The organism is Wolbachia endosymbiont of Drosophila aff. chauvacae BK-2020 (assembly GCF_032848195.1).
Classification (GTDB): Bacteria; Pseudomonadota; Alphaproteobacteria; order Rickettsiales; family Anaplasmataceae; genus Wolbachia; species Wolbachia pipientis.
Genome location: NZ_CP136586.1, coordinates 634,384 through 749,726 on the forward strand (window position 1 = coordinate 634,384; position 115,343 = coordinate 749,726).

Annotated in this window: 109 protein-coding genes, 4 tRNA genes, 1 other RNA gene and 5 pseudogenes (2 of these 119 only partly in view); 49 read left to right on the top strand and 70 right to left on the bottom strand. The window is 35.1% G+C overall.

Features of this window, described 5'->3' with window-relative positions:
• The 3 genes from cutA to R0F62_RS03335 all read left to right on the top strand — a co-directional run.
• Positions 1–165, top strand: partial view of a divalent-cation tolerance protein CutA gene (gene cutA, locus R0F62_RS03325; protein ID WP_006279213.1) — the end only. Its footprint begins 171 nt before the window's first position; 165 of the gene's 336 nt are visible here — the last part of the coding sequence; its start codon lies beyond the left edge, outside the window; its stop codon occupies positions 163–165.
• Positions 156–230: transfer RNA gene (locus R0F62_RS03330), tRNA-Gln, on the top strand. Before cutA ends, R0F62_RS03330 begins: the two co-directional genes overlap by 10 nt.
• Positions 231–248: 18 nt before the next feature.
• Complete coding sequence (locus tag R0F62_RS03335) at positions 249–824, top strand: hypothetical protein (RefSeq protein ID WP_010962863.1); 576 nt, start codon at positions 249–251, stop codon at positions 822–824.
• Positions 825–839: 15 nt separating this feature from the next.
• Here R0F62_RS03335 and R0F62_RS03340 read toward each other — a convergent pair whose 3' ends face one another.
• The 3 genes from R0F62_RS03340 to recG all read right to left on the bottom strand — a co-directional run bounded on the left by R0F62_RS03340 (position 840) and on the right by recG (position 4,215).
• Positions 840–1,127, bottom strand: a complete 288-nt coding sequence (locus R0F62_RS03340) for a hypothetical protein (RefSeq protein WP_274979291.1) — start codon at positions 1,125–1,127, stop codon at positions 840–842.
• 270 nt (positions 1,128–1,397) lie between these two features.
• Positions 1,398–1,598, bottom strand: a complete 201-nt coding sequence (locus R0F62_RS03345) for a hypothetical protein (protein ID WP_010962861.1) — start codon at positions 1,596–1,598, stop codon at positions 1,398–1,400.
• 595 nt (positions 1,599–2,193) lie between these two features.
• Positions 2,194–4,215, bottom strand: coding sequence for an ATP-dependent DNA helicase RecG (gene recG / locus R0F62_RS03350; RefSeq protein ID WP_274978958.1), 2,022 nt, complete (start codon positions 4,213–4,215; stop codon positions 2,194–2,196).
• A gap of 296 nt (positions 4,216–4,511) precedes the next feature.
• Here recG and R0F62_RS03355 point away from each other — a divergent pair, with 296 nt between their 5' ends.
• The gene (locus tag R0F62_RS03355) at positions 4,512–5,339 is read left to right on the top strand and encodes a hypothetical protein (RefSeq protein WP_274978959.1); all 828 of its coding nucleotides are present in this window, start codon (positions 4,512–4,514) and stop codon (positions 5,337–5,339) included.
• 3 nt (positions 5,340–5,342) lie between these two features.
• Here R0F62_RS03355 and miaA read toward each other — a convergent pair whose 3' ends face one another.
• Positions 5,343–6,236: a tRNA (adenosine(37)-N6)-dimethylallyltransferase MiaA gene (gene miaA / locus R0F62_RS03360; RefSeq protein WP_010082478.1), complete on the bottom strand. Its 894-nt coding sequence runs from the start codon at positions 6,234–6,236 to the stop codon at positions 5,343–5,345.
• A gap of 75 nt (positions 6,237–6,311) precedes the next feature.
• Here miaA and R0F62_RS03365 point away from each other — a divergent pair, with 75 nt between their 5' ends.
• The 4 genes and pseudogenes from R0F62_RS03365 to R0F62_RS03380 all read left to right on the top strand — a co-directional run.
• Positions 6,312–6,782: a hypothetical protein gene (locus tag R0F62_RS03365; RefSeq protein ID WP_010082479.1), complete on the top strand. Its 471-nt coding sequence runs from the start codon at positions 6,312–6,314 to the stop codon at positions 6,780–6,782.
• A gap of 118 nt (positions 6,783–6,900) precedes the next feature.
• Positions 6,901–7,488 (top strand): L-threonylcarbamoyladenylate synthase, encoded by a 588-nt coding sequence (locus R0F62_RS03370; RefSeq protein ID WP_006280292.1) that lies wholly within the window; start codon positions 6,901–6,903, stop codon positions 7,486–7,488.
• Between the two features lie 17 nt (positions 7,489–7,505).
• Positions 7,506–8,327, top strand: coding sequence for an AAA family ATPase (locus tag R0F62_RS03375; protein WP_038199127.1), 822 nt, complete (start codon positions 7,506–7,508; stop codon positions 8,325–8,327).
• 73 nt (positions 8,328–8,400) lie between these two features.
• Positions 8,401–9,030: pseudogene (locus R0F62_RS03380) on the top strand (hypothetical protein); the annotation flags it as partial.
• 26 nt (positions 9,031–9,056) lie between these two features.
• Here the strand turns inward: R0F62_RS03380 and R0F62_RS03385 are convergent.
• A protein-coding gene (locus tag R0F62_RS03385; protein ID WP_317051319.1) for an IS5-like element ISWpi1 family transposase occupies positions 9,057–9,889 on the bottom strand; the annotation gives its coding sequence in 2 pieces (ribosomal slippage) (positions 9,057–9,520 and positions 9,520–9,889; 834 coding nt in all).
• A gap of 293 nt (positions 9,890–10,182) precedes the next feature.
• Between R0F62_RS03385 and R0F62_RS03390 the strand changes: the two genes are divergently transcribed.
• The gene (locus R0F62_RS03390) at positions 10,183–10,845 is read left to right on the top strand and encodes a conjugal transfer protein TraJ (RefSeq protein WP_274979300.1); all 663 of its coding nucleotides are present in this window, start codon (positions 10,183–10,185) and stop codon (positions 10,843–10,845) included.
• Here R0F62_RS03390 and R0F62_RS03395 read toward each other — a convergent pair.
• From R0F62_RS03395 to R0F62_RS03425, 7 genes are all read right to left on the bottom strand, one after another.
• The gene (locus R0F62_RS03395; protein ID WP_010962853.1) at positions 10,842–12,338 is read right to left on the bottom strand and encodes a proton-conducting transporter transmembrane domain-containing protein; all 1,497 of its coding nucleotides are present in this window, start codon (positions 12,336–12,338) and stop codon (positions 10,842–10,844) included. The genes R0F62_RS03390 and R0F62_RS03395 overlap by 4 nt on opposite strands.
• Before the next feature lie 114 nt (positions 12,339–12,452).
• Positions 12,453–12,707 carry a hypothetical protein gene (locus R0F62_RS03400; RefSeq protein ID WP_010962852.1) on the bottom strand — a complete coding sequence of 85 codons (255 nt, stop codon included), beginning with the start codon at positions 12,705–12,707 and terminating at the stop codon, positions 12,453–12,455.
• A gap of 11 nt (positions 12,708–12,718) precedes the next feature.
• Positions 12,719–13,090: a holo-[acyl-carrier-protein] synthase gene (locus R0F62_RS03405; protein ID WP_010082456.1), complete on the bottom strand. Its 372-nt coding sequence runs from the start codon at positions 13,088–13,090 to the stop codon at positions 12,719–12,721.
• Positions 13,087–14,355 carry a proline--tRNA ligase gene (gene proS, locus R0F62_RS03410; protein WP_022626352.1) on the bottom strand — a complete coding sequence of 423 codons (1,269 nt, stop codon included), beginning with the start codon at positions 14,353–14,355 and terminating at the stop codon, positions 13,087–13,089. Before proS ends, R0F62_RS03405 begins: the two co-directional genes overlap by 4 nt.
• A 102-nt stretch (positions 14,356–14,457) precedes the next feature.
• Positions 14,458–14,805, bottom strand: coding sequence for a hypothetical protein (locus tag R0F62_RS03415; protein ID WP_010962849.1), 348 nt, complete (start codon positions 14,803–14,805; stop codon positions 14,458–14,460).
• Positions 14,802–15,446, bottom strand: coding sequence for a hypothetical protein (locus R0F62_RS03420; protein WP_274979299.1), 645 nt, complete (start codon positions 15,444–15,446; stop codon positions 14,802–14,804). The genes R0F62_RS03415 and R0F62_RS03420 overlap by 4 nt, the downstream gene beginning before the upstream one ends.
• Positions 15,447–15,858: 412 nt before the next feature.
• Positions 15,859–16,023 (bottom strand): hypothetical protein, encoded by a 165-nt coding sequence (locus tag R0F62_RS03425; RefSeq protein WP_162829040.1) that lies wholly within the window; start codon positions 16,021–16,023, stop codon positions 15,859–15,861.
• Positions 16,024–16,204: 181 nt separating this feature from the next.
• Between R0F62_RS03425 and R0F62_RS06585 the strand changes: the two are divergent.
• The 4 genes and pseudogenes from R0F62_RS06585 to R0F62_RS03440 form a co-directional block, all read left to right on the top strand.
• Positions 16,205–16,902: pseudogene (locus tag R0F62_RS06585) on the top strand (transposase); the annotation flags it as partial.
• Positions 16,903–16,953: 51 nt separating this feature from the next.
• A pseudogene (locus tag R0F62_RS06590) lies at positions 16,954–17,460 on the top strand (transposase); the annotation flags it as partial.
• Between the two features lie 440 nt (positions 17,461–17,900).
• Entirely contained in the window at positions 17,901–18,428 is a 528-nt protein-coding gene (locus R0F62_RS03435; RefSeq protein ID WP_010082469.1) for a c-type cytochrome, read from the top strand.
• Position 18,429: 1 nt separating this feature from the next.
• On the top strand, positions 18,430–19,191 hold the full coding sequence (locus R0F62_RS03440; protein WP_317051320.1) for an alpha/beta hydrolase: 762 nt from the start codon (positions 18,430–18,432) through the stop codon (positions 19,189–19,191).
• 175 nt (positions 19,192–19,366) lie between these two features.
• Here the strand turns inward: R0F62_RS03440 and trpS are convergent, their stop codons facing one another.
• The 5 genes from trpS to R0F62_RS03465 form a co-directional block, all read right to left on the bottom strand.
• Positions 19,367–20,365, bottom strand: coding sequence for a tryptophan--tRNA ligase (trpS, locus tag R0F62_RS03445; protein ID WP_070356910.1), 999 nt, complete (start codon positions 20,363–20,365; stop codon positions 19,367–19,369).
• Between the two features lie 17 nt (positions 20,366–20,382).
• Entirely contained in the window at positions 20,383–20,952 is a 570-nt protein-coding gene (locus R0F62_RS03450) for a nucleotide exchange factor GrpE (protein ID WP_182282656.1), read from the bottom strand.
• Between the two features lie 61 nt (positions 20,953–21,013).
• Positions 21,014–22,000: a polyprenyl synthetase family protein gene (locus R0F62_RS03455; RefSeq protein ID WP_010962840.1), complete on the bottom strand. Its 987-nt coding sequence runs from the start codon at positions 21,998–22,000 to the stop codon at positions 21,014–21,016.
• Positions 22,001–22,010: 10 nt separating this feature from the next.
• The gene (rpsP, locus tag R0F62_RS03460) at positions 22,011–22,331 is read right to left on the bottom strand and encodes a 30S ribosomal protein S16 (protein ID WP_006279266.1); all 321 of its coding nucleotides are present in this window, start codon (positions 22,329–22,331) and stop codon (positions 22,011–22,013) included.
• A 401-nt stretch (positions 22,332–22,732) separates the two neighbouring features.
• Complete coding sequence (locus R0F62_RS03465) at positions 22,733–24,541, bottom strand: peptidylprolyl isomerase (RefSeq protein WP_274979297.1); 1,809 nt, start codon at positions 24,539–24,541, stop codon at positions 22,733–22,735.
• 331 nt (positions 24,542–24,872) lie between these two features.
• Between R0F62_RS03465 and R0F62_RS03470 the strand changes: the two genes are divergently transcribed.
• The gene (locus tag R0F62_RS03470) at positions 24,873–25,475 is read left to right on the top strand and encodes a cell cycle transcriptional regulator TrcR (RefSeq protein ID WP_010082495.1); all 603 of its coding nucleotides are present in this window, start codon (positions 24,873–24,875) and stop codon (positions 25,473–25,475) included.
• 199 nt (positions 25,476–25,674) lie between these two features.
• A complete protein-coding gene (rho, locus tag R0F62_RS03475; protein ID WP_007549497.1) occupies positions 25,675–27,078 on the top strand; it encodes a transcription termination factor Rho in 1,404 nt (467 codons plus the stop codon).
• 166 nt (positions 27,079–27,244) lie between these two features.
• On the opposite strand, the gene R0F62_RS03480 is transcribed toward rho, so the two are convergent.
• Positions 27,245–27,721, bottom strand: a complete 477-nt coding sequence (locus R0F62_RS03480; RefSeq protein WP_010082496.1) for an RDD family protein — start codon at positions 27,719–27,721, stop codon at positions 27,245–27,247.
• 22 nt (positions 27,722–27,743) lie between these two features.
• A complete protein-coding gene (locus R0F62_RS03485; RefSeq protein WP_274979296.1) occupies positions 27,744–28,280 on the bottom strand; it encodes an RDD family protein in 537 nt (178 codons plus the stop codon).
• Between the two features lie 145 nt (positions 28,281–28,425).
• On the opposite strand from R0F62_RS03485, the gene icd reads away from it, so the two are divergent.
• The 3 genes from icd (at position 28,426) to nth (ending at position 31,891) form a co-directional block, all read left to right on the top strand.
• Positions 28,426–29,844 carry an isocitrate dehydrogenase gene (gene icd / locus R0F62_RS03490; protein ID WP_274979295.1) on the top strand — a complete coding sequence of 473 codons (1,419 nt, stop codon included), beginning with the start codon at positions 28,426–28,428 and terminating at the stop codon, positions 29,842–29,844.
• Positions 29,845–29,926: 82 nt separating this feature from the next.
• Positions 29,927–31,222, top strand: a complete 1,296-nt coding sequence (locus R0F62_RS03495) for a molecular chaperone DnaJ (protein WP_274979294.1) — start codon at positions 29,927–29,929, stop codon at positions 31,220–31,222.
• A 30-nt stretch (positions 31,223–31,252) separates the two neighbouring features.
• Positions 31,253–31,891: an endonuclease III gene (gene nth, locus R0F62_RS03500; RefSeq protein ID WP_317051321.1), complete on the top strand. Its 639-nt coding sequence runs from the start codon at positions 31,253–31,255 to the stop codon at positions 31,889–31,891.
• A gap of 117 nt (positions 31,892–32,008) precedes the next feature.
• On the opposite strand, the gene dapE is transcribed toward nth, so the two are convergent.
• The gene (dapE, locus tag R0F62_RS03505) at positions 32,009–33,205 is read right to left on the bottom strand and encodes a succinyl-diaminopimelate desuccinylase (RefSeq protein ID WP_010082500.1); all 1,197 of its coding nucleotides are present in this window, start codon (positions 33,203–33,205) and stop codon (positions 32,009–32,011) included.
• 42 nt (positions 33,206–33,247) lie between these two features.
• Here dapE and R0F62_RS03510 point away from each other — a divergent pair, with 42 nt between their 5' ends.
• Positions 33,248–34,504 carry an iron-containing alcohol dehydrogenase gene (locus R0F62_RS03510; protein WP_010082501.1) on the top strand — a complete coding sequence of 419 codons (1,257 nt, stop codon included), beginning with the start codon at positions 33,248–33,250 and terminating at the stop codon, positions 34,502–34,504.
• 170 nt (positions 34,505–34,674) lie between these two features.
• Here R0F62_RS03510 and R0F62_RS03515 read toward each other — a convergent pair.
• The 9 genes from R0F62_RS03515 to gltX form a co-directional block, all read right to left on the bottom strand.
• Positions 34,675–34,747 (bottom strand) — tRNA-Met (locus R0F62_RS03515).
• The gene (gene purB, locus R0F62_RS03520; RefSeq protein WP_010962833.1) at positions 34,747–36,039 is read right to left on the bottom strand and encodes an adenylosuccinate lyase; all 1,293 of its coding nucleotides are present in this window, start codon (positions 36,037–36,039) and stop codon (positions 34,747–34,749) included. Before purB ends, R0F62_RS03515 begins: the two co-directional genes overlap by 1 nt.
• Positions 36,036–36,269: a hypothetical protein gene (locus R0F62_RS03525; protein WP_138344574.1), complete on the bottom strand. Its 234-nt coding sequence runs from the start codon at positions 36,267–36,269 to the stop codon at positions 36,036–36,038. Before R0F62_RS03525 ends, purB begins: the two co-directional genes overlap by 4 nt.
• The gene (locus R0F62_RS03530) at positions 36,266–36,499 is read right to left on the bottom strand and encodes a hypothetical protein (protein WP_182282649.1); all 234 of its coding nucleotides are present in this window, start codon (positions 36,497–36,499) and stop codon (positions 36,266–36,268) included. The genes R0F62_RS03525 and R0F62_RS03530 overlap by 4 nt, the downstream gene beginning before the upstream one ends.
• Before the next feature lie 6 nt (positions 36,500–36,505).
• Positions 36,506–37,060 carry a 50S ribosomal protein L9 gene (gene rplI / locus R0F62_RS03535; RefSeq protein ID WP_274979293.1) on the bottom strand — a complete coding sequence of 185 codons (555 nt, stop codon included), beginning with the start codon at positions 37,058–37,060 and terminating at the stop codon, positions 36,506–36,508.
• Positions 37,061–37,067: 7 nt separating this feature from the next.
• The gene (gene rpsR / locus R0F62_RS03540) at positions 37,068–37,343 is read right to left on the bottom strand and encodes a 30S ribosomal protein S18 (protein WP_007548890.1); all 276 of its coding nucleotides are present in this window, start codon (positions 37,341–37,343) and stop codon (positions 37,068–37,070) included.
• Entirely contained in the window at positions 37,343–38,116 is a 774-nt protein-coding gene (locus tag R0F62_RS03545; protein WP_010082465.1) for a 30S ribosomal protein S6, read from the bottom strand. Before R0F62_RS03545 ends, rpsR begins: the two co-directional genes overlap by 1 nt.
• A gap of 48 nt (positions 38,117–38,164) precedes the next feature.
• Entirely contained in the window at positions 38,165–41,494 is a 3,330-nt protein-coding gene (dnaE, locus tag R0F62_RS03550; protein WP_274979302.1) for a DNA polymerase III subunit alpha, read from the bottom strand.
• Between the two features lie 684 nt (positions 41,495–42,178).
• Positions 42,179–43,501, bottom strand: coding sequence for a glutamate--tRNA ligase (gltX, locus tag R0F62_RS03555; RefSeq protein ID WP_010962828.1), 1,323 nt, complete (start codon positions 43,499–43,501; stop codon positions 42,179–42,181).
• Positions 43,502–43,715: 214 nt separating this feature from the next.
• Between gltX and ligA the strand changes: the two genes are divergently transcribed.
• Positions 43,716–45,704, top strand: coding sequence for an NAD-dependent DNA ligase LigA (ligA, locus tag R0F62_RS03560; RefSeq protein ID WP_274979363.1), 1,989 nt, complete (start codon positions 43,716–43,718; stop codon positions 45,702–45,704).
• A 38-nt stretch (positions 45,705–45,742) separates the two neighbouring features.
• On the opposite strand, the gene dapA is transcribed toward ligA, so the two are convergent.
• The 10 genes from dapA to R0F62_RS03610 form a co-directional block, all read right to left on the bottom strand.
• Complete coding sequence (dapA, locus tag R0F62_RS03565; RefSeq protein ID WP_274979364.1) at positions 45,743–46,624, bottom strand: 4-hydroxy-tetrahydrodipicolinate synthase; 882 nt, start codon at positions 46,622–46,624, stop codon at positions 45,743–45,745.
• Between the two features lie 9 nt (positions 46,625–46,633).
• A complete protein-coding gene (gene ssb / locus R0F62_RS03570; protein WP_010082448.1) occupies positions 46,634–47,116 on the bottom strand; it encodes a single-stranded DNA-binding protein in 483 nt (160 codons plus the stop codon).
• A 67-nt stretch (positions 47,117–47,183) separates the two neighbouring features.
• Positions 47,184–47,257 (bottom strand) — tRNA-Arg (locus R0F62_RS03575).
• A gap of 13 nt (positions 47,258–47,270) precedes the next feature.
• The gene (locus tag R0F62_RS03580) at positions 47,271–48,086 is read right to left on the bottom strand and encodes a hypothetical protein (RefSeq protein WP_274979365.1); all 816 of its coding nucleotides are present in this window, start codon (positions 48,084–48,086) and stop codon (positions 47,271–47,273) included.
• 4 nt (positions 48,087–48,090) lie between these two features.
• Positions 48,091–48,699 (bottom strand): hypothetical protein, encoded by a 609-nt coding sequence (locus tag R0F62_RS03585; RefSeq protein ID WP_010082450.1) that lies wholly within the window; start codon positions 48,697–48,699, stop codon positions 48,091–48,093.
• A 4-nt stretch (positions 48,700–48,703) separates the two neighbouring features.
• Positions 48,704–50,143 carry a hypothetical protein gene (locus R0F62_RS03590; protein ID WP_316659834.1) on the bottom strand — a complete coding sequence of 480 codons (1,440 nt, stop codon included), beginning with the start codon at positions 50,141–50,143 and terminating at the stop codon, positions 48,704–48,706.
• A gap of 361 nt (positions 50,144–50,504) precedes the next feature.
• The gene (locus R0F62_RS03595) at positions 50,505–52,250 is read right to left on the bottom strand and encodes a type I secretion system permease/ATPase (protein WP_274979367.1); all 1,746 of its coding nucleotides are present in this window, start codon (positions 52,248–52,250) and stop codon (positions 50,505–50,507) included.
• A gap of 690 nt (positions 52,251–52,940) precedes the next feature.
• Entirely contained in the window at positions 52,941–53,732 is a 792-nt protein-coding gene (lgt, locus tag R0F62_RS03600; protein ID WP_010962823.1) for a prolipoprotein diacylglyceryl transferase, read from the bottom strand.
• 6 nt (positions 53,733–53,738) lie between these two features.
• Positions 53,739–54,188 carry an SsrA-binding protein SmpB gene (gene smpB, locus R0F62_RS03605; RefSeq protein ID WP_007548863.1) on the bottom strand — a complete coding sequence of 150 codons (450 nt, stop codon included), beginning with the start codon at positions 54,186–54,188 and terminating at the stop codon, positions 53,739–53,741.
• Between the two features lie 120 nt (positions 54,189–54,308).
• Complete coding sequence (locus R0F62_RS03610) at positions 54,309–55,835, bottom strand: ankyrin repeat domain-containing protein (RefSeq protein WP_317051322.1); 1,527 nt, start codon at positions 55,833–55,835, stop codon at positions 54,309–54,311.
• A gap of 94 nt (positions 55,836–55,929) precedes the next feature.
• Here R0F62_RS03610 and R0F62_RS03615 point away from each other — a divergent pair.
• A protein-coding gene (locus R0F62_RS03615; RefSeq protein WP_317051323.1) for an IS5-like element ISWpi1 family transposase occupies positions 55,930–56,762 on the top strand; the annotation gives its coding sequence in 2 pieces (ribosomal slippage) (positions 55,930–56,299 and positions 56,299–56,762; 834 coding nt in all).
• A gap of 108 nt (positions 56,763–56,870) precedes the next feature.
• On the top strand, positions 56,871–57,401 hold the full coding sequence (locus R0F62_RS03620; RefSeq protein ID WP_264707357.1) for a Na+/H+ antiporter subunit E: 531 nt from the start codon (positions 56,871–56,873) through the stop codon (positions 57,399–57,401).
• On the opposite strand, the gene R0F62_RS03625 is transcribed toward R0F62_RS03620, so the two are convergent.
• Positions 57,394–57,810 carry a hypothetical protein gene (locus R0F62_RS03625; RefSeq protein WP_010082489.1) on the bottom strand — a complete coding sequence of 139 codons (417 nt, stop codon included), beginning with the start codon at positions 57,808–57,810 and terminating at the stop codon, positions 57,394–57,396. The two genes, R0F62_RS03620 and R0F62_RS03625, sit on opposite strands and share 8 nt — an antisense overlap.
• A 304-nt stretch (positions 57,811–58,114) precedes the next feature.
• On the opposite strand from R0F62_RS03625, the gene purN reads away from it, so the two are divergent.
• Entirely contained in the window at positions 58,115–58,675 is a 561-nt protein-coding gene (gene purN, locus R0F62_RS03630) for a phosphoribosylglycinamide formyltransferase (protein WP_010082490.1), read from the top strand.
• Between the two features lie 9 nt (positions 58,676–58,684).
• Here the strand turns inward: purN and R0F62_RS03635 are convergent, their stop codons facing one another.
• Genes R0F62_RS03635 through ribF form a run of 4 tightly spaced genes read right to left on the bottom strand, consistent with a single transcriptional unit; the run spans position 58,685 to position 62,766 of the window.
• On the bottom strand, positions 58,685–60,004 hold the full coding sequence (locus tag R0F62_RS03635; RefSeq protein ID WP_274979178.1) for a M16 family metallopeptidase: 1,320 nt from the start codon (positions 60,002–60,004) through the stop codon (positions 58,685–58,687).
• Entirely contained in the window at positions 59,991–61,331 is a 1,341-nt protein-coding gene (locus tag R0F62_RS03640; RefSeq protein WP_274979179.1) for a M16 family metallopeptidase, read from the bottom strand. The genes R0F62_RS03635 and R0F62_RS03640 overlap by 14 nt, the downstream gene beginning before the upstream one ends.
• 29 nt (positions 61,332–61,360) lie before the next feature.
• Positions 61,361–61,837, bottom strand: coding sequence for a signal peptidase II (lspA, locus tag R0F62_RS03645; RefSeq protein WP_006279329.1), 477 nt, complete (start codon positions 61,835–61,837; stop codon positions 61,361–61,363).
• Positions 61,834–62,766 (bottom strand): riboflavin biosynthesis protein RibF, encoded by a 933-nt coding sequence (gene ribF, locus R0F62_RS03650; RefSeq protein WP_010082493.1) that lies wholly within the window; start codon positions 62,764–62,766, stop codon positions 61,834–61,836. The genes lspA and ribF overlap by 4 nt, the downstream gene beginning before the upstream one ends.
• Before the next feature lie 68 nt (positions 62,767–62,834).
• On the opposite strand from ribF, the gene grxC reads away from it, so the two are divergent.
• The 5 genes from grxC (at position 62,835) to R0F62_RS03675 (ending at position 68,290) form a co-directional block, all read left to right on the top strand.
• The gene (gene grxC / locus R0F62_RS03655) at positions 62,835–63,173 is read left to right on the top strand and encodes a glutaredoxin 3 (protein WP_007550037.1); all 339 of its coding nucleotides are present in this window, start codon (positions 62,835–62,837) and stop codon (positions 63,171–63,173) included.
• 115 nt (positions 63,174–63,288) lie between these two features.
• Entirely contained in the window at positions 63,289–64,161 is an 873-nt protein-coding gene (locus R0F62_RS03660; protein ID WP_274979180.1) for a hypothetical protein, read from the top strand.
• A gap of 875 nt (positions 64,162–65,036) precedes the next feature.
• Positions 65,037–65,636, top strand: coding sequence for a peroxiredoxin (locus R0F62_RS03665; RefSeq protein ID WP_012673206.1), 600 nt, complete (start codon positions 65,037–65,039; stop codon positions 65,634–65,636).
• Positions 65,623–66,570, top strand: coding sequence for a thioredoxin-disulfide reductase (gene trxB / locus R0F62_RS03670; protein WP_274979181.1), 948 nt, complete (start codon positions 65,623–65,625; stop codon positions 66,568–66,570). Before R0F62_RS03665 ends, trxB begins: the two co-directional genes overlap by 14 nt.
• An 85-nt stretch (positions 66,571–66,655) precedes the next feature.
• Entirely contained in the window at positions 66,656–68,290 is a 1,635-nt protein-coding gene (locus R0F62_RS03675) for an ankyrin repeat domain-containing protein (protein ID WP_274979182.1), read from the top strand.
• Here R0F62_RS03675 and R0F62_RS03680 read toward each other — a convergent pair.
• The 3 genes from R0F62_RS03680 to R0F62_RS03690 are packed head-to-tail and all read right to left on the bottom strand — an operon-like array spanning position 68,287 to position 71,700.
• Positions 68,287–69,216, bottom strand: coding sequence for a tyrosine recombinase XerC (locus R0F62_RS03680; protein ID WP_208571627.1), 930 nt, complete (start codon positions 69,214–69,216; stop codon positions 68,287–68,289). The two genes, R0F62_RS03675 and R0F62_RS03680, sit on opposite strands and share 4 nt — an antisense overlap.
• A 2-nt stretch (positions 69,217–69,218) precedes the next feature.
• Positions 69,219–70,598: a dihydrolipoyl dehydrogenase gene (lpdA, locus tag R0F62_RS03685; RefSeq protein ID WP_010082459.1), complete on the bottom strand. Its 1,380-nt coding sequence runs from the start codon at positions 70,596–70,598 to the stop codon at positions 69,219–69,221.
• On the bottom strand, positions 70,591–71,700 hold the full coding sequence (locus R0F62_RS03690) for an outer membrane protein assembly factor BamB family protein (RefSeq protein ID WP_274979183.1): 1,110 nt from the start codon (positions 71,698–71,700) through the stop codon (positions 70,591–70,593). Before R0F62_RS03690 ends, lpdA begins: the two co-directional genes overlap by 8 nt.
• Before the next feature lie 359 nt (positions 71,701–72,059).
• On the opposite strand from R0F62_RS03690, the pseudogene R0F62_RS06780 reads away from it, so the two are divergent.
• Positions 72,060–72,986 (top strand): annotated as a pseudogene (locus tag R0F62_RS06780) (IS5 family transposase).
• Between the two features lie 106 nt (positions 72,987–73,092).
• On the opposite strand, the gene R0F62_RS03710 reads toward R0F62_RS06780, so the two are convergent.
• The 7 genes from R0F62_RS03710 to R0F62_RS03740 all read right to left on the bottom strand — a co-directional run bounded on the left by R0F62_RS03710 (position 73,093) and on the right by R0F62_RS03740 (position 81,011).
• Positions 73,093–73,179, bottom strand: a tRNA-Ser gene (locus R0F62_RS03710).
• Positions 73,180–73,210: 31 nt separating this feature from the next.
• Positions 73,211–74,017: a DUF2163 domain-containing protein gene (locus R0F62_RS03715; RefSeq protein WP_274979185.1), complete on the bottom strand. Its 807-nt coding sequence runs from the start codon at positions 74,015–74,017 to the stop codon at positions 73,211–73,213.
• Between the two features lie 436 nt (positions 74,018–74,453).
• A complete protein-coding gene (locus R0F62_RS03720) occupies positions 74,454–76,433 on the bottom strand; it encodes a WD0745 family porin (RefSeq protein WP_317051324.1) in 1,980 nt (659 codons plus the stop codon).
• 207 nt (positions 76,434–76,640) lie between these two features.
• A complete protein-coding gene (locus R0F62_RS03725) occupies positions 76,641–77,462 on the bottom strand; it encodes a 3'-5' exonuclease (RefSeq protein ID WP_006279435.1) in 822 nt (273 codons plus the stop codon).
• Complete coding sequence (era, locus tag R0F62_RS03730) at positions 77,455–78,339, bottom strand: GTPase Era (protein ID WP_010082484.1); 885 nt, start codon at positions 78,337–78,339, stop codon at positions 77,455–77,457. Before era ends, R0F62_RS03725 begins: the two co-directional genes overlap by 8 nt.
• A 250-nt stretch (positions 78,340–78,589) precedes the next feature.
• On the bottom strand, positions 78,590–79,612 hold the full coding sequence (gene cydB / locus R0F62_RS03735; RefSeq protein WP_010962802.1) for a cytochrome d ubiquinol oxidase subunit II: 1,023 nt from the start codon (positions 79,610–79,612) through the stop codon (positions 78,590–78,592).
• Positions 79,605–81,011 (bottom strand): cytochrome ubiquinol oxidase subunit I, encoded by a 1,407-nt coding sequence (locus R0F62_RS03740; RefSeq protein WP_274979195.1) that lies wholly within the window; start codon positions 81,009–81,011, stop codon positions 79,605–79,607. Before R0F62_RS03740 ends, cydB begins: the two co-directional genes overlap by 8 nt.
• Before the next feature lie 1,011 nt (positions 81,012–82,022).
• On the opposite strand from R0F62_RS03740, the gene R0F62_RS03745 reads away from it, so the two are divergent.
• Positions 82,023–82,643 carry a superoxide dismutase gene (locus tag R0F62_RS03745; RefSeq protein ID WP_274979187.1) on the top strand — a complete coding sequence of 207 codons (621 nt, stop codon included), beginning with the start codon at positions 82,023–82,025 and terminating at the stop codon, positions 82,641–82,643.
• Positions 82,640–83,911, top strand: coding sequence for a M16 family metallopeptidase (locus tag R0F62_RS03750; RefSeq protein ID WP_010962800.1), 1,272 nt, complete (start codon positions 82,640–82,642; stop codon positions 83,909–83,911). The genes R0F62_RS03745 and R0F62_RS03750 overlap by 4 nt, the downstream gene beginning before the upstream one ends.
• Positions 83,912–83,917: 6 nt before the next feature.
• Here R0F62_RS03750 and R0F62_RS03755 read toward each other — a convergent pair whose 3' ends face one another.
• The 3 genes from R0F62_RS03755 to nuoE all read right to left on the bottom strand — a co-directional run bounded on the left by R0F62_RS03755 (position 83,918) and on the right by nuoE (position 86,142).
• Entirely contained in the window at positions 83,918–84,235 is a 318-nt protein-coding gene (locus R0F62_RS03755) for a WD_0736 family protein (RefSeq protein ID WP_010082444.1), read from the bottom strand.
• A 191-nt stretch (positions 84,236–84,426) separates the two neighbouring features.
• Complete coding sequence (gene tgt / locus R0F62_RS03760; protein ID WP_010082445.1) at positions 84,427–85,641, bottom strand: tRNA guanosine(34) transglycosylase Tgt; 1,215 nt, start codon at positions 85,639–85,641, stop codon at positions 84,427–84,429.
• Complete coding sequence (gene nuoE, locus R0F62_RS03765; protein ID WP_010962799.1) at positions 85,642–86,142, bottom strand: NADH-quinone oxidoreductase subunit NuoE; 501 nt, start codon at positions 86,140–86,142, stop codon at positions 85,642–85,644.
• A gap of 224 nt (positions 86,143–86,366) precedes the next feature.
• Between nuoE and R0F62_RS03770 the strand changes: the two genes are divergently transcribed.
• Complete coding sequence (locus tag R0F62_RS03770; protein ID WP_274979188.1) at positions 86,367–88,493, top strand: hypothetical protein; 2,127 nt, start codon at positions 86,367–86,369, stop codon at positions 88,491–88,493.
• 157 nt (positions 88,494–88,650) lie between these two features.
• Positions 88,651–89,000, top strand: an RNA gene (gene rnpB / locus R0F62_RS03775) — RNase P RNA component class A.
• A 51-nt stretch (positions 89,001–89,051) separates the two neighbouring features.
• Here the strand turns inward: rnpB and R0F62_RS03780 are convergent.
• Positions 89,052–89,822: a response regulator transcription factor gene (locus tag R0F62_RS03780; protein WP_274979189.1), complete on the bottom strand. Its 771-nt coding sequence runs from the start codon at positions 89,820–89,822 to the stop codon at positions 89,052–89,054.
• 325 nt (positions 89,823–90,147) lie between these two features.
• On the opposite strand from R0F62_RS03780, the gene R0F62_RS03785 reads away from it, so the two are divergent.
• From R0F62_RS03785 to R0F62_RS03800, 4 genes are read left to right on the top strand one after another with little or no spacing between them, the layout of a single operon-like run.
• Positions 90,148–91,131: an NAD(P)H-dependent glycerol-3-phosphate dehydrogenase gene (locus tag R0F62_RS03785; protein WP_010962796.1), complete on the top strand. Its 984-nt coding sequence runs from the start codon at positions 90,148–90,150 to the stop codon at positions 91,129–91,131.
• Between the two features lie 19 nt (positions 91,132–91,150).
• A complete protein-coding gene (locus tag R0F62_RS03790) occupies positions 91,151–91,633 on the top strand; it encodes a phosphatidylglycerophosphatase A family protein (protein WP_006279290.1) in 483 nt (160 codons plus the stop codon).
• Positions 91,623–92,402, top strand: a complete 780-nt coding sequence (locus tag R0F62_RS03795; RefSeq protein ID WP_274979190.1) for a GNAT family N-acetyltransferase — start codon at positions 91,623–91,625, stop codon at positions 92,400–92,402. Before R0F62_RS03790 ends, R0F62_RS03795 begins: the two co-directional genes overlap by 11 nt.
• A 42-nt stretch (positions 92,403–92,444) precedes the next feature.
• Positions 92,445–93,581, top strand: a complete 1,137-nt coding sequence (locus R0F62_RS03800) for a hypothetical protein (protein ID WP_010962793.1) — start codon at positions 92,445–92,447, stop codon at positions 93,579–93,581.
• A 3-nt stretch (positions 93,582–93,584) separates the two neighbouring features.
• Here R0F62_RS03800 and R0F62_RS03805 read toward each other — a convergent pair whose 3' ends face one another.
• Entirely contained in the window at positions 93,585–94,373 is a 789-nt protein-coding gene (locus R0F62_RS03805; protein WP_010082472.1) for a succinate dehydrogenase iron-sulfur subunit, read from the bottom strand.
• 86 nt (positions 94,374–94,459) lie between these two features.
• Positions 94,460–94,912: an rRNA maturation RNase YbeY gene (ybeY, locus tag R0F62_RS03810; protein WP_010082473.1), complete on the bottom strand. Its 453-nt coding sequence runs from the start codon at positions 94,910–94,912 to the stop codon at positions 94,460–94,462.
• Positions 94,913–94,936: 24 nt separating this feature from the next.
• Here ybeY and R0F62_RS06680 point away from each other — a divergent pair, with 24 nt between their 5' ends.
• Both R0F62_RS06680 and R0F62_RS03820 read left to right on the top strand, forming a co-directional pair.
• A complete protein-coding gene (locus R0F62_RS06680; protein ID WP_255322244.1) occupies positions 94,937–95,068 on the top strand; it encodes a hypothetical protein in 132 nt (43 codons plus the stop codon).
• A 15-nt stretch (positions 95,069–95,083) separates the two neighbouring features.
• Positions 95,084–95,263, top strand: a complete 180-nt coding sequence (locus R0F62_RS03820; protein WP_022626337.1) for a hypothetical protein — start codon at positions 95,084–95,086, stop codon at positions 95,261–95,263.
• 33 nt (positions 95,264–95,296) lie between these two features.
• Here the strand turns inward: R0F62_RS03820 and R0F62_RS03825 are convergent, their stop codons facing one another.
• From R0F62_RS03825 to R0F62_RS03840, 4 genes are all read right to left on the bottom strand, one after another.
• Positions 95,297–95,695: an EVE domain-containing protein gene (locus R0F62_RS03825; RefSeq protein WP_007549395.1), complete on the bottom strand. Its 399-nt coding sequence runs from the start codon at positions 95,693–95,695 to the stop codon at positions 95,297–95,299.
• A complete protein-coding gene (gene ftsZ, locus R0F62_RS03830) occupies positions 95,695–96,891 on the bottom strand; it encodes a cell division protein FtsZ (protein ID WP_274979191.1) in 1,197 nt (398 codons plus the stop codon). The genes R0F62_RS03825 and ftsZ overlap by 1 nt, the downstream gene beginning before the upstream one ends.
• A gap of 245 nt (positions 96,892–97,136) precedes the next feature.
• Positions 97,137–97,589, bottom strand: a complete 453-nt coding sequence (locus R0F62_RS03835; RefSeq protein WP_317051325.1) for a hypothetical protein — start codon at positions 97,587–97,589, stop codon at positions 97,137–97,139.
• An 83-nt stretch (positions 97,590–97,672) separates the two neighbouring features.
• Entirely contained in the window at positions 97,673–99,181 is a 1,509-nt protein-coding gene (locus R0F62_RS03840) for a YifB family Mg chelatase-like AAA ATPase (protein WP_274979193.1), read from the bottom strand.
• 122 nt (positions 99,182–99,303) lie between these two features.
• On the opposite strand from R0F62_RS03840, the gene R0F62_RS03845 reads away from it, so the two are divergent.
• Positions 99,304–100,143 carry a polysaccharide deacetylase family protein gene (locus R0F62_RS03845; RefSeq protein WP_274979194.1) on the top strand — a complete coding sequence of 280 codons (840 nt, stop codon included), beginning with the start codon at positions 99,304–99,306 and terminating at the stop codon, positions 100,141–100,143.
• On the top strand, positions 100,098–101,672 hold the full coding sequence (locus R0F62_RS03850) for a penicillin-binding transpeptidase domain-containing protein (RefSeq protein WP_006280388.1): 1,575 nt from the start codon (positions 100,098–100,100) through the stop codon (positions 101,670–101,672). Before R0F62_RS03845 ends, R0F62_RS03850 begins: the two co-directional genes overlap by 46 nt.
• 1,199 nt (positions 101,673–102,871) lie before the next feature.
• Here R0F62_RS03850 and R0F62_RS03855 read toward each other — a convergent pair.
• The gene (locus R0F62_RS03855; protein WP_010962785.1) at positions 102,872–103,921 is read right to left on the bottom strand and encodes a class I SAM-dependent methyltransferase; all 1,050 of its coding nucleotides are present in this window, start codon (positions 103,919–103,921) and stop codon (positions 102,872–102,874) included.
• A 101-nt stretch (positions 103,922–104,022) separates the two neighbouring features.
• On the opposite strand from R0F62_RS03855, the gene R0F62_RS03860 reads away from it, so the two are divergent.
• Positions 104,023–104,394 (top strand): hypothetical protein, encoded by a 372-nt coding sequence (locus R0F62_RS03860; RefSeq protein ID WP_022626336.1) that lies wholly within the window; start codon positions 104,023–104,025, stop codon positions 104,392–104,394.
• Positions 104,395–104,679, top strand: coding sequence for a DUF2610 domain-containing protein (locus R0F62_RS03865; RefSeq protein ID WP_010962783.1), 285 nt, complete (start codon positions 104,395–104,397; stop codon positions 104,677–104,679).
• Between the two features lie 6 nt (positions 104,680–104,685).
• Here the strand turns inward: R0F62_RS03865 and dapD are convergent, their stop codons facing one another.
• A complete protein-coding gene (gene dapD / locus R0F62_RS03870; protein ID WP_010962782.1) occupies positions 104,686–105,516 on the bottom strand; it encodes a 2,3,4,5-tetrahydropyridine-2,6-dicarboxylate N-succinyltransferase in 831 nt (276 codons plus the stop codon).
• Positions 105,517–105,589: 73 nt separating this feature from the next.
• Here dapD and R0F62_RS03875 point away from each other — a divergent pair, with 73 nt between their 5' ends.
• Positions 105,590–106,018 carry a zinc-ribbon domain-containing protein gene (locus R0F62_RS03875; RefSeq protein ID WP_010962781.1) on the top strand — a complete coding sequence of 143 codons (429 nt, stop codon included), beginning with the start codon at positions 105,590–105,592 and terminating at the stop codon, positions 106,016–106,018.
• Positions 106,019–106,112: 94 nt separating this feature from the next.
• A complete protein-coding gene (gene rpe, locus R0F62_RS03880) occupies positions 106,113–106,790 on the top strand; it encodes a ribulose-phosphate 3-epimerase (RefSeq protein ID WP_038198978.1) in 678 nt (225 codons plus the stop codon).
• Positions 106,791–106,936: 146 nt separating this feature from the next.
• Here the strand turns inward: rpe and tnpC are convergent.
• The 3 genes and pseudogenes from tnpC to R0F62_RS03895 form a co-directional block, all read right to left on the bottom strand.
• Positions 106,937–108,283 (bottom strand): annotated as a pseudogene (gene tnpC / locus R0F62_RS03885) (IS66 family transposase).
• A 112-nt stretch (positions 108,284–108,395) separates the two neighbouring features.
• Positions 108,396–109,478: a bifunctional diaminohydroxyphosphoribosylaminopyrimidine deaminase/5-amino-6-(5-phosphoribosylamino)uracil reductase RibD gene (ribD, locus tag R0F62_RS03890; RefSeq protein WP_010962779.1), complete on the bottom strand. Its 1,083-nt coding sequence runs from the start codon at positions 109,476–109,478 to the stop codon at positions 108,396–108,398.
• On the bottom strand, positions 109,478–110,677 hold the full coding sequence (locus tag R0F62_RS03895; RefSeq protein WP_274979120.1) for a deoxyguanosinetriphosphate triphosphohydrolase: 1,200 nt from the start codon (positions 110,675–110,677) through the stop codon (positions 109,478–109,480). Before R0F62_RS03895 ends, ribD begins: the two co-directional genes overlap by 1 nt.
• A 47-nt stretch (positions 110,678–110,724) precedes the next feature.
• Here R0F62_RS03895 and R0F62_RS03900 point away from each other — a divergent pair, with 47 nt between their 5' ends.
• Together R0F62_RS03900 and R0F62_RS03905 are read left to right on the top strand one after the other, a co-directional pair.
• On the top strand, positions 110,725–111,186 hold the full coding sequence (locus R0F62_RS03900) for a HesB/IscA family protein (RefSeq protein WP_010081891.1): 462 nt from the start codon (positions 110,725–110,727) through the stop codon (positions 111,184–111,186).
• Positions 111,187–111,225: 39 nt separating this feature from the next.
• Complete coding sequence (locus R0F62_RS03905; protein ID WP_010962776.1) at positions 111,226–111,900, top strand: ABC transporter ATP-binding protein; 675 nt, start codon at positions 111,226–111,228, stop codon at positions 111,898–111,900.
• Between the two features lie 238 nt (positions 111,901–112,138).
• On the opposite strand, the gene R0F62_RS03910 is transcribed toward R0F62_RS03905, so the two are convergent.
• A complete protein-coding gene (locus R0F62_RS03910) occupies positions 112,139–112,837 on the bottom strand; it encodes an alpha/beta hydrolase (protein WP_010081989.1) in 699 nt (232 codons plus the stop codon).
• Between the two features lie 155 nt (positions 112,838–112,992).
• Here R0F62_RS03910 and R0F62_RS03915 point away from each other — a divergent pair, with 155 nt between their 5' ends.
• Together R0F62_RS03915 and R0F62_RS03920 are read left to right on the top strand one after the other, a co-directional pair.
• On the top strand, positions 112,993–114,129 hold the full coding sequence (locus tag R0F62_RS03915) for a cysteine desulfurase family protein (RefSeq protein WP_274979118.1): 1,137 nt from the start codon (positions 112,993–112,995) through the stop codon (positions 114,127–114,129).
• Between the two features lie 528 nt (positions 114,130–114,657).
• Positions 114,658–115,343: the 5' portion of a WD_0702 family putative metalloprotease gene (locus R0F62_RS03920; protein WP_010081987.1), read on the top strand. It continues 52 nt past the right edge of the window; only the first 686 of its 738 coding nucleotides appear in the window; its start codon is at positions 114,658–114,660; its stop codon lies beyond the right edge, outside the window.

Here is a 115,343-nt window from a genome sequence, read left to right on the forward strand (position 1 = left end):
ATTATGAAGAGCAGGAATGATCAAGTTGATAAAATTGTAGAAAAAATCGAAGCAATGCATTCTTATGATCAGCCAGCTATTGCTGTGATGCCCATAGAAAAAGCAAATAAATCTTTTACTAATTGGGCTAATAGTGTTATTGATGTAAGTAGTATTGGGGTGTAGCCAAGTGGTAAGGCAGCGGTTTTTGATACCGCCACGCGAAGGTTCGAATCCTTCCACCCCAGCCATATTGAAGTGGGTGTGAAATGATATCACTTTTCTATAAATTAAGATTATTGAATTATATATTAGGTAGTCTAAAAGATATAATTGTGAAACTGTTTCTCTTCACAATGTATCTTTACACATTCAGCATTGTGCTCATGTTTCTCAGCAATGGTTTTTGGTATGCTGTAGAATTTTGCTCTTTCAAAAATGCGTTTTACCGTTTGTTTCAATATTGCAAGTGGTATTATGAAAATAGGGAAGATCTCGGTTACGGAATTTCTATTCGAATATTAGTGGCGTTTCTTACTCCGCATTTTCTCTATAAATTATTACTTGGCACAGGCTGGAAGTCCTTTTTAAAGGAAAAGATAATACAGATACTCAACACAAGAAGAAAAAAGGGTAGTGAGTTCAGTAACAGTAGCAAACCAAGTGGCAGTAGTTATAGTGATAAGAATAATTACAGCAATAACAGTGGTAACAATGAGCGTCAAGCTCAAGATGCAAAGCGAAAAGTAAACATGATAAAGCAGCTATTAATCAAAGATATAGAGGCAACTATAGATAGGAGATTGAATTATATTTTTTTCGGTAAAAGGAGTAAACCTCATTAAGTATATAAAAAGGCTTTATCTAGTAAGGCTTTTTAAGGTTGGCTGTATTTTATTTTTTACGTATACCGGATCACAATCAGCCAATATACATGTGTGCACAAAATCTTGACTACAGTCTGACAACCAAGAAATTGCCTTACGTTTTTCTACCAAGCTTTCTGTTTTTTTACAGTTACTTGCTGCATCAATCATTGCCTGCGCTATTACTGATTTCCACAGCAAATAATACCTTTGTATATCATCTGACGTACTATTTGTTTCATAGTGGTTAAAAAATTCTTTAAAATTGAAGTTGTTTGACATAATGATACCTCTTTGGATTGAAATTTGAAATGATTTGAGTTTATGTCGCCACAGCAGATTCCGCTAACAAGCAGCGGGATAACGAATTACTTAACCGTCATTACACCGTCATACCGCGATTCATTCGCGGTATCTCGCTAACAAGCAGCGGACCGTCATACCGCCGCGGCGCTAACAAGCAGCGGGATGACGGTTGTCAGGCCAGCGCCCCCATGATGTCATTCAAGTAGCTGACACTGGTTCCTTTATGACGGCAGTGCCCCTATGGTGTCATCCCAGTGTTCCTATGATGTCATCCCAGTGCCCAGACACTGGGATCCAGGAATTTTGATTGGACACTGGGTTGGTAAGCATAAAAGTGTTATGTAAAATACAACGTTCTTGATGGGATTGTGTGAAATGCTGGATCCCAGTGTCTGGGCACTGGGATGACACCATAGGAGGCTGCTTGGATGACAAAAAAAGGAGCACTGGAATGACAGCAATCTACGTCATACCGCGATTCATTCGCGGTATCTCAGCCGCTAACAAGAGATCCCGCTAACAAGCAGCGGGATGACGGTTGTCGTTTAGCCATAAACATTAAGAAATTTACCAAATGAAAAAAAAGGCAAAAGAAGCCCCGTGGTTATTATCCGCTTTAAAATATTGGCGTTTTTTATGTTTTAAACGCTTGACAAGCGAGATTCAGCCGCTTTTAATTGCAACTAACTTACGCTACAAATGTTTAAGAAATTTACTAAGCAGAAAAAAAGACAAAGAATCCCCGAGTTAGCTAGTCTTTTACTATCTCTGTCGAGTATTGGCATTTTTTGATGTCTTGTAACGCTTTATAAGCGCGTTCAGCTTATTTAGATAAAAATCTAGATGTAGATGAAGTTTTGTAAAGACATACAGTATCTATATACTGCAAAAAATTGAACATAAGACGCCGATACATTAAGTAATCCTTACCTTTTAATCTGCAGATTGGCGAAAGCAAATACAATAGCTTCACTATCATGATAAGTGGGCTGGCGAAGGGTGTCAAGTAAGTTTTTTCGTTTCTGTGGGCTACCTGGTTTTCCTACTGAAATTTTGAAAAATGTAATCTACTCCTATATTCAAATATATCAAGCAGTAATTCAAAATCAGCCATTGCGCCTTTTGCGTTATTATACGCGAGATTGAGCAGCTCTTTGTCCTGATATAAATCAGCAAATTTAAATTCCATACATCCTGATTGTTTTGTGCCTAAAATATCTCCACTGCCTCTTAGCATCATATCCCTTTCAGCAATGTAAAATCCATCTTGTGACTCACACATGATCTTTAACTTTGAAGATGAGCTTTTACTTAAATTATCGTATAATAATACACAAAAAGATGGCTTGTTTCCTCGCCCTACTCTGCCTCTTAACTGATGCAATTGTGATAACCCAAATTGCTCTGCATTTTCTATAATCATGATGGTTGCATCTGGCACATCTATACCAACTTCTATCACAGTGGTTGCAACAAGCAGAGAAAATTCATTCCTTTTGAAGGAAAACATAACTTGATCTTTCTTCTCCTGAGTCAATTTTCCGTGTATTATCCCGACTTTATCAAGAAATGTTTTTTGTAATTCCTGAAAACGCATCTCTGCTGCAGCAATATTGGTCTCTTCGTTTTCTTCTATATATGGACAAATCCAATATGCTTTTTCGCCCCTGTTTATAGCACCTTTTAGCTTTTCAATAACATCTGGCACCCTACTAATGTTCATAGTTACAGTTTTTATTGGCAATCTGGATTTTGGTTTTTCTTTCAAAATTGAACATTCAACATCACCATACATAGCTTGCTGCAAGGTTCTTGGAATGGGAGTTGCAGTAACGAAAAGTATATCGGCATTTTCTCCTTTTCCTACCAAGCGATTTCTCTGCATCACTCCAAATCGCTGTTGTTCGTCTATGACTGCAAGCCCTAAATTTTTAAATGTAACGTTAGCTTGAAATAGTGCATGAGTGCCAATCACTATATTTAAAACACCACTTGCAAGTTCGTTCATGATAATCTTTCTTTCCTTGCGCGAAGTTTTACCAGTAAGCAGCGCAACTTTTATATCGGTACAGGATAAAACTTCCTCAATCCAATTATAATGTTGCTCCGCCAAGATAGTAGTCGGTGCCATTAGAGCTGCCTGCATGTTGTTTTCTACCACATTTATCATTGCAAAAAGTGCAACTACGGTTTTGCCACTACCAACATCACCTTGCAGCAAGCTTATCATGCGATACTTGGATTTTTGTCTCTCTGAGATCTCATCTATTGCACGAGTTTGATCATTTGTTAATTGAAACGACAATTCATTTAAAACTTGCTCTTTGTATTTACTCAATATTATAAATTCTCTTCCCCTTTCTTTCACATGATTTTTTCTTGCAAGTTTCAGCGCTAGCTGATACGCAAACAATTCATCATAAGCAAGCCTTTTTCTACAAACCTCAGCTTCCACCAATGAGCTTGGTCTGTGCAACTTTATGATGCTTTCCCTCCAACTTAACCATTTTTTTTGCTTGATTAATGTATCATCTATCCACTCTGGTAAATCAGGCAATTCCTTTAGATTAGAGCTTATTATGTTCCCAATGCGCTTATTGGTAATGCCACGGCATAATTGGTAAACTGGCTCTATGCAAGCTATTTCTTTAAATTGGTTGATGTCAAGCGACACGTAATCTGGATGAGTAATTTGCCAATGTTCAGCAAATTTTTCGAGTTTGCCACTGATGATCACATTCGCTCCAATTGGAAATAGTTTATATAAATACTTAACTGAGTAATTAAAAAAGACTATGAATATATACTGACTCTCACTTTCAACGACTATTTTATATGGTCTACCTCTAAAAGTGGGCGACTGATGCTCATAAACTTTTGCAATGAAAGTTGTAAATTCTCCAACTCGAGCATCAGATAGTAACTTGCTTCTATCCACATAACTAAGTGGCTTATAAAACAGCAGATCCACCACCTTGTCCCCACCACAAAGTTTAGGCAATATTGCGGAATGGAACTTAGGTATATTCTCCAGCCTGCTATTTAGAAAAATCTGATTGCTCATTGAGATTCATACATGTGTAAAACTGTTATAGAGCCTTTTTAAAATCTTGTCACCTTATGGTCAGGTATGCACTATAGCTAGCACAGCTCTCTAACGTTATACCGCGATTCATTCGCGGTATCTCAGCCGCTAACACGTAACGGAATGACGAATTTGTTGTTTTTAAAATCGTCGGTAAGCCTAAGTTACCCCTAACTATATTTGCTATCATAGGGCTTATAGTAGGTATTTTATTAACTTATTAATCATTTTTATGTATTATTATACCATTAGCAGTCTATATCAAGGTATTAATGATGAACGGCTCTACACCAAAAGAAAAGGAAAATCCAATAGTTACACTAAGAGCTCAAGCAGAAAAGTTTGGTTTTAGCAGGTTGAGGGCTGGTAAAGATAATGCTGAAGCGAATTCTGGTGCAACTATGTACGTAGATCTTCCAAGAATGAAACTTGTTATTCAGAACAAAGTTATAACAAAAGAGCTTGTTGATGAATTATATAATAAACATACCAACCTCATTTCAAATGACAAAAATAAGTACCGCCAATTTGTAAAACAGGTTTTTACAGAGCTATTTGAATATGCTGAAGCAGAAGTTCCAAATGATTCTATTCTAGAAGAACTAATCACTAATTGTAACCAGGCTGCTTATGTGGGTGGATTGTATGGTAAAGGAGGACCTATCCTTCATTTAGCTGAAACATATGGATTATTGTTTCAGTCTAATCATGTAACACATATTAATTGTAGTGATCCAAGTCATGCGGCAATCAGAATTGAAGAAAAAATTGCAGTTCGCACTTTTGCAGAACTGGAAGAAGAATTATGTAAATTGGATAGCTCGCTAGAATTCACACTTAAGTCTCAAGGTGATAAAAATGTAACATATGAAGATGGTAAATTGTCACTTACTGTTCCTAAGAGACTGAAGGACTATAATATAGGTGATAAAAACTTGTTTGACGTTATAAAAGAGTGTTTTCAGAAATTTTGCGAGAGGCTTGGATTTTTTAAAATAAAAATAGAGCATGGCTTGGATAAGCCACCAAAAGTGAACAGCCATCTGGAAAATATGGAACCGCCCATTCATAGCAATGAGTATGGAAATACACCTGGAAACTAACAATTAAAATATTTCAAGCGCTGTTAGCTCATTTGCACAATCAATGACTTCAGAACTTGGGAACTGGTTTTTAAACCAAGTGTACTGGCGTTTTGCGTAGTGTCTTGTGTTTGTTTGAGCAATCTGTATCGCTTCGTCTAAAGTAATCTCACCTTTCAAATACTTTACAATTTCTGGCACTCCATGTGCTTTCATAGCTGGCAAATTTGGAGCTAAGTTCATACTAAGTAGCTTTTTTACTTCATCAATTGCTCCATTTTCGATCATTTTGATAAAACGAGAATTTATTTTTTGGTATACATCCTCACGTTTAGGCAAAATTGTATATATCTTAAAATTATCGAATAAAGGAGGCTGTCTATTTTCTTGCCATACAAAGATTGTCTTACCAGTTTCAGTGATAACTTCAAGTGCTCTTGAAAGACGGTGCGAGTCATTAATACAGATTTTATCTTGAACTTTTGAGTCTTTGCTTAATACTAATTTATAGAACTCCTCTTTACTTAAATTTTTCCTGAGCTCACTTACGTTTTTTCTCACTTCCTGACTTATTTGTGGCATTGATGATAAGCCTTTGATGAAACTGCTGATGTAAAGCCCGCTTCCTCCAGTGATGATAGGTATTTGAGCATTTTCTAATGCGTGATTAACTTCTTTTTCTAAATCCTCTAACCATAGACCCACGGAATAATTTTCTTTTGCTGAAACATAACCATATAATTTATAAAATTCTTCTTGCTTTAGTGGTTGAGCAGTAATTATGGGAATTTCTTTGTATACCTGCTTTGAATCACAATTTATTATACTAATATTTCCATATTTTTCTCTCAGGTTATCGCATAATTCTGATTTACCTGAGGCCGTAATTCCTGTAATAATTACTATATTATTTTTCATTTATATTAATTGAATTAACATATGATAAAGTGTAGTAAAAGTTTGGATTCTACAATCTAAAGTTTGGAGATTTTTATGGCAGAAAACAACGACAATAATTCATTTACTAAGCGTTTCACAAACAGGACTCCTGGCGGTACAGGGGAAGGTTTTTCCAGTAAGTATTCGTCTCAAAACACCAAAGAACGGGCATTAGGGGAAAAAGGAAAAATTTCTGAATTAGCAGGCAAAAAAACCGAATCCAAGGAAGCTTTTTCTGAAAGTGGCGGCATAAAAAGTAAAAGCAGAACTGTCAATGAAAGATCTTTTGCTGATGCAACAAAAAGAAGTAGGTCAGATCTTATATACTTAGTCCGTGGTAAAGATCGTGGAAAATCAGCGTGGCATTATGTATTAGTTGATAAAGAGAAAAGAGAAATGTTTCTAGCAAAAAGCAGAACTGGCTCTATAGATGTTGCAGACTATGGAGAGATTTTGTATTCAGGATGGGGAGAGGATCCACCACAGGCAATAATTGATAAAGTCAATGAAGAGTTTGGGTTGTAGCAAATCTGCATAACAAATGGTAAGCTGCGTTGCATTACGTTTACAAAAACTAGCAGTTACTATATAAGATACAGTGCAACAAAACTAATCTAGTTGTTATGAATAAGTTTTTAGCTATATGGTATCTAAAATAATAAATGCAATACAGAACAATTTATTAGTGTGTTTTCCAACAGAAACAGTGTATGCTCTTGCTTGTAATGCACTAGATAATGAATCTATAGGAAAAATATATCAGATAAAGAAACGCTCTCAAAATAAACCACTGTCTATATTTGTTAGTGATATTTACAATTTGACAAAAATAGCAAAGGTAAAGGAAAGATATATTGATTTAATAAACCACTTTTCTCCTGGACCAATTACCTATATTTTACCACTTAAAAACAACAACATATTGCCAAACGAATTCTTTAAAGATAGTATAGGTATCAGAATTCCTGAGCATCCTATTGCAATTTCAATACTAAACAAACTGAAAGTTCCAATAGTTGCAACTAGTACAAATATTTCAGGAAAAGAAAGTGTATGTAAGGCAAACGATATACCACAATCCATTAAGCAACATTTATCTGTAGTGATTGAAGATGACGAACTAGTTTCTGGTATAGAATCTACTATTATTGACTTAACCGAAGATAAGATTAAGGTTTTAAGGGAAGGTGCAATTTCATTACAAACAGTAAACAACGCATTTTCAAACTAAAATCTATAGGAGAAAGAATGAAAAAAGTAATAGGCCACAACCAAGCCAAAAAAAAAATAATGAACAACTTATCTGTTCAGTCTTGGCTGATCTGTGGTAAAAAAGGTATAGGAAAAGCAACACTTGCAAAATCCTTCTCCAATTGGTTACTCATAAAAAACTATAATGAAGTAGCATTGGACTTACACATTGTTGAAGGTGATACTATCGGAATAGAAAAAGTCAGAGAAATGAAAAACTTTCTACACTTAAGTCCCATTCAATCAGAACACAAAATAGCTATAATAGATAGCTTAGAGGCAATGACTAATAACGCTAAAAACGCAATATTGAAAATATTAGAAGAGCCGCCAAAAAATTCTAAGATATTTATAATTAGCCATAAGCCATATGATATACAAACCACTATCCGGTGTAGGTGCTTTCAGCTAAATTTACTCCCATTAACTTATGATGAAACAAAGCAAGTTGCTTCATCTCAATGTAAATTTGATAATCAAACGTTTGACGAAATGATTACTTTATTTCCTGGAATGCCAGGAATGATAATAAATACAATAAGTAGTGATGCTTATGAAGCATACAAATGCTTTTATAAATTTCTTCATGATTTAAAGAATCCCAATATGATTAATAAAGTAATTAATAGCGAAATCGAACTAGAACTAGCATCATATATAATTCAGGCCTTCATTTTAGAAAGCATAAAGAGAGAGGTAAATGGTGTTGAAATTCTGCTAAGTCAGTGGAAAAAAATAGATGAACTTTTCGTTGCCGCAAAGCAACTCCACTTAGATAAAAAGCATGTTTTAGCTAATGTAGTTAATATCATGACATAAGTTTACAAAGTATAATACTTTTAACATAAATTCATGATAAAATTCTGTTAATTTAATACTCGAAGTATATAATTTGACTGATAATAAATTAACTGTATGGCAATCAATAGAAGTTTTGACGAAAGCCATATTGAACATGCAGAAAAAATTAAGCTTAATTAAGAATATAGCTTCAGATCAAGACATAACCCTAGAAAAAGGAAAGGAGTTGTTAAGTGGCATTTATGAAGCAAATTTTAAGCTAAACAAGACAATCAATATAGCTACTTTGCCAAAAATTGGCTATCATATGCTAAATGGTGAGCTTGTTGTACGTAATCATATTACGGAAGAGGAAGTAAAGATTCCTGGAGATTTTCATTACCTTAAAGTCGTAAAATCCGATCATGATAATTATAAATTAACGTTTTGTAATTTTTTAGGTAATGAGTTTTTTGAATATAAAAAGTATGATCCACAATATTCTGGTATTTCAGATGAATATAAATTTGTGGATTTTGGTAGTGTAAAAAAGACTCATAATCTAAAATTTAAGGAATACATTGGTCATGCACCTAAATTTTTTGCTGCAGAAGGGCCTATTGAGCCTGGATCCCAAAACCATGTAATTGATCTATTTGAGCTAGTCAAAAGTGGTAAAGGTAGAAAAGTGGGAACCTTTGCTGATGAATTTGGTTATTTTGATGATCAAAATAAATTACATGAGAGGTTGTCCGGAAACTAGTAAATTCAAGCATATTCCCTCTTTAACATAACCCTACTCATAGCTAGGTATATGAAATTCTCAGTGGATGTTGTGAGTAAATCATACTCCTTCGATAGCCTTCTATTCCTATTAACCCAAGCAAAAGTCCTTTCTACAACCCATCTTCTTGGCTGTACTTTAAACCCTTGTTCTCTTGTTGGTAGTAGCTCAGGTGGCGTATCTTTGTGCACCCAAAATCTACATGGAGGCCTTTTAACAATTTCAATATCTATGTCATATTCTTCCTTTATGTGATTCTTTAAATTTCTTCCTTGGTATCCCATGTCAGCCCACATTTTTTTAACTTTAGTATATTTTGTTCTCATATTGTTTAATGCTATTTTCATACCATCTCTATCATTTTCGTTAGCAGCGCCTACGTAACAACCTAGTATAAAACCCTGAGTGTCTGTAATTATATGCCTTTTTCTACCCTTTACTTTTTTACTTCCATCATAGCCTTTGATCCCCCCTTTTCTGTAGTCTTTACAGATTGACTATCTACTATACAGGCACTCGGCTGCTCATTCCTTCCTATTTTTCTTCTACTATATTTTGTAATTTCATAATTCATTTTCTCAAAAATTCCCTGCTTCTTCCATTGCCTGAACTGCTCATACACAGTCTTCCATAGCGGAAAATCATTTGGTAAATACCGCCATTGACACCCTGTACGCAATACATAGAAAATTGCTTCTAATATTTCTCTTTTGCTATACTTTGGCGGCCTTCCTCCTTTCTTGTATGATACTCTGAAGTGTTTTTCTATTCTTGCCCATTCCCTTTCGCTTAGATCTGTTGGATACTTTTTTCTCATCTTTACCCCGTACTAAAATTTCAGATATTATAGCCTTTTACTTGTTTCCGGACAACCTCTTATTATAATTATCACAAAAGTGTAGAAAGTAATACTTATGATCCTGAAAATTTCAGTGTAAAAATGATAAATATAGATGTGAGCAAAATCGATAAATTCTACCTCATTGCAGAACAAGGTGATATAATCATTCATCCTATTTGGGAAAATTTAGACATATTTTAAAGTTTTTTTTAGAGTATCTAAGCTTATTGTTATTATAATGATCCGATTAGGTCTGGTAGTATTGTGTTATGGAAGATAAATTGCTTGAATCAGTAAAAAACAAAAGTTATTTCAGTAAAGTAGTCGAATGGTACTGCCATAGGTATCTGTTTTGTGTAGCAGAAAGATCTTGGATGGCATTAATAGTATCGCTTCTCCTAGTATGCTTATGTTTATTAACATTAAACATATACCTGTTATTTCCTATTAAAAAAGATTTAAATTTTGTGAAGTATATGAACCACACAGAAGATGAGTTCTCTGCAATGCATAAGCTTAGTTTCAGTAAAAAGGAAGATGAATACACTTCCACAGCGAGGTACTTAATAAGTAAATACATTGAAATATACGAGTCCATTAAGATCGTTGAACCGAAGTACCAAGAAAATTTTATAAGAAACAATTCTATACATAAAATCTATCAAGGCTTTCAGGAAAAAACGAATAATGAAGCTGGTAATTTGTCTTTATCTAAAAGAAAAATCGCCAACATAAATGTAATAACATTATCTATTGATCGATCGACCAAGGACTTAGTTACATTTGCTGGAAATGCTACTGTAGTTTTTACAACCGAGCAAAATAAGGAGGATACTGTGGAGATTAGCTTCACTTTGTCGAATATAAAAGCAACTCTGGCTGGTATAATACCATTTAAATTTATTGTTAATGGTTATAAATACAGATTTTAAAATATTACTTGGTAGCTAAAAAAAATAACCAAAGTGCACATAGCAGTAATAACTGGAGGTAAAACTAGAAGAATTGGTGTTTTTTTAATAAAGTAATTCTGAGAAGGTTTTAAGAAAAAGGCGTTGTAAATTATCGGTAAAAAGTACAGAGCGTTGAGTATAGTACTAACAATTAACACTAGAGTTACAAACACAGAAAGTATTACATTGCCAGAGTTGAAAACAGCTTGAAAAATGAGAAATTTACCCCAAAAAGTCGGAGCAGGCGGCACCCCTATCATAGACAATGCACCTATAGCAAATGCTGTCATGCTAATTGGCATACTGCGTCCTATACCGTAAATCTTATCTATATATTTCTCACCTGCTCTCGTTATTATTGCTCCGGCAACGAAAAACAAAGTGATTTTTGCAAATGCGTGGCAAACTAATTGAAAAATTGCAACCCTCATGCTGAGATCACTAAAAATTGAAGCGAATAATATAATATACGACAATTGAGAGATGGTAGAGTAAGCAAGCAATTTCTTTAATTCTTTTTGCTTTAGTGCAATCAATGATGCAGTAATAATAGTAAATCCAGCAGCGTACGGAAGCCACCCTCCAGCAAACCAATTTTGCTGCACAAAACGTTGCATATTATCGACGCCGAAAGTGTATAATATAACTTTTATGATGATGAAAACTCCGGATTTCACAACAGCAACAGCGTGCAGTAGTGCACTCACAGGAGTTGGTGCAACCATTGCTTTTGGTAACCAAAAATGCATTGGCATTAATGCAGCTTTTCCTATTCCGTAAATCAGCATAGCAAAACACACTGCAATGAAAGTGATGAGTGAAGTATCAAATTTGAATATTCCACCGCTTACAAAGTCTAAAGTATGAAATTCATGATATAAAAGGCCTATTGCAGGAAAAAATAATACCAAAGAAGAGAAAAATAGCACGCCAAAGTAATAGCGTCCTGCAATCATTGATTCATTTGTTGAGTTGTAAGTAACCAGAGGGTATGTACTAATAGTTAGAAGCTCATAAAAGACAAATGTAGTGAGCAAGTCTCCAGAAAAAGCAATAAACATTGCACAGCCAATCGATATTGAAAAAAAGCATAGAAAACTTGAGTGATTGCTATCAGCATAGTTATTCTGCATATAACATATTGCATATATACTGGTCAGCACCCATAAAAACGATATTAATAAACTGAATATTACTCCGGTAGACTCTAGCTTTAAACTAATGTGCAAATTATTACCAAAATCCATGAGAATAAATTGAGAATGATCACCATATACCCAATATAAAGTGCACAGACACGTATACGTAAACAGAAGTACAGAAGAAGTGACAGTAATACTATTGTTCACTCCGGGCCATTTACCAGTAAAAAAAATAACTAACGCACTTAAAAGTGGAATCAACGCAGTAATTAATAAATAATTCTCAGTAATTGAAAATGGTAAGGAAAGAGACGTTAAAACACAGTCCATTAAATAATTCATCTTTTTGTTTAGGTAAAGCTAGAATTATACTAAAATCATAGAAAAACCGCTATGTTTTTTTGGCAAACTAGTCGTTTGTGTATGCTATAGCTATACTGCGATTCATTCCACAACTGTACGAACATTTGTTTTTGTTAAACACAACAAAGATGTCATCCCAGTGCCCTGACTACTTGGATCCAGGAAAGTTTGCTTGTGAGCAAGCAAACTAGCATAGAAAAACGTTTTCGATGAGATTGCAGAAAACCAGTGTCTGGGCACTGGGATGACAAAGGAGGACAGTGTCAAGCACTGACCATTTGCTGTGCAGTTTACCTTTAAAAATGAATGTTCATACAGTAAGCCATAAGATGACAAAAGAGTAAACTTTATCTGTGTGAGCTATAGACGCAAATTACAACAAATGCAGTAGCGTAATCTCCATCGTCACTTAAAGAAAGATGAATTTTGGAGATAAAATCCTTGCTAACGGTAAGATATGGCTTGCCTCTTACATCATTGTATATTTCTATATCTTTCATTGTAATACCCTGACCACTACCTCGTGCTTTAACAAAAGCTTCTTTTGCTGCAAAGCGTTTAGCAAAATACCTTGCTCGCATTTCTTGACTATTATACTTTCTACTTAGCTCTATTTCCTTTTCAGTGTAGATTCTATTGAGAAATTTTTCCCCGTATTTTTGTAATATTCTCAATATTCTTGGTATATATACTATGTCAGTGCCGATACCGTGTATCATTTTGCGCTAAAGTGATTGATTGCTTCCTCAATCTGCATTTCCTTTACCTCTCCAGTTGCTCTATTTTTTACTTCAACTATATTTTCACTTACTGCTTTCTTTCCGACAATTATTTGCCACGGCAAGCCTATCAGATCCATTCTAGAAAATTTTACTCCTACACTCCCTTCCGTATCATCGTAAAGCACTTCATCGCTCTTCAAAGCTTTGTATATTTTATCTGCAGCCTCCGTTACTTTCGTTTGTAAATTGATTAAACCAATTCTGAAAGGAGCTACCTCCTCCGGCCAGATAATTCCCTTATCATCATGAAAAGCTTCTATTATCGCACCAACAAGTCTTGAAACCCCAATGCCATACGAACCCATATGTATATTGACATTTTTTCCATCTTGAGAAGTAACACTTGCCTTCATAGGCTTTGAATATTTGTCGCCAAAATAAAAAATATGCCCTATTTCAATACCTTTACTAACATTTAACTGCTCTTGTGATATAGGGCAAGTCTCAGGATCATGCATATCATCTGCAACTGCGTATATACTCTTTAAACTTTCAATATCTTCACTCTCTAGTAGTTCAGAAAATTTATTGTCATAATATAAAGTGCTCTCACCAGTGTTTGCCAATATATGAAACTCGTGGCTCAAATTTCCTCCAATTGGCCCCGTATCAGCTCGAACTCCAATTGGAGTAAATCCCATGCGTTTGAAGATTTTTATGTAAGTTTTGTACATCAAATTATATGAATTCAGTGCACCTTCGTAATCTACATCAAAACTGTATGCATCCTTCATCAAAAATTCCCTGCCCCTCATAACACCATAACGTGGTCTTACCTCATCACGGAATTTCCATTGAATTTGGTATAAACAAAGTGGCAAATCTTTGTAACTTTTTACCACATCTCTAATTAAATCAGTTGCTATCTCCTCATGCGTTGGACCAAAAAGCATATCTTCCTCATGCCTATCCTTTATGCGTAGCATTTCCTTACCGTAATCATCGTAACGCCCTGATTCTCGCCAAAGACTTGCTGGTTGCACACAAGGCATTAATGCTTCAATAGCACCGGATTTGTTCATTTCATCTCTGATAATATCTTCAATATTCTTAAGCACTAAGAGACCAAGTGGTAACCACGTATAGATGCCAGATGCTATCTGCTTTATTAAACCTGCACGCAAAGAATATTGATGGGAGATAATTTTAGCATGGGCAGGCTTTTCCTTTAGAGTTGGCAGGTAATATTTGGATAAGCGCATATAATAGATCTGATTGTATTAAGTAATCTTAATACAATCAGATCTGTAGGTAAACTTATTTTGAAAAGGAAGGGAAGTGCATGGCTGACCATTTCATAGTTATCATAGTCCTTGTACAACATTTTCCTTTTGGCATCGCAACGCTTTTCCACCAAACTGTGCTATGCGATCCTCAACAGAAAGAGGAGGTGAATCTTGCACCTCATTATCCACTGAGTCAACATTATTTACTTGTGGTGAATCAACACACGAACTTGGCGGTACCGGTGACTCCTCTTCACTATCTGAGAATTGCATGACTGCTGCTCTCTCCTTAAGTCTCTTTGTCCAATCTGAATCATTATCATCCGACTTCTTTCTCTCTGCTTGCTCCCTATCTATTCTTGCAGCAAACTCTTCTGGTGTTTCTTTTTTGTCAGTGCCCCCACTACTTTCTAATTTTGCTTTCAATTCATTTGTAAAATTTTGTTGCTGCCCACTCTTTTTAACGTAGTACCTCCTCTTATCTGTTCAAACAGAGTAGAATGATTATTATTCTCGGGTTCACCAGCCTTCTTCGGTGCATCATTCTTAGGTTGCTCCGTACGCTTGGAAGCTGTAAAAAAATGCGGAGGCGGAGGTGGTAGTGCAGCATCTTGTGGCAATGGAGGAGGTGGCGGCGGTGGACTTGGATTTGGTTGTGTTCCAAACGTTACTGGAGGTGATTGAGGAGTAGGTACATTTGATTTATTCTCCAGATTAGTACAATTTTTACACACAAATTTTTGTGGTTCTTGAGATGGAGTATGGCCGAATTTCTGTCCATTAAGACCTACTTCTTTCTTATTATCATCTCTAGAAATAGCCAGTTTAACAAGATATGTCACTGAAATAAGTGCAACAACCGTAGAAACAGCAAAAATTGCTAAAGGAACTGCTGCAATAGGACCAGAACCAGAAACTGCTATAATAACATAAGGAAGATATTGACCAGATATGAAACTAAATATAGATAATAATAAAACAGCAATTAAAGGTTTCCATATAGTCTGCTTAGTTTTAGTAAGCTCCTGACTATCTTTTAGCAATGAAGAATTATTGGATATCATCATTTCTTTGCCTCACTTGTTAACGATAATTTAATAATAACCCAATTAATAATTTCTGTCAATAATTAATTATGAAAAACAAAGTTGCAATTTGAATAGATAAGCTATAAGTAATATACGACCAGCAATAGCCATACAATAGACTTCTTGTATAACCCACACTAAGTAGAAAAAAGGTATCATCCAAGTAGCTGACACTGCTCTCCTTTGTCATTCCAGTGCTTGACACTGGAATGACACCGAAGGGGCTACTGCCGTCTTGGATGGAAACCAGTGTCAGAACTAGTTAACCATGGGGCTTCTTTTGCCTTTTTTTCCATTTGGTAAATTTCTTAAATATTTATGGCTAACATGAAGCTAAGTACGAACTTTGTTAAACATAACAAATGGTGCCATTCCAGTGCTCCTTTTTTTGTCATCCCAGTGCTTGACACTGGGATCCAGTTTTCCATATAATCTCATCGAAAATGTTGTAACCACTTTCTGTGCTAGTTTGCTTGCTTACAAGCAAACTTTCCTGGATCCCAGTGTCTGGGCACTGGGATGACATCATAGGGACACTGGGATTACACCCTGACAATCGTCATCCAGCTACTTGTTAGCGGCTAAGAGATACCGCGAATGAATCGCGGTATGACGGCTCGTGGCGGCATGACGATAACCTCGTCTCACTGCCATTAAGTTAAGGAAAAAAGATAGATTTTATGGGATAATGATGTATACCAATAAGTTTAAAGGTAGTATGAGTAAAAAAGGCAGTAATAAAATTTATTCAAAATGAATTGGCAAGTCTAGAATTTATAGAATCCCATAAATCATCTTCAAAAGATTTTATGAGAAAGAGGAAGTTATCTTTTATTGACATATTTATCTTAATTTTAAGAAAAAGTGTAAAGTCGCTGCAAGTAATACTAAACGAATTTATTTTATATAGGAAAAAAGACTATACCGTTACTGCTAGTGCTTTTAGTCAAGCAAGAAAAAAAATGAAACACAGTGCATTTTCAGAAATTAACGAAGGTGTGGTTTCCTTGTACTACCAAGACCAAAAATTTAAAACTTGTTTTGGCTTTAGAGTGTTAGCTCTTGATGCCTCCAAAATCATTTTACCAACAAGCGTTGAAATAAAAAATGAATTTGGCTCAAGAAAAATACGTAACCAAAAACCAAAAGATTTAGGTGATTATGCAAGTGCAACCTTTGCGGTTTGTTAAGATGTGCTAAATAATGTTGCCATAAGGTCAGTGTTAGATAGAGGTAACACTCATGAAATTAACTTAGCAGATGGAATGCTTAAAGTTGTAAATACTAATGACTTACTGATTTGTATATTTATCTTATAAATTTCTTTCTAGCCTTACAAAAAGAAAAATTGCTTATGTCATTCGATGTCCCAGATCATCTTTTAATGAAGTGAATGCTATGTTTGAAGAAAAAAGCCCATCTAGTGTTGAGGTTACCATATGTGCTCAGCGTAAGATAAAACAAGAAAATAGTGGAATAACGCTTCAAAGTGGTACTGCCATCTGGTGAAATTGAAGTGTTAGCTACATCATTAATGGATGAACAAAAGTTTCAAACTGGAGGATTTAAGGAGTTATATTTTTTACGCTGGGGAGTTGAGACATTTTTTGCAAAACTCAAAGGAAGACTAAGTCTAGAAAATTTTACAGGAAAAAGTGTTGAGTCTGTTAAACAGGATTTTTGGTCAGCTATCTTTATTAGCAACCTAGAAAGTGTTATGACAGAAGATGTAGAAGAAGCGTTGAATATGGACTTAACCGATGATAAGCTTAAGAGGAGCATTAACAAATCTGTCTCATTTAACGCGATCAAAAACTTGGCTTTCGACATTTTTGCTACGGAATCAGATACTGACTGCATTATGGATCAATTATCAAAGCTATTTTTGATGAACACTTTGGCGGTAAGAAAGGGAAGGAAAGTTGATCGTCATAAGGTACCTTATCTTCGTTCGTTCAATTACCAAAAAAGGGTTAGAAAACACATATTTTGACTAGAGGTAGTATTCATATCTTCTGATAATAACTGGGTAGCTTATTGCCATAGCTCCTGTAAAATGACTTCTAAACAAACTATTTCTTAAGTAATTTACACTTCAGAGTTTATCTGCTTTAAAGTTTACTCTATTCTGTTTCAGTATTTGTCATAAATCCTTAATTATTTCTGACTTTTTAGTTCAGTTTTTAACCATTCTTTCCTTAACTTAATGGCAGTGAACCTCGTCATCCCGCTACTTGTTAGCGGGATCTCTTGTTAGCGGCTGAGATACCGCAAATGAATCGCGGTATGACGGTTCGCGGCGGTATGGACGTAGGAAAACCTTTCTTGGGTTAGCTATAGAGACTCTCATCTTTAGCGAGCTTCAAGGTAATTGGTTGCTATTTGCGAAAATATTCGCATAATTTAAGTAACATTACTTAATAAAAATTAACTATGGAGCTTAATAAGATTGCAGCATCGATTTTACTTTCTGGGCTAATCATTATGATAGTTAGTAATGTAGTTGATATGCTTTACAGTCCAGAAGAATATAAGATTGAACACCAAACGATAGTAGCTGCTGGCAGCAATGAGTTCCAGCAAAAAATCGAGCAAGTGGCGCTTGATATTGGAGCGCTCATGCAGAATGCTAGCTTTGAGAAAGGTAAATCAGCAGCAAAAAAATGTATAGCCTGCCATAGTTTTGAGAAAGGTGGAATGAATAAAGTAGGACCAAACTTATGGAACATAGTTGGAAATAAAAAGGCCCATCTTGGTAACTCATTCAATTACTCAAAAGCAGTGCTTGAAAGAGGTGGAAAATGGGGGTATGAGGAGCTATTTGCCTTTTTAAAGAACCCAAAAGCCTATATAAAAGGTACACGTATGGCATTTGCAGGTATTTCCAATCCACAAGAAATTGCAGATCTAGTTAGTTATTTGCATCAATTGAGTGATAGCCCGGTTGCTTTGCCAAAGTAGTATGGATTATTGTAAATTGTTTGATGGAAATAATGGTCACATAGCATATCGAAAGCTACAAGGAAAGAAAGCTTCTGTAGTTTTTTTCGGTGGATTTGCATCCAATATGGATGGAACTAAAGCAACTGCTATTTACAAATTTTGCCAAGAAAATGACGTAGCACTTGTGCTATTTGATTATTTTGGTCACGGTCATTCAAGTGGTAATTTTATTGATTACACGATAAGTGATTGGCAAAAAAATTGTGCTAAAGTAATGAGTGAATTAACTAGCGATAAACAAATAATTATAGGTTCAAGTATGGGAGGATGGCTGGTGTTGCTCACTGCCCTTCAATTTCCAGAAAAAATTGCAGCACTAATTGGTATATCGTCTGCTCCCGATTTTACTGAAGATTTGATATTCAAGCAATTGTCAGGCAAGCAAAAAGAAGAACTAGATTCTAAAGGTGTAATAGATTTTACTTCAGAGCATTGTACATACAAAATAACTAAAAATTTGATCGCAGATGGCAGAAAGAACCTTCTTTTAAACAAAAAGACAATAGATATAAACTGTCCTGTGCGCTTGCTGCATAGCATTAATGATAAAGATGTTCCTTATCAAACTTCATTGAATTTAGCTGAAAAAATTAAGTCAACCGATGTTGAAGTACACTTAATAAAATCAGCAGAGCACAATATGTCTGACAATCATTCACTGGAAGTTTTATTTAAGACCATTAGAGAATTTTGTAACCAGACTGCATTCTGTGATTTTTAGCAAAACACGATTTTTCATTTGAGCTTTCTTCAACTTAAAATAAATACAGAAAATTGCTGCCTATAGCTAAACTGACTTAGATTTACCGACAACTTGAAAAACCGTCATCCCGCTACGTGTTAGCGGCTGAGATACCGCGGCGGTATGACGGTTCGCACCATCACACTTTGGAACCTTACAGATATTGAGCAAATCCAATAATATCCTTGATTTCTTTTATATTATGGGTTGCAATTTCTGCTGCTTTCTTTGTGCCTTTTTTTAATATTTCATGTAAATGGAATTGGTCTTTTAAAAGATCATTCATTTTCTCACGTATGGGTGATATAACACTGATAATTAAATCAGCTAACTCTTTTTTGAAGTGCTTCATGTCATGTTTGTTCACTTCTTCACATACTTTTTTCACATTTACATTACTAAGCACTGAATAAATGTTTATCAAATTGCTTATTTCTGGTCGGCACTCTAAAGTAGCAAAGCCTAGAATTGAATCTGTTTTTGCTTTTTCTATTTTTTTGACAATTAAGTCATCCGTATCATCAAGGTTAATGCACGAATGTTCTGAAGGATCAGATTTACTCATCTTGCTTGTACCATCTCTTAAGCTCATTATCCTTGATGTGCAATCCAAAGTTAAGATTTCAGGTACGATGAAATGATCCAGCTTATAATGATTGTTAAAAGCTGATGCAATATCACGTGCAAGCTCCAAATGCTGTTTTTGATCATCACCAACAGGAACGTATTTAGTTTGATACAACAATATATCTGCAGCCATAAGTACTGGATAACTATATAATCCAAGAGAGGCTTTTTGTTTATCGCTGCCAGCTTTATCTTTAAATTGAGTCATGCGATTAAGCCAACCAATTGGTGTATAGCACCCAAGCAGCCAGCCCAGTTCTGCATGACCACTAACTGTGGACTGATTAAAAATAATGGACTTTTCTGGATCTATTCCACATGCAATATAAGCTGCTGCTGTTTTGAAAATATTACTTTTTAATTCACTTGCGGGAAGCTTATTTGCTGTGATTGCATGTAGGTCGACAATACAAAAAAGAGATTTGTATTTATCCTGTAAGTCTATCCACTGTTTGATTGCACCAAGATAATTACCTAAATGTAGTACGCCACTTGGCTGGATACCTGAAAAGACAATACTTGTCATTATACATTTACCTCATGCTAATCGTTTCCACAATCAGCAGATTTCTTAGAAAGAATAACCATTGCAGGGCGGAGCAACCTATTTTTGATAGTATAACCAGTTTGTAGTACCTCTACAATGGTGCCAGGCTCTTTTTCATTGTCTTCTCTTTCCACAACAGCTTGGTGTAAATTACTATCAAAAAGCTCACCAAGTGGGTCTACTTCCTCTATTCCATGTTTTTTTAGATCATTTATAATTTTTTGATAAGCTACTTTAATCCCCTCATGAACAGGATCACCGTCTTTCAAAATTTCCATTACTCTTTTTAAATTGTCGCACGAGTCGATCATATCACGTGCAAGTTTTGTGACTGCGTAGTCACTTGCATCGCTAATTTGCTTTTGCATTATACGTTTGACGTTTTCATTATCTGCAACAGCACGGCGTAAATGATCTTCAAGCTGAACTGCACGTTCTTTTAATGTATTGAGATCTTCATTTAAATCATCAGTTTGCTTATGGTTATCACTTTGTTGGTCGTCACCTTTCTGCCTACTTACCATATCAGCAAACTTCTTCTTTTTCTCCTTACTGCTATCTGACATATCATTACCCTTAAGAATCTAATAAATATATAACAATTAATCTGAAAATATCAAGAGCCAGCTACATTCGTCTTTCTATGCTCGCATTTAAAAAGTTAATTAAAGTAGTTTTATAAAAAGAATCAGAAAAAGTACTAATATCATTTTGTGCCATATTAATGTAGTGTCTAGCTTTTTCCATAGAAAGCTGAATGGCATTATGGTGATTAATATAGTGTAATGCTTGGTCAAAATTGTGTCTAGCTGAAGAAAAGCATTTTTCCCAGAATTTTTGCTCTGCTGGACTGCCCTTTTCGTATGCTATAATAGCAGGTAAGGTGACTTTACCTTCGAAAAAGTCTTTTCCGACTTGCTTTCCAGAAGTGCCTTGATTAGCAGTATAATCGAGCATATCATCAACTATTTGAAATGCCATACCAAAATTAAAACCAAAATTCTTTAGCCTCTCTGTTTCGTCATTTGTTGCACCAGATACTGTTGATGCAGCTTCACAGCATGCAGAAAATAAAGATGCTGTCTTTTCTCCAATGATATCAAAATAATTTTCCCTGACTGTGTGGGGGTCAAAGCGTGCTGTCATCTGCTTTATTTCACCCTTCACAAGTAAATGCGATGCTTTAGATAAAATAGAGAGAATATTTAAATTTCCACACTCTATAAGCCATCTAAATGCTAGAGTCAACAATAGATCACCAACTAAAATGCTTGATTTATTTCCCCAAATCTTATTCGCTGTTTTAACTCCATGGCGTGCCTCACTTTCATCGAGCACATCATCATGAAGTAAAGTAGCATTGTGTATAAACTCTACCGATGCAGCAACGTTGATCCTATTCTCCCCAGAATAGTTTAGCATTTTACATATAATAAAAACTAGTTTAGGCCTTATTTTTTTTCCACCTGACCTAACAAGATGAGATATAATATCAGTAGCAAGCTTAGCATCTTCATCATTGACATTTTTGAAGACAAAGTCATTCATAGCTGACAAATCAGAAGATACAATATCGTCTAATTTATCGCTGTTTGTTAAATCAGTATTTAGCATTTTAAGAGACTTATGCCTCTTGCCCTTGTGCTTTCTCGTTCTCTACTTTCTTCTTTTCTGTTTTCTTTGGTTCTGTTTCTAAAGTTACTATGCCTTTTTTGATAAACCACAGTACTCTTTCAGTTGCCTGCGCGCCTACACTTAGCCAATGTTTTAATCTATCAGCTTTCACCACAACACGATTTTTATTGTCTTTTGGTAACATTGGATCATATTGTCCTATTTTCTCAATAAAACGCCCATCTCTTGGTGCTCGTGAATCAGCTACAACTATCCTATAAAAAGGGCGTTTCTTTGCGCCAAACCTCGCCAACCTTATTTTAACTGCCATGTTAACCTTTATTCATATATTAGCCACAATTTTATACAATGAGCCGTTTTAAGTCAAATGAATTATACAGCTTTTGCACCTTATAATATAATTACCAATAATGTAGGGCAGTGCCGGGCGCACAGCTATACGAACATTCATTTTTGAAGGTAAATTGCACAGCAAATGGTGTCATTCCAGTGCTTGACACTGGAATCCAGCCTTTTTTTAATCATTAAAACGTTGTATTTTAACATAAAACGGCTACTTTTATGCTTACCAACTTAATAAAATTCCTGGATCCCAGTGTCTGGGCACTGGGATGACATCCTTTCTAGTGAAGATTGCTCTCAAATCGCAATGTTCGTACAGTTGTGCGTCTGGGCACTGGATGCGTTTGAAGCAGCTTATAAGATTTTTGATTATATATCATCAAGTATAGCGTGATTAACTTCGACTTTATACTTTGATTCCAGATAGCTAATTAATTGCTCTTTTAGCGATATCATCACACGTTTTCCGGTGTCAAGCGTGTTTAATTTGCCATTTGATGAATGCATTTCTTTTAGAACACCTATTATAATTTCATTATTGTATTGAATAGGATCTGTCACTGAACCAGTTGTTTTCATATTGAAAATCTCTTCTACAAAAGAAAAGGGGTAGTTTTGTTGATCCACTTTATTGCGGTGCATCTGCTGACCTTTAACTAATTCCACACCTTGAATTTCTTCCAAATCTGTTTTTTCTCTTAGTTGAACTGCAACCTCTTGCCCGAATTTAAACATTCTTTCTTTTATAAACTCACTACGCCAAAGCTCTACCGCTAATGCCTTGCCTTCTTCAAAACTTTGCAATTTGGGTGGAAAGATATCGACGATTTTTACACTAACAACGGCGTCCCCAACGCCCTTAAAATAACCTTTCTGATCCTTTTCTCGCGAAAAAATGAAAGAAATCAAATCACCAGAATCTCCTACGTTATTACCGCTTTGATCTTTTCCACTCGCATCTACTGGACCAATAGTTTGTATAGGTAAATTATATTCACTCAATATTTCTTCAATTTCTGAACCATTGTATATCTTATAGTTCACTTGGTTTATGAAATCATTGACTCTTTCAAAAGACTTTTGGTTAGTTAGAACTGACTTTATGTCTTTTTTTAAATCAACTAAGTCTTCATCAGAGATTTGATGCGCACTTTCCACTTTTACTATGTGCCAACCAAAACTGCTTGCTAAAACTTCACTTACTTCACCTACTTTAAGAGCAAATACCTTCTCTCTCACGTCTTCTGGTAAAAAATCCTTAGTTATATTATTTACTCTAGTTTCCTCAAGTTTTGCTTTGCCAAACTCTTCTACTATCTGTTCAAAGCTTGTTTTACCCTCCTCAAATGCTCTTCTTGCTGTCTCAGCTTCTTCTTTGGTAGAAAATATTGCATTGAATATATCTCTTTGATTTTTAAGTTCTTGTTGTTCTATTATACCATCAACTTCTTCATCTGAGATCTTGATTTGATCTTCAAAATACTTTTGGCCTAGGGAAATATATTGCGCAGTTCGATACTCAGGATAATAAAAATGGGATTTATTTCTTTCGTACAAATCAAGTAAGGCTTGATCATCTGGTTCAGGAATGTTTGTAACTGCATCTTCAGTTATTTTAACAATATCAACTACTCTAGTTTGGTAGCGACTTTTGTATATCTGCTCATCAATTTTCTCGCCAAAAGTTACTGGATAATTATCTTTAAATAATGAAGTCATGAACATCATTGCAGGCAGGACTTTCTCTAGCTTTGCTATATACTCTTTCTCTGTCATATGCAGGTCATTTAGCGTTTCATAGAATTTATTTTTGTCAAATTCACCTTTATCATTTTGAAAGTATTTGGTGTTTTTAATATGGTTTTTTATAGATTCTTCTCCAACTGTCAACCCCAGCTCACTAGTTAGGTTAAACAATAGTTTTTGCTCTATAAGTGCGTTAAGCAAATCATATTTCAGCTTTTTTACTTGTTCTCTACTCGCATCAGATCCAGAAATTTGTTTTCCATAATTTTGATATAGCGACTTATACTCATCTGACGTTATAACTTCTTTTCCAACCCTAGCTACCTCTTCTTTTTCATCATCACCTGATAAAAGGTTGCCAGTTCCCATGAAGATTAACAAGCAAGCTAAAAGGACAACGGTTACTTTAGTGAAAAAATTTTTAACATTCATTTTAAACCCAGTTAATTAATGATTAATTATAGAATAGTGATAATTTAATGCTTGTAAACCTGTTGCTTTATTAGCTAATATATATAATATTACAATATATTAACTTAAAATTTAACTCTCTAATCTTAAATAGGAACATATGTTTAACTGAGTTATACTATACCTTAGGAAGGGGAAATATTTTGTTTGAAATATGCTTAAAGGTAAGCGCATTTAATTAACTTAAGAGGTGGGAAGTGACAAACAAAAAGTTATTGAATGACAAAATTAATGCTTTTTTAGTTTTAATAGTTTATATTTTAGCTCTGTATAACAGTAAGGGATACTTTAAATGGGAGATGCTTTTTTGATGTCAATGGAATCTTCTAAGGGCAATAACGATAGAAATAAACAGTTTCTAGTGCAAATAGCTGCTTGGTTAGTAGACAACACTGGTTTAACTTTTAATCAAATAGCACAATGTTGCAGATTGGCCCTTGAAGAAGTACAAGACATAGCTGATGAGGAAATAGAAGTAGAAAAATATAACCCTATTATTTCTGGAATAATTACTGAAAAAGAAATCGATGATTGCAAAAAAAATCCAAATCGTGTACCAAATTTGATTATAAAAAATATAAAAAAAAGGAGTAAAGCGATTGGTAGCATTCTTGGCTTTGCCTCTACGGCAAGACGTAGAGATAAACCTGATGCGATTTATTATTTAGTAAAAAAATTTCCTATCTTGGACAATAACGTTATAGCTAAATTAATTAGTACAACAAATTACACAGTTGAGCAGGTAAGAGATGGATCTCATCATAACATGCAAAATATAAAACCCCAAGATCCTGTACTACTCGGCTTATGTAGTCAAGAAAATTTAGAAGCAGAAGTGGAAAAAGCAAAAGTAGAAGAGGAGAAGCAAGAAAGGTTAAAAAAATATAAAGAATAGCTATTGAAAATCCTCAAATTTTTGTGTTTTGTTAACATTAAATTAACTTGACTTGCTAGTGTTTATTAGTATAATGTAAGTGAAGTACGGGGTTTAATGATAATTAAGCTTAATACGCACTGAAACTAACTCAGCCTAATTTATTATCTTATAGTCACATTTTAGGTTAGTAAGCATCAATTAAAATTTTTGGAGGATTATGACAACAATCAATGAAGATGTTTTGGCAAAAGGAAAGGTTACAGCTCAACCTGAAAAAAGTGAGCAAATTTACAATAACGATACAGTAAAACAGATGGTCAATGAAGGTACTGAGAAAAACAGAAAAACATTAGATCTGAGCGAATTAAAAGAGAAAACAGCAGAAGAATTGTTAGAGTTAGCTGAAGAAAGAAAAATTTCAACTAACGGTAAAAGCAATGGTAGAATGCTAAAGCAGGAAATAATATTCAGCTTAATGAAAAAAATGAGTGAAGAAGGAGGCATAACCACAGGGAGTGGAATAGTGGAAATATTGCCTGATGGTTTTGGTTTCTTACGTTCAGCAAGTGCAAATTATGCCCCAAGTACCGATGATGTTTATATTTCTAACGGGCAAATAAAGAAGTTTAATTTACGTACAGGAGATATGGCATATGGAGAAATAAGGCCACCTGGTGATAAAGAGAGATATTTTACTTTAACTAAGGTTCAAAGTATAAACTCTACTGAAGTAAGTGAATTAAGAAAGTACGTCCATTTTGATAATTTGCTTCCTCTTTATCCTGAGGAAAGCATAGTACTTGAGTGTAATAATGGTGATGATAAAAAAGGCTTAAGCATGCGTGCTATAGATATAGTAGCTCCTCTTGGAAAAGGGCAAAGAGCGTTAGTAGTTGCTCCACCTCGCACAGGAAAAACTGTATTGCTTCAGCAAATGGCTAACTCTATAGCTATAAATCACCCTGAAGTAGAATTAATAGTGTTACTTATAGATGAAAGACCTGAAGAAGTAACAGATATGATACGTTCTGTAAAAGGTGAGGTAGTAAGTTCTACATTCGATGAGCCTGCTTACCGTCACGTACAGCTTGCTGAAATAGTAATAGAAAAAGCTAAAAGAATGGTTGAGCATAAAAAAGATGTGGTAATTCTACTTGACAATATTACTAGACTTGCACGTGCTTATAATGCGGTTATTCCTTCGTCTGGGAAAGTTCTAACTGGTGGTGTAGATTCAAACGCACTGCAGAGACCAAAACGCTTTTTTGGAGCAGCTCGTAATATTGAGAATGGGGGTTCTTTAACTATAATCGCCACAGCTCTTATAGAGACTGGTTCAAAAATGGATGAAGTTATTTTTGAAGAGTTTAAAGGTACAGGGAATGCTGAGATCATACTTGATAGAAAACTTTCTGATAAACGTATATTTCCAGCTATTGATATTACAAAATCCGGAACAAGGAAGGAAGAGCTATTAGTTGATAAGGCTATACTAAATAAAATATGGGTGGTGCGTAGGATACTCAATCCTATGGGACCCGTTGAAGCAATGGAATTTTTACGTGACAAACTACTTTTAACAAAGAGCAATGCTGACTTTTTTAACTCCATGAATCACTAAAAGTAAGCCAGTTATGATGGATATGCTGAGCAAAAAGTAAAACGCTCTTATAGCTAAAATAATTTGGATTTACCAAAATATATTTATAGTTAAGTTGGCAATTTACCTTAAGTTAGCGCGTGACACTGGAATGACACCCTTGGTGGCAGACAGCTAAAGGAAAATATCAACTAGGTTTATAATCTATCACTACCGTGTTTGCAATTTTGTCGTGAAAAGCTTGTTTATGTTCATCACCTACTGCACATACTAAAACTAAGATTAGTATAGCTAAGAATAAAATGGGATTACAAAGTGATATGCAATAAATTATAAAAAGAGCTATAGTCCTTTTCATTGCTTGCATTGTAGTGATTGACTCAAATGTATCTTTGTCTTTTACACGCATGCTAAATAACAAGTGTCCTGGAGTGCCGCCAAATTTTACTAGCATGAATATATGAAATATACATGGTATCATTAAAAATAAAGAAAATACAATCGTGGTGATTACAATTATTGCACCCATGATCCCTTGTATTGCGTGTGTAAGTGAGAAATCCACCGCCATTAAACCAAATGGTATTGCGATAAATAAAATACAATCAACTATAAATGCTAGAGTACGTCTTGTCATCGTTGAGTAGTTTACTTTTTTATCCATGTACTACCTATAAAGAAAAATATCAACTAGATTTACAGTCTATCACTACTGTTTTTGCAATTTTATCGTAAAAAGTCTGTTTGCGTTGATCAAATACTGCAAACAAAAATAAAATTAGCACAATTAAAAGATATAGAAAAGTATAACCATGATAATGCAGATGAAGCAAAAAGCGAAAAATAATCCAGATGCTTCCCTTAGAAATACATCTTATTGTTGCTTGCATAAGGGTAACATTTGTAAATGTATTAGCATCTTTAATATGCATACCACACAATAGTTTTCCTGGGGTACCACCAAGTTTTGTTACCATTAATATTTTGGATATTGTTAGTACTAATGTTGCGACCACTGTAGAAACTATAAATGGTATTTCTGTTGCTAGTTGTGCAAGTTCCTGAAAAGAGTCTTTATCTTGATCTTGTAATGATACGATGAATACACCATAGATAAAACCGAAGATAAAATGAGGGGAAAATATGATGAGGTCAAGTATTTCTGCTACAATACGCCTTGTAAATCCTACATAATTTACTTTAACATTTATTTCAGTATTCATAACCCCACCTATATTTCATAATATCATCATATGATATAAAAATACGTTATTAAATAACCGTAAATATACTAACTTGGGTAATATTAGCTACTTGTGCCACTCTATTATTTAAATTAATATTAAATCATTTATAACTAGGGAAGTTATGTCAACACTAATCACAGTTGCATATGGCGACGGTATCGGACCAGAAATCATGGAAGCGGTGCTGTCGATATTGCGCGAAGCAGAAGCGGAAATCTCAATAGATATTATTGAAATAGGGGAGCGTGTTTACAGTAAAGAATGGTCTCACGGAATTTCTCCAAGTGGTTGGGAATCAACTGAAAGGACAAAAATATTATTAAAATCTCCGACAACAACTCCTCAAGGTAAAGGGCACAAAAGCTTAAACGTTGCACTCAGAAAAAATCTAGGGTTGTATGCAAATATCAGACCATGCATTTCATATCATCCTGTTATAGAAAATAAATTCGATAAGTTTGATATCGTAGTGATACGTGAAAATGAAGAGGACGTTTACACCGGAATAGAGTATAGGCTCACTGGTGACTCTTACCAATGCACTAAAATTATTACTAGATCTGGCTCAGAGAAGATATGCAGGTACGCTTTTGAATATGCAAAAAAACACAACAGAAAAAAAGTAACTTGCCTGACTAAAGATAACATCATGAAAATGACTGACGGAACTTTCCATGCCGCGTTTGATCGCATTGCAAAGGAATACCCAGATATAAAGGCAGAACATTATATAGTTGATATTGGAATGGCGCGTGTTGCAACAGAACCGGAGAATTTTGATGTTATAGTAACCGAGAACTTATATGGCGACATATTATCAGATATAGTCGCACAAACCTCTGGATCTGTGGGGCTTGCCGGAAGTAGCAACATCGGGAATGAATACGCAATGTTTGAAGCAGTGCACGGTTCTGCCCCTGATATTGCAGGAAAAAACATAGCCAATCCTTCTGGTCTTTTAAATGCTGCAGTGCATATGCTAATTTACATAGGTCAAGTGGGTACTGCAAAACTAATCTACGATGCATGGCTCAAGACTTTGGAGGATGGAATACACACTGCCGATTTATATAAGGAGAAAAGAAGTAAACAGAAAGTTGGTACAAAAGAATTTGCAGAAGCTGTTATAGACAATCTAGGAAAAAAACCGAAAACATTATCTGAGCTTATAATTGGCAGTGATCCAAATAGTAAAGTGGATAAAATACAGGATAATTATGAACAGGATTATAAGATTAAAAAACTAGTGGGTAGCGATATAACGCTTGCCTGGAGTAAGCCGGCTGACTTTGACCAAATAGTGAAGTTGTTTGAAACAAGTAATCCGCAGATTATAGCAATATATTCAAAAGGCCTTGCGATTTGGCCAGGAAGTTCAAAGTCTTCAAGTGACCAAATAACCTGCAGGTTCATTGCAAATAATGAAATTACAAATAGTGATGTGAATAACTTGCTAATCAAATTTGAGGAACATAATTTTGATGTGGTGAGAATGGATAAGTTGTATTTGTATGATGGGAAAGAGGGTTTCTTCTCTTAGTGGTTGCTTGATATTTTTATGCTTGTGTGAAACATTAAATATATTATACTAATAGTATCGTGTATTTATGTGAGGTGTAGTAATGAGTCAACATTTTAAGTTAACTGGTCAGGAGTTTTATGATAATAATGATCTGTTTAACGTACTAGAGATAAAAGCTGAACAAATTGTAGGTAAGGATTATCAAGCTCTTAGCAAGTTTCTGAAAAAACAATATAATAAATTGATACTTGTAAACCATCCTGACAAAGGTGGAGACAAAAATAGATTTGATCAGATTTATAAAGCTTATCAAGAGCTGAAAAAGTACATTGAACCTTTAGAGTCAGGAAATCCTTGTGTTAAAGTCAGTGTTGGTGCTGAAAGTGATGGGCGTTTAACGGCAAGAAAGTTTCACTATAGGAGAAGTTTGTTTAATAAGCTAAAAATAAGTTTAGAGGAAGATGCTGTAGGGAAAGATTTTGATGGATTGATTTCTATACTAAAAAGAAATGACTATTCGTTTAAAAAAGATCTAGAAAAATGCATGAAACTCCAAGCTCAAATAAATAGGATTTTGCAAAATCCAAATTTAGATAATTTTAAGAAGAGTGTAGAAAGTACAAAATTAATGAAAGAGCTATATCAATATATAACAAAGCCAAGCATACAATTATTCAATTATATTACTCCTCTAGAAGAAAAGAGAAGCCTAGTTAAAGAAGATAAGAAAGCATTAGCGTTGAAATTTATAGAGCGTAAAAATGCTCTACTGCTTGTCCCCAAAATAAGTCTTCTGCCTTTAGCTCTATTAACTAGAGTTACTATAGGTTGCTATTTTTCATGGTGGATCATAGGATTTAATATCATTGCTGGTAATGCCTCTCATTTATTAGTAAATTATTATATGAAAAAGTATAAAAATTCAGAAATTTCCACTGATGAATTCATGAGTAAAATAAACTATATCACGCTAGGCAATAAGCTTCTTATCAACTATCCTTTAGCTGCTTTTTCTGTTTATCTACTTACAACAAATTGCATTGCTAATAGATTAACTGTTGGTGGAACCATACTTGGTTCACTATTGTTATTGGCAGTATTAATTGAAATGTTAGCTCCTGTTTTCTCAAAAGGCTGTGAAATATATGCTGAAAAGCACACAAAAGATTTACTAGAAGAGGATCCAAGAGATAGGGTACAAAAGGAAACTGACCTGTTAGGATGGTATGATCCACGAAAACTGTTAATGCCAATTGTTATGCCTCTTATTAAAAAGTGTTTTGCGGAAGTGGTAAGCGAATTTGCTGAGAGAAATTTTGATGAAGTGAACACTAATGTGTCTGATGTTAATACTGAAGGACTATCTAAGCCTCAAGGAATTGAATTTGCACAGTAACCAGTGTAGTATAGGCTTTTAGCTCTATGCATGGACTCAAAAAAAGTAGAATTGATATTTGAAAAGTTTCAAGAATCAAATTCTGCACCAAAAATAGAGCTAAATTATATCAATCATTATACGCTTCTGGTCGCAATAGTTTTATCAGCACGGACGACCGATGTAAGCGTTAACAAAATTACAAGAGAACTTTTTAATATCGCTGATACGCCAGAAAAAATGCTGAATCTTGGGCAAAACGAGCTAAAAAAACGTGTAAATAGTATCGGTTTATATAATTCCAAAGCAAAAAATATAATCGGGCTCAGCAAAATATTGATTGAGAGGTACAATAGCAAAGTGCCTACTGATTTCGATGATTTGGTGTCTTTGCCGGGAGTGGGAAGAAAGAGCGCTAATGTGCTCTTAAATTCGGGGCTTGGCATTCCAACATTGGCAGTTGATACTCACGTTTTTAGAGTGAGCAATAGAATTGGGCTTGTGAAAGAAAAAGATGTGTTTAAAACAGAGCAATCTCTTTTAAATGTGGTTCCCAAAAAATACCTGCTTTATGCTCATCATTGGCTAGTTTTGCATGGTAGATATGTTTGCAAAGCACAGAAACCTTCGTGTGAAACGTGCATAATTCATGATTTATGTGAATTTGAGTGCAAAAGGTATAAAGTCTAGTATTTCTTCTTTTGTCATCCAAGTAGCTATAGAAACGAAAAAACTTACTTGACACATTTTGCTGGAATGACACCAGTTGTTATTCAGACAACAGTTATGCAAGAGATCTGATTACATCTAAGCTAACAATGGACCACTAGATATATTACTAACTACGTTGACCTGATTCAATATTTTATTAGTGGGATTGAAATAATTTTCTATAAATTCCTTATATATAGCTGTTAACTTGTGTATATCGTTTACTGATACGCATTCGTTTATCTGATGTGCAGTTTTGTTGATTATACCAAATTCAATCACTGGACAAACATCTTTGATAAACGCAGCGTCAGATGTGCCACCACTTGTGCTAAGTATAGCATCAATGTTGGTAACCTTACTTATTGCATCAAGCATAATATCAGTATTTCTATCGGGAGTAGAGAGGAAAACGTCCCTGCTGCTATGCATAGAAAGTTTATAATCGTTAGTTACACTGGAGCATATTTCATCAATCAGCTTATATAAGCCACCCGGTGTTTGTTCATTGTTATATCGAATGTTAAAACGTGTAGTTGCTGAGCCAGGTATTAGATTGCTAGTATTATTTCCAACATCGATAGTAGTAACTTCGCAATGTGAAGGCTGAAAATATTTATTACCATGATCAAAAGTAGTATTTTTTACCTTACTCAATATCGATATTACCTTATATATTGGATTGTCTGCTAGGTCTGGGTAGGCAACGTGCCCTTGTTTTCCATGGCAAATTAATTCAAATGTTACAGAACCTCTTCTGCCTATTTTTATGGTATCACCTAATTTCTCACTACTGGTTGGTTCGCCAACCACACAAAAATCTATCTTTTTCTGCTTATTTTTCATCCATTCCAAAACTGCCTTTGTTCCATATTCTTCCATGCTTTCTTCAGCACTGGTAATCAATGCACTTATTGAACCATTAAATTGAAACTTCTCTGCAATCAAATTTACCATAGCAGCAATAAATGCAGCTACTCCGCTTTTCATATCAGCGGCCCCTCTTCCATATAGCATTCCATCCCTCACTTCTGGTTTAAATGGACCAAATGCCCAATCTTTTAACTGACCCGGTGGTACAACATCAACGTGCCCAGCAAAGCACAAATTTGGTACTCCATTTATATATTTCGCATAAAGATTTTTAACTTTATCACCAAATTCTAAAATCTCACAATCAAAGCCGCTCTTCTTGAAGATTGTTGCTATATACTCTATTGCCCCGCTGTCTTCTGGTGTTATACTCTCAAAAGAGATCAATTTCCTAGTTAGCTCTACAGGGTCAATTTTCATGTCAATCTTAAAATACTTATACTGCTATATTGTAAACACTCTATGCACTATTTAAAACAAATATTACATCAAACCGAACAAACTTTTCTAAGGGAAGTAATAACAGATTACCACCTTGCTGATGATATCTATGAAATATGCACACAACACGGAAATGACATCTTTCTAGTTGCAGATGAAAATACAGCAAAACTTTTAAACAAAAACGTATTTAATAAAATTTCTCATTTAATTATTCCAACCCCACCTGCCATTCCAGTGTCACGCGCTGGGATGACATCAAGTAGAGAAATGACACCAAGCAGAGCTGCCTCTCTTGAAACCGTAAATCTAGTGAGAAACAAAGTAAAAGACAGTGACTTAATAGTTGCATTTGGTAGCGGCACCGTTAACGATATCTGCAAATATGCAAGCTACCTCGAGAAAAAAGATTATATATCCTTTCCAACAGCCGCTTCTATGAATGGATATACATCCGCAAATGCTTCAATATTAGTAAATGGATATAAAAAATCGTTCAAAGCACATCTTCCAAGAGCAATATATATAGATATAGACATACTTGCCAATGCGCCACTGCGCCTCACATTAAGCGGATTTGCAGATTTCATTTGTCGTTCAACAGTTCAGGCTGACTGGCTACTATCTCATTTGTTGCTTAGCACAGAATACAATGAATTACCTTTTACACTTGTTCACGATTTGGAGCAAATTTTGCTAAGAGAATATACGGCGCTTACTAAAAGAAGTGGAAAAGAGGTCCTATTACTTATGGAAGTTCTACTAATTTCAGGACTTGGAATGGTGATGTCAAAAGGCAGCTATTCTGCAAGCCAAGGAGAGCATATGATAGCTCACGCAATGGAAATGGTAACAAAAGATTATTCCTCACTACATGGTGAAAAAATTGCTGTCACAACGATTACTATGGCTAATTTACAGGAAAAGATATTATCAATACAAAACCCGATTATCAAACCGACCACTTTAGATGTAAAACATATAACTCAGTACTTTGATAATATCGAATTTGTAAGAACTTTTGAACAGAAGCAAATTATGCAGCAAAAAATCCAAGAGATTATTTGTAAAGAATGGCATAATATTTCCAGTTTAATTAAGCAAAATTTACTACCTGCAAAACACCTGCAAAAAATATTTGAAGATCTATCAATTCCACACTTACCAGAGCACCTCAGTTGGAATAAAGAACAATATTGTAAAGTGGTCGATCTTGCGTTTACAACAAGAGATAGATTCACCTTTCTTGACTTAGCTAACTGCATAGAAGAAAGTTAAGTTTTGTAGTGAAATTCTGTCATTTAAAGAGATCATAGGCCAAAAGCTAAACCCTTTTCACAATCTCTTATCCATTGTCTCCTCACCTGAGTGGATATACAACTCATTCCAAGTAACTGACACTGGGTTTCACCAATAGCACTGCTTTGCTAAACATAGTTTAGTTCGAGTGGCTGAGGAGGGACTTGAACCCCCGACCAAGAGATTATGATCCTCCTGCTCTACCAACTGAGCTACTCAGCCTAATTAAAAACCTTATTATACACACGATCTATATGTTTCGTATAATACTTCAAATCAAACAAAGATTCAAGTTTTTCCGAGTTAATAACCTTAAGTAAGGGTTTATCTTGTTTCAATTCGGCCAGAAAATCACTGTTGTTTTGTTTCACTTTCATTGCATTGCTCTGAACAATTTTATACGCCTCTTCCCTCGCCAAACCACTATTTACTAACTCAAGCAATACACGCTGTGAGAAAACTAAACCTTTTGAAGAATTTAAGTTCTTTTCAATGTTTTCCTTATTGATCACCAATTTATCTATCAAATCTGTTAATCGCACTAAAGCAAAATCCATTGTTATACAAGCATCAGGAGCAATGCATCTTTCCACAGACGAGTGTGATATATCACGTTCGTGCCACAATGCAACATTTTCTAACGCAGGAAAAACATAACTGCGTATTAAACGTGAGAGTCCAGTCAGATTTTCACTTAAAATAGGATTACATTTGTGTGGCATAGCAGAGCTTCCCTTCTGCCCAGTGGAAAAATGCTCAGAAATTTCGCCGATTTCAGTTCTTTGCAAATGACGAATTTCAACAGCAACATTTTCTATTGAACTTGCAATTACTCCCAAAACTGAAAAGAACATGGCATGTCTATCACGAGGAATGATTTGAGATGATATGGTTTCAGGTATGAGTCCCATTTCTTTCGCTACATATTCTTCAACAAACGGATCAACATTTGCAAAATTGCCTACTGCACCTGATATTTTACAAATTGAGATCTCTTTTTGCGCGCTAATTAATCTCTGATAATTGCGTTTAAATTCAGCATAAAATCTGGCAAATTTTATTCCAAGAGTTGTTGGTTCTGCATGCATTCCGTGACTGCGTCCAACACAAACAATATCTTTATAGTCCTCAGCTTTTTTTTTCAATGCTGCAAGTAAATTTTTTAGATTCTCGAGCAAAATATCACAGGACTCTTTCAGTTGCACCGCAAGGCATGTATCCAAAACATCAGAACTTGTCATTCCATAATGAAGATAACGAACATCAACTCCCGCTTTTTTAGCAATATATGTCAGAAAAGCTATAACATCATGTTTTACAATGGATTCAATTTCGTTGATACATTCAACATCAAATTCAATAGCACCAGAGAGGTTCTCAGCAATATTATTCGGAATCACTCCTAACTTTGCTTGAGCTTCACACGCTAATTTTTCTATTTTAAGCCATATATTAAATTTATTATTTTCCTCCCAAATGGAAGACATTTCTTTTCTGCTATAGCGGGGAATCATTTTTGATTTATTCCAATAATGGTGTCATTCCAGTGCGTGACACTGGAATCCAGATATAAAAGTATTTGCAAATTATTCAATGGACAACGGATTCTAGAAGCATAAAATAATGTCCATGATGAAATAAACTGGATCCCAGTGTCACGCACTGGGATGACATGAGGGAAGCACTGGGATGAAACCAGCTTAGCCATGGCAGAAATTTCTTTACGGCTATAGCGTGGGATCATTTTTGATTTACTCCAATAATGGTGTCATTCCAGTGCGTGACACTGGAATCCAGGTATAAAAGTATTTGCAAATTATTCAATGGACAACGGATTCTAGAAGCATAAAATAATGTCCATGATGAAATAAACTGGATCCCAGTGTCACGCACTGGGATGACATGAGGGAAGCACTGGGATGACACCAGCTTAGCCATGGCAGACATTTCTTTACGACTATAACAAGGGATCATCTTTGATCAGCTATCATCACCATCAGTAGCTTCTTTATTCGCATCTTGCTCTGCCTCTTGTTGCTCAGACTTCTGATTTTGCAATTTTACTTGCCTTAGCTCATTTGCATCTGTTTCGGATTTCACGACGTATATAGTAATTGGTACTACTACTTCACTATGTAATTCTACGTTTACTTGGTATTCACCCAAGTTTTTGATGCTTACTCCACCAAAAGATAAACTACGGTGATCTATCACATGTCCTTCTTGTAGTAAAATTTTCGCAATTTCACGTGTTGTTACAGAACCAAAAATTTTACCATCCTCTGAAGCTTGCTTTATTAATACCACAAACTTATCATGTAGTGACAACGCAAGCTCTTTTGCTACATTTAATCTTTTTATATTCTCTTCTTCCAGTAATAAACGTTGCTCCTCTAGCTTTGTTAAATTTTCCTTGGTAGCTTTCACCGCTTTTCTTTGTGGAAAAAGAAAATTACGTGCATAACCTGGTTTAACTGTGACAACTTCACCAAGCTTACCTAAAGTCCTTATATTTTCCTTTAAAATTATCAACATAAATTACCTAAACTTTTTTAGTACAGTAAGGAATAAGAGCTAAAAAACGTGCCCTTATGATCGCTAAGCGTAACTTCCTTTGTTTTTTTGCACATACGCCTGTTAATCTTCTAGGTAATATCCTACCATAGTCAGAGGTAAACTTGGATAATAAATCTATATTCTTATAATCTATGTCTTCATCTTTAGACGCAGCAAGAGGGCAAACTTTAGAACGCCTAAAGCCAGTCCTATTATTTACAGATACGTAAGAATTATTAAAACTATTTCGTCTTTTCATCATTATGCGCTTTGCTCCTCAATTTGTTTATTCATCATATGAGATTTACCTTCAAAAATTTTATCAACCTGCACAGGAAAGTGGCGAATAACGTTCTCATTAAGTTTCATTCTACGCATAAATTCATCCAGAATGCTTGCAGTAGAACTTATGCACATTATACAATAATGACCGCTCTTCATTTTATTTTTGTGATATGCAAAATCCAAAAGACCCCAATGTTCATACTTGATTAATCCTGATGCTTCAATGTTTTTCAAAAGCATTTCCAACGCTTTGCTCGATTGAGTTGGACCGTTTATTCTAAAATCTTTCAAAATATCTTGAAAAATCTTTATTAGATGTTCTGAAATATTTCTCTTCAAAGCATTTACTGCGTTATGGATAAACGCACTTTTAGTACTGCCTCCTAGAAATTTTGTAAAATCTTGCGTTATTCCTAAATCTTTTAGGTCATCTTTCAACTCTTTATCGATTTTTGACTTCACTTCTTTCAAATTTGAAAGATCTTCTTCTAATTCAACCCATAAAATTTTTGTAAGATCTTCCAAGAAATCAGAGTAAGCAACTAGACTTTCTTTAATGTCCTCAGCACGCACTTCTAACTCTTGTTTTGTAAGCTTGTCATTTCCTTTTTTCAGAATATCCCTGATTTGCTGGAACATAATATCTGCTTTAATATTTTTCAATGAAACAGCTAGCTCTTGGACCATCTCCTCTACTTCTTGCTGTAACAATCCTTGTTGTGCTATAAAAGTAAATTCATAAAGATTCACTATATCTTCCTTTAATAACGATTAAATATTTCATTATATAAAGCTTTTTTATATAAGCAAGTTATTTGTATTAATTTCTACGCCTTTAATCCAGCTTAAATTAGATATTTCATAAATTACTTGAGGAGCAATTGAGTATGCACCTGGTAATAAGATGCTCACTTTATGTTTTTCGAGAAGAAGTTTTAGCATTATTTTGGTTCTGCCTTCATCTTTCAATATTGTGTTTAATTCCATAGCGGCTTTTTGCGAATCCGTGCACTCAGTGGTGAGAACTAATTCTTTTATTGTAGAAGTGACTCTTTTTGTAAACTCAGATATATCCTTGCCTGCTAATCTTGTTGTATTTTCCGAAGCTTCAAGATCAATTATCACAAATGTTCCTGGTGAAAATAAATCTCTTTTTTCTTCTATTATTTCATTATTATAGAATGCTATTTCAGAAACGTTATGGGGATCAGAAAGTGTGAGGATAACAAACCTTCCACGCTCTGAAGTTCTCATACGTGCATTTAATATTACCCCAGCAGTTTTTGCTGTTCTATTTTCTCCGATAAACCCAATATTTAACTTTTCCAGAAGAGTTCTAAATTTTTCAAGCGGATGATTAGTTAAATAAAATCCTAGTGAAAATAACTCATGTTCTAATTTTTCCTCTTCATCAAAATCTTCCACATTCTCAAGTTTCGGTTTGAGGACATCAAGACTACCAAACAAAGCAGTTTGACTTGATTCTCTATCCTGTTTGTTTTTATTTGCAAAGTAAATCAGCGTGTCCATTGACTCATATAGCTGCTTTCTGTTCTTATGCACGCTATCGAATGCTCCGGATTTAATCAGGCTTTCTAGCGCTCTCTTATTTATTATATGACCTGAATTTTGAATGAATTCCCATATGTCCTTACAAGCGCTTGAACGTACGTTCACTATTCCTTCCGCTATAGAAAAACCAACATTCCTCAAGGCAGCAATACCATAACGTATGCGTTCATCCTCTATTGAGAATTCAGCTTGAGACTTGTTTATATCAGGTGAAAGAACGGTAACGCCACTAAACTTTGCTGCATGATAAAATAAATTCAGTTTATCTCTATCATCAATATTCAGATTCATTAGTGCTGTAAAAAATTCTAATGGATAATTAGCTTTAAGGTAAGCCGTTTGATAAGATATCACCGCATATGCTGCAGCATGAGATTTATTGAACCCATAACCAGCAAATTTTGCAACAAGGTCAAAGATATAACTTGCCCTGTCGTAATCAACGCCATTCTTCGTTGCCCCTTGGATGAAAAGTTCACGTTGTTTATCCATCTCTTCCTTGATTTTCTTACCCATAGCACGTCTCAGCAAATCTGCTTCCGCTAAGCTATACCCGGAAAGAATACGGGCTATTTCCATCACTTGTTCTTGGTAAATTATTACCCCAAATGTCTCTTTTAATACTTCCTCAAGTAACGGATGAATATAATCTGGCTTTTCAAGTCCGTGTTTTCTTGCAACATAAGTTGGAATGTTATCCATAGGTCCTGGACGATAAAGGGAAATTAAAGCGATAATATCTTCAATGCAGTCCGGTTTTAGTTTAATTAAAGCTTCTCTCATTCCCGAACTTTCAAGCTGAAACACTCCAATTGAATCACCGCTTGAGAGTATCTCATAGGTTTTTTGGTCATTTAAAGGAACTGAAGAAATATCAATCTTTTTTCCATCACGATTAATTAAACGACATACATGATCTATTAGCGTTAGCGTACCAAGCCCAAGAAAATCAAATTTTATTAGCCCAGCTTTCTCCACATATTTCATGCTGTATTGAGTGATTGGCAAAGCCGAATTTGGATCATAGTACACAGGAACAAAATTTTCCAACTTTTGATCACATATTACAATTCCAGCAGCATGAGTTGAAACGTGACGATATATTCCTTCGAGCCTTAGCGATATATCAAGAAGCTTTGCAATTACCTCATCACTATCCCGCTCTTTCTGCAGGTTTTGATCAAACTCTATCGCTTGTGATAAAGTTACAGGATTTACTGGATTAAATGGAACCATTTTAGATATTTTATCCACTTGAGAGTAAGGCATTTGCAATACTCTACCAACATCACGCAATACTGCCCTTGCCTGCAATTTACCAAAAGTGATTATTTGAGCAACATAACCGTACTTTTTCTGAACATAATCAATAACCAGGTCCCTTTTCTCTTGGCAGAAATCGATATCAAAGTCAGGCATCGATACACGATCAGGATTCAAAAATCTTTCAAATATTAGGCCAAACTTTATTGGATCAAGGTCTGTAATCTGCAAGCCCCAAGCAACAATTGATCCAGCACCAGAGCCTCTTCCTGGACCAACTGGAATGCCATTTGCTTTGCTCCAACGAATGAAATCAGAAACTATCAAAAAGTAGCCAGCGTAGTTCATCGAAGTTATCACACTCAGTTCGTAATTCAGCCGATCGTAGTATTGTTTAAGGTCTATGTCTGTCTCATTCGCAATACGGAATTCTAATCCTGCAACTGCCTGCTCCCTCAGTTCTTCATTCTCAGTTTTATTTTCTCGACAAGGAAATTTAGGCAAAATAGGCTGCCTGCTTCTTGGCATGTAAGAGCACCGCTTAGCTATCACTAAAGTGTTATGAATTGCTTCGGGAATGTCGCTGAACAGCTCCTCCATTTCTACCACAGACTTGAAGTAATGCTCGGTAGTTAACTTCTTTCTGTTATTCTCCAGGGCATAACTCCCCTCCGATATACACGTTAATATATCATAAGCCTCATAGTCAGACCTATTTGGAAAAAACACATCGTTCGTTGCAACTAGTGGTATATTGCGCTGATAAGCAAAGTCTATCAAAGCTTCTTCAAGCTCTAGCTCTTTATTCAGCCCATGACGCTGCAATTCAACATATAAATGACCATTAAATGCTGAAAGCAGTTTTTCAACCGTTTCTTTATCTTGCCCCAACAATAGTTGAGCCAAACATCCACCGGTTAAAGCGATCAGACCCGTACTTAAATTCAATAGCTCATCAAAATCAACGTAAGGAATATCGCTGTTATTCTTGCGCTTTCTAAAAGACTCACTCACCAAAGTGACTAAATTAGTGTACCCTTGCTCATTTTTTGCAAGCAATAATATAGGTAAATTTTGTTCTGAATGTTTAACTATAATATTGCATCCTATTATTAGCTGTATTCCCCTACTTGCCGCATATTCTGCAAATTCAAGTGAGCCAAACAAGTTACCTGAATCAGTAATTGCAACCGCTGGCATTTTATTTCGCAAACAAAGGCCGATCAGCTCCTCAATTTTAACCGAGCTTTCAAGCAGCGAATAAACACTATGAACACGCAAGTGTATGAACATAAAAAACTTTAGATCAACAAAAAAGGATAACATTAATTTACTCATGAGAACATAATTTTCATGAGAACAAAAGCCTATAAAATTCTAAAATTAAAATACAAAAACTTACTTGACAAACTCCGCCAGCTCCCTTATCATGATAGTGAAGCTATTGTATTTGCTTTCGCCAATCTGCAGATTAAAAGGTAAGGATTACTTAATGTATCGGCGTCTTATGTTCAATTTTTTGCAGTATATAGATACTGTATGTCTTTACAAAACTTCATCTACATCTAGATTTTTATCTAAATAAGCTGAACGCGCTTATAAAGCGTTACAAGACATCAAAAAATGCCAATACTCGACAGAGATAGTAAAAGACTAGCTAACTCGGGGATTCTTTGTCTTTTTTTCTGCTTAGTAAATTTCTTAAACATTTGCAGCGTAAGTTAGTTGCAATTAAAAGCGGCTGAATCTCGCTTGTCAAGCGTTTAAAACATAAAAAACGCCAATATTTTAAAGCGGATAATAACCACGGGGCTTCTTTTGCCTTTTTTTTCGTTTGGTGAATTTCTTAATGTTTATGGCTAAACGACAACCGTCATCCCGCTGCTTGTTAGCGGGATCTCTTGTTAGCGGCTGAGAGATACCGCGAATGAATCGCGGTATGACGTAGGGATTGCATTAGCTATAATTCTTTAGTTTTCACTTTTCTTTTAACCTTGCAATGATATTTTCTTTGCCGATAAAAATTAATAGTTTAGCGAGCTCTGGTCCTGTTTCTGTTCCTGTTAAAGCTGAACGCAACTGCGTAAATAGGTTTTTTGCCTTTATATCCACTGTTTGTCGAATAGTTTTGACCCATTCTGACAACGTGTTTTCATTACAATCACCTTGGGGCAATGCATTGAACGCAATTTTTATAAGCTCCTTATCAAGAATCACAGGCTCTATATCAGATTTGCATATTTTCCACCACTTGGCCACCTCAGAAAACCTTTCTATATTGTTCCTTATAAAATACCAAAACTCTGAGGAGCCCACTCCAATTTGATTTAAACGGTCTTGCACCATTTCAAATAGCATTTGTTGCAGCACTTTGCTATTTAGCTTATACATTTCACTCAAGCTGAATTGTGCAGATGCTGAGCTAAATTTTTTAATGTCAAATGAATCAATCAAAGATTGCATACAGGCGCAAGCTTCAATTGGATTGGATGTTCCAAGCTTCACTAAATAACTAACTAGTGCCATCGGTTCAATTTCATCTTCTTTTATAGATTTGATATCCAGCCCGCCTTTCCGTTTCGATATCTTGCTATCATCAAAATGTAGCAAAGGCAGGTGAGCAAATGTAGGGATTTTCGCTTTTAATGCTTTAATCATTTGGATTTGCACTGCGGTATTAGTTACATGATCTTCCCCGCGTACAATATGAGTTACATTAAAGTCAACATCATCAGTAACAGAAGGTAACATGTATGTGTAAATTCCATCTTCTCTTTTTACCACAGGGTCGCTGACGCTACTGGTTGCAATATTTATTTCACCTTTAACTTCATCATTCCATTTTACAACTTCATTTCTATCCAATTTAAATCTAAAATGTGGTCTTCGTCCTTCTTGCTCATAACGAATTTTCTCTTGCTCAGTTAGAAGTAACGCGCTTCTGTCATATACCGGGGGAAATCCTTGTTTTAACTGCAATTTTCGTTTAATGTCTAACTCTTCTCTTGTTTCATAGCATGCATAAATATGCCCTTCTTTTATTAACTGCAAAAACACCTCATTGTAACGCTCAAAGCGCTCTGATTGCTTAAAACTTGCATCCCAATCTATGCCAATCCATTTTAGGTCTTCTATGATATCATTTATATATTTGACATCTGAACGCTGAAGGTCAGTATCATCAAAACGGAGTAAAAATTTTCCGTTTTGATTGCGTGTGTACATCCAACAAACCAAGGCAGTTCGTACGTTTCCTACGTGGAGGTAGCCAGTTGGGCTTGGAGCGAATCTTGTTAGCATTTAAATAGCAATATTGTTTACTCTAATTTATTTTAATTTTATATAAATATATGGCTAGAGCAAGCGAGATCTGCTAATACAATTGAGCAAGAGAAGAATAAGTATGGCTATAGCATTGTGGCACCTTTGATATTTGATGGATTAAGACCATATGATAAATTCAAGAAAATTCACAGCTTGACGACAAAGGCTAATGTAGCATTATATTGGTATCATGACTAACTTAGAAAAGATGAGAGAAAAACTGCAAGATCAAATAAATTATCATAATGTTTTGTATCACCAAAAAAATAAGCCAGAAATAAGTGATGCTGAATATGATGAACTGAAGAAAAAGTTAGCTGAAATAGAGCCAGAAATTTATGCAACACAAGATAGTGTTGGTGCTCCACCTGATGAGAGGTTTTCTAAGGTGGAACATCAAGAACCTATGCTTTCCCTTGAGAATGCTTATGATGAACAAGGTGTAGAGAAATTTTTGTCTAAAATAAAGAGGTTTTTAATTGAGGACAAAATAGAGATATTATGTGAACCAAAAATTGATGGGTTGTCGTTTTCTGCAATTTATGAGGATGGAAGATTTGTTAAAGCTGCAACTCGAGGTGATGGTTTTGTAGGGGAAGATGTCACTCACAATGTTGCAACAATAAAAGGCTTTCCTAAGTTTTTGCAAGGTGTGCAAGGAAGACTAGAAGTAAGAGGTGAAATATACATCAGTAACAGCGACTTTTTAAAGTTAAATGAAAACGATGAATTTGCCAATCCTCGAAATGCAGCCGCTGGTTCTCTAAAGCAATTGGATGCAAACATTACAGCAAGCAGACCTCTTAGATATTTTGCTTATTCTTTGATTGGTGGAGCAGAGAAAAGTCAAAGTGAGGTACTAAATAAGCTTGAGGCACTTGGTTTTTGCGTAAATGAGCATCAGTCCTTAACGAGTAGTTTAGATGGAATGCTGAAGTTCTATAATGAAGTCTATAACTGTCGCTATAACTTGGATTATGATATTGATGGAATAGTCTATAAAGTAAATGATTTGGTACTACAAAATCGTCTAGGGAATACTCACAAAGCACCGCGCTCAGCACTTGCATACAAGTTTTCTGCGGTTTATGCAAAAACAAAGTTAAACAAGATATTTATACAGGTGGGCAGAACAGGGGTTTTAACTCCAGTTGCAGATTTAGTGCCAGTCAATGTTGGTGGGGTGCTAGTTAGTAGAGCAAGTCTGCATAACCAAGATGAGATAAAACGTAAAGACATAAGAGAGGGAGATATTGTAACAATCAAAAGGGCAGGTGATGTAATTCCCCAGATCGTTGAAGTAAGCAGAGATTCTCGTCTTCCAAATACACCTGAATTTGTGTTTCCTGAAGTATGCCCTGAATGTGGTAGTAAAGTAGGTCAGGTTGAGGGAGAGGCAGCAGTAAGATGTCCTGAGGAATTTGCCTGTAAAGCTCAAATGATAGAAAAACTAAAGCATTTTGTATCGAAAGATGCATTTGACATTGTTGGCCTTGGTGATAAGCAGATAGAGTTTTTTTACGACCTTGGTCTGATAAAACAAATCCATGATATTTTTACTTTAGAAGAAAGATTGGATGAATTTAATCTGGAAGAACAGTCTGGTTGGGGCGAGAAATCTATAGCTAATTTGTTAAATTCTATACAAAGCAGAAGGGTAATAACTCTAGATAGGTTTATATTTTCTTTAGGTATTAGATTTATTGGCCAAGTTGCAGCAGAATTGCTTGCAGATTATTATGTTTCTTATAATAACTGGTATAATTCGATGATTGAACTGTCATTAGATAATACTGAGCTAGTAGGTATAGATGGCATAGGAAAAAAAGGGGCTGAATCTTTGGAATCATTTTTTTCTAAGGAACATAACATCAAAATGTTAAATGATCTTACTGCTTGTCTTCAAATTCTTCCTGTGAGCTCCAACTCTAGTAACTCTGTTTTAAATAATAAAATTATAGTGTTTACTGGTAAGCTACTTGCTATGAGTAGAGGAGAGGCAAAAGTAAGAGCCAAAACTCTGGGAGCAAAGGTCAGCTCACATCTTTCTGCTAAAACTGACTACCTAATTGCAGGAGAAAAACCAGGATCCAAATATAAAAAGGCAGTGGAATTAGGTGTAGAAATTTTAGATGAAGACCAGTGGCATAAAGTGATAAGTTTGGGAGTGTTCAAATGAAACTTGGATTGTATATTAAATCAAAGTTGCAAGACTATTTAGAGAGTAGCCAATTCTTTCCATCCAAGAATCATTTTATTGACTTGCCTCAATTTTTCAACAGAAGGCAAGTCTTCTGTGCTGAGCGGTAGGCGGACAGTTTGATGTTCTATGAGCCGAATATCATGCAAAAGTGCTTTAGTGGGTATTGGGTTGCTGGCAATAAATAGGGCTTCGCAAGCCTGTTGCCAGATATCTGCCTGAGGGTTCCTGCCATTGAGGCACTTCTTAACATATTCATGTGCTACATATGGCCAAACATTGGAAGCAACGGAAACCAGGCCAGCCGCACCATAAGCGGCCATATCGGATATCATATTATCATCTCCACAAAAGACCTCAATATTTGGTGCAACTTTCTTATACTGAGCTAAAGTATCAACAGTGCCACTTGAATCTTTGATAGCCCAAAATTTTTCGTGGCTGGATAAGTTGCGTACAGTTTCAGCGTGAAGATTTATTCCTGCTCTTGATGGAATATTGTAAAACATAACCGGCACATGTGCTTTCTCAAGCAGCTTTTCAAACCATAAAGTCTGCCCCATAATTCCGGGCTTTGCATAAATGGGAGTTGTCATTAGATAGCCATGAATAGGCATACCCTTGCAAAAATCAAGCCATTCAAGAGTCTGATATAGATTCACTCCTGGTACGCCAATTATAATTTTCGTATTTAATTTTAGCTTACATACGAATTCAACTAATGTACGCTTTTCAGAATCAGTAAGCGATAGGCTCTCACCTGTGCTACCCAGCAACACTACGCCATTTTCAGCTTTAACTTGCATTGTCAGTAAACGCTGCAAACTGCTATAATCTATACTATCTCCATTGCAATTAAAAGGAGTAACACAAGCAGTCCATAAAAATGTAGATTTCAATTTAAATTGTTAAAATGGTATTTCATCGTCGAGTAGTTCATCTTTTATATCGTTGTCAAAACTTTCGTGTTTATCTTTTTGTTCTGTTTCACCTTGTTTGTATTCACTTGGCTTGTAATCAGAATTTGGCGCACTATTTCGTGAATCCAAGAGAGTAAGAGCGCTATTAAAATTATATAGAACCACCTCTGTTGTGTATCTTTCACCACCGTTTTGGTCAGTCCATTTTCTAGTTCTCAAAGAACCTTCAACATAAACTTTACTGCCTTTACGTGCAAAATCTTTGACGATTTTTACTAATCCTTCACTAAAAATTACGATATTATGCCACTCTGTCTTTTCAGAGCGCATACCGGAAAGTTTGTCAGTCCAACTTTCAGACGTGGCTATTGAAAAACTTGCCATTTCTTTTCCATTTTGTGTAGTCCTAATTTCAGGATCTTTTCCTAAATTACCAACTAGTATGACTTTGTTTATGGTACCACCAGACATAATTATGCTCTAAATAAATCCTTTTATTATCTTATGTGAAAATACTATTGTCAAATTTAATTAAAAGTGCGCTTGGAGGGATTCGAACCCACGGCCTTTGCCTCCGGAGGGCAACGCTCTATCCAACTGAGCTACAAGCGCATATATATTTAAGTTATTTAATAGATAAGCCATCCAAGTCAAATTTTTGTTTTGGATAAAGCGTAAACATAATACTCCCATATCCAAAATATACATTTTGAGAATCATTCGCATGCTTTTTTATTGCTTTTTGATCTACGGTCCATACAAAAGTTACATAATTTTCAGTGACTGAGTGCACTTTTAAATCCTTAGTATTTATAAACAGTTTTCCATTTACCCATATTTTCCATGTATCGGGAGAAAGATATAAAATTGAGTCTAAACTCACTACCTTACTGTTGAAATTATCTGATACCTCCTCTTTTGCAGCTCTTGAAGATCGTAAATTGAACTTTTCCATTTCATTGACCATTCTATTAACTGGCTCTTCATCAAAAAAAATGCTTTTTACGTTACTATATTGTGACAAAACGTCAAAGTCACTTTCCACTGCTTCTCTTATTATATCGTCCCGATCTGTATAGCTTAGTTTTTGATTGTTGATAAAGAAACACTCTTTTGCACGCAAATTTGCTATATCAATAAAATCGTCGATTTCTTGATTGCCAACTTTAAGAATACTTTCAAAATATCTTTTTTCTATCATCATTCCATACTGAGAATGATGACAAACCATTTCATCATTACCTTGTTTTTCTATATATACGCATAAATTTCCACTATTTAATCCTAATATTTTATGCTCAATAAAATCTTCATTGCCAATATATTGTCGGCAAGAATACTCCTTACAAATTTCTATGCTTTCTATGATATCTTCACAACTGCAATATGCATTAACATTGGAAATGAGTAGCGTAAAAATAAAAAACAGCTTTATGTTCATCACCTTATCTACTTAATATAGTATACCAATCAAAGACTATATTAGCTCTCACTATCTCTATCATATTACCATTCAAAATCTGATTCATAGTTGCAGCATCAATATTTCTCTGCTTATTTAAAATAAGAGATTTGATCATAACATAACCTGGCAGATTTGGAATAGACTGTAGAAATAAAAAAATATGCTTATCGCTGATTGAGCTTAAATTTAGGATCACTTCACTTTTTATTACTTTTGTGCGTTCACTTTTGTTGTGGAGCTCAACTTCTTCGGGTATAGAAATTGATATTTCAGGTTCTAATATATAGTACTTTTTATATAACTTGCTAAGCTCGAAATTTAAATTTGCAATGTATCTGCTACTATGTAAATTTGAAGAGGAAATTTTTTTCCATAAATCTAGGTTTTTATTTAGAACAACTTCCTTTTTTTGAATTCCAGTAATCTGTAAATTAATAGAACGTATTTTATCAATCGCAATTTGGTTTTTATTATAAATCTTTTCGTTATAGATAACAACATATGTTAATAACCCTATTAATCCAACAGATAATAACAAATACGATATAAACTGAATTGTAGCTTTTCTTTTTAATTGAGAGATAGTCATTAATCTACATTGCCTCTCCTATTTCAACATCAATAGATAGATTTTGCTCTTTAGCAGCAGGTAAGCTAGAAATATTAATGTCATAGGTACGAAAATTATCGTTTAAATTTTTTCGTAGTTTCTCGTATTGATGAGAAATATTTTTACCGGATTGAAAATTAAACTTTAAAGTTGTGGTAATATAACTTTTTGCCTCATTATAATTCCATTCAAATGATCGAAGCTCTATACTTGGTATTTTTAACTTTTCTACATACTTAACTTGTGTAAGAGGAGAGTATTCTATTTTTGATAAAATATTATTGATATTAATAAAATCATAAATTTCATCTATTTTTTTTACATTATAGCTTTGGCTAAGTTTTGTTAATTGGTTATTTAAGGTGTTCTGCTTTGCTGATAAATTATCAGCGACATTGAAATTTGAATACAAATTTAGCAAACAAAGGGTGTTTGTTATAACTAAAACCAGGGCGAAGTATAGAAAAATTCGAGGAGAGTTTAAATAAAGGTAATTGAATAGATAAAATTCTTTAGTTTCCTTTGTATTAAAAATAGCTGCTAATTTATTCTTAAAGCTATGAAACAAAATTATGGTATCGCAAAAGTTATCTTTTTCACTTATAGCTAGTTCTGCTCCTAATAGTTTGCCTAACTCATATGGAGTTAATATGTTCACACTGTTCTCTGAAAAATTTATGACTGATAAACTAGCTTTGATATCTTCTGACACTATGATACAAAGGTCGATAGGGTTATTTTTTTCAAACCCAAACTTAGTTAAGGATCGAATAGTATCTTGCACTTCCTGATATATTCCACCAGCGATAATTCCTGGTAAATTATCATTAGTAAATGATGTTAAGCGCGTAAATACCATTTTATTCTCTTTAAGAACCACTTGTCTATAGCCTCCCGTTTTAGTTGCAGCAACTATAATTTTCCAATTATTAGGATCTTTATGTAGAATCTTTTTTGTTATATTACTTATTTCTATAGGAAACATTAATATTCCCTTAAAGTTGGAGCCTATCTCAATCAACACATTCAACCAATATTCTACTAAATGCTTTGCTTTTGATGAAACAAGAAGATAGCACCAGTTTTGATTGAATTTGTTTGGCTTCTCAACCCAAAAAACTGAACTTATGTCATTATTACGAGAAAAATGCTCCATCTTTGTTTTTGCTGATAGATAGGCACTAATCTTGTTTGCCCTTGTAATAAACTGTAGCGAGTAATTTTGATCTGCATGATTAAGCACCAGGTATAAAGGTGCTTTTTTATCTGACGAAAGACATGAAATTAAATCGGAAACTGCTTTATCGTTTTTGCCCTTAACAAAATACCTTTTATTTAAAGTATTATTTTTAAAATATAGTAACATTATGCCTTCTTCTCCAATAGAAAGCATAAACTTACTTTTGGATTTTGAACTAAACATATTAACAAAGCATATACTTATCTAGAATTAAAAAGGCAATTTATTGAAATTCATTAAACGTTAGAGGGAAATATTGTTATAAATTTTCGCAGCAACATTATTTATATTATAATTTTTTTATAAAATTACCACTAATATTAAGTTATTTAGATAATAAATTAAGAAAATTCATTAAGACGAATTTGTTGTTTTTCAAATTGTAGGTAAACCTAAGCCACTTTAGCTATATCTGCCGATTGACTTTAATTAATAAGAGTTATTAATCTATTTACTATTCTTGTAATATTATTTCTAATGGTAAAGAAATATATATTTTTCTGGAACAGTTGTTATTTCAGATACAGAATTTATTGTAAGTAAACTAACCATTTGCTGAAGAGCGCTCATCTTCTGTGGTACTTGATGATGGAGCAACTAATTTGCTCAAAATCCCATCTTTTGGTCCCATAGCGTAAATGATACCATCTGACATGAGGATCACCTTATCAACTACGGACAATAACGGTAGCTTGTGAGTGATGATAACAGTAGTAGTATTTTGTTTTCTTGCAATGCCAATTGCATTAATTAAGCATGCCTCTCCATTGCTATCTAAGTTAGCGTTTGGTTCATCAAGTACTAAAAGTTTTGTGTGACCATAAAAAGCTCTGGCAAGTCCAAGAAGCTGTTTTTGGCCGCCAGAGAGCGTTACTCCTCCAGGACCTCCTATTGTTGTATCATATCCATTTGGTAAGCTTAGTATTAGTTCATGTATTCCTGCAATTTTTGCTGCTTTGATTATTTCTTCAGGATTTGGATCTGGTCTCATGCGAGCAATATTAGCTTTGACACTAGTGTTAAATAACTCAATATCCTGAGGTAAGTAGCCAACATAATTACCAAAATTTTCTCGATTCCAAGTATATACATCAGCGCCATCTAGTCTGACTACACCAGATATTGGCTTCCATACACCAACAGTTAATTTTGCGATAGTGGATTTACCAGAAGCACTTGCACCAATAACACCAACTACATCTCCAGGATCTATAATGAATGATATTCCTTTTACTGTCGGCTTATTGCTTCCATAAGGAGTAAAAAATACTCTATCAAATTCCAATTTTCCTTCAGGTTCTGGTAGAGCCATCGTTTGCTCTCTTTTTGGCGATGTTAATATAAGTCTTTGTAGCCTTCCATATGACATTCTAGCCTGATTTAAAAACTTCCAAGTATGAACCGCAGCGTCAAATGGTGCTAATACTCTACCCATTAAAATTGAAGCAGCGATGATGCTACCGGCAGTCTTATGAGCTGTGATTGCAAGTAATGCACCTGTTCCAATTACTGATATTTGCAGAGTTGAGCGCAAAAATTTAGTGATTCCAGTAATTACATTAGAGCGATTTTGTGCTTTAATTTGCATTGCTCGGTTCTGATCATTTCGTTTACACCAATCAGAGACTATGAATTCTGACATGCCCATAGCTTCAACCACTTCTGCATTTCTTGTTGCAACATCTATAGCATTGATATTCCGTATAGTTTCTTCGTTGGTTTCTTGTAATATTCGTTTAGTGGCAAGTTCATTCCATATTGCCATAGAGACTAATATAATAATTCCAGTAATAGCTATAAACCCCGTGGAGGTATGTATCATGAAAATCACCACAAGGTAAATTAACGACCATGGAGTATCAAACAGTGAGAATATACCATTTCCTGTAATGAAATTTTTTATCACTCCGAGATCTCGTATTGCTTCACCACTTGAAGTTGAGCTCTGCACTGACGTTAGCCTGATTGACCTTACTATCAGATCTGGTGTTGCAGTTTTATCGATCCAATCACCTATTTTTGCCATGGCTAAATATCGACAAGTTTCAAGCATTGCAGAACATGCAAATGCAGATAAAGTGATAATTGTCAGCATAGTTAGTGTTGATACACTTTCGCTCGATATCACCCGATCAAGCACTTGAGAGGTATAAAGTGGTAGGAATAACATTAATAAATTGATTCCCGCACTAAACCAAAAGATAAACCAAAATGCACTTTTGCATTTTTCTAGGCAAACATATAGAGTACTTTGCTTCAATTCTTTTTTTATTGATGGCGTAATTTCCACAATCTTCCTCTTAATTTGATTACATGCACCATATACAATTTTTATTACAAAAATATTAATAACGGTAGTTAGCTTACTTTAAGTGAGTAAAATATTAATATATGTGAATAGGAAATATAAACAATGGTAAAAAGAAGTATAGTTAATATTTCCTTCATTGCCTATAGCGAAGCTACGTCATACCGCGATTCATTCCATAGCTGTACGAACATTCATTTTTGAAGGTAAACTGCACAGCAAATGGTGTCATGAAAGTAGCTGACACTGGGATGGCTTTGTTGCATCGCTACTTATGAAAGGCTAACTATAATTAGGATTATAAGCAACTTATTGAAAATCTTGTTTTTTTGCAATCAATCTGATCAAATTTAAGAATAGTAATTTGTTATTTATATTAATAAATTTAATTCTATTGAAAATAGCTAAAGCATTGAAATTCTTGAATTTTAGCCAGATTAGTGAGTGGTAGTGAAATTTCTTTTACTCAAATTTAGGTATTCACTGACCGTTCTTGTTATAAATACCAGAATAATAAGCTACTGATATTCTCCACCTTTTTTATCTTTAATCCATCATAGCTAGCGATGCAACAAAGCCCACCGATTCATTCTACTGCAACGCAGAAAATTCGTACAATTGTGCATAATGTGGGGCTTCTGGCTACATTTTTCTATTGAACTCACCTTTTCTCTATGTGACAGATTTCGTATTAAATTTTAAATTTAATGCGCCTAGATATACAAGCATTCCTAGCAAAACCATAGGTATAGAAAGCAACTGCCCCATAGTTAAATCAAGCCACAAATAGCCAATTTGATAGTCTGGTTCGCGAAAAAACTCAACGAAAAAACGTGCTATTCCATACCACATAACTGCAATACCAGTTAACGCACCGTGATACAGTCTTATTCTAGTTAAGAAAAACAGTGAATTTGCAACTGCAAAAAGTAGCAGTCCTTCAAAAAGTGCCTCATAAAGCTGGCTTGGATGATGCAGCAAATTATCACCACTCTCTGGAAATACCATACCCCATGGCATAGTTGTAACTCTGCCAAATAACTCTCCGTTTATAAAATTGCCTATGCGACCTAAAAATAAACCTATGGGAACTCCGCAAGAAACTAGGTCCAGTGCATAAAATGTAGGGATATTATGTCTTTTACACGAAATTATTACTGCAAGCAAAACTCCTATAGCACCACCATGAAATGACATCCCTCCTTCCCAGGTCTTCAATATCTCAATAGGGTTGCTTATATAAAGAACTGGATCATATATCAATACGTAGCCAAGTCTACCTCCAAGGATAATACCTACAATAGTGGCTGTTAATAACGAATCGTAAAAATTCTTAGTAAATATTTTTTGGTCATCTAGCTTATGTAAATACCAATATGCAAACACTATACCCAAAACGTAGGCTAAGGAATACCAATATATAGAAACAGGACCGATGCTGAAAATTACTGGATTTAAAGACATATTTTGCTATAAATTATTCTTAGACAATCTACTTTTTTCACGATCCCACTCTCTCTGTTTTATGGTTGCTCTCTTATCGTAGAGTTTTTTTCCTTTTACAATGGCAATTTTAGTTTTTGCAAATCCTTTATCGTTAAAATAGACCGAAAGCGGCACAACAGTTATCCCAGCAGTCTTGATTTGACCAATTAGTTTATTTATCTCCTTTTTATGCAAGAGTAATTTACGTTCCCTTTTTGGTTTATGATTTTTTCGGTTCGCAGCTTTATATTCTGCAATATGCATATTGTGCAGCCATACTTCGCTATTCTTTTCAACAACGTAGGCGTCGGAAATATTTACTTTTCTTTCTCTCAGCGATTTAACTTCACTGCTTAATAAGACCATACCCGCTTCAAATTCTTCTAAGATGAAATATTCAAACCTTGCTTTCCTATTTTCTGCAATAACTTCCATATCTAAAGATATCTTTAAGCTTCAATATATTACAGAGTTTTTGACTTAATTCATAATAAAACAGTTATCCCAATAAATATAAGGTGCCAGGCTAGTCTGATAGCAACAGGATAACAAAAATCAAGTAAGTGCTTTTTCTGTCTCTCTAGGCACAGGTTCCTTTACTTCTTTCATTTCAGGTTTAGGCTTTGACATTATATATTGACCAGCACCAACTATGAGCGCAGATCCTGCAGCTAGTCCAATTATTGCTGGTACAGATAGGGCAGTAGCAAATGCAAGTGCAACACCAACTATCACTGCAGTTACAAAACACACAATAACACCTTTTACAATTGCATTTTTTGCAGATTGTTCTTTTTCTTTCACAATTGCATTTTTTCCAATTTGTTTTTCTTCCTTTTTCTCTGGAAGCTGCATTACATCTTTATTTTCAGTAAGATCCTTTGGCGTTTTTTTATTCTCATTTTTTAACGTTTGCTTTTTTTCCGCTTCCTCTAAAAGCTGAATTATACCTTGATCTTTAGTGAGGTCTCTTGGCGTTTTTCCATCAACATCTTTTAATGAAGGGTCTGCTCCAGCTTCTAGCAGAACTTTTACTATACCTTCGTGGCCATTTTTAGCAGCAAGATGTAAAGGTGTACATCTATCATCATCTTCTGCATTAACATTTACTTTGTTTGCAATTAGAGTTTCTACTACATCCTTATGGCCCTTTGCAGCAGCAAGATGTAAAGGAGTCTTGTCCTCAATACCTTCTGCATTAACATCTGCTTTCTCAACTAGAATTTTTACTACTTCTATGTGGTTCTTTGCAGCAGCAATATGTAAAGGAGTATATCTTTTATTATTTTGTGCATTAACCGTTGCTCCTTTTGCGATTAGAATGTCTACTACATCTTTATGGCTCCCTCTGGCTGCAAGATGTAAAGGAGTCTCGTCCACAATACCTTCTGCATTAACATTTGCTCCTTTTTCAATTAGAGTTTCTACTATATCTTCGCGGCCATTTGCAGCAGCAAGATGTAAAGGAGTCCACCCATCACTATTTTTTGCATCAACGTTGATTCCTTCTGCTTTTGATAGAACTTGTACTATCTCTTTGTGGCCATTTGTAATAGCAAGATGTAAAGGAGCCCATCCTTTATCATTTTCTGCATTAACATTTGCTCCTTTTCCAATTAGAGTGTTTACTACATTTTCGTGGTTCTTTTCAACAGCAAAATGTAAAGAAGTCCATCCATCACCATTTTTTGCATCAACAATTGCTCCTTTTCCAGTTAGAATGGTTACTACATCTTCGTGGCCATAGTGAGCAGCAATATGTAAAGGAGTAATTTTATTATCATGTTCTGCATTAATATCTGCCCCGTTTTCAATCAGAGCTTTTGCTACATTTGCACAGTTCCAATAAGAAGCAAGATGTAACAATTTGACTTCCTTAGAATTTTGACCACGAGATATAGTAAATATGTAATTTATGCCAGATCCACTATCGTTGTCAGGGTTACTCTTTTCCCACTCTTGACATAAATCTGGATCTTCTTCTTGTAACTTAGCTTTTATTTTTTCAACTATATTGTCCTTGCTCAAATCTGAAAGGTCATTTATTTTTTTTAATATTTCCATAAATTTGTCATATTTCATAACTTCCTCACTTAAAATACATAACTTAGTTGTTAGAGGTTGTCCGGAAACAAGTAAAAGGCTATAATATCTGAAATTTTAGTACGGGGTAAAGATGAGAAAAAAGTATCCAACAGATCTAAGCGAAAGGGAATGGGCAAGAATAGAAAAACACTTCAGAGTATCATACAAGAAAGGAGGAAGGCCGCCAAAGTATAGCAAAAGAGAAATATTAGAAGCAATTTTCTATGTATTGCGTACAGGGTGTCAATGGTGGTATTTACCAAATGATTTTCCGCTATGGAAGACTGTGTATGAGCAGTTCAGGCAATGGAAGAAGCAGGGAATTTTTGAGAAAATGAATTATGAAATTACAAAATATAGTAGAAGAAAAATAGGAAGGAATGAGCAGCCGAGTGCCTGTATAGTAGATAGTCAATCTGTAAAGACTACAGAAAAGGGGGGATCAAAGGCTATGATGGAAGTAAAAAAGTAAAGGGTAGAAAAAGGCATATAATTACAGACACTCAGGGTTTTATACTAGGTTGTTACGTAGGCGCTGCTAACGAAAATGATAGAGATGGTATGAAAATAGCATTAAACAATATGAGAACAAAATATACTAAAGTTAAAAAAATGTGGGCTGACATGGGATACCAAGGAAGAAATTTAAAGAATCACATAAAGGAAGAATATGACATAGATATTGAAATTGTTAAAAGGCCTCCATGTAGATTTTGGGTGCACAAAGATACGCCACCTGAGCTACTACCAACAAGAGAACAAGGGTTTAAAGTACAGCCAAGAAGATGGGTTGTAGAAAGGACTTTTGCTTGGGTTAATAGGAATAGAAGGCTATCGAAGGAGTATGATTTACTCACAACATCCACTGAGAATTTCATATACCTAGCTATGAGTAGGGTTATGTTAAAGAGGGAATATGCTTGAATTTACTAGTTTCCGGACAACCTCTTATATCTTTTAACATAGAAGTCAAGAACCTAAATATTCGTTATTATCTTTCCTTAAAGAGTCATTTAAGTTATATTACAGACTATGAAAAACCTCAACTTTAGGAAGGAAATCAAGTTTTTTTCTCTGTCATTTATAATTTTATTTGTTCTATGGACTGTATTGTCTGGTTATTTTGAGCCGTTTTTTATTTTTTGTGGAGTGTTTTCCTCTATATTCACATCGTTTATCTTTAGAAGGTTGATAAGCGCTGAAAGAGCTCTTAGCCAGATTTTAAATAGTACGAGTAGACTGTCGTTTTATAAGTTAGTAAGTTATATACCATGGTTAATGTACCAAATCATTTTATCAAGTGTTTATGTAACAAAAAAGGTGCTACAACTCAAATCTAAGCTTGAGCCAATCATTATTCTAAGAAAATGCAAAGGGCATAATGATGAAAGCATTGCGTTATTTGCCAATTCAGTCACAATCACTCCCGGAACTTTAACTATCAATGTTGAAAGTAAGCAGAAAACATATTTCTCTACCATGTATTTGATAGATAAAGATCTTGAAAGCGGCATTTCTGAAATAGAAAATAAAATCTTAAAAATACTACGTTCAGTTAAGTAATTGCTTTAAATAAGTTAACAGCATCCTTATATTCCCTTACAAGACTTTCAAGCATTTCTTTTGGAAGGCTATTGTTAACAATAGAACATAAATAATTATACAAATCTTCTAACCTTAATACGTTATTTCTCTTCTTGCTGTTGAATTTATACGGAAAAATACCTTCCATAACTTCAATAGTAGTAGCCTTGTTTAAAAATACATTTTCACTTGTCACGCTTATTCTTGCTAAAACAGTGTTAATTTCAGGTTCGTCACTCGTATAAAAATCTGATAGCTGAGTTATTCTAATAACGTACAAAGTTACTATTTTTGACAAGCAATTATCAGCATATTCACAATTTTTTATTACCTCCCACTGAGTAACCTGAGATTTACCTATTTTTGCATTGTTCGGTAATTTACTCATTGAACTTTCTCCATTTAATCCAGTGTAATAAATTATACTAATACTTTGTTAAATAAATAATAACGCGATTACAAAAATATATACTTATAGTAGTATATTATACAAAAATAGCACAATATCTAAGCATTAAAGCTAGTTTTAGCTGGGTACATGGGGCTATTCGTTATTTTGTGTTGTCCAGTGAGGTCCAAAATTAGAGGTCCACTTATATAAAGAGTTTAGTCTGCCTTCTTTGCTATAAAATAAGTTTTCCTTTTGAGCTGTTTTGTTAGTATTAACTAAATTCTAAACTAACTGTGCTATAATGAAAAAGATAAAACTCGGAATACTAATTTCAGGTAGGGGGTCGAATATGCAGGCCTTAATAGAAGCATGTCAAGATCAGAATTTTTCCGCAGAAGTTGCATGTGTTATCACAAATAATAGCGAAGCTGCTGGTCTGAAAATAGCAGAGCAAGCAGGAATCTCAGCGTTTATTGTTAAAGATAAACCGCTTGATGCTGGTAAAATTCACGAAATACTTGTTCAACATAAGGTTGATTTAATTTGCCTTGCAGGGTTTATGAGAATTCTCAAAGCTGATTTTCTGAGTAAATGGCATAACAAGGTGATAAATATTCATCCCTCTTTACTTCCGTCTTTTAAAGGCCTAAACGCTCAAGAGCAAGCTCTAAAAGCAGGTGTAAAAATTACAGGTTGTACTGTACATTATGTCACTCCTGAAGTTGATGCTGGAGCCATAATTGCTCAAGTTGTTGTACCAGTGTTACCAGCTGATGATATTCAAAGCCTCTCAGAACGCATTCTAGCTGAGGAGCATAAGTGTTATGTAGAAGCAGTAAGGTCAATAGCAGAAGATATATGACTGTAATAATTATTGACCTTGAGCGTTTTTTCCAACTTCAACAAAAAATAAATTTTCAGGTTCCAGTAAAGAACTTGCCAGTTCGTTTACTTCCTCTAATTTAACATCATTAATGATATTCGCATAATTATTTATACGGTTAACATCACGATCATTTATCTGCATATTATCTAGCAGCGTTGCTGTATTTGTGTTATTGGACAGGAAAAGGACAAGATTATTTACCAAGCCAATTTTTGCATCCTTGAACAATTGTTCGTCAATTCCTTGCTTTTTTATTCTGCTAAATGTATCTTTTACTGCTGATATAGCTTTGCCAGCAGTAGAACTATCAGTACTTATAAATCCAGATATAATATTTCCATGTTTATTGGAAATAATACTTGCATAAACACCATAAGTAATACCCAAGTTTTGCCTCAGTTCTGTCATTAATATTGAATTCAGCCTCATGCTACCAAGTGCATCAATTAAGACACCAGCGTTATAATAATTAGGATCTTCATAAGCTATACCTTTTTGAGCAAAAAGTATCACACTCTGTGGTATATCCATAAAAATATTCTTACTTTCTGCAGAACCAAAATTATTTTTTACAGGTATTTTTCTAACTTTTGATCTTTTTGACGGCAATTTAGATAAATATTTATCTAATAGCGTAATAATTTCTTCTTTTTTTGTACAACCAGCAACACTGATAACTATGTTATCTTTAGCAAAATTACGCTTTATGTATGTTAAAACATCGTCTCTAGTAATGCTCATTATAGTATCAAGAGTACCGTACACACTTTTTGAGTAAGGATGTTTTTTAAACAATAACGTATCTAATTCTTTTCCAGCAACAAAATAAGGATTTTTTTCAAGATTATTAAAATCAACTTTGGCTTTCTCGAAAACTCTATTCAACCCTTCAGGGTCAACTTTAGGACGCATTATAGTATCGCTCAGTAATGAAATTGCTTCCTCTAGATTGTCAGACAAAGTATTTAATGAAACCCTAAATGCTTCTAAATCAGCAATAAAATTTAAACTAATCCCTTTATCTTCAAGCTTTTTCGCAAAATCTTTGGCATCATTTTTTCCTGCCCCTTCTTGGATTACAAGAGAAGTAAACCAAGCAAGCCCCTGTTTTTCCTTATTCTCATACACATAACCTGCATCCTTGAACGATATATTTAGTGAAACTTTTGGCAAATCATGATTTTCTACAAATAAAAACTTAAATCCTTTACGGGTAGTGACCTCCTCTATATTTAGGTTACCACTTGCTTGTAAATTAAAGCCTAGACAGAAAAAAAATAGAAATATAATTTTACTTATTCTCATTATTATCTCCTTTTGGTAATAAACGACCAATTAACTTATTAGCAGAAAAAATAGCACGGATTTTATTATTTACATCCTCTAGATTGACATCATTAATCTTGCTATATGAAATATCTATTTCATCAAGTGGAATACCAAGTGCAAGGTGTGGCACATAGAACATCGCTATATGAGTTAAGTCAGATAGATTATCAAACTGTGCTGCCTTATACCTATATTTTGAGCTTTGTAATTCCTCGCTCGTCACCCCTTTAGATACGAAGCCATTAATAGCATTATCTAACTCTCTTTCAACAATATCTAAATTAGCGCCACTTTTTGGAATTATCATAATATCAATGTAGTCATCACTAAAAGCTAGGCTATTATAATAAGCAAACACTGATACTGCCACATCTTTATCTAAAACCAAATCTTTATACAGTTTGCTGGATTTGCCGCCACCTAAAATGTCAACCGCTAAATGAACAGCAGAGGCTTCATTTATGTGATCAAATAAGGGAACACGATAACGAAAATATAAAACTGATTCTTTTACTTCAGTGCTCTCTAAGGTCACCGATAGACCTGCATTATGCACTGGATCCTGATTTGGGTAATTTCTCATTACAGGCTTAGCTTTAATTTCGCCATATTTTTCTTCTGCTAATTTCACTACTTCATCAAGTTCCACATCACCCACAATCAGTAATATTGCATTGCCGGAGTGATAATAGTTATCATGAAACCTCGTTATATCATCCAAATTGTAAGTTTTGATATCGCTCTCCCAGCCGATAACAGACCTACCATAGCCAGTACGGTAAAATGCACTATCCATTTCTTCCAATAACAAGTTATGAGGTTGGTTATCAAATCTCATCTTTCTTTCTTCTAATACGATGTTTTTTTCTCTATCTATTTTGTCTTGAGTAACATTAAAGCTGCCCATTCTATCTGCTTCAACTTCCATTGCAAGTGGTAAATCTTTTTTGGGGATCAACTCAAAATAACAGGTATATTCTTTAGTGGTAAATGCGTTAAATTGAGCCCCAATGCTACTCATAGTGGCTTCTATATCTGTGAACTTCCCTGTAGTTTCAAACATTAAATGTTCAAAGTAGTGAGCCAATCCTGCTTTGCCGATTGGATCATCCATTCCCCCAACTTTGTATATTACTGCATGTAAAACGGCTGGAATCCGATGATTAGAAACAACATAAACATCTAGTCCGTTACTGAGTTTAGTATATTTTATGTTGTGCTCTATGTTTAAAGCATTCGAAGAAATTGGGTAAGTAAAAAAAAGTACAGGTAGTATAAGAAAACTAAAAAACTTATGAAGCATTATTTCGACCTAATATAAAAACAATTATTTTATTCCTCATTTTGTTTAGAAATAAGCATATCGTATATATACCACTTATATAACAATGTAAACATTCCACAAACTATAGATAAATCTGCTAAATTAAAGGCTGGCCAATACCAATCATCAATATGAAAATATATGAAATCATATACAGCTCCCCAATAGATCCTATCAACTACGTTTCCGATTGCTCCACCAATCATCAGAGAAAAACCAAGGTAAGTTGACTGATCGTCAGACTTGTATATCAAATATGCAAGTATACCAATTATTAGTATTGAAAATGCTGAAAAAAAGAAACCGCCATGTGGTAAAGCGCTACACATTCCAAAACTAATACCTGAATTCCAAACTTCAACTAGTTTTATAAAACTAGCGATCTCAATTGATTCTCCTTCATCAATCAATGAGTTTATGTACAATTTGCTCGTTTGGTCAATCAATACTATAATTAATATAACAACTAAGCATAACTTTTTCATAAATTTGCCTTTAACCTATAAACTTTAAGTATATCATAATTTATCTGTTTTGTTAACTCCTCAATACTATGGAATTTTTTTTCTGACCTTATGAATTTTAAAAGTTGTATATTGACTTTATGACTATATACGTCTTCATCAAAATCGAATATGTGCATTTCTATTATAGGCTTTTTCAGATCCTTAAAAGTAGGTCTCATACCAATATTGACTACTCCATATAACCAATTTGGATTACTATCAGGAAAAGTCACTCTAGCGTAATATGTGCCAAACTTAGGTTTTATCATGCAATCTTCTATAGGAATATTTATGGTTGGAAATCCTATTTCTCTACCTCTACATGCACCTTTTGTCACAACACCAGAAACTTGATAAGGCCTGCCGAGCAATTTATTAGCAATTTCTATTTCGCCCCTTTGTACATACTCCCTTATTGAAGAAGAAGAGCAAATTTTGCCGTCAATTGTTAATGGCTCTAATTTAGTCAAAGAGTATCCATATATTTCAGAATATTTCTCTAGAGTTAATATATTACCCAATCGTTTATGACCAAAAGTGCAATTTTCTCCGACAATTATGTGTTTAGCGCCATATTTATCTATTAAAATCTCACTGATAAAGTCATCGCAGCTAACCTCAGAAAAACCTCTATTAAAATTAATAATATATAAGTAATCTATACCATAGCTGCTGATTAGTTCCTTTTTTTGTTCTTGGTCTATTAACCTAAAATTGTTTCTACCAAATAAAACAGTTGATGGGTGAGGCTCAAAAGTTAAAACTGCAGAGGGTAATCCTCTTTCTTGTGCTACCTTCTTTAGAGTAGAAATTGCAAACTCGTGTCCTAAATGAATGCCATCGAAATTTCCGAAGGTTAGTGCTATATTATTTTCTATTCCTTGCTCACAATTATAAATAATTTTCATACAATTTGATGTTTTTACATGTTTCTTATATATAATAACTATATTTTAGTAAGCTACGGAGATAAATTGTGAAAAATGTTGTGATATATGTAAAGAAGGGCTGTCCATACTGCATAAGGGCAAAGGATTTACTAGATAAAAAAGGTGTGAAGTATGAAGAAATTGATGTGCTCAAAAACTCAGATCTATTTAACGACATAAAATCAAAGTATAACGTTAGAACAGTTCCACAGATTTTTATCAACGATAAGCACATTGGGGGGTGTGACAAATTGATGGATCTTGAAAAAGAAGGAAAGTTGGATGATATGCTAAATAATAATGACAATCACACTGATGTCACAACCTACACAAACAGCAATGATGAATGTGGAGAGTGTGTTATACCACATGATGATTTTATGTAACTTTTTATCTTGTTTTGTCGTGTAATACGTAAATGAAAACTAGTATGCTCACTTTAAACAATTCTTAATGAATTAAAAATACAATTCATTCAGTGAGTTTTTTTAGTGGGAAAAAATGACAAAAAATATTTCAATTATTAGCAGAAACTTAATTAGTATCGAATTAGTTAACAAACAAGATTTAGAGAATTTCATCAAGATTTTCACAGTGCTTGATAAACATATAGCAGCTAAAACACTTTTTACAGAAGAAGTGAGAATAGAGTATAAACAACACAACGGCATAGAAGTTGTTGAATTGCTAAAAGATACAGACTTTACATATCATGAGGTTGAAAATGTATTGAACCACCTGAGTAAACATGGAATGAAGGTGCCCAGCAGTGTTATAGCACACACCCTTTTTGCTGCATACAATCATGCACTTGAATTTAAGGATGTAGCATTTTCCTTTTCTGAAGGCTCTCCACAATTTAACATCAGAGTGAGTAAGAACACCTTCAGAATAACTCCTATGAGTGAAGAGAATTTGGAATTGAATTCACAAAATAGCAGAACGCTTATAGAGTCACTAAAGAGCGAAAAAAGTATTTATGATTGTATAGTAGAAGAAAATACCATTAAAGTTATAGTGCATTCTGAAATGCATCAAGCTATAAATTTGATTATAAAATCACTGATAAAGTCTCGCCTTTTAGCAAAAGAGGAAGAAGGAAAATTCAAAGAGAAATTGAGACAACTTGCTTTTAAGGATCAAGCTTTTGTTGAGTATTCTAGCATCAGAACCATCAATAGGTATCCACATAATCATCCTCTGAGGAAGCATGAAAGTGTTACTAAGGATATAGAAAATATTTTATGTGATTTCATAACAAATGAGAACAGCGAGTTTGCTATAGAGCGACTAAATAGGCTGAGCTCAGCAGTTTCTCCGGATACTCCAAGAATCATCACTAAAACTATAGATAAACTTGTTAAGTCTCACTAAGGTATACGAGAGCCAATAGACTTCTTATATTACCTTCTGTCATCCAAGTAGCTTGGCTACTTGGTTCTTTTTTTGGGTTCCAGCTATGTACATAGCTGTATGAACATTGTAGCCGTTATTCAAGTAGCCCGCAGAAGCGAAAAACTTACTTGACAAACTCCGCCAACTCCCTTATCATAAAACTGAAGCTATTTATTTATCTTCTCTGTACAGATTAAATGACAAAAAAACTCACGTATCTGGCGTCTCATGTTTAATTTTTTGCACTATGTGCACCTTATGTCTTTATAAAACTTCTAGGTTTTTACCTAATATAAGCTAAAATGCGCTTATAAAGCATTTAAAACATAAAAAAACGCCAACTTAAAAAATGGATAGTGAATAACTAGCTACCCTAGGGTTTCTTTTGCCTTTTTTTCTGTTTAGTAAATTTCTTAATGTTTATAATTTAGATTAGTTGCGGCTTAAAAGCAACTGAATCGCGGTTATTAAACGTTTAGAATAAAAAAACGCCATACTTGAAAGTATAATGTAAGTAATTAGCCAACCACGGGGCTTCTTTTGCCTTTTTTTTCGTTTGGCAAATTTTTTAACATTTATAGCTAAACGACAACCGTCATCCCGCTACTTGTTAGCGGGATCTAGAGATACCGCGAATGAATCGCGGTATGACGGTTCGTGGCGGTATGACGGTTCGCGGTGGCATGACGTAGAATTTTATACTCACCAACTCAGTATTCCAACCTGGATTGTATCTTATCGGTAAAAAAGAAGAGCTATTTTAGGAAGTTTTTATAGGACTAAAACCAAAGAAAACTTGCATATAAGTTTATCAAGATGTAAAATTAAAGTTATTTTAAAAGAATAGGTTAATTATGAATCTTGTAACAAAATCTGCTATCGATTTTACTGCTTCATCTGTTCTCTCTGACGGAGAAATTGTTGATGATTTCTGTCTGAGTAAGCGCATAAAAAATAAGTATGCTGTCCTTTTTTTCTATCCACTTGATTTTACTTTTGTTTGCCCAACTGAATTGATATCGCTCAATAATAGAATAAATGAGTTTGCAAAGCGTGGTGTTGAAGTGATAGGAATAAGTGTAGATTCAAAATTTTCACATTATAAATGGCGAAACACTCCAGTTAATGATGGTGGTATTGGAGAGATTAGCTACACTTTAGTGTCTGATATCAAAAAGTCTATATCAAGAGACTATGGGGTCTTATATGATGACTCAATTGCGCTGAGAGCAACTTTCGTTATTGATGATAAATTTATTGTACGTCATCAATCGATAAATGATTTGCCTTTAGGGCGTAATATCGATGAATTCGTTAGAATCGTTGATGCAATTAAACATAATGAGGAGCATGGTGAAGTATGTCCAGCAGGGTGGAAGAAAGGTAAGCCAGCAATGCAGGCAAGCGATGAAGGAGTAGCTGATTATCTAAACTCATACAGTGAAGAATTATAAATTTAGTACAAAAGTTCTTATTATTGGATCTGGGGCAGCGGGTTATGCTGCCGCTATATATGCAGCACGTGCAAACTTAGAGCCAATTGTAGTAACGGGAATGCAGCCTGGTGGTCAGCTTACAATTACTACAGATGTTGAAAACTATCCTGGTTTTGTTTCAATACAGGGTCCAGAACTAATGGAGCAAATGAGGTTTCATGCAGAAAAGGTTGGAGCAAAAATAATAGATGATGAGATAAAAAGCGTTGAACAACTTGAGGACTTTAATGAGTATAGATTTAGATCTTCTGGTAATATCAATGACTACTATTCAGATGCAATTATCATTGCATCTGGTGCGCAAGCGAAGTGGCTTGGTTTAGAAAGTGAAAAGAAATTTCAGGGTTATGGGGTTTCAGCTTGTGCGACTTGCGATGGTGCATTTTTTAGGAATAAAGTTGTAGCTGTGATTGGTGGTGGAAACACTGCTGTTGAAGAAGCAATATTTTTAACTCGATTTGCCAAAGAAGTGATATTAATACACAGGCGTGATAAATTAAGAGCGGCAAAAGTAATGCAAGATAGGCTCTTTAAAAATGATAAAATAAAAGTAATGTGGAACCATACCGTAGAGCAGATTCTTGGAGAAGAAAATCCAAAAAGGGTTGCTGGTATTGCGATTAAATCAGCAGAGATCGATAAAACCCAAGAATTAAAAGTGGATGGAGTGTTCATTGCAATCGGGCATGCACCAAATACGGGTATTTTTAAAGGCTTTGTTGAAATGGATGAGCAGGGTTACATCATTACAAAACCTGGAACAACTTTAACTAGTAGGGCAGGAGTGTTTGCTGCAGGTGATGTTCAAGATAAGGTATATCGTCAGGCAGTAGTTGCAGCAGGAACAGGATGCATGGCTGCGCTTGATGCAGAAAAGTTTTTAGAGTCGTAGTTAATTCTAGGATTTTGAATAAATCGCTTGCAATTTTCCTTTTCCTTTTCATAATTATATTAGTAAATTATTAGGTAGGTTTAATATGCTTTATGGAGGGGATGGGATAAATACTAATGGTTATAGATATAATCAGACAACTTCAAGACAGCTCGATGAACCAACACAAAAGTTATTTAAGGCTATTGATAACGAAAACCCGGAAGCTTTTAAACAAGCTCTGAAAGAAGGTGCGGATGTTAATGCGTTTGATAAGGAGGGCATGACACCTTTGATGTCTATTGTCAATGTCTACCCTGTCAGCGGTGGTGGACAGGCTACGTTAGAGAAAATGGCTAAATTGCTTATACAAAACAGAAGTATCAATATTAATGCTCAGAGTAAGCAATCTGTGTCTACAACAGGGACGAGATATAATCCTAGTACACAAAGTGAAATATCAGGATTTATAACAACATCTAATATGCACAAAGACACAGCTTTACATATTGCTTGTCAAGTTGGGGCTAAAGATGTGGTAAAAATATTGCTCACGCACCCAGATATAAAAACTGGTATCAAAAATTATGAATATAAAAGCCCTGAAGATTGTATTGCAAGAGGATTTGAGCGCGTAATAAAATTAGAATTTAAAAAAGCACAAAAAGCAAACGAGTTGTTAGGTGCTCTTTCTAGCAGAAACATTTACCAAGCGAAAAGACCATTAAATCAAGAGTTTAACCCTAATTGCTGGAAAAGAAGCCGAAATGAAGAAATAGAAACGCCGCTTAGCTTAATTATTCAATCATGTTTACAAGGAATAACATCAGATAACAAAGAAGTATTGACAAAACTTTTAAAACATAAAGAGCTAGATTTTAGTTCAATAAAGCCAATACAAGCTATAGAGCAAAATTCGTGGGTGAAGCAAATAATTGAACAAGCCATTACAGAGCGATTAACCGCTACTATTAATAAAAAAGATTTAGATGATGTAAAAAAATTAGTAGAAGATAATTGCTTCATGAGTCATGCAATTGTTACTGCTGCATTGAGGGGTGTTAATAATCCAATCGAATCTATTACAAATTATCTAAATGAAAAATTTCCTGCAAATACATTACAACCTTTGGCAAGTACGAATGATATACCGGTAGGTTCTGAGCAAGTTATACAAGAACTTAAAGGTGAACTTGAAAGAACGAAAGCTCAACTCATAGAAAAAGAACGAGAGCTGGATAGGGTCGTACGCGAAAGAACGAGAGGCATTAACAAAATTTCACAGTTAGAAGAAGATTTAAGGCAGGAAAAATCGGCTCAAAAAACAAAAATCAATGATCTAAATAGTGAAGTAACTCGACTTAATAGAATTGTGTATGGAAGAGCAAGCGACACTGTCGAAATTTCACGATTAAAAAGAGATTTGAAACAAGTAAGGGAAGAAAGAGATAGGCTTTCATCAGAAAATAGACTGCTCCGTAGTAATAAAAACGAAAAATCCTCGCAAGCAATTTCTTCTGGTAGAAAACTGAGCAACTACGCTTCTGCATGTTTTATATTGCTTGGAGTATATACTGTTGTTGCATGTTTAGTAATAGAAGATTATCCAGGGATAATAAGTGCTTTCTTTACAGCAGTTGCACTGGCTTTTTTTTTATTAGGATGTTATAGTTTATATAAAGTAAACACAATACTTAGTGATGTTGAAAGCACTCAGCTTGGTGGTTTAGAACGAAGTTAAAGTTTTGATTTCTTCTCCAGGCCCTGCTGAAAATTTTTGTACATGTTAAAAACATCTTGATAATTGAGGTGAGTGTAAATTTGAGTAGTTTCCAGGCTTGAGTGACCAAGCAGTTGTTGTATTGATCTTATGTCAATATCTTCCTGAAGCAAATGAGTAGCAAAACTATGGCGAAATGCATGTGGAGATAAAATTTCTGGTAAATTTAACATTCTCCTTATTTTTTGCAAACGATTGGCCACATAAGTTCTTCCCAATTTTTTTCCTCTTACTCCCAAAAAAAGATATTGTGTTTCATTATTAGTGCCAAGATAAGGACAGGCTTTTACATATTCTTGTATACACTTTTTTACTACCGGAAGAATGAATACCTGCCTTTGTTTATCTCCCTTACCTGTTACTATTAAACTTTCATTGTTAATATCACTAACCCTAAGGTTCAACGCTTCGCTGATTCTTAAGCCTGTACTATATAGCAGGACGATAATCGCAATTTCTCTTTTTACCACCCAAGATTCGCCCAGATCGGATAGTTTCATTTCTTTCAATAAAGTTTTTATATCAGGTATTGATAATGCTTTGGGCAAAGTTCTTCTCTGAATTGGCCTTGATAAGGAAAATACAGCTTCATTGTCTATATTGTGGTTATTTTTTATGTACTTGAAGAAATTTCTGATTACTGAGAGTGCTCGAGTGTTGGATCTTGCGTTTACACCTCTTGCGTAACGAGAGGTAAGCCAACTTCTTAACTCAGGTACGCTCAATTTTTCCAAAGTGCCGACATTTACTTCTCCACCAATGTGAGTATTTAGGAAACTTATAAGATCCTTCAAGTCCCTCATGTATGACTCTAAAGTGTTTGGTGAATAAGATCTGTTGCACCTCAGCCACTCATACCATTTTTCAATGATTGAACCGAGGTCCACAATTATTTTTTAAAGAAAGCATCGATGCACGCATCTCGAAAGGCTTCATTTATATCAGGATGAGAGTGACAAATTCTGTATATATCCTCTGCTGCTGCGCTATATGCCATTGCAACTGCTGCTTCGTTGATTAGCGTATCAGCGTATGCTCCTATGATATGCACACCTAGTATTGTATCTGCTCTGCTACAAGTCAGCACTTTCACGAATCCTTCAGCATCATCAGTGATTTTTGCTCTGCCGTTTGCAGCAAATTGACATTTACCAACTTTGTACTTACGGCCAGCATTTTTGAGTTCCTCTTCGGTTTTACCAATCGAAGAAACCGCAGGGTGAGTGTAAATGACAGATGGTATGATTCCATAATCAACGTGAGGTGACTGTCCTGCTATTATCTCTGCAACTGCCACTCCTTCTTCCTCTGCTTTATGAGCAAGCATTGCTCCACCGATCACATCACCAATAGCAAATATTCCTTTCACATTAGTTTCATATCTGTTGTTAACTTGAACGAAACCGCGATTATCTTTTTCTATTTTTTCATCAATACCAAGATTCTCAGTGCATGGTTTGCGTCCTGCTGCCACCAATACCTTATCCGCCTCTATAGTGTTTGTTTGATTATCTTTTACAGAGCAAACTTTCACACTCAAAGAATTACTACTTTGTTTTATCTCCTCAACTTTAGTGCTAAGTAAAAATTTTATTCCTTGTTTTTGTAGACTAGAAAGTAGAGACTTACTTAATTCTCCATCCATTGCTGCAGCGATTCTGTCAAAAAATTCTACTACAGTGACTTCAGACCCTAGCCTCCTCCATACAGAAGACATTTCAAGCCCTATTGCCCCGGCTCCGATTACGACAAGTTTTTTTGGTACTTCAGTTAAAGATAATGCACCAGTTGATGAAATAATACTTTTCTCATCGATATTAATTCCTGGCAAAGAAATAACGTCAGAACCGGTTGCAATTACTATATTTTTTGTCTTCAGCACCTTACCTTCAACTGAAACTTCAAGATTACCTTGGTCAAAAGAAGCAAGCCCATTGATTTTAGTGATTTTGTGAAGGTTAAACAGATATTCTATACCTTTTCCAAGTTCCTGAACTCTGGCGTCCTTATAGCCTAGCATTTCTTTTAAATCGAAACTTGCATCCTTAATTTTTATGCCAAGCTTCGACAGATCATTTTTCGTGTGAGCATACTGATAGGAAGAATGAAGTAGTGCTTTGGAAGGTATGCATCCAACTCGCAAGCATGTACCACCAAAAATGCTATTTTTATCTATGCAGGCAACTTTCAATCCAAGTTTTGCAGCAGCGATAGCACACTTATAGCCTCCTGGGCCACCACCTATAACAATTAAATCATAATCAGTCATAAAAAACAAACCTATTTTCTAAAGAATAAACACCTTTTCCCTCAGTTGTTACATATATCTTATTGCGAGTAAACACTGGAGTGTGAAACACATTACCAGGTACTTTGACTACCTTTCCTGCACTTTCAGATCCCGGAAAAGCAAACATTGAACCTTTATTGCTTGTCACCCACAGTGTATGGGCATGCATAATTGGAGCAAACAATTGCGTATTTTCTATTAAATCAGATGCCCAGACTGTTTCTCCATTTTTTATATCCAGGCCAATTATTTTATCGTCTTTAGTAACTATAAAAATTCTTCCGCCTTCTTTTTGTTTCTCTGCAGGAATAAGAGGACTATAATATGACTCAATGTCTGATACACTTTTTACTTGCAGTGACTTTGACCATAAAATATTTCCTGATTTCACGTCAATGCTATAAATATAAGAATTATTTGTAGCTATTAAAGTATCGCCAAGCACTCTCGGTGTAGTAGTTACATCTGTGAGCTGTGTATCCAAAAGGTTTGTAGCCAATTTTTGGCTCCACAATTTTTTACCGTCTTCATTAAAAGCTATTAACTCACCATTTGAAAATGGTGCTATTATTTTATCATTAGAAATTGCTGGCGATATGGAATACAAACCTCGAACCTCATTGATGCCGTTTTGATAAGTCCAAACGAAGCTGCCATCTTTTATATCAAACACGTACAGATAATTATCAATAGTCAATACTACCAATTTATTGTTTATTACTGCTGCTTTCCCTCTTACTGGAGCTCTCAATTCTTTTTCCCACTGAATCTCGCCGGTTTTTGCATCTATTGTGTGTAGAACGTTATCCACTATAAAGAAAACGTTTCCTCTGTGACGCAATAGGCTCATGTTACTAATTTTTTTTCTGTGTGAGAGGTATAATTTCCAATTCATAGCCTTTGAGTTATCAATATCAAAGGAATATAAAGCGCCGTGCTTGTCTGATAAAATAACGCTATCTTCTGTAAGCACTGGAGCTACATATCCTTGAGATAGTTTTTTATCCACTAGACTTATTCTCTCGCTTGCCATTGTGTAACTGCTACACAATAACATTATCATGACAATTATTACTTTCATTATTTATTGAAAACAAGATTCATTAATATACATCTTAAGAACCTTAATTACAACGGAAATGTTCTTGCTGCATGTTAAAAACGTTGATTTATGAACGAAATATTATATTATTATGTGAGATAATGTATACTCTTAGAGGTAGTACACCTCATCCACTATGCGGCAACGTGCATAGCTGTACGAACATTGAGATATAAAAGTAATTTATACCAAGAAGAAAGATGTCATCCAAATAGCCTCTTTTCCTGTCATCCCAGTGCTTGACACTGGGATGGCTCTGTTGCATCGCAACTGAAAAAATCTGGTGGCTACTGACAAAATTCATTATAAAATAGCCATTTAACCGCTTAAGGAAAAATATGCCACAAAAAATGAGAGTTAGTAACTGCCATGAATATAACAAATTTCTAGAAAAAAGAGGAAATATTTTTCGTTACATCGATAAAGCTATCGAAAATTGGTATGAAAATAGTCCAAAAATGCAGGGCGGCAACTATATTTATAGTGATAAAGTTGTGATTTTAGTGCATATAATCGTTAATCTTTTTAGAATTGGCTTAAGACAAACAGTCGGGTTTATAAAAGGATATTTGCAACAAATAGGAAGAGATTTAGCAGTTATCAGCTATTCGCAAGCTTCAAAAAAAACTTAATATTAAGATCAATGATTACAGAATTGATAAAAATAATATGGAAGATATCGAAATTGCCATAGATAGCACAAGCATCAGCATTTATAACAACACACAGCAAGGAAAATAGCGCTGACAGAAAATATCGTGGTTATGAACAGACAAGAAAATTGCATGTAATGTTGAATATAAACAGCAAAAAAGCCATAGCTGCAAAATACAGTAACGGTCTGATCACTATGGAGCTTGCGATTTACTTAAAGGAGTTAATTTTCAGCATGCCATAAAAGCACTATATGCAGACAGAGCATATGACAGACATAAACTCTATAAATTGTGTGATGAATGCGGCATCAAGACAAAAATTCCTCCAAAAAAACAATGCAGCAGAGCATCCAAAGTATGGCAGAGAGAAATGCTGCAATTAGACTAATAAAGTCATACAGCGAAGATGGAATGAAGAGGTGGAAAAGGCAAACAAACTACGGAAAAAGATCTTATGTAGAAAGTTTTTTCTCGCGACTGAAACAAACATTCGGGTTTAATTTTCGGAACAAATCTGAAATTAATCGTGGGAAGGAACTGCTACTCAAGTGTTATTTGCTTAATCAATTTACTGACATTGGTATGGCTAAATTTGAAATGGCTACATGAATTTATCGTAAATTACCACCGCATAGTTGTAACATTGTACCATATTACAATGTTCGTACAGTTGTGTGCGCGACCGGGGGTTTTATACTATTCTAGAAGTAACATACGGAAAAGGGGGGATTCGAACCCCCGACATATTTTCATATGTGCACGCTTTCCAAGCGTGTGCTTTAGACCACTCAGCCACCTTTCCATGCTTATTCATAATATTGAAAATTGTACTGCTAAACAATATAAAAACCTGGTATATAGGGTTCACCACGAAAATTCACAGTATTGTTAAACTTGCTTCTGCAAGTTGGAAATGTTTTATCGCAACCTGCGAGTATTGAATATTTATCTCCAGCAAAAATTTGGTATGGAGGCGAAGTAAACAACGTAACTACTTTATTTTTATATTCTTTTACTACACCTTCAAACGCTATTGAGCCAAAGAATTTTACTACTCCGTGCTTATAATATTCATCACTCTCAGTTAAATTCGTGTCTTCAAATCTTCTTTCGTCTATTACTTTAGTGATTGTACTTATTTTACTAAATTTTTTAGTATCGGCTTTACATTTATCATCGCAAAATTGTGCTCTGCATGCAGGAGAGTATAATTCTGCTATGCTTCTCTCAAGCTTTGCTGAAAGCCCTCTAATTTCAACAATAAATCTTCCACTACTTAATGTCACTTTACCAAAAATTCCTGAATGTAGATTCATTGTTCCCTGGGTCAAGTCTTTATAATTCACAAGAAATATTTCAATATTTGCAAAGTCGTACTTTCCTGATAAAACATCTTCTTCTTTAATATCAGCACTATTTAATATCCCTTCAATTTCTAGATTATCAGTTTTCAAATCGCTGTTTAATATTATACTACTGGCTGTAAATCCACTTGAAGATTTATAGAGTATATTATCAATATTTAAATCTTCATCATAGTCAGTGAATCCCATTACTTCTCCACCTGCGAGCTTTAATTTCCAGCACGTAGCGGTGGTAAGTAATGCTCCAGCTAAATGATTTTTTAGTGTGGTTTGCATGGGGGCCTCCTGCTTAATTGATTAAATTTGAAAGTAGCTATACGGCCAGTAGAATAAGGGCAGTGTGTTCTTTTCTCATCATCTAAGTAGCCATAAAGCGTCATTCCGGTGACCATAGGGTGTCATTCCAGTGCTTGACACTGGAATCCAGGAAATTTTGCTTGTAAGTAAGCAAACTGATTTGGTGAGCATAAAAAGTGGCTGATCTTATGCTGAATAAACGCTTTTGATGAAGTTGCATGGAAAGCTGGATCCCAGTGTCTGGGCACTGGGATGACATCCTTCTTGGTGGAGTGTCCTCAAATCACAATGTTCGTACAGTTGTGTGTCACGCACTGGGATGACAGGAGAGAGGACACCATATGTTTATTTGATCGACAAATAAACACTAACAGACAAGAATACACCACAGTTAACTGTGGTGTGTACTGGCTGGTTAGAAAGAAAACTTCACACCAGTAAGAAGGAGAATTCCTTGGTTAGAAGGTACATCAGCATCAGACTCATCTTTCAGCTTACCTGTTTCGTTAGTCATAAAATAATGGAGAGCTGCGTAAGGAACAAATTTGCTCTTACTGCATGCAGGAGACAGATCATATTGAACGCCAAGTGCACCATCATGAAGCATATCTTTGTCATTCATTCTGCTGCCAAAATACGTCAAACTTGTGTAGATATTCTCATGTTGATACCCAGCTCCTACAGTCCAATACATGGTATCTATACTATCTTTACCAAATTGAGCTTTCAGCCCTTCCACTCTTTTGCCATCAGTAGCATCTTTACTATCAATTTCCGTGTAGGTATCACCAATTAATTTTTTAATACCCTTCGGTTGACCAGATTTGCCCAAGTATGCAAAAGAGGCAGCAAACTTTACGCCTTGATCTTCATTAATCTTATAATCAGCGCTTACACCAAAATTAACACCCATCAGGTCATTATACTCCACAAATTCCTTATAAAGATGCTTATCTTTACTTGGTTGCTTTGGAAAGCCATATTCACCAACTGCAGAAGTTTTAACTTTTATGTTATGTTTATCAAAGTCATATTCATATGATGCACCAGCACTTACTATGTGCTCATAGTCTGGGCCGACATGCTTTATCGTTTCCTTATGTTCTATCTCACCGCCTTTATCTTCTGAAACTGTTTCTTTTACAGTAAACAAACCACTATCATAACGAGGTGAGTAGCTGATACCAAATCTTGCGCCCATATAATTTGGTGAGTAGTAAGCAACTCTAAATGGCAGTGTAGTCATAACGCCTTTGTTATATTTCCCTGCCATGCGGAAAGAGAATTTTTCACTTTCACTCGAAAAACTTTCAGTGTAAAGACGTGGTGTTACATAAAATGGAAAGCTAGCAGCGCTTCCTTCTAAGTTCACTTTTCTGAACCAGTCACTATCTGCAGCTCCGTCAACAGTCGCAATTCTTGTTGCATCAAGCCTCATCAGAGCCTCAGGACCAAATTGGTAACCAAGCTTCACGTCACCATATTTTGAGTTAACAAACACATGCGCACTTCTGCCTTTTGCAGCATAAACACCCTGTGAAGCTCCCTTACCTTCGGTCACTGGAGCATGAAACTGCACGTCAGCACCATAAAGAAGACCTAAATCTTCATTCTTATTTTCTGCTCTGAGGTGCAATATTGCATCAGCAATCATACCCATATCGTTGCTGTAATCACCAATATTTCCTATTCCTTTATAGAATATTGGATTTGCTCCTCTTGTTATATCTGGAGTGGCATTATAATACTCTGTAGATCTGTTTGGCATAACGTTATAACGTTTATAATCTGTGCCACTTGGTCCAACTTTGCCATAACCTTGAGCATCAACAACACCACCAAAAGTTATTCTTAAATTACTTTGCCCTTGATTGGTATCGATAATATCAACTCCACCAACTGAAACAACAGGACTTGCCTTACCTTTTTCCTCTGTATTTTTGTTAACAACTTTTATATCCTTCTTTACATCTTTAGCTTCAACTTTAGCATTCTTAGTTTTAGAACGCTTAGTTTTTGAAACTTTACCTTTTTCTATATTAGAATTCTTAGCGTTTAGAGCTTTCGCTTTTGAATCCTCTATAAGCTTTGCTTTTTTCTCATTTGCTAGCCTGATCTCCTCTTTTTTCTTCTGCTCGGCTGCTAATCTTAGCTCCTCTTTTTTCTTAAGCTCTTCAGCTTTTTTTCTTGGATCAGCATTACATATTCTGTCCATCTTTTCTTTCAGTTTTTTATTTGATGTTTTCATAACTTCCACTTTTCCAGAAGTTTTTGTGCTCTCTTGCTTTTTTATTTCCTTCATACTCTCATCAGGAAAGTCAGCTGCAAAACTGCTGAAAGAACATAAAGTTAATAAAGAAACTAGAGCAGTGCTAGTATACATAGACTTTTTCATGAAGCGCCCCTAAAAAATTTCGAAATCATATCTTAAATGTAAATAGTATAAAAATGTTGAAAATTCAACTTAAAGCAACCTTATAACGAAAATAAAAGTAAAATGCAATACCTTAAAAGCAACTTTCTTAATATGCTCAACGTGTATATTAACCAAAATTTAGTACAGAGGTTCGCTTGTTAGTGCATTATAACTCGACTATTTATTCTATGGAAGTAAAATTTTTCCACCACAAGTTATTTGCCATTCTTCTTTAAATTTCTTTAGGTATTCTTTTTTTTCGCACTCTAAAAGTAGCTCTTCCACACTTTTGTTGTAGCTTTCAGTAGTAATCCTTCCCTGATGATGCATGAACCTTAAGTAAATCAAATAAGTGTTAATTACATCTGTTTCACAATAATCTCGAATCTCTTGTATCTTGCCGCTATCGTATAAGTCCATAACTTGTGACCCATCAACTCCAATCTTACCAGGAAGATTAAATGCTGCACAAACTTCGTTCATTTTTACTCTCGCAGAAGCTCCAAAATCAGAGAGGGATTCAAGCAAATCACAATGCCAATCACTGCTATATCTCTGATTGTAACTATTCCACTTATCGCCAGCTTTATGAAAATATTCTGCTTGAATGCCATGGACCATAGCACGATACTTCAGCACTGGTATATCAAAAGTGCGTCCGTTGAACGAAACTAATCTTGGCTTTTTCTCTGATATGTAGTTAAAAAATCCTTTCACTAGCTCCTTTTCACTGGAATTTAGTGTGCCTCCAGATCTTATTTCTTGCAGTGTGAACACCTCATAACCACTCTGGTAGCTTATATTGCAAAGTAAAAAACTAATAACTACAACAAGGTGAAAAGGCTGACGCAGAAAAGAGTTTTGCCCGTTTGTTATTTCAAGATGATATTTTGTTAATGCATCCCTCTTCTCTTCTACACTACTATCATCACTAATATTGAGTAAATTTTTGCAGGAATTTACATCTGGTATAGTTTCAATATCAAATACCAATAAAGAATTAAGCATTGCCTATATACTCCTCCGGACGGTCGATCCAAGGTCGCACTTTCACAAATAAAAAGAGGTGTACCTTGCACTCAAATAATTTTTCTAGTTCAGCACGCGCTTCGATATTAATTTTTTTAATATTACTGCCATCTTTTCCTAGTACTATTTTTTTATGACTATCTTTCAACACAAATATGATCTGTTTGATGACTAAACTCTTATCTTTTTTTTCCTCAAATTGTTCAGTTATAACAGCTGTAGAGTATGGCAATTCTTCACGCAAGTTCAAGAATAATTTTTCTCTCGTAATTTCTGCTGATAAAAAATTTGTCGAGGAATCGGTTATTTGATCTTCTTCATAAAACCAGGGGCTCACCGATGCAACTTCAGACAAGTAATTCATCAAATCAGAAAGTCCATCATTCTTTAATGCTGATATCATAAAAACCTTTTCAAATTTATAAAGCAAATTCAGATGCTCATGCGCCATCTTTAATTCAGGCCTTTTTACCAAATCAGTTTTATTGATAACCAAAATGCATCTGCCTTTTGTGCGCTGCAGCCGCATAAATATAGTCTTAATTCTTTCTATATTTTTCAAATAATTGCTTACATCAACAAGCAACAAAGTGATGTCACTATCCTTAACTGCCGACCATGCAGATTTGACTAAAGCTTTTTCAAGTTTTGTTTCTGCTGAGAAAATTCCTGGGGAGTCAGTAAAGACAATTTGTGTGTTGTTGCATGTTGCAACACCCCTTATTTGCGTCCTTGTTGTTTGCACTTTAGGGGTGACAATTGCAATTTTCTTGCCTATGATGCTGTTAATTAATGTAGACTTCCCAGCATTTGGTAAGCCAGCTATGGTTACAAATAAGCATTTTTGTTCTTTCACAAAGAAAATTATAAAGAAAACTGAATGCCCGCGTCAAGCTACTTATATGACAAGAAGGATGACAGAACCCTTTTTGGTTAGCATGCAAAAAGGAAAAAAACTCATTCTACAAATTAAAAATACAATATACTCAAAAACTTTTCAGAAAATCCATAGGAGGGTTTGCTAATGAAGGCTCTTGAGTTGACGCCATTGCCTGAACGACTGCTTGATTTAAGGGTAACGTTTTAACCATAAGGTCACTAACTCCTTAATATGTGTGTTCATAATTTGATTTTCCACGAAAGACATAATAGCAATAACCAGTGTAAGTTAAAATGATTGGTAAAAGCGGTATTATAACAATGAGCATTAAAGATAAACTTGGCCCAGAAGCAGCTGCATCCAGAATGGTATATTGAAAAGGTATAATCCATGGGTAGATACTAATTCCTAAACCTAAATATCCCATAAAAAAAATAGCAATACTGAGAAAGAATGGACGGTACTCCCGTTTAGTATTCTGAAGATCAAACCACAGCATGAAAAATAGCCAAGATGTGAGTAATGGAATAGAAAATAAATAATAAAAATTTGGCATGCTAAACCAAAAGTTTTTAATACGTTCATTTAAAAATGGTGTCACTACACTCACTAGTCCCATGAAAATACCTACAAAACCAAGCGTATAAGAAGCAACCTTGCGTGCCCATTCTTGTGTTATATTTTCTGTCTTCATTATGAGCCATGTAGAACCTAAAAGTGCATATCCAAATATCACAGCAATGCCTGTCATTACACTAAAAGCACTTGCCCAATCAAATTGGCCACCAGAAAAGTTGCGTCCGTTTACTTCTACACCATGTATAAATGCACCTAAAATCATGCCTTGGCAAAATGCAGCACCAAGTGACCCAAAATGAAAGGCATAATCCCATAATCGCCTGTATTTTCCTTCTGCCTTAAAACGAAACTCAAAGGATACTCCGCGCACTATAAGGCCAAGCAGCATAATAATGATTGGAATATAAAAAGCAGGCATTAATATTGAATATGCAAGAGGAAAAGCAGCAAATAACCCTCCACCACCCAATACCAACCATGTTTCGTTTCCATCCCAAAATGGTGCAATTGAGCTTATCATGTGATCACGGCATTTATCTGACGGTGCAAAAGGAAGTAAAATACCAATACCTAAATCAAACCCATCCATTAAAATATACAGTAAAACAGCTATGGCAATTAGTAATCCCCAGATTAGGGGTAAATTAATTAAGGAAGAAAAATCAAACATGATTGTTGTCCTTTCCAGATGTACCAGCATCAATCACTGAAGCTCCAATACCGTGTTTATAAAATTGCTCTTCTTCTTTAATGACAGGAATTCCTTTGTATATAAGTTTCAGAATATAGTAACTACCTGCTCCAAATATAAGGGTATACATAACGATAAATGCAATCAAAGACCATGCAACCTGAGGACCGGTAATCGCAGATGAAAATGATTCAATTGTGCGCATAATTCCATATACAGTGTAAGGTTGACGGCCAATTTCAGTAGTAAACCAACCTGCAAGTAACGCTATGAACCCAGACGGCATCATTGATATCCACCATCCATGTAAGAAACAACTTTGGAATAATTTGCCACGAAGATACTGTATAACACTTACTGACCCAATTATGATCATTAAAATTCCAACTCCAACCATTATACGGAAGGACCAGAATACCCATACTACAGGTGGTCTATCTTCTTTTTTCCATTCCTTTAATCCTTTTACTTCTCCTAAAAAATCATGTGTTAAGATCAAGCTGGCAAGATTAGGAATTTTTATCTCGTAGTGATTAATTTCATTTTGCTGATCCGGATAAGCAAATAAAAGTAAGCCAGCCCCTTTTTCGGTTTCCCATATACCTTCCATTGCAGCAATCTTAGCAGGTTGATGCTTTAGTGTATTTAATCCATGCCTATCTCCCATGAACAGCTGAAATGGTGCAGCTAAAGCTACCATAATGGTTGCCATACCAAGCATAATTCTTGCTTGAGGAGCATGTCGTTTTCTCCAAAGATAAAATGCTCCTACACCACCAACCACAAAAGCTGTTGTAAGATAGGCTGCTGTTACCATATGAATAAAGCGATAAGGGAAAGAAGGATTAAAAATAATCTCTAACCAATTGGTTGGATATAGGAGACCATTCTCACCAATCGTGAATCCAGCGGGTGTTTGCATCCAACTGTTGGCCGCAATAATCCAAAAAGCTGAAATAAGCGTTCCCACTGCAACAATACAAGTAGAAGCAAAGTGCATACGAGAACTTACTCTATTCCATCCAAATAGCATAATACTCAAAAAAGATGCCTCCAGAAAAAAGGCTGTTAAAACCTCAAAGGAAAATAGAGGGCCGAGAACATTGGCTATGCGGTCAGAAAAAATCGACCAATTGGTACCAAGTTGATATGACATTACAACTCCAGATACCACTCCCATGCCAAAAGCAACGGCAAAAATCTTGATCCAGAATTTATAAACATCACGGAAACGTGTATCACCAGTCTTAAGCCAACACCATTCCAAAAAGGCTAGAAAACTTGCAAGCCCGATCGTGAAAGCAGGAAATATAATGTGAAAGCCTATTGTTAAGGCAAACTGAATTCGAGCTAGCAGCACAGAGCTAAATTCAAACATTTTATCCAATACCCATGTATTACAAATAATAGCCAAATCTACCTATAATTCAATCCATTTTTTCACAAAATTGACCTTACCCAGAAAAAGTAGAGAGAAAGTTAAGACGTTTTTGTCATGAGAATAAATTGTGCAGGAATACAACTGTTCTCCCTTGCCATACCGTCACGGTATCTCTAGATCCCGCTAACACGTAGCGGAATGACGAATTACTTAACCATCATTACACCGTCATACCGCGATTCATTCGCGGTATCTCTTAGCCGCTAACAAGCAGCGGGATGACGAATTACTTAACCATCATCTACACCGTCATACCGCGATTCATTCGCGGTATCTCAAAGCATAGATCCCGCTAACACGTAGCGGGATGACGGTTGTTGTTTAGCTATAAATATTAAGAAATTTACCAAATGAAAAAAAAGGCAAAAGAAGCCCTGGGGTTATTATCCGCTTTAAAATATTGGCGTTTTTTATGTTTTAAACGCTTGACAAGCGAGATTCAGCCGCTTTTAATTGCAGCTCACTTACGCTGCAAATGTTTAAGAAATTTACTAAGCAGAAAAAAAGACAAAGAATCCCCGAGTTAGCTAGTCTTTTACTATCTCTGTCGAGTATTGGCATTTTTTGATCTCTTGTAACGCTTTATAAGCGCGTTCAGCTTATTTAGATAAAAACCTAGATGTAGATGAAGTTTTGTAAAGACATACAGTATCTATATACTGCAAAAAATTGAACATAAGACGCCGATACATTAAGTAATCCTTACCTTTTAATCTGCAGATTGGCGAAAGCAAATACAATAGCTTCAGTTTCATGATAAGGGGGTTGGCGAAGGGTGTCAAGTAACTTTTGCATTTAATCCATTTCTATGGCTTATATAATAATCGTTATTGTAGTATAATTTAGAATAATGCAATAGATACCTAAATGTTTTAGCTATTAATTATATGTTGCACAAAAGCATATATTGCCCTACCATCCAAGTAGGTTAGAAATAAAGAGGTTTTTATGAGTTTTACTTTACCTGAATTACCATACGATAAAACAGCTTTGGAGCCTTATATATCTGCAAAAACCTTAGATTTTCATTATGATAAGCACCATAAAGGATATTTAAATAAACTCAATGAGCTAGTTGAAAATACGGATTATCAACATGTAAAAATTGAGGAATTAATAACAAAAGTGCATGGTAATAGCGGCAACTTGCCTATATTTAATAATGCAGCACAAGTTTGGAACCATACTTTTTATTGGAATTCAATGAAAAAAAATGGTGGTGGTAAGCCTAAAGATGGTAGTCTTCTAGCAAAAAAAATTCAAGACGATATCGGTGGCTTTGATAAATTTTATGAAGAATTTTCGAGTCATGGAGTAAGCCAGTTTGGCAGTGGATGGGTATGGTTAGTGCTCGAAAAAGTTAGGTTAGGAAAGCTCAAAATCACCAAGACTCCAAATGCAGATTTGCCAATAATTTATGGCCAAGTGCCACTACTCACTATGGATGTGTGGGAGCACGCCTATTATTTAGATTGTCAAAACCGTAGAATTGACTACATAAAAGTTTTCCTTGATCATTTGATTAATTGGGATTTTGCAGAAGAGAACTTAGAAGAATATATGAGATGAATATACCCCGGGTAACAAAATTAGATAATGGTCTGCGCATAATAACTGAGCAGGTGCGTGATATTGATTCCGTAGCTTTAAGCATACGAGTTGGTGTTGGCAGTAGAGCAGAAAGTGCAAAGCAAAATGGAATATCCCATTTTTTAGAACACATGGCTTTCAAAGGGACGAAGACAAGAACTGCCTTTGAAATTGCAAAAGCTTTTGATGACATAGGTGGAGTTTTCAACGCTAGCACCGGTAGGGAAAGCACCACCTATTATGCAAAAGTCCTCAAGAAAGACATAAAAACTGGTATTGATATATTAATAGATATATTGATGAATTCCACGTTTCCAGAAGATGAATTGGAACGTGAGAAGGGTGTTGTAATACAAGAGATTTTTCAAACTAATGATTCACCAAGTGACATTATTTTCGACAAATATTTTGAGGCAGCTTATAAAGACCAACCATTTGGTAGGTCAATCTTAGGCACGCAAAATACTGTAAAATCTTTTACTCGAGGAGATCTAGATAATTACATAAATGAGCATTACTTTGGTGAGAATATGCTATTTGCCGTTGCAGGAAATGTTGAACATGAAGAAGTTGTTGCATTAACCAAAGATTTTCTCTCAAAGATTCATTCTAAAAAGCTGAAAAAAAGCCAAAATGCGAGCTGTACTGGTGGTGAGTATTTAGAACATCGTAAATTAGATCAGGTACACTTGCTAATTGGTCTACCTAGTGTTTCTCGCCATGACGATAAATATCACACGTTTCAAGTGCTTGATTCTATATTAGGGAGCGGAATGTCATCACGTTTATTTCAGGAAGTAAGGGAAAAGCAGGGATTAGCTTACTCTGTTTATTCATTTAATTCCAGCTATACTAATACAGGAATGTTTTCCATTTTTGCTGGTACAGACAGTAGTAACTTAGATAAGCTTTTAAAATCTATAACGACAGAGTTGAAGAAGTTGTCTACAGATGATCTGAAGGAAGAAGAAGTAAATAGAGTGAAAGAGCGAGTAAAATCCCAAATTTTAATGTCACGCGAAAGTGTTAGCTCACGTGCTGAAACATTGGGACACTACTACGGTAACTATAATAGGTACATCAGTAAAAATGAATTAATAGAAAAAATTAGTGCAGTTACCACTGCTAACGTAAAAAAAGCAGCAGAAGAATTGTTATCTCAGCATGAAAAAACCACTCTAGCTGCAATTGGAGAAATTGAATCATTGCCAAGTTACGATAAAGTGGTTTCTATGCTTAAAGCTTAGTGTACTTTAATTATGTTGCTTAAGCTCACTAAAAAGTTCAATGAACGGTTGCAAAATCCTTTCTATAAAAAGTTTGCTTTCTGGTTCATCGCGTATATTACTTATCAGTTTATTCAAAGTTTTCTCGCTGTTTCGTAAAAATAAATAGCTTTCTACTGCTTGCACACCAGACAAGACAGTCAAAATTCCTCCTATCACTAGACAAGCAGCTATAGCAGGTACGGTACCCACTGCAATTGCAGTTGCGATTAATGATAACCCAGCTAAGAATGTAACGGCTGAAACGCAAAACGCTATTTGATGTTTTTCTTTATTGTTAACCATAAATACCTCACAAAAACTATATTTTTAACATACCAGTGTTGTCATGTATTGTCAAGTTTTTAAAGAAGATTAAAAAATGCAACGCACATGTGCAAAAAACGCTAACTATGGATTAGCCAAGGAAGAAAGAGTAGGAAGAGGAAGGCTTTTTCTGTTTTAGGGAATATAAAATAAGCGTAGAAAAATATGAACTAGGTGTATAATTCACAGTGTAGTGGTGTCTCACTAATCCAATTATTTTTCTCCCGATCTAGCCTATCATCTAATATAGCCTGCCTTATTGATGCCATTAACTTATTCATAAAGAAAATATTATGAATGGTAACGAGCGTGTAAGCCAGGAGCTCTTTAGCTTTCAGTAAATGGTGTATATAAGCTCTTGAATGTTTTCTGCAGGTAAAACATAAACAGTCACTTTCAATTGGGTTGTTGTCCAGCTCAAATCGTTGATTCCGCAAATTAATATGCTCTTTGCACTTTGAAGAAATAGAATTTCTGTTTTTTACTTTAACAAGTGCGCCACCATGCCTTGCTAAGCGGGTTGGATGCACGCAATCAAACGTGTCAATTCCAAGCTCTACTCCGCGAAAGATGTCCACAATTCCACCAATACCAAGCAAATGAGTAGGCCTGTCTTTTTTCAGGTGGTCCATAGTGAAAGAAACTACATCATGCATCTGCTCTTTACTTTGACCAAGTGATCCACCTATTGCTTGACCAAAAAATGGCAAATCGTTGATAAAATCACAACTTTCTCTACGTAAATCTTGATACACTCCGCCTTGACTAATTCCATACAGTGCCTGCTTGCCATTATTGTTTTTTTCAAATTCATTTAAAGAACGTTCAGCCCATCTGTGGCTCATGAGCATTGATTTTGCTGTGTATTCTTTGCTTACGTGAAATGGAGTGCATTCATCTAAAACTAGGATTAAATCTGCACCTAATTTCTGTTGAATTTGTACAGATTTTTCAGGAGTTAAGCAATAAATTTTACCATTAATGTAAGAACGGAAAATTGCCCCATCCTCATTAATTTTGATCAAAGTTTTTTGTTTTTTTCTTATTCCTTTTATCTCTTCCGAAACTGATCCGTGGCCTAAGCTAAATATCTGATATCCACCTGAGTCAGTTAGCATTGGCCCATTCCATCCTATCATCTTGCGCAAACCACCAAGTTTTGCAACAGTATTCTCTCCTGGTTGAAGCATTAGGTGATAGGTGTTGGAAAGTATGATTTGGGTACCAGCTTCACTTATTCTTTCAATATCTGCAGCTTTAATTGCAGCTTTTGTTGCGCAGAATATAAAAGCGGGGGTTTCTACGCTTCCATTTGGAGTTTTAATTGTTCCAACTCTTGCAGAACCTGATTGCTTGATTCTCTTGAATGAAAATTCTTCTTTCATCTATTTGCCTGAAAGTTCTGTTATGATGTTTTCTACTTTCTCAGGAGTAAGATTTTCATAGAAGTCATTATTGATCTGCACAACGGGAGCATTAACGCATGCACCTAGGCATTCAACTTCTTTTAAAGTGAACAAATTATCTTTAGTAGTCTCACCGATATTGATTCCAAGTTTTTTTTTAAAGGTATTTAAAACTTCTTCACTATTGCACAACCAGCAAGGAGTTGTTCTACAAATTTGTATTAGATATTTGCCTACTGGTTTTAAATTATACATGGTGTAAAAATTTGCCACTTCATATACACGAATATGTGGAATATGCAGCATATCAGCAACATAACGCATAGCAGATTCAGAAACCCATCCGCATTGCTCTTGAACCAGATATAGTAAAGGCATAACAGCACTACCTTCTCTACCTTTGGGATACATCTCTATAAACTTTCCCGCTTTCTTGAGGTTTTCTGATGTAAAACTAAACTGCTCTTCTTTTTCTATCATTCATGAGACTCGTGTAAACTTTAACAGATTATACCTGTAGAACCAATGATTGCAATTGTTGGTTTTTTGAGAAATAGCATAAAGCTTCTTAGCCCTCTTCAAGCTTATATTTACCTTTTAGTATAAAATATTATATTAATTTTTTAATTTTAGTTAAAATTTTCATTGACATTAACACACAGGAGTAATCATAATAGCATTTTATTAATATTTTAAATAAAATTATGTCTATATTAAGAAGATTGCTCGGGATCAACTCAAATACACCGGAAATTAAAGAAGCGATAGGTTTTAATCCAACAAACGTAGAATTAATTGAGGGGAATGGAGTTGCTTACGGACTCAGCTATCAAGATAATGGTAATGGGAGCAGTAAAGTAAAATTACTTATTAGTCCATTATATCAATCAAAAACATACGAATGTGGTACAAATATCAGCGTAGCAAATGAATTCAAAGATCAATTATCTCTCACATTAATAGAAGATTCAGCTGAAATAGATAAAGTTGGAGTTATCTTTCCTAAAGAAGGAATTAGCGAAGAAGGAGAAAAATGCGTTAAAGGCTTATCTTTTAACACTTACGGAATTAAACAATCAGTTAATACTCCTTCAGTTGAACATTTAGATAAAAGAAAATTACAAAAGAATATTGATAATAATAGTCTTGCAAATGTGGGCAATAGTTACTTTCAACCAAGAGCAGTGAAAGTTGGTAATGGTGACGTAATTGTAATCGCCCATAACTTAAAGGATCAAACTTTAGTTTCTTGGTACTTAAAGTCAAGCGAGAGCGGAAAATTTAAGGTATTGACTGGAGAAAAAGGTGTTACAGAAAGAAAATTGTTCAATTTTGATAATCAGGGGCAATTGGCATTAAATGGAAACACGATGCTTTATTCGCAAGTGAGCAAAAGGATTACTAAGGAAAATCAAGAGGTGAGAAAAACACGTATTTTTAAATTTGATATGGCTAAAGTGATTCAGGGTCTGAAGGATAGAGTTAATGGCTTTTTACTTGGTAATCGAAAAGGTCAAATAGATAATAAAGCACTATCTCTTTCTAGAGAACATGAAATAAGCTTTTTGCAGTATGTTGAACAAACGGAAGGAAATGATCTAGTTGCTTTTCTTGAAAATGACCAATCAGCTAATGAGCAGAGGTTACATATAGCAACTCTACTTAAAAATGGATCAGTGTCAGATTTTCCTATCTATCAATTTACAGATCCTATAGAGCAATTATATATTAAAGGCAACGGTCAGGGTGGTTTTATCGTAACTGCGGTAAGTGGAGAAAATATTGTAACTTTTAATCAAAACGGCTCTGGAAAATCTTCTGAAGCAACAATAATACCGGCAAATAGCATCAAAACTCTCAGTGATTTTGTTAATATCATTAACGGTCGATTAACGCCAGATATTATTTCTAGTAGTACCGTGGCTCCTATAACTGTTGCAGAAACGGTTGTGACTTCTAAGAAGACGCCGACTGCTGCAATTACTAGCACAGCAGAAACCGACGCTGTGAAGACTACTAAATTGACAACGGAAGCCGTTGCACCTACTTCTACAATGAATAAACCTTCAACAGAGTCAACGACTCAAACAAGTACAGTAACAGTGGAGCCAACAACAGCAACAAAAACAACTGCTACTTCACAAGCAACCACGATTACTGCAACGTCAACTAATGTGCCTTCGGAAACTGAAATAAGTACTGTAAAACCTACAGCAGCGACTGGTGCGTCGACTTCTACGATGAGTAAACCTTCAACAGAGTCAACGACTCAAACAAGTACAGTAACAGTGAAGCCAACAACAGAAGCCGTTGCACCTACTTCTACAACGAATAAACCTTCAACAGAGTCAACGACTCAAACAAGCACAGTAACAGTGGAACCAACTGCGCCAACAACAAGCTCAGAGAAAACTACACAAACAGTATTTAGTATACCAAGTACTAGAACAAAAGAGTCAACAACTCCTATATTCACCACGACTTTACTTCCTCAGTCTACTTCTTCACCACAACCTACTCAACTTGCTATAGGGTCTAATAAGGCAGGAATGATAGGGGGATCTTTGGTTGGAGCAATAGGTATTGTTGGAATTATAGGATTCATAGCATATAGATATGTTAAGGGTCGTAATGCTGCTCCTGTATTAGAACTAACTGATTTGGGTTATAGAAGGCGATCATCTTCAAGTAGCGATGAAGAAATTTTTACCACTGGTAACAGAATGCGAACTATATATCAATCTGAAACAGTGCTAAATAGTATATCAGTAGAAAGTAGTAGTCGATCAAGAAGTAGCTCATCGTCTTCAAGCGGTGGACCAGGCTCTTGACTAACTGAAGCGGAGTCTAAAAGTGAAAAAAGCTTATCTTGGGATAGTGATGATGTGCCGGAATATCACCTTTAGCTATTTGTCTAAATGTTTTTAATATGTAGACTGTTAGGAAATTGTCTTTTGCTTTTGTGATTTTCATGTTAAAGTATAATTCCTAGGTGAAATAAGTAGCTGCTGTTGTGTGATAAACATAGCAGAGGAAAGTCCGGGCTCCAAGGAAAAATAGTGACGGGTAATGCCCGCCGGAGGTAACTCCAGTTATAGGGCTACAGAAAATTACCGCCTAAAATATTTTTAGGTAAGGGTGAAAAGGTGTGGTAAGAGCACACCATGGCAATGGCAACATTGGTAGTCGAGTAACCAACACTAGGAGCAAGATTAAATAGAAGTAGATTTTATGTTTTCCTCATATCTACTCGGGTAAATCGCATGCGGTAAATGGTAACATTTACTCCAGATAAATAGCTACATAAACAGAACTCGGCTTATATTTCACCTAGGCGTTCACATGATACGTGCGATATAAGCCATGCTATATTTAAATGTGTAGGCATTTCATGCGTTGTCCTTCACTTGTTCTGCTTGATAGCCATCACTACTTTCGCCTACATTAACATTAGAATATTCATCATCATCAATATACTCTTTCAGAATATACCCTCTGCCCCAAACGGTTTCTATGTGGCTTTTTCCATCATTTGCACTTTCAAGTTTCTTACGTAATTTGCACATAAAAACATCAACTATCTTGTTATCTGAAGGTTCATCCAAGCCATTGTAAAGATGATTTAAGAACATTTCTTTTGTTAGTACTGTTCCTTTACGCAGTGCTAGCAATTCTATCATAGAATACTCTTTATTAGTAAGGTGAACCGTTTTACCTTTCACCTCAACAACCCTGTGATCAAAATTGATATTTATATTACCAATCTTTATCACCGATTCAGGATGGCCTTTAGTACGACGCACTATGGCCTTAATTCGAGCTAATAACTCGCTTTTATGAAATGGCTTGGTTAAGTAATCATCGGCACCATACCCGAGTCCTTTAGCTTTGTGATTGACAGCGGATATGCATGAAAGTATTAAGACAGGAACTTTGATTTTTGCACTTCTTAGTCTTAACAATATATCATATCCGTCAATATCACCAGGTAAGTGTATATCTAAAATAACTAGGTCATAGTAATCTCCGTTTGAGGAAACCATATTATTGTTATAATCTTGTGCAGAAGTAACAACGTCACAGAAGTGTCCATCAGAAGTTAAGGCGTTAACTACAGTCTTTGCACTTACTTGATCATCTTCAATTAATAATATACGCATATTTTACACCCCATAAATAATTTATAATTTTAGTAATATATATAACTAAGGAAAGTAATAAATCAAATTTTTATTAACAAATGATCAAAATTACACTTATTAATTAATAGTAAATATATTGTTCCAAAGTTATATAAATAGATCTAAAATATAATAGACATACCATGATAGTAATAATATTTTTAGTAAATATTGAATTAAAGTTACTATTATTAAAAGAATACTTCGGTTAATAAATATTTAACTATTCTATATGTCTGTGTTATATTTTTAATTTACTTATCCTACTATTTTAAAGTATAAGTAATATTTTCAGGAATATTGTGTGGCAATATCAATTTTAGGTGCTGGTGCATGGGGTACAGCAATCGCAATTTCATTAGGTAGTAAGAAAGATGTGATTTTGTGGACTCACAATGAAACTACATTTGAATCAATCAACGGGAAAAGAGAAAGTGACAAGCTACCCGGTTGTCGAATTTCTGATAATGTGTCAGTAAAATTGGCTATTGAAGACATAATTAATGCTTCAGTAACAATCCTCGCTGTTCCCACTCAGTCTCTGAGGAAGGTATGTCAGCAATTGCATAATTGTAATCTGAAAAAAGATGTAGCAATAATTTTAGCTTGTAAGGGAATAGAAAAGTCTACATTAAAATTACCTAGTGAAATAGTAAATGAAATTTTACCTAACAATCCTATTGCTATTTTTTCAGGTCCTAGCTTTGCTGTAGAAGTTGCAAGAAAATTACCCTATTCAATGGTTCTTGCATGCCAAAATAACACATTAGGTTCAAAGCTAGTATCAGAGCTGCAACAAGAAAATGTTAAATTGGAGTTTAGTAACGACATTATAGGAGTACAGATTTGTGCAGCGTTAAAGAACGTTTTTGCTATAGCGTGTGGGATTGTTCTAGGTAGTAAACTTGGGTTTAATGCTCATGCAGCATTGATTACGAAAAGTATGAGCGAAATTAAGGCTTTATACTCAGCAAAAATTGGTGACGGTAGTGTGGATATAAATACACTACTTGGGCCAGCATGTCTGGGTGACCTAATTATGACATGCACATCCTTGAATTCAAGAAACTTATCTTTTGGGTTTAAAATAGGTAATAGTGACAATGGCTTTAATGTTCAGCAGATTTTGTCAGAAGGCAAGTCAGTGATTGAAGGTTTTAGCACTGCTGAGTCCATATTTAATTTAGCAGGAAAGCTAAAGATAAAAATGCCTATATGTGAAGCGGTCTATAGATTATTGTATGAAAGCGCCTCTATAGAGGATACTCTTTCTGTTCTTATAAGTTAATTTTGTATTTGGATATATTGTGAAATTTTTATATAAATTAATATCAACGTGGTGGCTGTCTGGAACAGTAAAAAAAATGCCAGGTACTGTGGGTAGTTTGGCTTCTTTTCCGCTTGTTCCTGTAATCCTGAGCAACAAAATTTTAGGTGCAGCAATTATTTCTTTTTTATTCTTAATTGGATTATGGTCTACAGGTAATTATATAAAACATTACAAGACTTCATGTGATCCAAAAGAGGTAGTAATTGACGAAGTGGTTGGTCAATTGCTGACGATACTTTTAGTTTCGATATTGTTAAGCCAAGAGATGAATTGTTCTTCATTGTTGTTGTGCTTTTTTTCTTTTAGGTTTTTTGATATAATAAAAACGTGGCCTATAAATTTAATCGATAAAAATACCAAAGGTCCTTTAGGTATTATGCTAGATGACGTTATAGCTGCAATTTTAGCCTGTGTTCTTATAGGAGCCTTTTATTGTTTATTGTTGGTGTATGCAGGATAAAAAAATTTATTATTCAAGCTTAATTGTTCAAAATCTAAAGGATTATATACTGTACACAGCGAATTTATCTGAGTGGGAAGTACACGATGAATTTGGTAACATCATATTTACAATAAATGGTACCAGGGAGTCATTATTTAATTTTGTGTTCTGTGGAGATCAATGTACCGAGCTTTCTATACAAAAAACTCTAGATTATCTCAGAACAAGAGATATAGAAGCAACATGGGTAATAAATTCACATATGAAAATAAGAGATATTTTAGAAAAGTGTGAAATAAAACACGTTAGCACACCAAAAAAAGCTTTACTTAATATGAAAAATTACTTTTTACCTGCTGATGTTATTCCAAACTTGAGGTTAAATGCTGTGAATGGTAGCAACCTCTTAGAACAGTTAGATCTACACACTTCTAAAATTTTTTATCATGGCGTTGGAATTGTCAGCACATTTTTTCGCGGATTATCAAATTATGATGATAAGAACTCAAGATTAAGATTTTTTCTTGTAACACTAAATAATGAAATTATTGGGACATGCGGTCTTTATGTTCAAGATAGCGTAGCTGGTTTTTATAGTGATGGAGTTTTACCAATTTACAGGAATCGTGGAATAGGTACCCAAATGGTTTTAGAAAGAATAAAGATAGCTAAACAGCTTGAATGCAAATATATAGTAGCACATTGTATGAAATCTTCTGTGAACCTTTATAAGAGATTGGGCTTTCAAATGTTAGGCAATCTTTACTTATATACCTCTTCAGCATAATTCTGAGCGGTTACAAATTTTTACATTTGTTTTAAAAGTGCTATGTTTTTTTTGTATGAAGTGGTTTTAATATTGATTCTAATATTATTCTTTCTCTCTTATTCTAAATTAAAAATTAGTAATAAGATTAAGAACTTACAGCATCAAAATGTTATCATAAATAATTTAATTGATACTGTGAATGATGGGTTTTATATTTGGGATGCAAAAAAACGTATAGAAAAGTTCTCTCCCAATTTACTAATTTTGCTTAATACTGTTTTTTACTCATTTAATGAGTTTGTGAATTTTTTTGAGCAATCAGAAAGCTTAATCAAAAATTTTGTTGAGGCAAAGGAAATAAATAAATCTTTTACTCTAGATTTAAAGTCAAAAGACAGTGAGGTTTATTGCATATGTTACGGTAGAAGCATAATAGATGATTCTAACAATGTGATAGGTGTGCTGTTATGGATAAGGAATGTCTCAGACTGTAAGATAAAGGCTAACGGACTTGAATTAGAAAATAGTAAGCTTACACAGGAAGTGGAGAGCTATAAAAACGTTTTCAACTCTTTACCATTTCCAATACTAAGATATAACAAGAGTAGAAAGGTGGAATTTTATAACTTGTTTTATGATAAATATGTAGATGGTTCTAAGAAATTTGCTATTACCGGTAGCGCTCATAGCACAAAACCAGGAAGACATGTCATAACTTATAAGAACGAACCTAAGGTTTTCGATTTTGTTAAAATTCCAATACAAGGTTCTGGTAGCATAGTAATGTATGGGAAAGATGTTAGTGATGCAGAGAAATTATATACTGAATTAAACAGTTATTTAGCTACACAGAAAAATTTGCTTGAGAGGTTACCGGTTGCTATAGTAATATATAGTAAGAATCAAAAGCTAAAATTTTATAATAATGCTTTTATAAAAACCTTTCAATTTGACCCAAAATTTTTGGCATCTTACCCAACTTATCACGAAGTTATGCTTTACCTCTTCGAATCTAAAAAGCTTTTAGAAAAAGAGGATTTTCAAACTATTAGTAACCAAAGACATGAGTTGTTCAAAAAATTATTTGAATCGTACGATGATACGATGCACTTCACAAACGGAAAAGCGTTCAGGGTATTAACAATACCCTACGCTTCGGAAGGTTTGCTGTTCTCTTACGAAGAATGCAAAAGATAATACTTAAACTCCTTCTCTCTCTACCATGAGCTGTTTTACTTTCGCTATTGCTCTTGCTGGATTAAGTCCTTTAGGACAAGTTTTTGTGCAATTCATTATTGTATGACAACGATACAACTTGAATGGGTCGTTTAAAACATCAAGTCTTTCACCTGTCTTATTATCACGGCTGTCAGCAATCCATCTGTAAGCTTGTAATAGTATTGCTGGTCCTAAAAATTTATCACTATTCCACCAGTAGCTTGGGCAACCAGTCGAACAGCAAGCACATAATATACAGTCGGACAAGCCATCTAATTTTTTTCTATCTTCAGAAGATTGAGAGTATTCTTTATTTGGTAGGGCAGGCTTATCTGCTTGTAACCAAGGTTTAATTGATTTGTATTGCTCATAAAATTGGCTCAAATCCGAGACTAGGTCCTTTATTACATACATGTGAGGTAATGGATATATTTTTACGTCACCTTTTATATCATGTATAGATCTAGTACATGCAAGAGTATTGGTTCCGTCAATATTCATGGCACAAGATCCACATATGCCTTCTCTACAAGAACGTCTGAAAGTTAAAGTCGAATCTATTTCATCCTTTATTTTTATTAATGCATCAAGTACCATAGGGCCACAACTATCCATATCAATAAAAAATGTGTCTATTCTAGGGTTTTTCTCGTCATCAGCAGACCAACGGTAAATTTGAAATCTTCTGATGTTTTTTGCTCTAGCAGGAATAGGATAAATTTTGCCCTTTTGATTAATTTTAGAATTCTTTGGCAAAGAAAACTGAACCATATCACTTACCTTTTATTGTTTACAGCTAAAACCCTTTATAGATAACATATTTTATTATCATCTACTATATTTTTATTAAATTCCTTTTAAATCGCACACATATTGTAGCCAAGCGAAGCTAAAATCTCTCTTTCTAGATTTTTCATTATAATTTCTTCATCTTTTTTTTGGTGATCATAACCAAGTAAATGCAGTAATCCATGCACTAACATGTGTGCAATGTGAGCAAGAATGGGTATATAATACTCATGCGATTCTCTTTTTATTGTGTCTATTGAAATTGCTATGTCTCCTAAATCGCACTCATTAGACAATTGTTCATACGGAAATGATAGTACGTTAGTTGGCTTATCCATTTCTCTAAATTTTAAATTAAGTTGATGTAGCAAGTCATCATCAGCCAGAGCTATTGATATATTTGGTTTATAGTGGTCTATTTTTAATTCTTTTAGAGAAGCATTGATGACACCTAATACAAAATTTTTAGGATTTTCTATAATGCTGCACCATTTCTTGTCAAGAATATTTACTTCTAACATGAGTGACACATCAGTAAGGGTGTCATGCAAATAGCTGACACTGGAATCCAAAAAAGAAGAGTTATAGACCCTTGTGTCATGTACACAACTGTACGAATATTGTACACTAGAAGGATGTCATCCCAGTGTCTAGGCACTGGGATCCAGGAATTTTGATTAGACATCAAGTTAGTGAATATAAAAGTAGCTAATCTTATATTAAAACACAACGGCTTTAATGTGGTTGCATTAAGGCTGGATTCCAGTGTCAAGCACTGGAATGACACCTTTGTGTTTGATGCAAAATCGGCTATAACGTTTAATGCACTGCCTTCGAGACAAATATTCATACAGCTGTGCGTTGTGTGCTGAAATGACATCATTTAGGAACTGAAATGACAGGTATTACACATCACTCATCCTTATTATTTCATTCCATTCAATTTCCGAAACTGGGGCAATTGATAAACGTGGTTGTTTTAATATAGTCATATTTTTCAAAAGTGGGTTTTGTTTTATATTATTTAACGTTACTTGGTTATTTAAAGGTTTCAAAAACTTTACATTCACTAATCCGAACTTGGGATCATTAACATGATAATACTCTTTAAATACTTCAACGATTCCAAGTATTGCTTTCTCTTTACCTGTATGATAAAAAAACGCAAGATCGCTTGCTTTCATAATTTTCATGTAATTTTGAGCTTGATAATTGCGCACACCATCCCACTCAACTACCTGCTCCTTTTCCATTTTTTGCCATGAGTATTCACTTGGCTCTGACTTAAGTAGCCAAAATTGCATTATTTTTTTCTTCTTAAGTAAGCTGGTATATCATAGATATTGCTGCCCCACTTAGCTCCTTCGCTTACCTGTTCAGCTGGTTTTGTTTCCAGTGTTTTGTCTTGTGTACTTTCACTTTGACTATATGGCCACTTAAATTTCTCTTTCTCTGAGTCTTCGCTCTGACTTATAGGTGAAGTTTCTGATTTATTATTGCGACCATCAATGCCAGTTGCAAGAACAGAAACTCTAACTCTTCCCTCCATCGCTTGATCAAAAGTAGCACCAAATATTATATTTGCATTTTCATCTACTTCTTCACGCACTCTATTGGCTGCAGCATCAACTTCAAACAGAGTCATATCTCCGCCACCAGTAATGTTAATTAATATTCCTTGCGCACCTTTCATTGATACATTATCAAGCAATGGATTAGATATTGCAGCCTCTGCAGCACTAATTGCTCTATCTTCTCCTTCTGCCTCTCCGGTGCCGATCATCGCTTTGCCCATCTCGCTCATTACTGTTTCTATATCAGCGAAGTCAAGATTGATAAGCCCTGGCATGACCATCAAGTCAGTTACTCCTCTGATGCCAATGTGCAGAACATTATCAGCAAGTTTAAATGCATCAGAAAATGTAGTTTTTTCATTTGCAATTCTAAATAAATTCTGATTTGGAATGACAATAAGTGTATCCACGTATTTTTGCAGTTCTTCAAGTCCAAGCTCTGCAATGCGCATACGGCGCACACCTTCAAAACCGAACGGTTTAGTTACAACTCCAACAGTCAATATCTTTTTTTCTTTTGGCGCTCTATCCTTAACTGCGGCTCTTGCTTCTCTGGCTGCTTTTGCAATTACCGGTGCTGCACCGGTTCCAGTACCACCGCCCATTCCTGCTGTGATGAAAAGCATATGACTATCTTTTATATGCTCCATAATCTCATCAATTGACTCTTCTGCTGCACCTTTGCCAACATCAGGCAAAGCACCAGCACCAAGCCCCTTAGTTAAATTAATGCCAAGCTGAATTTTTTTATCACATAACGACTTTTCTAGTGCTTGAGCATCGGTATTTGCGACAACAAAATTCACTCCTTGCAAATTAGATTGGATCATGTTATTCACAGCATTTCCACCAGCACCACCCACTCCCACAACGGTAATCCTTGGGTGTAATATAGGCAACTCCGGCAGACTAAGATTAATAGACATTTAAATTACTCAAATTTAGCGAATTCACTTGATAATAAGTTACCGCTTTTTTAATAATATGCAAATACTTTTCACTTCTATAGGCGTAAATAGTAAACGGGATTTACTTGTTCTTAACATTTATACTAATAAGTGCCGTTAATTATAATAACTAGATTCTTAGATGACATCACTTAACCGATGCAAAAAATAGAAAACGTTTATAAAAAGGGACAGAAACCTATCCCTTTTTATTTTGTTGAAGATTATCCTGCTACCTGAGCTTTCCCTTTCAATGCTTCAACTGCAACATCTTTTAATTTTGAGGCAACTTGATATGTTCCATAAACAGCAGCAACTGCAGCAATTGCCATTATGGCACCCGCAACTATCTGACCAGCAACACCTGTTCCGATAAATCCAGGTAATGAAGCAGCTATTGCTTGATTTGTTCCAACAAAGTAACTGGCAGTCTTAGCAAGAAACCCAGAAGCTTCTGCTGCACTAACAAAGCCTGCTTTCATATGCATTGCTGTAAAGACAACACTTGCAACTGCAAGCGGAAATAATGCTGTTCTCCCTTTATTATGCATAGCGTACTGACCAGCTCCACCAGCAGCACCAGGAATTTCCCAGTATTTTTCAGCTTGTATATATCCTGCTGAAATAGCATGAAAAATGCCATCCTCTTTTCTATACTTATAATTTGTTAATGCCATAACTCTACTCCTTAAATAGAATGTTAAAATTTCATTAAGGGAGCATATAGTAAAAAAAATTGCCTGTCAAGTAAACTAATTTTTTAATATACCTTTATTCTGTAATTGAGCGCTTCAGCAATGTGTGCTCTTTTTACTTCTTCACTTTTTGCAAGATCTGCAATAGTTCTTGCAACTTTTAATACGCGTGTGTAGCCTCGATTGGAAATGTAATTTTCTTTCAGTACGTATTTTAGCAATTCTAACCCTGCCTGATCTGGTTCAGTAAATTTATTAAATGCTTCACCGCTTACTTCTGAATTGCAACGAATATTTAATTCACTATAGCGCTCAGTTTGAACTTTTCTTGCTGCTATCACTCTTTCTCTTATAATTTTAGTACTTTCTCCCTCCACAGAGATTTCAGGAGAGAGTATGCTAACGTTTGGCATTTCAATGCATATGTCTATTCTATCAAGCAATGGGCCTGATATTTTGTTTTTGTAATCTGTGCCACACTTTGGAGCTTTGTTGCACGATCTGCTTGCATCACCTAAATAACCGCACCTGCAAGGGTTCATTGCAGCTATCAGTTGAAAATTGGCAGGGTAGGTTATGTGAGCATTTGCCCTTGCAACGGTAACTTTTCTATCTTCAAGTGGTTGGCGCAGAGAATCAAGCACGAGTCTTGGAAATTCAGGTAGCTCATCAAGAAATAACACGCCATTGTGAGCCATGGTAATTTCTCCGGGTTTTGCATTCTTTCCTCCTCCTATCATTGCTGGCATGGAACATGAGTGATGAGGTTCACGAAAGGGGCGAGTTACTTTGAATATTTCATTACCAGTTTTTGTTATGCTGGAAATAATATTAACGTCAATCATCTCCTGTTCGGTTAAATCAGGCAGCAATCCTATAAAGCGCTTAGCAAGCATTGATTTTCCAGTACCAGGAGGGCCAACAAGAAGCATATTATGCCCACCTGCTGCTGCAATTTCAGCTGCTCTTTTTGCAACAACTTGGCCTTTAATATCCTTCATATCGGGAACCAATCTTTTTTCTTTGGGTGCATCACTATATTTAAAAATTACTGGCTGAATTAATTGCTCACCCTTAAAGTGTCTGATAATATCAGTTAATTTCTCTATAGCTAGAATTGAAACATTCTTTACCCATGAAGCCTCTACTCCATTTCCCCTTGGGCAAATTACTCCTTTATTTGCCTGTTTTGCATTGATCGCTGTTGGCAGCACTCCTGAAACTGGAATAACTCTGCCATCAAGGGCAAGCTCACCCATAATGATATAAGACTGAACTTTTTCAACTGGTATCACATTCATTACAACAAGTAGTCCAATAGCAATAGCCAAGTCATAATGACTACCTTCTTTCAGTAAATCCGCAGGGGAGAGATTAACTGTAATTCTTTTTGGAGGTAGTAGTAGATTGATTGAATTTAACGCTGCTCTGATGCATTCTTTGGATTCCGCAACAGTTTTATCTGGCAATCCAACAATATTAAAAGCTGGAATACCATTTGCCATATGAATTTGTGCATTGACATTTACTGTGCTAATTCCCTGAAGCGCAACGGTATTTATATTTGCAATCATAATATATTATATAAAATTGTTAATACAATATATTAAAGAAGCGATGAAGTAAAGGCTACAGCAATTAAAGATGGCTTAACTTAGCAAAAAAGTGTAGTATTCTATCACTTTGCTGATTACAAATGTTTATAAGGATAATCACTTTTTTCTTACTATATTCAAGTACGGCTTTTTGTAGTGATTGTAATTTTAATTTACCATACTGTGGGCTCAGTTGTAATCTAGATCTATCATATAGAAATTTAAGTAATATAAAAAAATTATTGAATAACGACGATAAGTTTGTTGCGCTTACGTTTGATGATGGACCGTCTAACAATAGAGTAAACGATATTATTAATGTTCTGGAAAGCTATGAAGCAAAAGCAACATTTTTTGTGCTTGGTGAACGTATAAATGAAAAAACGTCTGAAATAGTAAAGAAAATTCATGAATCAGGTCATGAGTTAGGCAATCACTCTTGGTCGCATAGGAAGTTGACATCACTTTCAAGTGAGGAACAATTGCAAGAATTGGAAAAGACAAATACAGCAATTAAAAATGCAATAAAACAAGATGTAAAATGGTTTCGTCCGCCATATGGATGTTATGACGATAATCTGACTGAAAATACTGATCAATTAAATATGTATTCAATATTATGGACAGTTGATTCGCTAGATTGGCAAGGTGATAAGCCAGAAACTTTAGTTGAAAGAGTTTTAAGTAATGTACATAATGGAGCAGTTATACTGTTTCATGATCACAATAACAGGTCAAACACAATTGAAGCTTTACCTCATATTATTAAAATACTAAAAAAATCAGGTTATAAGTTTGTGACCTTAAGTGAGTGGGAAAAAAGGGTTTGTAATACGGTAAAAGCCAGAAGTGTAACAATAAAAGAGGGGAAAAAAGTGTGTTTTGAAGGAATGTTATGTGGACAAAAAACAAAGTCTTTAACCGCAGAGCATTCATATTAGGTGGTATTCAGCTTACCATTTCTGCGGTTTTTAGTTGCAGGTTATATAATTTACAAATACGAAACAGACAAAAGTACGAAGCACTATCTAATAGTAATAGAATAAGAGTTGCTACTATTATGCCTAAGCGGGGCAAAATTTTAGATAGGAATAGCATTGAACTTGCGGTAAACAAAATTTCGTATGTTGTTTTGTTTGATGGTTCTGGTAAGGAAGTTGATTTGCAGACATTATCAGAAGTCGAGTCTAAAATAGCAAAATCGTCAGAAAAAATAACTGCTCTTTATAAACGTTATTACCCGTTTGGTTCAATGTGTTCTCATGTAATCGGATATACAAAAAGACAGCAAGGCATAAGCGAAGTAGGAATCAGCGGTATTGAATATACATATGATCATATATTGAAAGGCAAGTCAGGAAAATCTGAGCAGGAAATAAATTCTAAAAAACGCGTCATAAAAGAATTATCAAGCATACCACAACAAGACGGACAAGATGTACAACTGACAATTGATATTAATCTGCAAGAGAAAACCGCAGAGGTATTTAAAGATCACCAAGGCTCCGCAGTGGTAATTGATGTAAATAATGGAGAAATTTTAGCATTATATAATTCACCTTCTTACGATAATAATCTTTTTGCTAGCAGGCTATCAAATGAGACTTGGGAGAGCTTGAATGCTCCTTCATTGCCGCTCGTGAATCGTGCGTTATCATATCAAATTCCACCTGGTTCAATATTTAAAGTAATAGTTGCGCTTGCGGGTTTAAAAGACGGAATAATAACACCAGAAGAGAAATTCTCGTGCAAGGGCTATATGAAAATAGGTGAGCGGAAATTTCGTTGTCTGAAAAGCAAAGTCCATGGGTATGTATCTTTAAATGAGGCAATGGCATTATCATGCAACACTTACTTTTATAATATAGGGAAAAAAATAAGTGTAGACTCTCTAGTAGAAATGGCCAGAAAATTTGGTATTGGAAGTGGGCCACTGATTGGAACGTTTAAAGAAGAAGCTCCAGGGTTGTTGCCAGATAGAGATTGGCGTACACGAAAGCTATATTCGCAGTGGTATTTAGGTGACACTATCAACTTAGTTATAGGACAAGGGTATATGCTTACAACACCACTACAGCTTGCAGTTCTTGCAGCGAGGATTGCAACAGGAAAAGAGGTAATTCCCCGCATTAAGATGAATGAAACGATACAAGATTTTCCCGATATTGATGTGGATTGTGAGCATCTTAGCATAGTTCGAAAAGCTATGTTTGACGTGGTGAATTCTAAAACTGGAACCTATAAGAAAGGGCTAAGCGGTATACAAATTGCTGGCAAAACCGGTACACCAGAAATAAACTCTAAGGGCGAAAGTCATAAGTTATTTATCGCCTATGGCCCTTACCATAACCCGCGCTATGCAATCTCTGTGTTTATAGAACACGGCAAAGCCCCACGCCAAGATGTTGCTATAGCTAATGAAATATTTCAGTATATGCTTGAAACTATGAGTATTAAACTTCTTGCATAACCATATAACAAACTTTTATTGGGAATAGAAACGAAAAAACTTACTTGACACCCTTCGCCAGCGCCCTTATCATGATAGTGAAGCTATTGTATTTGCTTTCGCCAATCTGCAGATTAAAAGGTAAGGATTACTTAATGTATCGGCGTCTTATGTTCAATTTTTTGCAGTATATAGATACTGTATGTCTTTACAAAACTTCATCTACATCTAGATTTTTATCTAAATAAGCTGAACGCGCTTATAAAGCGTTACAAGACATCAAAAAATGCCAATACTCGACAGAGATAGTAAAAGACTAGCTAACTCGGGGATTCTTTGTCTTTTTTTCTGCTTAGTAAATTTCTTAAACATTTGCAGCGTAAGTTAGTTGCAATTAAAAGCGGCTGAATCTCGCTTGTCAAGCGTTTAAAACATAAAAAACGCCAATATTTTAAAGCGGATAATAACCACGGGGCTTCTTTTGCCTTTTTTTTCATTTGGTAAATTTCTTAATATTTATAGCTAAACAACAACCGTCATCCCGCTACGTGTTAGCGGGATCTATGCTTTGAGATACCGCGAATGAATCGCGGTATGACGGTGTAGATGATGGTTAAGTATCCCGCTGCTTGTTAGCGGGATCTATGTTAAGGTATAGTAGGGGATCTATGTTAAGAGATACCGCGAATGAATCGCGGTATGACGGTGTAGATGATGGTTAAGTATCCCGCTGCTTGTTAGCGGGATCTATGTTAAGGTATAGTAGGGGATCTATGTTAAGAGATACCGCGAATGAATCGCGGTATGACGATGTAATGATGGTTAAGTATCCCGCTGCTTGTTAGCGGGATCTATGTTAAGGTATAGTAGGGGGATCTATGTTAAGAGATACCGCGAATGAATCGCGGTATGACGGTGTAATGATGGTTAAGTAATTCGTCATCCCGCTACGTGTTAGCGGGATCTATGTTAAGAGATACCGCGAATGAATCGCGGTATGACGGTGTAATGATGGTTAAGTAATTCGTCATCCCGCTACGTGTTAGCGGGATCTATGTTAAGGTATAGTAGGGGGATCTATGTTAAGAGATACCGCGAATGAATCGCGGTATGACGGTTCGCGGCGGCATGACAATAAGCTCGTCATTCCGCTACTCGTTAGCGGAATCTATGCTGAGATATCGCGGCGGTATGATGTAGGGAAACCTTTCTTGGGTTAGCTATATCAATAGCATTGCTTTAAAAAGAGTGCCCATATTTTCAGTCAACCTTAAGAATTCACTAAAGATCCTATTCTTTTGTTCATCACTTGCGCTTTTCATTAAAGCCTGGGTTCTTTCTTTTATGCCAAAAAGATATAAAAATTCCCTTTGAGTTAAAATCTCACAATCTACATGCTTTAATGGATCTCTTAACGCTTGAAAGTTCACAAGTGCGGTAATATCACTATTACCAACATTCTCAAGAAAATTAGCATACTTATGTTGTTTTATCGATTGCAAAGTGCTCTTATATGCGGGGTATACATAACCGTAATCTACAATCAAAGCAGCTCCTTTATTATTATATATCTTCTTCTCAAGTTTTTTTAATATTTCAACCCCAACTGAACATATTTCCACCACTGCACCATTAAAAAATTTTCCATTTGTCATCTGAGTAGCTGACACTGGAATCCATGATTCTTTTTTTCTGGATTCCAGTGTCACGCACTGGCATGACACCAAGAGACTGCCATCATCTTGTTTTGTCACCATATTTTCATACCACCCCTCATCATGATATACAAACTGATCTATCGGAAGAGCGTCAAAGAACTCATTTGCTAAAAAAATGGTTGGTTGTTCTGGTAGGTTGTCAATATTTTTGTGCCAATTAACATCTAAGCTTTTTAATTTTTCCTTTTGTATCTTCCGTAAAGTAGGGCTTATTTCAACTAAGTGGATCAACATTGAATTAAAAAAGCTGCTGTATTTTTTAGTGACTCTTATTATATCGTGAATGAGTGTTCCTTTGCCTGGCCCAAGTTCAACTAGAGAAAATTTTGATGGCTTTCCTAATTTTTCCCATGTATGCATTATCCAAACTGCAATTACTTCACCAAATAATTGGCTGATCTCAGGTGCGGTAGTAAAATCACCATCCTTACCAAGCGGTAATTTACTTGTATAATAGCCGTATTTTTCATGGTACAAAACGGCATTCATGAAATCACTAATGGATATTGATCCTTGACTTTTGTCAATTAATTCGTGTATATAAGTGAGCATGTTATTAATAAATGTTTAACTATAGCGTGCCATAATATAAAATAGTAGAGTATTTATATATATAGTATAAACTTAAGTTTGTGAGTAATAGTGCTTCAGTTATGGACGACAAAAACACCGATTATGTTGCCCTTATACCTCAAGATGATAGTATTGAATACAAATTTGAAGAAGCTGTCAATTTTATAGAAAACAAGGTTATAAATGCTGATGGGCTAACTTTAGCGGAAGTGTTTCAAGTGCTAGTTCAAATGCTAAATGGTGATCTAGAATTGGTAAAAAAAGTACTAGCATGTGCTAATATTATGGCAAAGCATGGAATGAAGGTAGCAAAAGAGTCGCAATTAAGCAGAGCTGATGTTCGCCGAGCTTTGGAAGGTAGAGAAAGTGTTGTCAATAGACAAGATTTTATAAAGAAACCACCTCTTCCACCTGCTATAAAATCGACCAAAAAGAAAAGTAGAGGTCTTTAAATGGCCGAATCTATAAAAAAATTTACTGTACAATGTGACTTCAAAGGGCAAAGTTCACCTTTTGCAATATATATAGGAAATCCAAAAAGCGATGCTCATCCAATTCATCATCAAGATTCCTGGCTTGTAAAAGAACGTGGAGGGAATATCCCTAATAAAGTAAAAGAAAGTCTACAAAAATTATATAAACTATCTCAAGAAAATGGAGTCTCTTTCTCAGAGTTATGCGCGTATGCCATTACTGTGGTTAGTAATAATGATAAAAAAAGTGACGACAAGGAGTAAGATAGTTTAATCCCTCAATATTTCATTTATAGAGATTTTCGATCTCGTCTTTTCATCCACTTTTTTTACTATGACTGCACAATAGGTTGAAATATTATTTTTAGATGGAATAGACCCTGGTACCACTACAGAATAAGGTGGCACTTCGCCGTAAAATACCTTGCTAGTTTCTCTATCAATAATCTTTGTTGATGCCCCAATAAACACGCCTATGCCAAGGACTGATCCTTCTCTCACTACCACACCCTCGGCCACTTCGCTACGTGCTCCAATAAAGCAATTATCTTCTATAATGACAGGTGAAGCTTGAATAGGCTCAAGAACTCCACCTATTCCCACTCCACCAGAAATATGACAGTTTTTTCCTATTTGCGCACAGCTACCAATCGTTGACCAGGTATCTATCATTGTTCCTGAATCAACATATGCACCAACGTTGATAAAACTTGGCATTAGAACAACATTTGTACCTATATAAGCAGATCGGCGAACAAAACACCCAGGAACTGCTCTAATTTTTAACCGGCGAAATTTCTCCTCATTCCATTCACTAAACTTGTTACCGATCTTATCAAACCAGCAATTGGTATTATCTATTATTTTATTTTCTTCGGTGAGAAAATGTAATAATATTGCTTGCTTTATCCACTTATGTACTACCCATTCTCCACTTGATAGCTTTTCTGCTACTCTAATTTTGCCACTATCAAGGAGCTCAATTACCTCTTTAATTGCTATTCTTGCTGTTTTCTTTAGATTACAGTCATTAAATTTTTCTCTATTTTTCCAAATATCTTTTATCTCACTCTGTGTTTTTTTTAGTTGCAAACCTTCCATTTGTTATATATATATTGATATTAAATTTGTAGCTCGTATCATTTGGGCTTGTTACTACTTATATGTAAGTGCTATGAAAATACAATGTAATAGTTGTACTAAAACTTACTTAGTATCTCCTAAGCAAATTGGCGCGTCTGGAAGAAAGGTAAAATGTACGAACTGCAATCACATATGGCATGAATATCTAGAAGAAGTGTCAAACAAATCGCACTCTGCTAATATACAGGAAAAAAAAGTTAGTGGAAGGAATTTTTTACAAAATCTAGCATTTACCACTCTAGCTTTTGCAACAGCTACAGGGTTATGCGTCGTAATTGCTAACGGCATCTTTCCTAGAGAGATGAACAAAGCATACAAAACGATCAGTTTATACAAGGATTCAATAAGCTATAAATTAGGGTACAAAAAAGAACAAACAGAAAGTCCAAATGTAAAAAAACTTGCTGTAAATAAGTTTTATCAAGACTACCTTTTTTTATCTAATTTAAGATCTAGTTAAATAGGCATACCGATATCGGTCTCTAGCTACTCAGATGGTGCTTAGGGTGACAGAGTTTTGAAAATAAGTTATTTTTTAGCAAAAAAGGCAGCTCATGAGTATTAAAATTGCACCTTCTATACTTTCAGCAGATTTTGCAAAATTAGGGGAAGAAGTAAGAAAAATTAGCGATTTAGGTGTGGATTACATACACATAGACGTTATGGATGGGAATTTCGTTCCAAATATTACAATTGGTCCTAGCGTTGTTTCTGCAATACGTAAATATAGCAATCTTCCTTTTGATGTGCATTTAATGGTCAAATCTCCTGGTAACCACATTGAAAGCTTTATAAATGCTGGTGCTGATATTATCACTGTACATGCAGAAGCAGAGACACACCTTGAGAGGTTGATAAGAAAGATAAAGTCATACAAAAATGTAAACGACGAAAAAAAACCGATTCAAGTTGGAGTTTCAATTGTTCCTTCAACTTCTCCAAGTGTGCTTGAATATATAATACATGAGCTAGATATTGTGCTGATTATGACAGTCAACCCTGGCTTTGGAGGGCAGGAATTCATTCATTCACAGTTGAACAAGATATCTACTATAAAAAAAATGATACAAGAGCGTAACCTTAAAACACAAATTTCAGTAGATGGTGGAATTAACTTTTTTAACGCAGCTGATATAATAAAAGCAGGTGCAGATATTTTAGTTGCGGGATCGGCGATATTCAAGGCTGAAGATATTAAGAAGGCCATAAACTATCTTAAAAATCCATCGTAGTAATCCTATATAGCTAAAGTGGCTTAGGTTTACCTACAATTTGAAAAACAACAAATTCGTCATTCCGCTACTCGTTAGCGGAATCTATGCTGAGATACCGCGGCGGTATGACGTAGAAAACCCTTTCTTGGGTTGTATCCGTTCAGCTAAGCGGTGTGAGAGATGATAGATAAGAGGTTTTGGAAAGGATTGAGACCCCTTTGTTTCCATGTCAAGTATAATGAAATTATCCGTTCAAGTTCCCCACTTCGATTGGGTAAAATATGAATTTTTGCGATAAACGACATAATGCCGTATCTGCTGTTCAGCATGGTTGTTTGTCAGCGGAATGTTTTCTGGGTCATCTAAAAATTTCCACATCATTCTTTCAGATTTCAAAATATTCTTTGCAACTCGAGAAGCTCCAATTGCTTCAGGTAAACGGCTTCAAGTAATACCTTGTACGTTTTCGCAACTTTCTGGCACGTCTGGTAAATCTAAAAACATCTATCTCATTTTTTAGCAAGGCCTTTTTTAGTGCAAATAATTCAGTGGCTACGTTTCTTAAGTAACAGCCCAGAACTTTAACTTCAACTATGTGCTAATCTTTCAAAATCTCTTGATAAATGTGCCCAACAGATTTGCCTATTCTTATCGGCAAAGTAGTTGTATGCTGCGTACCTGTCGTAAGCTATTGCGATTGCAGAACTTACTATTTTGTAAAACCTTCATTCCTCTTGACTCTGTCAATTTTATAAAACTTGCTGTATTACTGGCAAACATCCAGCACCAACCAAGTTTACCTTTGTTATAATGGCTCGTTTCATCGATATGCAGAACTTCACTTTTACTTACTTCTTGCTCGATTTGCTCATATGCTTCTTGGCATTTTTCTGCAACTCTAGCCTCGCTATTTGACACGCTACCAACACTGATGTCCAGGTTGAAAATATTTTTTATAATATTTGCTACTTCTCTTTTCGAGTTCTTGTAAAATCCGCTCAGCGCCGCAATTGTTGACTTAACTTTTGGACCAAATGTATCCGCAGTAACACCTTCTGGTAGCCTGCTACTTTTTCTTTTTCCACACTTGCAACAGCGGCCATTGGTATTCCACAACATAAGCTGGCAAATCAACTTTTTGATGAATGTATGGCTCTTTCGATATCGCAATTTCTCCTCCGCACTCGCAAGAACTCTATTTTCACCACTTCATCTGCTTCCATTTTAGGGCGATACTTTCCTTCATGCCCAATCTGTGCCCCTATTTTCCTGTCACTTTTTTTCTTTTTCTTCTTTAGCTTGTATAACTCTTTTGAGCTCGGTATCGATGAATTTTGTGAATTCAGACCTAGTCTTTCTTTCAATTCAGCATTTTCGATTCTTAGCGCCTTATTCTCAGATCTAAAATTTTCGTTTTCTATCTCTAACCTCTTTATCTCTGCTTTTAGTTGCTCTATCTCTATTTTAAAGCTTTCACAGAGCTTGAGAAGACTAGCTAGTAGATCAGACATATTTACCACACATACTACTTGTGATATTATGTTTTTAGCACTCCTTGTCTACTTTTTATTTTACCGCTCCGCTGAACGGATACCTTTTTTTTACTGTTTGAGTATGTAAGGATTATGACGACCTATCCCAAACCTCAACTATATCCTCACTAAACTCTATTATCTTTGTTTTTTTAAACTGATAACAGTTGTTAATGAATTGAATCCCTAAATCTCCTACAAAAGGAGTGGCATCATTGCCTAAAATTTTACCACTGCGGCATATTATCAACCTGTCGATTAAATTACACTTTAATAGTTCTGTGATTAACACTCCTCCACCTTCAACTAATAATCTTGTTATACCAATTTCTGAAACAAGTTTTAATGCCATGTCCTTTAGGCAAACCTTACCTGCGTTGCTTGAATTAACTACTAAGTAGTTAATGTTTTTTATTTTTTTCTCTACTTCTTTATTTGTGATGACCCAAGTTATTACTTTGTCTGCAGTCTTTGCAATGTTATGCTCTTCCTTTAATCTCCCTTGACTATCTATAATTAGCCTTATTGGCGATCTACTTCCGAGTCCTGGTAATCTGCAAGTTAAGAGTGGATCATCATTAATAAGAGTATTGCTGCCAATCATAATTGCATCATATTTCGTTCTGAGCTCATGCACCCAGTTTCTCGTATTTTCACTTGTTATCCATTTGCTATCGCCTGTAAATGTTGCGATTTTTCCGTCAAGAGTTGTTGCGACTTTGCAAGCTATAAATGGTCTATGTAATTCTTTAGTGGTGAAAAAACCGACATTCAGTTCTTTTGCCTCTTTTTGCATAATACCTTGCTCAACTTCAATTCCTGCTTCTTTCAGAGCTTTCATGCCTCTGCCTGAAACTCTACTATCTGGGTCAATAGTTGCAATTACTACTCTTTTTATGCTAGCTTTTATGATTTTTGCAGTGCAAGGCCCCGTGACTCCGTGATGACAACATGGCTCAAGAGTGATATATATAGTTGCGCCATGAGTTGAATCTTTAGCGTTTTGCAAAGCGACTACCTCCGCATGCGGACGCCCACCAATCCCTGTGTATCCCTCACTAACAATTGTACCATCCTTTACAATAATACACCCGACAGCAGGATTTGGTGCAACATTTCCAAGATTTTTTTCTGCAAGCCTTAATGCAATTGACATGAAATGATCATCAGTCATTAGAAAGAAGTCATTTCGTATGAGGTATCAAAAATTCTTCTGTGCTCGTGTATAGCAAATCTATCTGTCATACCTGAGATATAGTCACATATTATTACTGAACGCTGAGATTCACAAGCGAGTTTGCTCCACTCTGTGGGAAGTAATCCTGGGTTTTCATAAAAACATTGCAAGAGTTCCTGTATTATGCGTTTTGCTTTGTTCATCGTTCTACTCAGTTTATAGCTTCTGTATATTTTCTCCATGTTGAATCTTTTCATTTCTTTTGTAGCATTCGCAACTTCTGGTGAAAATGTGACTAGCATTTTATTTAGACTTCTTACGTCTTCTACGCTTTTTATTTTGTGATCTTCAATATTTCTTTCAGTCTGAGAAACAACATCACTTATCATAGTTCCTATAGTTCCACTCAGTGATTCATGTATGAGTTTGCTCTGAGGCAATTCTGAATATCTGCTCCTTATGTCTTTAAACATTTTTTCAATTAAAGGAACATTCAGCAAATCTTCGATGGTTACTAAATTCGCTCTGAGTGCATCATCAAGATCGTGAACACTGTAAGCAATATCATCGGCAATTGAAGCAACTTGCGCTTCAATGCTTGAAAATTCTTCAAGTTTTAGATCATATTTTTTGTTGTATTCTAATAACAGCTGATTATTTGTAGAAGACTCCGCGTTTTGACCAAGCAAGGGACCGTTATGTTTTGCAACTCCTTCAATCACCTCCCAACTTAGATTCATACCATCAAAATCAGCATGTTTTTGTTCGAGGTAAGTTAAAATCCTTATAGCTTGAACATTATGATCAAACTCATACTTCTCGTTATCAAGATTCAAATCTTGAACTGATTTCTTTAGAGCATCTTCACCTGCATGACCAAATGGAGGATGACCAAGATCATGTGCGAGCGCTATGCATTCAGTGATATCCTCATTTAAGCCAAGTCTACGCGCAATGGACCTTGCAATTTGTGCAACTTCAAGGCTATGAGTAAGCCGAGTGCGATAGTAGTCGTGCTCATAATTGATAAAAACTTGTGTTTTGTACTCCAATTTTCTAAACGCATTAGAGTGAATGATACGGTCCCTATCACGCTGAAAGCAGCTGCGATTCTCATCTTCTGGCTCTTTGAAGTATCTCCCTTTTGTTTTGCTTGGAAAACATGCATAATTTAATAGAAAGTTATTGTTTGACATGTAAAATTTCTACTATAATAAGTTATAAATAATAAACGGTGGTTACTATGTCAACAAATTACAACATCAACTTAACTGATAATGCACTAAAAAAAATCCACTCTCTTGCAGAGCAGGAAGGGGATAAGAGTTCCATTTTACGGGTTGCAGTTTCAGGTGGTGGATGTTCTGGCTTCAAATACAATTTTCTTATGGATCAAATGAATAAAAATCTATCTTTGGATGATGAAGACGATGATTACGATGATGAGTTTGATGACGAAGACGAAGATGATGACTATGAAGAAAGTGAGGACTATAGAAGCCACTCCAGTTTTAGCGAAAAAGGTAAAGATATAGTAATTAATGATGAAAATGGAAACCCTGTATTAATGGTTGATAATTGTTCAGCAAAATTTTTAAATAACTCAGTTATAGATTATACTGAGGATCTCAGTGGTTCTGGTTTTCAAATAAAGAATGCCTTTGCTAAGTCTCAATGTGGTTGTGGTAACAGTTTTTCGGTTTAATTATTACTAAAACTTAGATGCCTTCTGGATCTTTTAAACATGGGTGGTAATGTAGCACTAGAACTAACTTCCGTAGATAAAAGCTTCAAGAACAATTCTGCTGTTGTAAAGGATATCAACTTAAGTGTCACAAGAGGGCAAGTAGTAGCGCTGATTGGCGATTCAGGTGCAGGGAAAACAACTATATTGCAAATCGCAGGCTTGTTGGACAAGCCAACTTCAGGTATAGTTACGATAGATGGAATAAATTGCACACAAGCCAGTAATAAGCATAAAACTCATGTAAGAAGAAATTTTCTTAGTTTTGTTTATCAATTTCACTATTTGTTACAAGAGTTATCGGTGTTGGAAAATATTATGCTTCCTCAACTCATTGCAGGAAAAAGCAAAGCTGAAGCAAAAAAAAATTCGCAAGCAATGTTGGAAAAATTTGGTCTGGAAAACAAAGCAAGTAGCATGGTATCTGAAGTTTCGGGTGGGGAAAGGCAGAGAGTTGCAATTGCAAGAAGCATTGTAAATTCTCCAAAGCTTTTACTTGCAGATGAGCCAACAGGAAACTTAGATCCAACAAATTCTTTTAACGTGTTTTTACTGCTACATTCATACGTAAAGGAAAATAACAGCTCTATGCTTATAGTAACACACAATCATCTCCTTGCAGAAAAGGCAGACTGCATTTTCCAATTGAGAGATCGATCATTAGTGAAGTTGTGAATAGGAAAAATAGCACAATTTCTATGCCTTATACTTATCTAACCAATGATCATTAACAGAGTACAACTCGCATGAAATGCTTTCATTGCTTTTTATACACGGACTTTTTAACTTACGCTGTTTATTTAGGGAACACCCCGATAACATAAACACAGCTAAAACAAAAAATAATAGCTTTTTAAACATAACAAAACCTTTTCATTTATATTACTAGACTCATTTCTCTTGTTTGTAAAGATTAGGCATATTCTTTTACCCTTACCTCTTTTTTGACCTTTTGAAAAGAAATAGTTGCACTATTCAAGCGCAGTTTTATATAATTGTCCACGATTTGAGTCACTTCCTCTTCTTTATCCTTTAGAAAGTGATTAGTATCATCTATTATATAGTATTTCATGTGATCACTTCTTACTGAATTTATCAACCTTTTTGCTAATTCTGTTACATCGCTTTCTTCTGAGATTGTATCATTACTGCTTTGTATTATAAGCCCAGAAACTGGACAGGGAGAAAGAAAAGAAAAATCGTACTTAGTTACCGGAAGAGAAAGAGCAATAAAACCCACTATCTCAGGGCGGCGCATTGTTAGCTGCATAGCCACCCATGCTCCAAAAGAAAAACCAGCGATCCAAATTGGAACATTGCTAGGATTATGTTCCTGAAGCCAATCAATGGCTACCGCAGCGTCAGTTAATTCTCCTATACCCTTATCAAAAGTTCCGGTAGATTTTCCCACACCACGAAAGTTAATTTTCAATGCAGAAAAATTGTTATCGATAAAAGACGTATATGTACTATGTACAATTTTACTATCCATATTACCACCATATTGAGGATGATGATGTAAAACCAGCACAACCGGCGCGTTGGCATCTTTGCTTTGGTGGTATTCACCTTCTATCTTTCTTGTTGCATTATTCAAAAAAACTTCAACCATGGTAACCCCTAATAAGAACCCGCTTGACAGGTATTAATGACGTGAGTTATTAATTATGTATTAATTTCGCTGTTTTTGCAATAAATTTTTTATCGTGTTAAAGCTAACGTACATAGTTATGGCTATAGTTGATGGTAAACTTATTTAAGTGACAGATGAGTCCATTCTCTTTAGAAAATAGTGGTTGCGTATATGCTGATTACAATGCAACTGCTCCAATTAGTGAAAATGTAAAAAAAAGTATATTTGAGGTCTTGTTAAAACAAACGCTCAATCCATCATCACTACATAAAAGAGGACAAGAAGCGAGGAAGATTCTTCAGGATGCAAGAGATAACGTACGTGGTGCTATTGGCGTCTCAAGTGATAAAGAAATAGTTTTTACGTCTGGTGCAACTGAAGCGAATAACCTTGTTATGAGAGGAATAGCAGGCTACCTGCATATAATTTCAGCTATAGAGCATCCTTCAATTCTTAATTCTGCATGTAATCCATATATAATACCTGTTAATCAGGAGGGCATTGTTGACTTTTTAGAGCTAGAAAAAATTCTAAGCGAACTTAAAGGAAACAAAGCAATAGTTTCAGTTATGATGGCAAATAACGAAACCGGAGTTATTCAACTTATTGAGGAAATAGCTGAAATAGCCCACAAATTTGGAGCAATTTGCCACACTGACACTGCTCAAAGTGTTGGAAAAATTAAAGTTAATATGGAAGATTTAGGAGTGGATTTACTCACTTTATCCGCCCATAAATTTGGCGGTGTAGCAGGCAGTGGAGTTTTAATATTCAATAAAGAACTTGCGATAGAACCTATTATAATAGGTGGTGGACAAGAGAAGGGATTTCGTGGTGGTACGGAAAATATTGTTGCGATTGCAGGCCTTTCTGCTGCACTGCAAAATATTCCAGACCTTCTATCAAAAATGGATGAAGTAAAGGAGCTACGTGATCAATTAGAGTGTGAATTATTAAATCTTGCCAGTGACATAAGAATCTTCGGTAAAAACTCTAAGAGGCTGCCAAACACAAGTTTTATTTATATGCCAGGAGTAAAGAGTGATGTGCAGCTTATGCATTTTGACTTGAATCATATTGCAGTTAGTAATGGCTCCGCATGTTCTTCTGGAAAAGTTGAGCCTTCCCATGTTTTGCTTGCAATGGGGGCAACAAAAGAGCAAGCAGAGTGTTCAATTAGAATCAGTATAGGTCCAGAAACTAAACCACAAGACATAAAAAAAATAGTGGATTGTTGGTATAATATCTACAAGCAGAACACCTTGGTATAGATAATACGTGGTATCATGCAGGCACTGGCCGAGCATTAGATGTAAAAAATTACTTTACAACCCCGCGGTATCTCTAGATCCCGCTAACAAGCAGCGGGATGACGGTTGTTAGGCTAGCTGTCATCCAAGTAGCTGACACTGGTTCCTTTATGACGGCAGTGCCCCTATGGTGTCATTCCAGTGTCCTGACTACTTGGATCTAGCAAGCTTTGCTTGCAAATAAGTCTAATACGTGTCGCGTTTTATGCCAAAACACAATTGGAGTTACATGCAAAATAGATCCCAGACTGGGATGACAAAAAAAGAGCACTGGAATGACACCATTTGCTGTGCAATTTACCTTCAAAAATGAATGTTCGTACAGCTATGGATTTATTCGCGGTATCTCACCATAGATCCCGCTGACAAGCAGCGGTATGACGGTTATCAGTAAACATGAATTACTTTAGCTATGCAATCAGGCTTCCTAAAAACACTTTGTAGCCAATCAATTCTTGAGTATAAAAAGAATTCCTTTAATAATAAGGTATGCTAATCAGGAATTTAATAAAACAAGCAACTCAAGTAGGAAGCAGTGAAAATGCAATACGGTATGTCGAATATCTCTATCAATTTGAGAAGTTTAGAAACACATTAAACCTCACTTTATCACTAATAAAGCAAAACAGGCTCTCATTTGAAATATACCAAGAGGGATTAGTGGATATGGAAGAGGGAGTGTGTAAGACAATCAGGTCTTCCAGTGTAAATAGATATGTTATTGTACTGAGGAAGTCAAACCCATACATTATAGTGCATGAACTTTCACACATGGTTGAAAATGAACTGAACTTAAGTTTGGAACAGGAATTTCTCCATAAAGTTTACCAGGATATTGAGCAGAACCTAAAGCAAGCAAATATTCTTGTGCAGAAAATTATCGGCCAAGTTATATTTAAGGAGATACAGGCTTATCAAACTGCAAAATCACGTGCATCTGAATTATTTGCACGCTATTTTGAGCTATTTGCTTGGGCGCAGGAGGTTTACCCTAAAGATAAAGAATACTTAATCCGCACTCAAGACTTAAACAAAGTGTTCCTTGCTACTGGCCAATGGAAAAAGAGCTACCTTGATTCACAAATGATGGAGAGAATAGATAAGGAAATCAAGGAATACAGCAATAAAACTGCCACTAAAGACGTAACCAAAGTGCAAAGCAGTTGGACTAATAA

Coding starts and splice junctions, on each gene's coding strand:
- R0F62_RS03335 (WP_010962863.1), top strand. CDS start 249: ATGATATCACTTTTCTATAAATTAAGATTATTGAATTATATATTAGGT.
- R0F62_RS03340 (WP_274979291.1), bottom strand. CDS start 1,127: ATGTCAAACAACTTCAATTTTAAAGAATTTTTTAACCACTATGAAACA.
- recG (WP_274978958.1), bottom strand. CDS start 4,215: ATGAGCAATCAGATTTTTCTAAATAGCAGGCTGGAGAATATACCTAAG.
- R0F62_RS03355 (WP_274978959.1), top strand. CDS start 4,512: ATGAACGGCTCTACACCAAAAGAAAAGGAAAATCCAATAGTTACACTA.
- miaA (WP_010082478.1), bottom strand. CDS start 6,236: ATGAAAAATAATATAGTAATTATTACAGGAATTACGGCCTCAGGTAAA.
- R0F62_RS03365 (WP_010082479.1), top strand. CDS start 6,312: ATGGCAGAAAACAACGACAATAATTCATTTACTAAGCGTTTCACAAAC.
- R0F62_RS03370 (WP_006280292.1), top strand. CDS start 6,901: ATGGTATCTAAAATAATAAATGCAATACAGAACAATTTATTAGTGTGT.
- R0F62_RS03375 (WP_038199127.1), top strand. CDS start 7,506: ATGAAAAAAGTAATAGGCCACAACCAAGCCAAAAAAAAAATAATGAAC.
- R0F62_RS03390 (WP_274979300.1), top strand. CDS start 10,183: ATGGAAGATAAATTGCTTGAATCAGTAAAAAACAAAAGTTATTTCAGT.
- R0F62_RS03395 (WP_010962853.1), bottom strand. CDS start 12,338: ATGGACTGTGTTTTAACGTCTCTTTCCTTACCATTTTCAATTACTGAG.
- R0F62_RS03405 (WP_010082456.1), bottom strand. CDS start 13,090: ATGATACACGGTATCGGCACTGACATAGTATATATACCAAGAATATTG.
- proS (WP_022626352.1), bottom strand. CDS start 14,355: ATGCGCTTATCCAAATATTACCTGCCAACTCTAAAGGAAAAGCCTGCC.
- R0F62_RS03420 (WP_274979299.1), bottom strand. CDS start 15,446: ATGATGATATCCAATAATTCTTCATTGCTAAAAGATAGTCAGGAGCTT.
- R0F62_RS03435 (WP_010082469.1), top strand. CDS start 17,901: ATGGAGCTTAATAAGATTGCAGCATCGATTTTACTTTCTGGGCTAATC.
- R0F62_RS03440 (WP_317051320.1), top strand. CDS start 18,430: ATGGATTATTGTAAATTGTTTGATGGAAATAATGGTCACATAGCATAT.
- trpS (WP_070356910.1), bottom strand. CDS start 20,365: ATGACAAGTATTGTCTTTTCAGGTATCCAGCCAAGTGGCGTACTACAT.
- R0F62_RS03450 (WP_182282656.1), bottom strand. CDS start 20,952: ATGTCAGATAGCAGTAAGGAGAAAAAGAAGAAGTTTGCTGATATGGTA.
- R0F62_RS03455 (WP_010962840.1), bottom strand. CDS start 22,000: ATGCTAAATACTGATTTAACAAACAGCGATAAATTAGACGATATTGTA.
- rpsP (WP_006279266.1), bottom strand. CDS start 22,331: ATGGCAGTTAAAATAAGGTTGGCGAGGTTTGGCGCAAAGAAACGCCCT.
- R0F62_RS03465 (WP_274979297.1), bottom strand. CDS start 24,541: ATGAATGTTAAAAATTTTTTCACTAAAGTAACCGTTGTCCTTTTAGCT.
- R0F62_RS03470 (WP_010082495.1), top strand. CDS start 24,873: ATGGGAGATGCTTTTTTGATGTCAATGGAATCTTCTAAGGGCAATAAC.
- rho (WP_007549497.1), top strand. CDS start 25,675: ATGACAACAATCAATGAAGATGTTTTGGCAAAAGGAAAGGTTACAGCT.
- R0F62_RS03480 (WP_010082496.1), bottom strand. CDS start 27,721: ATGGATAAAAAAGTAAACTACTCAACGATGACAAGACGTACTCTAGCA.
- R0F62_RS03485 (WP_274979296.1), bottom strand. CDS start 28,280: ATGAATACTGAAATAAATGTTAAAGTAAATTATGTAGGATTTACAAGG.
- icd (WP_274979295.1), top strand. CDS start 28,426: ATGTCAACACTAATCACAGTTGCATATGGCGACGGTATCGGACCAGAA.
- R0F62_RS03495 (WP_274979294.1), top strand. CDS start 29,927: ATGAGTCAACATTTTAAGTTAACTGGTCAGGAGTTTTATGATAATAAT.
- nth (WP_317051321.1), top strand. CDS start 31,253: ATGGACTCAAAAAAAGTAGAATTGATATTTGAAAAGTTTCAAGAATCA.
- dapE (WP_010082500.1), bottom strand. CDS start 33,205: ATGAAAATTGACCCTGTAGAGCTAACTAGGAAATTGATCTCTTTTGAG.
- R0F62_RS03510 (WP_010082501.1), top strand. CDS start 33,248: ATGCACTATTTAAAACAAATATTACATCAAACCGAACAAACTTTTCTA.
- purB (WP_010962833.1), bottom strand. CDS start 36,039: ATGATTCCCCGCTATAGCAGAAAAGAAATGTCTTCCATTTGGGAGGAA.
- R0F62_RS03525 (WP_138344574.1), bottom strand. CDS start 36,269: ATGATCCCACGCTATAGCCGTAAAGAAATTTCTGCCATGGCTAAGCTG.
- R0F62_RS03530 (WP_182282649.1), bottom strand. CDS start 36,499: ATGATCCCTTGTTATAGTCGTAAAGAAATGTCTGCCATGGCTAAGCTG.
- rplI (WP_274979293.1), bottom strand. CDS start 37,060: ATGTTGATAATTTTAAAGGAAAATATAAGGACTTTAGGTAAGCTTGGT.
- rpsR (WP_007548890.1), bottom strand. CDS start 37,343: ATGATGAAAAGACGAAATAGTTTTAATAATTCTTACGTATCTGTAAAT.
- dnaE (WP_274979302.1), bottom strand. CDS start 41,494: ATGTTCATACACTTGCGTGTTCATAGTGTTTATTCGCTGCTTGAAAGC.
- gltX (WP_010962828.1), bottom strand. CDS start 43,501: ATGCTAACAAGATTCGCTCCAAGCCCAACTGGCTACCTCCACGTAGGA.
- ligA (WP_274979363.1), top strand. CDS start 43,716: ATGACTAACTTAGAAAAGATGAGAGAAAAACTGCAAGATCAAATAAAT.
- ssb (WP_010082448.1), bottom strand. CDS start 47,116: ATGTCTGGTGGTACCATAAACAAAGTCATACTAGTTGGTAATTTAGGA.
- R0F62_RS03580 (WP_274979365.1), bottom strand. CDS start 48,086: ATGAACATAAAGCTGTTTTTTATTTTTACGCTACTCATTTCCAATGTT.
- R0F62_RS03585 (WP_010082450.1), bottom strand. CDS start 48,699: ATGACTATCTCTCAATTAAAAAGAAAAGCTACAATTCAGTTTATATCG.
- R0F62_RS03590 (WP_316659834.1), bottom strand. CDS start 50,143: ATGTTTAGTTCAAAATCCAAAAGTAAGTTTATGCTTTCTATTGGAGAA.
- lgt (WP_010962823.1), bottom strand. CDS start 53,732: ATGTCTTTAAATCCAGTAATTTTCAGCATCGGTCCTGTTTCTATATAT.
- smpB (WP_007548863.1), bottom strand. CDS start 54,188: ATGGAAGTTATTGCAGAAAATAGGAAAGCAAGGTTTGAATATTTCATC.
- R0F62_RS03610 (WP_317051322.1), bottom strand. CDS start 55,835: ATGAAATATGACAAATTTATGGAAATATTAAAAAAAATAAATGACCTT.
- R0F62_RS03620 (WP_264707357.1), top strand. CDS start 56,871: ATGAAAAACCTCAACTTTAGGAAGGAAATCAAGTTTTTTTCTCTGTCA.
- R0F62_RS03625 (WP_010082489.1), bottom strand. CDS start 57,810: ATGAGTAAATTACCGAACAATGCAAAAATAGGTAAATCTCAGGTTACT.
- purN (WP_010082490.1), top strand. CDS start 58,115: ATGAAAAAGATAAAACTCGGAATACTAATTTCAGGTAGGGGGTCGAAT.
- R0F62_RS03635 (WP_274979178.1), bottom strand. CDS start 60,004: ATGAGAATAAGTAAAATTATATTTCTATTTTTTTTCTGTCTAGGCTTT.
- R0F62_RS03640 (WP_274979179.1), bottom strand. CDS start 61,331: ATGCTTCATAAGTTTTTTAGTTTTCTTATACTACCTGTACTTTTTTTT.
- lspA (WP_006279329.1), bottom strand. CDS start 61,837: ATGAAAAAGTTATGCTTAGTTGTTATATTAATTATAGTATTGATTGAC.
- ribF (WP_010082493.1), bottom strand. CDS start 62,766: ATGAAAATTATTTATAATTGTGAGCAAGGAATAGAAAATAATATAGCA.
- R0F62_RS03660 (WP_274979180.1), top strand. CDS start 63,289: ATGACAAAAAATATTTCAATTATTAGCAGAAACTTAATTAGTATCGAA.
- R0F62_RS03665 (WP_012673206.1), top strand. CDS start 65,037: ATGAATCTTGTAACAAAATCTGCTATCGATTTTACTGCTTCATCTGTT.
- R0F62_RS03675 (WP_274979182.1), top strand. CDS start 66,656: ATGCTTTATGGAGGGGATGGGATAAATACTAATGGTTATAGATATAAT.
- lpdA (WP_010082459.1), bottom strand. CDS start 70,598: ATGACTGATTATGATTTAATTGTTATAGGTGGTGGCCCAGGAGGCTAT.
- R0F62_RS03690 (WP_274979183.1), bottom strand. CDS start 71,700: ATGAAAGTAATAATTGTCATGATAATGTTATTGTGTAGCAGTTACACA.
- R0F62_RS03715 (WP_274979185.1), bottom strand. CDS start 74,017: ATGCAAACCACACTAAAAAATCATTTAGCTGGAGCATTACTTACCACC.
- R0F62_RS03720 (WP_317051324.1), bottom strand. CDS start 76,433: ATGAAAAAGTCTATGTATACTAGCACTGCTCTAGTTTCTTTATTAACT.
- R0F62_RS03725 (WP_006279435.1), bottom strand. CDS start 77,462: ATGCTTAATTCTTTATTGGTATTTGATATTGAAACTATACCAGATGTA.
- cydB (WP_010962802.1), bottom strand. CDS start 79,612: ATGTTTGATTTTTCTTCCTTAATTAATTTACCCCTAATCTGGGGATTA.
- R0F62_RS03740 (WP_274979195.1), bottom strand. CDS start 81,011: ATGTTTGAATTTAGCTCTGTGCTGCTAGCTCGAATTCAGTTTGCCTTA.
- R0F62_RS03745 (WP_274979187.1), top strand. CDS start 82,023: ATGAGTTTTACTTTACCTGAATTACCATACGATAAAACAGCTTTGGAG.
- R0F62_RS03750 (WP_010962800.1), top strand. CDS start 82,640: ATGAATATACCCCGGGTAACAAAATTAGATAATGGTCTGCGCATAATA.
- R0F62_RS03755 (WP_010082444.1), bottom strand. CDS start 84,235: ATGGTTAACAATAAAGAAAAACATCAAATAGCGTTTTGCGTTTCAGCC.
- tgt (WP_010082445.1), bottom strand. CDS start 85,641: ATGAAAGAAGAATTTTCATTCAAGAGAATCAAGCAATCAGGTTCTGCA.
- nuoE (WP_010962799.1), bottom strand. CDS start 86,142: ATGATAGAAAAAGAAGAGCAGTTTAGTTTTACATCAGAAAACCTCAAG.
- R0F62_RS03770 (WP_274979188.1), top strand. CDS start 86,367: ATGTCTATATTAAGAAGATTGCTCGGGATCAACTCAAATACACCGGAA.
- R0F62_RS03780 (WP_274979189.1), bottom strand. CDS start 89,822: ATGCGTATATTATTAATTGAAGATGATCAAGTAAGTGCAAAGACTGTA.
- R0F62_RS03795 (WP_274979190.1), top strand. CDS start 91,623: ATGCAGGATAAAAAAATTTATTATTCAAGCTTAATTGTTCAAAATCTA.
- R0F62_RS03800 (WP_010962793.1), top strand. CDS start 92,445: ATGTTTTTTTTGTATGAAGTGGTTTTAATATTGATTCTAATATTATTC.
- R0F62_RS03805 (WP_010082472.1), bottom strand. CDS start 94,373: ATGGTTCAGTTTTCTTTGCCAAAGAATTCTAAAATTAATCAAAAGGGC.
- ybeY (WP_010082473.1), bottom strand. CDS start 94,912: ATGTTAGAAGTAAATATTCTTGACAAGAAATGGTGCAGCATTATAGAA.
- R0F62_RS06680 (WP_255322244.1), top strand. CDS start 94,937: ATGCAAATAGCTGACACTGGAATCCAAAAAAGAAGAGTTATAGACCCT.
- R0F62_RS03825 (WP_007549395.1), bottom strand. CDS start 95,695: ATGCAATTTTGGCTACTTAAGTCAGAGCCAAGTGAATACTCATGGCAA.
- ftsZ (WP_274979191.1), bottom strand. CDS start 96,891: ATGTCTATTAATCTTAGTCTGCCGGAGTTGCCTATATTACACCCAAGG.
- R0F62_RS03835 (WP_317051325.1), bottom strand. CDS start 97,589: ATGGCATTAACAAATTATAAGTATAGAAAAGAGGATGGCATTTTTCAT.
- R0F62_RS03840 (WP_274979193.1), bottom strand. CDS start 99,181: ATGATTGCAAATATAAATACCGTTGCGCTTCAGGGAATTAGCACAGTA.
- R0F62_RS03845 (WP_274979194.1), top strand. CDS start 99,304: ATGTTTATAAGGATAATCACTTTTTTCTTACTATATTCAAGTACGGCT.
- R0F62_RS03850 (WP_006280388.1), top strand. CDS start 100,098: ATGTGGACAAAAAACAAAGTCTTTAACCGCAGAGCATTCATATTAGGT.
- R0F62_RS03855 (WP_010962785.1), bottom strand. CDS start 103,921: ATGCTCACTTATATACACGAATTAATTGACAAAAGTCAAGGATCAATA.
- R0F62_RS03860 (WP_022626336.1), top strand. CDS start 104,023: ATGGACGACAAAAACACCGATTATGTTGCCCTTATACCTCAAGATGAT.
- R0F62_RS03865 (WP_010962783.1), top strand. CDS start 104,395: ATGGCCGAATCTATAAAAAAATTTACTGTACAATGTGACTTCAAAGGG.
- dapD (WP_010962782.1), bottom strand. CDS start 105,516: ATGGAAGGTTTGCAACTAAAAAAAACACAGAGTGAGATAAAAGATATT.
- R0F62_RS03875 (WP_010962781.1), top strand. CDS start 105,590: ATGAAAATACAATGTAATAGTTGTACTAAAACTTACTTAGTATCTCCT.
- rpe (WP_038198978.1), top strand. CDS start 106,113: ATGAGTATTAAAATTGCACCTTCTATACTTTCAGCAGATTTTGCAAAA.
- ribD (WP_010962779.1), bottom strand. CDS start 109,478: ATGACTGATGATCATTTCATGTCAATTGCATTAAGGCTTGCAGAAAAA.
- R0F62_RS03895 (WP_274979120.1), bottom strand. CDS start 110,677: ATGTCAAACAATAACTTTCTATTAAATTATGCATGTTTTCCAAGCAAA.
- R0F62_RS03900 (WP_010081891.1), top strand. CDS start 110,725: ATGTCAACAAATTACAACATCAACTTAACTGATAATGCACTAAAAAAA.
- R0F62_RS03905 (WP_010962776.1), top strand. CDS start 111,226: ATGGGTGGTAATGTAGCACTAGAACTAACTTCCGTAGATAAAAGCTTC.
- R0F62_RS03910 (WP_010081989.1), bottom strand. CDS start 112,837: ATGGTTGAAGTTTTTTTGAATAATGCAACAAGAAAGATAGAAGGTGAA.
- R0F62_RS03915 (WP_274979118.1), top strand. CDS start 112,993: ATGAGTCCATTCTCTTTAGAAAATAGTGGTTGCGTATATGCTGATTAC.